Genomic DNA, 115,343 nt, shown 5'->3' with positions numbered 1-115,343 from the left:
CAATAGACAAGAACGTGAACATAATAGCCGACTGGCCGCCGGTATGAGGCAAAGGCACTGGCTGAACAAAGGTCTCCAAATAGTACATTGTAGTGAAGAACACTAAAGGCGACTTTTGATTATCAGACGCAGCAACATCTGCACCTTCGCTAAGTTCTGTCCAGTCGCAGTTAGTTCCTGTTCTGGCTGGCTTCTTAAACCAGATCTTATAAGTACTACCCTGTTCCTCGGTACCTCCAGGTTCTCCGCTTTCTTCATCACTGCCATCACTTACAGATCGCGATTCTCTTGCGGATCGCGATTTCCCTACACGCGATTTCAACTTTGCACTACGCGAGCCAGAATCAGGTTCATCTCCACCTGGTTCCTCAGTACTAGTACCTTTGCCCGATTGAGAATCTATAGCGTACCGCAACTTTGAAGCGAAACTATTTTTTACAATTCTGTACGCATAATCCTGCGATTTTTCATCCTGTTTCTTCTCTAAATTACTCGAATTATACAGTGCAGGAACATAGTAAGTATAAGTAGTACCACCCGAATCTCTATTGCAATCACATGTCATATTGTCATTTTTTATATCTCCAGGCTCCATCAGCTTGGCTTTAACAGGAATGTAGTATGCAATCTTTTTAAGATCATCATCGTTTGAAATTGTATCTAAAATCGTAACATTATTAGTTACGACTATATTATTGCTGTGACCATTCTCATCGAGGGAGAATATGTAACCACTAGCAAAATTTGCGATAGGATCATCATCAGGATTATTCTCAAAACCACTAGACTTCAAGTTATTCGCAATCAGCGTGCCTTTAAAACCACTGAACATACTATCAACAGAAAAGTAACGCTGCTTCCCTTCGTCATCCGTGTATACAGGTGTATCCAATTTTGTAAAAGCCTTATCGCTGAAATCTAATATAAGACTGTCGCCGCTTTCTGCTCCTGCATTGGAAAACATTGAACTAAGATTCGTAACTTTTGAAATATTCCACTTGCTTAAATCTGCAGCGCCAGTAAGTTTTTTGCAATATGCAAACATGCTAGACATGTCCTCAACATTGCTAACATTCCACTTACTCAATCCACTTATATCAGTCAGCTTATCAAAATCAGAACCGCTAACCTCATGGCTGAACATGCCGCTCATGTTCTTAACACTGCCAACATTCCACTTTTCTAGACTTTTAAGGTTACTCAAGTTAGTACAATCTCTGAACATGCTACTCATGTCCGTGACACTGCGAACATTCCAATCACTTAATGCACTTATATCAGCCAATCCTTTTATACCAATAGGATTAGGATCATCTCCAGAACCGTAGATATCCGTAGCGCAACCACTGAACATGCTGCTCATGTTCTTAACATTACTAACATTCCACTTTTCTAGACCTTTAAGGTCACTCAAGCTATTACAACCGCTGAACATGCTACTCATGTCCGTGACACTGCTCTTATCATTCAACCACTTACTCAAAGACTCAAGACTAGTTAAACCATTACAACCGATGAACATGCTGTTCATGTTCTTAACACTGCCAACATCCCAACCACTCAAAGGTTCAAGACCAGTAAGACTGCCGCAATTGTTAAACATGTCATGCATGTCAGTAACACTGCCAACATTCCAACCGCTCAAAGGTTGAAGATCAGAAAGAAAACTGCAGTTATAGAACATTCTATACGTGCTAGTTAATTTGCTTGTACTGCTCTTACCGCTTGTATTCCAATTAGATAATCCACTGATACTATCGAGGCTAGAGCATCCTGCAAACATGTCATCCATTTTTTTAACGTTACTAACATTCCAATTTTCTAGGCCCTCAGTATTTTTAATCTTGTCGCACAGCGCAAACATTGCCATCATATATTCAACGTTCTTTACAGTCCACTTTTTCAAAAATCCAAGCGAACTAATACCCTTGCAGTATTCGAACATACCGATCATTGCCACAACGCTTTTCGTATCCCAACCTTCCAAACCAGTAAAATCTGTTATGCTGGCGCAACCCTCAAACATTCTGTTCATGTTCATAACATTGCCAACATTCCACTTACTTAAAGGTTTAACCGAATCAATCGCCATCTCACCTGCATACCCGTCTACTGGATTCAAAGCATCATGTTGATTTTGGTTCTTAATAATAGACGCGAACATTCCAGACATACTTCTAACATTGCTCACATCCCAATCTTCCAACCCTTTAAGCGATTTCAAGCTCGTGCACCCCTCGAACATATTGCTCATGTCCGTAACATTGCTAACATTTCTAGCCGCGATAGTCTTGCCAGTCTGGCTATCCTTGCTAGCTTTCCTTGCCCAACCGCTCAAACCACTAATATCATCTAAAAACGTGCACCCCTCGAACATGCTCTTCATGTTCGTAACACTGCCAACATTCCAATTAGCCAAACCGCTAATATCTTCTAAACCAGTGCACCCCTCAAACATGCTTTGCATATTCGTAACCTTGCTCACATCCCAACCGCTCAAAAAACTAAAATCAGTTAATGAGGAATCCTTAAATAGGTAGGACATATCTGTAACATAACTTATATCGAAATTGTTTATGCTATCAATGTTACTAATATTTTTCCCTGAAAAAAGACCCACACCATTCTTTGACAAATGCCCGTACGCATATACTCTGCCTCTGTAAAAACCAAGCGATCCTTCTGTAGGAGAAAGTTTTTTTATTTCATTTATAATTTCACCAAACTCATCACCGTGATGATCAGCACTAACGGCACACTTGTCTGCACCGGATGGAGGCTCGATTGAAAGAGTATCGATTGTTTCACCTGAAGTTACCATGGCATTAGCCACGCAAGCAGGAAGCTTTTTAACTTCTTCTAGGCTTAATTTCTCACCATCACTAGTGCTGCGATCTTTGCCCTTAGCTTTGTTAGCGTCTTTGCTATCTTTTTTAGAAGCTTTGTCAGCATTTTTGTCAGATTTACCAGATTTTACAGCATCTTTACTGGCATCTTTGCCAGCATTGCTGTTATCTACAGCCCCCCCCCATTAGATTCATTACCAGTTTCCCCATTAGCTGCCCCATTAGCTGCCCCATCATTTCTCTTACCTTCTTTTTTATCTACCTCTTTAGCCTTATCCCCTTTAACTTCTTTACCAGATCCCCCTTCACCCGACTTATTTTGACCCCTATTATTCTCGGCAGCAGCAGCCAAAACAGCAGCAAACAATGGATTCTTCGTTACGTTGGCATAAGCTATCGCAGGCAACACAGTTACGCTTAAAATCATAGAAACTACGCATGAAACGGCACCAATTGCTGAAAGAATACGATGTTTCCTACTACTCATCATCAAACTTCCTCTCAAATGTGAACGAATCCACAGCCAGCGCATAAACAGTATGCAAAACGAATACATACCCAAGACGGTTCACCGGCGAACGCAATCTTTACACACAACCATCCACCATTATACGCCTAAACCCGAAAGAATAATATAACAAATTTATATAACAACCTATTGCACCAAAGTCGCGCTACCGCAGGTTGCGCTTATAAATTTCAGCCATACCTTTGAAAATCAAGTCAGGATCGTAAAAGTCAATCGTTTTCACGTCTTTTTCAAACAATCTACCCAAGCCACCAGTAGCAACTACCTTAAATGGCTCGTCTATTTCAGTTTTAAACTGTGCAATTGTACGCTCAATTCCACCCAAGAAGCTGTAATATAATCCAGCTTGCATTGCGAGTTTAGTAGATTTCGCAAGAACAGACTGCGGTCTAGCTATTTCCACTTCTGGAAGCTGAGCCGTGTTATCCCAAAGTGCCGCAGCCGCAGTACGAATACCTGTGCAAATAAGTCCGCAAGTAATAGCACCACTTTTATCTATATAGTTGTAAGTTGTTGCCGTACCAAAATCAATAACTAGTACAGATCCTTCATACTCACTAAACGCACCAACGCAATCAGCTAAACAATCCGCGCCAAGAGTTCTCGGCTCATCAATACGAATATTCATACCGGTTTTAACACCAGGTCCTACAATCATAGGATCAATATGAAGAAATTTGATAATACTAGCGCGGAATGAATGCATAACTTTCGGCACAACAGAAGCAACGATAACATCTTCAACATCGTTTATTGTAAATCCGCTTAAATGCAAAAATTGCGCAATCATAATGCCATACTCGTCTGATGTATGATTAGACTTTGTTGTCATACGATAAGTGCCAACAATTCGGTTATTTTCCAAAAAACCCAGCACAATATTCGTATTACCAATGTCTACTGCTAATAACATGTGTGCCTACTTCCTATATTGGCATTTACGGATTAATTAAGTTAATCTGCAATCACGTGCGCACGTATTGTATGTGTATGTATACTATCCTATTGTATTTATACTACTTTTGTTAATAATCTTACTTTTACGCAAAATTAAGCTGCTTTTACGAAATCACTTAATTGTAATAAGTTACGAAATTATCTAACTACAAATCCTTGATTGTAACCATATTCTTGAAGATCTTTTTCCCACAATAAAAGACCATCTTTTAAAGAAATTCGCTTACCAGGATCATCTGGAAGCCACAATCTACTTCCATCATCTTGAGTAACACCAGCATCAATCATGGCTTGCACGTTTAATCTAGCTAAAGATTTAACACTCCAGTCATATGCTTGACCCATAGTTGCTCTAAAATCACTTCGCGAATACACTTCAAAAGGCAAATACCTATATCCCGTATCCACGCGATTAGCGGCATCTGCAAATACACGATTAAACTTCTGACCGCCAAAATAGGGTATATCAATACCTCGTGAATCACGAATAGTAGCTCTATCTAAAAATGACTTATCTCTAAGCGTAACAACATCTGCAGGAAACGCTCCACCATTGACACGAGTACGAATTCCATGCATATCATGGCATACAAAATTCACAAATCGCATTGCTGCTTCAGGCTTACGACTCGATTTAAGCACAGATAACGAAGAACCGCCCATTTCTGCATTACGCTTTTCTCCGTGCATAGTTGGCACATTCGTTACCTTCCATAATCCTGCAGTTCCAGGCACATTTTCCAGCAGCAAAGACGGCATCCAGGCTCCTGAGAAAACAGAAGCAATCTTGCCAGCTCCAACACCGTTCTTCCAACGTTGACTCCAAGTTCTAGTTCTAATGTCAATCAATCCTTCATCAATCATTGATTGCCAGAACTTTGTAAACTCTTCAGTACCCTTATCTTTGCTCAATCTAACAGTAACTGTTTTCCCATCATGAGAAGTCATAAACGGGTGTCCACCTGCAAGCCAAATCATAGCGTTATAAAAACTTGCGTCACCTGAGTCTGATGCAATATACACACCGATATCTTTAAGCTTACGAGCAGCGTGACGGTAATCTTCCCAAGTGTGTATTTTTGTGGCATCTACACCAGCCTGCTTAAACACGTCATCATTATAAAACCAAGCCATTGGGCCAGAATCCATTGGCAAACCGTAAACACGTCCACCAAGTTGCACAGAAGACCATGTTCCAGGAGTATAGAATGTGCGAGTATTTTTCACACGATCAGTAATATCTAAAAGCTGTCCACTTACCGCATATTGCGGAAGAGCAAAATATTCTAATTGAACAACATCTGGCATACCATAGCCATCTTGAATAGCACTATTAAGATTGCTATATCCGCTAGTATCCTTTACAGTTACGTGAACATCCGGATTATGTAGTTCAAATTCTTCAGCAAGTCGTTTCATGCTTGGTTCCCAAGACCAAACACTAATTTGAGTTCTAGAATCTTTAGTTCCGCATCCGCAAGAAAACAGCAAAGAAAAAACACAAAGTATCGAAAAAAGCAAGCGTCCAAAATGATTGCGTTGTTGCAAAATTCTTGCAAATGCAGACATAAGATTTGCCATCCGTTACTTTATGTTACTCAACGTTGTTATGCGCTTACTCAACAGTTACAGACTTTGCAAGATTACGAGGCTTATCAACATCATAACCTTTTAACTTTGCCATATCCATTGCAAATAATTGCAATGCAACTACATCTACAAGAGGACTTAGCAAAGTCGCACATTTAGGACGCCAGAACACAATATCGGCATAGCGAGAAGCATCCGGATCACCCTCTTCGGCAACAGCTATAGTGAAAGCTCCGCGCGCTTTAACTTCTTCAATTCCAGAAATAACTTTCGCATGAAGCACATCACGACCGCGAGAAGATGGCACAATCACAACTACCGGCTCACCTTCATCTACAAGCGCAATAGGACCGTGCTTAAGCTCACCTGCAGCAAAACCTTCAGTAAAGGTATACGCAATTTCCTTAAGCTTCAACGCACCTTCTAGTGCAACAGGATAGCCAACATGTCGACCTAAGAAAAGGAAAGATTTAGCTTCCAGAGTATGCTCAGCAGCTTTCATAATTGATTCAGATTGTGTATCAAGTACATGCTGAATTTTATCCGGCATCTCTTTTAATTGCGCAACGATTTGCTGAATTTCGTCGCGATACATAGTGCCTTTTACTTGCGCCAAAAACAGACCAAGCATATAAGCTGCAACTATTTGCGCAACAAAAGCTTTAGTAGATGCAACTGCTATTTCGGGACCTGCATGCGTGTAAAGAACTGCATCAGATTCGCGTGGAATGCTAGAACCTTGCGTATTGCAAATTGCAAGAACCCTACTTCCCTGCTCGCGCGCGTGACGCAAAGCCATAAGAGTGTCCATTGTTTCGCCAGACTGCGATATTGCAACCACCAATGTTCGATGCGTCAAAATAGGGTCACGGTAGCGAAACTCGTGCGCTAATTCAACTTCTACAGGCACACGAACCCAATGCTCAATAGCATATTTTGCAACCAATCCGGCATAACTTGCAGTTCCGCAAGCAACAACAATAATTTTGTCAATTGCGCGCAACACGTCTTGGCTAATATGAACTTCGTCAAGAACAATATTTCCCTGAGCGTCAAAACGCCCGCGCAAAGTGTCTGCAACAGCGTGCGGATCTTCATGAATTTCCTTATCCATAAAGGAATCCCAGCCGCCTTTTTCTACTGCAGAAGCATCCCAATCAACCGTAAAACAAGTAGGATTTTCAACAATATTATTGTCAAAATCAGTTAGAAGCAAAGATGCTTTGCCACTGCCATCTACATCTCCAATGCACACAGCTTGATCTTGACCAACTTCCAAGACTCGATCCGTATAAGCAACAAAAGCTGCAACGTCAGAGCCAAGGAAATATTCACCGTCTCCAAGACCTACAACCAACGGCGAATCGTGGCGAACAGCTGCCACAATACCCGGCTGACGAACGTCAACAGCAAGTAATGTGAAAGCTCCTTTTAACATTTTTGCAGTACGACGAAGAGCTGTAAATAAATCCGGCTTGCCAGTTTCGTCTACAATATCATTCGCAATTTTACCAAGTAATTTTGCAGCAACTTCAGTATCTGTTTGAGAAGAAAATTCGTATCCTTCTTCGTGAAGCTGCTCTTTTAATACAACAGCATTTTCAATAATGCCGTTATGAATAAGCGCGATTTTGCCATCTGCACTAGTATGAGGATGCGCATTAGTGTCACAAGGAGCACCATTAGTAGCCCAACGAGTATGACCAATAGCTGCACTCGCCTCAGGCATAGGCTTTGCATCAATATCATTGCGAAGAACAGATAAACGACCAGCTTTTTTTCGCACAGTCGCACATTTCATTCCAGGAGCAACTAAAGCTACGCCCGAAGAGTCATATCCGCGATATTCTAGACGCTCTAACCCACCTAAACAAACTTCTAAAGGTTTTGCACAAACTTTTCCAAAACCTGCGTATCCTACAATGCCACACATAATCTTCTATTGTACGTTATGCGAGCGAGTGCACGCCAGAGAAGCACACAAAAACTACGCAAAACTACATAAATAAGATACATTTCTTACGTAAATTACAATACGTGATTTAGGAAATCTTTAAAACGATCAGTTTGCGGACTAGTAATAATATCTGCACTACCCTGCTCAACTATGACACCGCCATCCATAAACACAACCTGATCTGCAACCTCACGCGCAAAACCAATTTCGTGAGTTACTACAATCATAGTCATGCCATCTTTAGCAAGATTTCGCATAACGGTTAACACTTCACCTACAAGCTCTGGATCTAACGCGGATGTTGGCTCGTCAAATAGCATAATTTCCGGTTTCATAGCAAGAGCGCGAGCAATTGCAACGCGTTGCTGCTGACCGCCTGAAAGTTCTGCAGGATAATGGTTCATACGCTCATCCATGCCAACTCGCTTTAGTTCTTCAATAGCTAAATCGCGCGCTTCTTGAGCTTTCATATGCATAACATGTACAGGAGCTTCCATAACGTTCTCTAAAGCCGTCATATGAGGGAATAAATTAAAACGCTGGAATACCATGCCAAGCTTCGCACGCTGTTGAGCAATTTCTTTGTCGTTAAGAGCCTGCAGACATTTCTCACCTTTATGCATTACTTGCTTTACGCCGATGCGCTCGCCATAAATACTTATACTTCCTGCAGTCAAAGTTTCTAGTTGATTAATTAAACGCAATAATGTCGATTTTCCTGAACCGGACGGACCCAAAATAACTGTTACACTACCTGGGTTCACTGTCATATTAATACCGTTAAGTACATGCAATTGACCGAAAGATTTTTGCACATCGCTAATAGCAACCGCAGGAAGATTAGATTTTGCTTCTACCATTTATTCACATCCAATTTGTTTGTTTCATGCAAAATTTAAAGTTTACAAAGAAAAATATTAAAATTTAAGCTATTATGCGCTTATTTAAGCATTAAATCCGAGCATAGCAGCATCATTTCGTCCTTTAACATTTTTCCGTTTAGCATCTAATGATTGATCGCCGCGCTGATCAGAATCAGTATTAAGTTGAGCATGCTTTACAATATCTCTTGCTTCAAAACCTTTAGCAAAATGCTTCTCGAGCATGTATTGCAAAACCATCAAAATGGAAGTAATAATCAAATACCAAATACTCGCAACAAGAAGAAGCGGAATTGGTTTATAGATACGGTTAGCAATAGCATTTGTAGCAAATTGCAATTCAAGAGTAAACGGAACTGCAAGAACTAACGAAGTCGTTTTTAGCATACCGATTGTTTCGTTACCAAGCGGAGGAACAATAATACGCATTGCTTGAGGAAGAATTACACGCCTCATAGTTAAAGCTCTACCCATTCCAAGAGCCTTAGCAGCTTCAACTTGTCCACTATCGACGGCTTCCAATCCTGCTCGAACAATTTCCGACAAATAAGCGGATTCATTCAAAGACAAACCAACTACAGCAGCAGTAAGAGAAGTCATAATTACATTAGAATCAATAGACCAAAATTCTACAGAAGTAAAAGGAATGCCAATACTAATTCTCGGCACAAGCACTGCAAACATGCCCCAAAATACAAGCTGCGTATAAACAGGAGTACCACGGAAAAACCAAATAAAGAACCAACTTACGCCACGAAGCACAGGATTAACTGACTTGCGCATCATCGCTAAGCCTACAGCAAACACGATTGAAATTACCATAGCAATTAGCGTAAGAAGTAACGTCCAGCCAATACCAGAAAGCACGTTATCGCTTATTAAATATATTCCGACTACTTGCCATTCAAAACGAGGGTTAGTAATAATACTGTAAAGAAGCGAACATGCTATTACAGCTACAATGACTCCGGCAATAATAGGTCCTGGCTTTTTTACTGGCAAAATACGTTCAGAGTTAGCTACTCCGGACTTGCTCTTAGCAGAGTTACCAATTAAAGAATTCAAAATATGCTCCAATAAGTACGTTTATACAAAAACAGCAAAGTAAAGAAACAATCTGAGCCGAGAATTCAATCACGACTCAGATTAACAATATCATTTTAGATAATTATTCAATTATTTGATAGCTAAAGTTTCATAGCTAAAGTTTTATAGTTTTGGATTAACTACAGACTTTTCAATAGCAACATCTTCAACGCCCCACTTCTTCAAGATATCCTTGTAGACGCCGGACTTCATAAGCTTATCAATGCCAGCTTTTACAGCCTTCAGCATCGCTGCATCACCCTTTTTAACAGCCGCTCCCATTGGTTCAGAATCCTTGCTGTTTTCCAAAATTTCAAGTTTTCCAGGATTCTTAATTGAAGCGTAACCTGCAACAGGAGTATCTGCATACATAACATCAGCGCGACCGGAAAGAAGTGCGGTAGTTGCGTCAGTTTGCTCCTTGAAGCTCATGATTTCAAGAGGCTTATTTCCTTTAGCTGCGCACTGTTTCTTTGCTTCTTCCATAATAGGTTCGCCAACAGTTCCAGTTTCCAAAGTTACTTTCTTGCCACAAAGGTTCTTTGGATCTACTTTAGTAGGATTTCCCTTACGCACTTCAAAAGACAAACCTGCGTTTGCATAAGTAATAAAGTCTACAGACTTCATACGTTCAGCATTTACTGTAAAACCAGAAATACCAACATTATATTTGCTTCCTATTGCTGGAATAATTGAGTCAAACTGAGCATGCATAATTTTTGCTTTTAAGCCCATGACCTTTGCAAGGGCCTTCGAAAAATCAATTTCGTAACCTACAGGAGTTTTACCGTCTGCAGCAAAGAATTCTGCAGGGGCATAACTTACGTTTACACCAACAGTTAACTCTCCTGTTTTTGCAACTGGTGCTGGTACCAAGGCTGCAACAGCATCATCTTTTTGCACATGACTTACATCATAGCTACGAGCAACATCAGGGTCTGCTTCTTTAGAATCAGCAGGTCCACATGCAGCAATACTGCCAATCATTACTAAAGATGCAACAATAGCAACAGGCTTCATAGATTTAAACATAGTTCTTCTCCTCATGTATGTACTAAGAATCTATAATTTGCATTAATGTGTATAACTATACACGATAACCCTACAAATTCAACAGCCTTTTATACGATTATTGAATATACAAAGATACTCATGCGGTACATCTGCACAATAATTATACTTTTCATAAACAAAAACTGCATATTATTCGCAATAATGTATAATATGTGCGTGTCGCATTACCTCACTTTTTATCACGTGCGAAGCAAGCAAGTGTTTCACAAACGCATAAAAAAAGAAGCGTCAACTCTTAATCAATACTACGAGAACGCAGATTACGGTAACGCATTTCACGCAAAGCCTCTCGCTTATCTTGCTCCTCACGCAAAGCCTGACGCTTATCAAATTCCTTTTTACCGCGCGCTAAAGCAATTTCTACTTTTACGTAGCTTCCCTTAAAATACAAACGCAAAGGCACAACAGTGTAGCCTTTCGCCTCAGTTTGCCTAGAAAGCTTAGCAATCTCAGCAGCATGAAGCAGAAGCTTACGCTTGCGCTTAGGAGCATGATTATTCCATGTGCCGTTTAAATATTCAGGAATATTTGCTCCTTCAAGCCACATTTCACCACGACGATCAATATTCACAAATGATTCAGCTAAAGAAGCACGCCCTTCGCGAAGTGACTTAACTTCAGTACCAGTAAGAGCAAGACCTGCTTCATAACAATCTTCAATTACATAATCATGATGCGCTTTACGGTTTTGTGCCACAGTAACAGTGCCATCTTGCGCAGGCTTATTTGCCATAATTCCCCTCCAGTACACATCACGCACAAAAGAAACTTGCCATAAGATACTACTATCTTATGGCAAGAACAATAAGTCGTAAACTTACAAAGTTTTCAATTTCAACAAATTGAAAACTTTGAAGTGCTTATATTTAATAATGCACATACTCGTAATCGCCTGGATTATAAATAGTTTCATAAGCAGGGAATGTCGAAAAACCAGTTCCACCTTCAGAAATAAGAACTGATCCATCAGCATTCACACGTTCCACAACCGCAACATGTCCATATTGCCAATCAGCATTCCAGTTGCCGACGCGTTGACCGCGAGCAAACACCATAACAGCACCAACATGTGGAATTCTATTAACTAAATATCCAAACCTACGACCAGTATTCGCCCACTCAGCACCATTACCCATGTAGGAGCCAACTGGCAGACCAAGTTGCGAACGACGCAAATAAGCCCATAACGTGCATTGACGAGCAGGATAAGCAGAACCACCAACAGTGTTTCCAGTATTATGCCCGTAGCAGAACTTAGAACCTTCTGCGCAATTTCCAGGAACAGTATAATTCATACCATTAGCAGCACCATTAGAAAGTTGCATCGGAGGAAGGTAAACATTCTTTCCAGAGCTTCCATTCAATTGCTGGCGATTACCAGCATTCGGATCAGCTTTAGCGAATGACTTATTAGCAAGAGCACGCGCTTGAGCATCGATGGCCGATTTCATTGCTATAATTTCTGCAGCCTCACGCGCAGACTGAGAAGTCAAACTACTCTTTTGACCTTCCAGCTGCTTACGAATCTCTTCACCATGATCTCGCAAACTTTGCAAGGACTTTTTGCGATCATTGGCGGCTTTCGCAGCGATTTGAGCACTTTGCGCTTGAACATCCGCCTGCTGCTTTAACTTGGTTATTTCTGCTTCAATAGCAGCCAAACGCTGACGACGATTCATAGAAGTATTCAACTTAATAGCAGCATCATTAGCAGCATTTGCTTCACTTCTAGCAACAGCAGCCTCGGATTGTAACTTTCCAACAAACTGTTCTGTAGTAGTTGATTTAGTCACAATATCCATAACATTAGATGCCTGAGAACCATGGAAACTCTTACGAGCAAGCTGTGCTACAGCAGCCTTAGCATCATCAAAATCTTCACCAGTTTTTTTAATTTTCTCTTCCAAATCACGCTTATCTTTTTGTGCAGACTCTAGACGCTGCTGCGTTGATTCTACAAGACTGCGCGCCTGAGAAGCTTGCTCTTCTGCTTGTTGAGCAGCTCGTATTTGATTTGGAATTTTATGCTCATTTAAATCATTCAATTCAATGATCTTATTTGCAAGTTGTTTACTTACACCAGCAAGTTGGTGCTTCAAATTCTCGTTTCGTTGTATTTTGCGCCTATATTCCTTCATGTTGACAGCACTTGCTGTAGACGCATTAAATAATGCACCAGCAACACCAGCAAACATCATTGAAATAGCAACTATTAAACTCACTACAGTGTGAGTGCGTCGAATTGCATACATGCTATGTCGATCTTCGCTCATATCACTTCCCTTTCAACATCACTATTGCGAATTATACCGTAATGCAAGGAATCACGCGAGTTTCTACTTCAAATCTTCTAAAATATTACTTTCACAATGCTCATGCGAAAATAACGCAAATAATTACGCACCTATTATTTTGCATTTTAAGCTTTTAAGTATCGCCTCAAAGCAATAGCAGAAGCAACTATAGATAACACTACTGCACCAGCTACAAGTATTGGAACGCATAGCCACACAGTTGTTTGAGTAACAAATGGCATCCAACGCACATTCTGCGCAAGCCAATCAGTTACAAAAACTTTAACTACTAAACTTAGCGCAGCACCAGCAAGTAAAGAACCCACAAACGACGCGAACGCTCCTTCAAGAAGAAACGGCATACGAATAGTCCAGTTAGAGGCACCAACTAAGCGCATAATTTCGGTTTCTTGACGACGGCTAGCAGCAGACATTCGAATCGTAGTGCCAGTAAGCATAATCGCTACAACAACCATAACTGCTGCAAGCACAATTGTCACAACAGTAGCGCGATTAAGCACACTGAAAACAGGATCAAAAATCTGACGCTGATCAACAACTTCTTCCACACCATCGCGTCCAGAAAGAACTTCTGAAACAACCTGATATTTCATAGGATTAGTAAGCTTCAAGCGCAACGAATCTTGCATGTCTGCCGCAGTTAAAGTACGTCCTTGATACATTCCGTTAGGATATTGCTTTAAGAATGTGTTTTTATAAAATTCATTGCGGCTAACATAAGTGATATTTGAAACATCATCGCCTAATTCTTGGTGAATAATATGCTCCAATTTTACAATTTCGGCATTAGTAGGTGCTTTTCCAGAAGCACAAGAAGGAGATTGGCTAGTTCCATCCGGGCACAGCCAGGCAACCACTTCTACTTTGTCATACCAGTCGCCTTTTGCCTTGGTAATCTGCGCTTGCATAAGCACTGAAACACCAATAAAAAGGAAAGAGATGAACGTTACAAGCATAACCGAAAGAATCATCGAAACATTACGACGCAAACTAATGCAAGTTTCGGAAAAAATAAATCGTAAACGCATTACTCTGCTCCTTCAGTTTTATTAATGTCATTATTGCTATCGTCAACACTAATGTTCTCATTATTAGTATTTTCAGCTGCAACAGGTGGCTTAGGCGGAGCTGGAGGCATAGGAGGAAGCTGAGATTTACGCTCAGATTCAGCATCGGATTGTAACTTACTTTCTGCTTCTGACTGCAACTCATCGCCGGTTTCGGATTGTGATTCTTCGCTCACTTCAGAGTTTTCAGTAGTTTCGTGAGATTCGTGAGATTCATTAGTTTCTGCAGTTTCGTGATTATCAGCAGTCTCAGTAGTCTCAGTAGTATTAGCAGTTTCTGCAGTTTCAGAATTTCCGGCAACTTCAGAGGATTCTTTATTATCTTCCGAAATCTCAACTTCTGAATCATTCTCTTCAACATCTTCATTATCGTTTGAAGAAATCAATCCTCGTCCCCAAGTCATCGTTGTTTCCAAAGACTGGAACACTTCGCCGTAACGACCAGTTCTGCCAGAATGAACAGACTGAGCCAAACGTGCAATTCCTTCATTTTCTGAAGTGTCACTCTTCAACGATTGCGTTACCATGTCAACAACTTCACGCGCCTGAGCAGCACGTTGAGCTTTTTTAGAAAGCCTCTTATGACGTTCAGTATGCTCAGATTGAGTAATTGATTTTTGAGCATCGCGATCTGATTGATCTTGAGAATTTTCAACAGTTTGTTGTGCTTTAGAATTATGCTCAACTTCACTATCTGGGAAATACAATGCAGAATCATATGATCCTTCACGCTCATCACGCACAATTTTTCCAGCATGAAGCTCCACAACTCGCTTACGCATTGAGTTCACAATTTCCTCATTATGCGTAGCCATAACAATCGTTGTGCCAGTTCGATTAATAGCATCCAAAACTTCCATAATTCCAAGAGAAGTAGTTGGATCCAAATTACCAGTAGGCTCATCTGCAAGAATAATTTGAGGGTGATTGACGTATGCGCGAGCAATTGCAACTCGCTGCGCCTCACCACCAGAAAGCTCGTGTGGGTAATTATTTTCTTTACCAGTCAAACCAACCGTTTCAAGAACACGAGGAACAAGTGAACGAATCGTAGACCGACTCGTGCCAATCACTTCCAAAGCAAAAGCAACATTTTGATAAACTGTTTTATTATTAAGCAGCTTATAATCTTGGAAAATAAAGCCAAGAGATCTACGATACTGCGGCACTTGTCGGTTAGAAAGTCTACGCAAATCGTTACCAGCTACGTGAATTTCCCCACCATTTGCTTCTTCTTCACGAAGCAGCAAACTAAGCAATGTAGTTTTACCAGAACCGGAAGCGCCAACAAGAAACACAAAATCTCCGCGATCTACATGCAAAGACACATCGTCTAATGCAGGACGTGTACCTCGAGGATATATTTTTGACACATGATCTAATGAAATCAGCGACATTGTTTCAATTCCTTCCGAAGATTATGTGTAATTGTTGGTTTTTAGTTCTAGCTTTAGTTTTATTTAAGATTCTGCTTCAGCTTCTTTTTGAGCTGCAACTCGCTGCTCGTGACGCCAACGAATGCCAGCTTCAATAAAACCGTCAATATCGCCGTCAAAAACAGCTTGAGTTTGTGAAGTTTCGTAACCAGTGCGCAAATCCTTCACCATCTGATAAGGGTGAAGCACGTAAGAGCGCATTTGATCTCCCCAACTTGCCTTAATATCTCCAGCAAGTTCCTTCTTTTTTGCAGCTTCCTCAGCATGCTTAAGCACAAGCAAACGCGATTGTAAAACAGCCATTGCAGCTGCGCGGTTTTGAATCTGGCTGCGCTCATCTTGCATAGAAACAACTAAGCCGGTTGGCAAATGCGTAATACGAACAGCAGAATACGTAGTGTTCACGCCCTGGCCGCCAGGACCAGACGCTTGGAAAGTATCCACGCGAATGTCGGAATCTGGAATATCAATATGATCCGTAGCTTCAACAAGAGGAATTACTTCCACTGCGCTAAAGCCAGTTTGGCGACGGCCTTGATTGTCAAATGGCGAAATACGAACCATTCTGTGAGTGCCACCTTCTACAGAAAGACGACCATACGCGTACGGGGCATCAACTTGGAAAGTAGCAGATTTAATACCAGCTTCTTCCGCATAAGACGTGTCCATCATCTTAGTTTTGTAGCCGTTTCGCTCAGCCCAGCGCAAGTACATACGAAGAAGCATTTGAGCAAAATCGGCAGCATCCACGCCGCCAGCACCAGAACGAATCGTAACAACTGCAGAACGAGCATCATATTCGCCGTCAAGAAGAGTCTGAACTTCCATATCGTCCAACTCGTGAGCAATATTTCCAAGCTCTTCTTGAGCCTCGCTCATAGAATCAGCATCGCCTTCTTCTTGGCCAAGCTCAATTAAAGTCTTAGTATCTTCAATGCGCTGATCTACAGCTTGCAAACGCTTCAACTGAGACTGAGCCGCGGAAAGCTTACTCGTAACCTGCTGAGCATGCTCAGAATCATCCCAAAGTCCAGGCTCTGCAGCCTGCTTTTCTAAATCAGCAATCGTAACTTTCAACGAATCAACGTCTAGTGCTTTAGAAATCGAAGAATACTTTGCTTCAACATCATTTAATACTTGGGAAAAATCAAATTCCGCCATTTACTTAAAGTACCTCTTTACATACCTGTTTTACGCAATTACTACTCGCAAAATACTTACAAAATCAACTATTGATAAGTTTAGCGCACGGTCAAAATCTCAGGACCGTTTTCCGTAATTGCAATCGTGTGCTCGCTGTGAGCACCGCGAGAACCATCAGCAGAGCGAAGAGTCCAACCATCCTTAGGATCCTGGTAAATTTCGTCAGTAGTCTTTAAGAACCATGGCTCAATTGCAATAACTAAACCTGGGCGAAGCTTGTAGCCATGGTGAGCAGTGCCATCGTTAGGAACATGCGGATCGCCGTGCATAATATGACCGACTCCGTGACCGCCAAACTCAAGATTTACGCTATAACCATACTCGTGAGCAACGCAACCAACAGCTGCAGAAATATCGCCAAGACGGTTGCCAGGCTGAGCCATGTTAATGCCAGCCTCCAAAGCTTCCTCAGTGCACTTAATCAAGCGCAAATCCTCAGGATCTGCATGCTTTCCAACAACGAAACTAATAGCGGAATCTCCAACCCATCCGTCAACGTTAATTGCCAAGTCAAGAGTTAATAAATCACCATCTTTAAGGTTGTAATCGTATGGAACTCCGTGAAGAACAGCATCGTTTACAGACGTGCAAATATAGTGCGCAAAAGGACCTGTACCAAAATCAGGAGCGTAATCAACATAGCAAGAAGACGCACCTTTGCGACTCATAATACGCTGGCGAACGAAATCATCAATCTCAAGAAGATTCGTGCCAACTTTGGTCATTGCTTTCAAGTCTTTAAGAATACTACCGACGAAGCGACCTGCAGGCTTCATCGCTTCAATTTCAGATGGAGTTTTAAGTTCAATCATGCTTCAAGACTAACGCGCAGGCACGAAAATAAAGCAAAATATAGCGAAAATACTAACCAATAGTGTCGCTTAATACTTGTAAGCTAATCACATGTCTAACAACAATAATAATAGTAATAATAAGGAATCGCAGAAGGAAATTTCTGCTGTAGATTTCGACCCTGCCTCCTTCTCGTCGGCTACTCGTCCACAAGACGATTTATTCCGTTACGTAAATGGTCCTTGGATTGACACTTACACTCTCCCAGAAGACAAACCAATGTATGGTGCTTTCCACAAGCTTGCAGAAGATGCAGAAAAGCAAATTCGAGATATTTTAGAAAACGAAAATTGCCCAGCCAAAAAGTCACAAACCTTATACCGTAACTATTTGGATACCGCATCTATTGAAAAAGCTGGAATTACGCCAATTAAGGGCGATTTAGACGCTGTGGATTCAGCAGAAACTAAGGAAGATTTGGTTCGCACTATTGGCGCGCTTAATCCGTACGGCGGTCCAGATGCAATGTTTTATTTTGGCGTTTACGGAGACCCTAAAGATCCTAAGACGAATATTATGCATATTGAGCAATCGGGATTGGGCTTGCCAGACGAAGCATACTATCGCGAAGATAACTACGCTCCAATTCGCACTGAATATGTAAAAATGGTAGCTTCTTTGCTGCGCTTAGCAGGCTACGGAGACGCAACTACTACACAAGCGCAAGCCGAGCGTTTCTTGAATGTTGAAACTAAAATAGCGAGCTACCATTGGGATAACGTAGCAACTCGCGATTCTCAAAAAACCTATAATCCTTACAATTATGCCGATTTAGCAAAAACTCTTGAAGCGCTTAATCTCGACGCTTTCTTAGACGCTACTCAAAAAGCGTACGATAATTGCGAAGAAGCAACAAATCAGCCAATCAACCTTCGTGAAGCTTTTAACAAAGTTGTAGTTCACGAGCCAAGCTTTATGGAAGGTTTGAATAAGATTTGGCAAGAAGCCGACTTAGAAGATTTAAAGCTTTGGGCGCGCGTGCACGTGATTTTGCGCTGGGCAAGCTTACTTAGTGAAGATTTTGCACAAGCGCGATTCGACTTCTACGGCAAAGTGCTTTCTGGTGCCACAAAGCAGCGCGACCGTTGGAAGCGAGCAGTCGGAGTTGTTGACGATGCTTGTGGTGAGGAAGTTGGACGCGAATACGTGCGATTGCATTTCCCTGAGTCTTCTAAGGAATATATGCAAGGCTTAGTTGACAATCTTATTAACGCTTACCGTGAGTCGATTTCGCACAGCACCTGGCTTGGTGAGGAAACTAAAGCGAAGGCTTTGGAAAAGATTAGTAAATTTGAGCCAAATATTGGTTACACAAACCATTGGGTTGACTACTCTGCGCTAAATATTAAGGAAGACGCTGACTTAGTTGATAATATGCGCGAAGTTTATCGATTTGGCTTTGGTAAAAATACTGCAAAAGCCGGAAATCCTGTGGATCGCGAAGAATGGCAGATGACTCCGCAAACTGTGAACGCTTACTACGATCCTCTGCTGAACGTAATCGTGTTCCCAGCTGCTATTTTGCAACCACCATTCTTTAACCCAAGTGCTCCAGACGCAGCAAATTACGGCGCTATTGGTGCCGTGATTGGTCATGAAATCGGTCACGGTTTTGACGATCAAGGTTGCGAATACGACGGCGACGGCGTGCTTAACAATTGGTGGACTGAAGAAGACAAAACCAACTTCACTGAGCGCACTAAGAAGCTTATTGAGCAATACAATGCTTTCACACCAACGCAGCTTATTGTTAAGTACTCTCACTTGAAGAGCAAAGAAGAGCGCAATGCGATGCCTCACGTAAACGGTGCTTTAACAATCGGCGAAAATATTGGCGATTTAAGCGGCGTGACTATTGCGCTTAAAGCATACGCTTTCGCCTTGCAAAAGAGCAAGGGACAAGAAATCGACGGAAGTGACGATGCTATTCGCGAAACCTTGCTGAACGCTCCTGAAGTAGATGGTTTCACTGCTTTGCAGCGATTCTTCTTAAGCTACGCGTTGGTTTGGCGTTCCAAGGCTCGTAATGAAATTGCGGAACAGCTGCTTCAAATCGACCCACACTCACCAGCCGAATGCCGCACTAACGGCATTGCTCGAAACGTAGACTTGTTCTACGATGCTTTCAGCGTTAAAGAGGGCGACGAAATGTGGCTCGACCCAAGTGAGCGCGTGCACATTTGGTAAGTTGCGAATAAATCGCAAATAAGTCGCTATAAGTCAAAAATAAGTCAAAAATAGAAGCCTGCAGACGCTTAATAAACGTTTGCAGGCTTATTATTTTCTATTTTTATTAATATTTTTAGTAATATTATTGTTTATCTTTTGAATTATCAGAAGATTTTTCACTTCCGCAAGTTTTGCTACGCGCAATATGCTTCACGTGCAAACTATTTTTAGAAATCATTCTTCGTCTTAAGAAAATCCAAGCTACCGCTGCAATTGCGCACAAAACAAGCACGCTTAAAATCGCAGAAATAATCACAATAAATTTATACGTTGAAGCATTTTTCTTCATAGCTTTCGCTAACTTTTTATGATGCTTATGCTTCAAATGCTTCTTTTTAGCCAAAGGTTTTTTCTTCTTAGCTTCCTCGTCTTTACGCTTCTGCTCTTCCTTCTTTTTTCGCTCCTCTTCAGCACGCTTTTTTGCTCTTCGGGAGATTCTGGGCCAATCTTTCCATCCGGATAATCAATATCACCGTTATATTCCGACAGTGTCAACGCTCCAACAACACCATAAGGGCCGCCCGAAGCCTCTCCGTAACCGAAAGAAATATTGTTAGGATTCAAAATCTGATACAAATGTCCATTATCTTCGTTAAAACTTCCGCCGGTTGCGCGCAAAGCCGACTCTTCATCTTGAATCCACAATTGCATAGAACCAGCAAGATCCACACCCCAACTTAAATTTTCACCCCACGCCTTTCGCCCAGTGTAATCAGGCTCGCTCACACCATCTGGGCCAAAATGGCCAAACTGCCCATGCTGAGCGGTTTCTTGCGCGCGGCGGAAAGCATCCTCTTCATTTGCAGAATCGTACTGAATATTATTAACATACGCTTCTTTAGTAAGACCGTAGCGGCTCACGTAATCTTGCAAAGGAACGCCATTAAAATACGTGCTGCGATCATCGTAAAGCCTAGATCTTGCATTTCGAATAGAAGAAAGAACGTAACGCGCTACATTACTTGACTGAATAAAAGATGCAGCAGAAGCAGAATTAGTTGTTTGAATTATTGGATTTTGATGATATTCGTGATGATATTCGCGATTATATGCCTGATGATACGCCTTAGAATGTTCTAAAGTAAAATCAGCAAAATTTTGCGATATTGCACACGCAGCTAGGCATACAGCCGAAATAACAAGGATACTAACCCAACTTATGCGCATATTAGATTTATGCTTTGCATATTGCTGATTATTTTCCACCATAAATATCTTCTTCACTGCATTCAATATTTTCAATACGTTTGCTCAATACTACCCTGCAATGAGGAATGATTACGTATGCACAGTTAATTGTTGAGCTTTTACTAAATATTTTGCTGTAGTCAAGAGATCAATTACATTGTGGATAAAACCTAGGTTTTAACCACAATAGAAAAGTTTGCTGGCAAAGTTGTTGCGCAAAGTTCATAGTTGTTATTACTGCGGCATTTCCTCGTGGCTGCGAAGCTCAGAGGCAATGATGGCTCTGTATTTCGGGGCTGAAATGGCTGCAGTCCATTTGTGAAAGGACTATGAAATATGGCACAACAACAGTCGACCGTGACTATTAGTGGATACGTAGGCGCTGAGCCTGTAAACTTTGGGCGAAGTGAAAATTCTCCGGCTTGTTCGCTACGAATCGCGAGCACGCAATCATATTACCGCAACGACGAACAGCAATGGCATGAGCGTCCAACTACTTGGATGACTGTGAAAGCGTATAGGACTTTGGCTTCAAACGTGCTAAAAAGCGTTCATAAAGGCGATGCAATCGTTGTATATGGCAATTTGAGTACAGAAAGCTGGACAAAAGATGGAAACGATTATAATCGCGTAATTTTGGAAGCTTCTGCTATTGGGCACGATTTAAATCGCGGAACTACGCAATTTACAAAGCGAAACGCTGATTCCGCTAAAAATGGGCAGACGAAAGACAGCAATCAGTCACAAAACGAAAAAATAGAACGTACTGACTCTCACTCAGACAGCACGGACGACGAATATGGAGGTGATGCTGATATCTAAAGAAAGTAAATAATACTTCACGCACCACGATAAACAATAATGCCGCCAAGAATAGTAGTATTCCTGGCGGCAAATTTCACAAATTTAATATCTATTTATAATTTTCTTTTTATCTATTTTATTTACAACAATATTAGCTATTGAACAAATGATAATTGCTATCGCAAGTATGACATAAAGATAGTAACTAATTCCATATGTGTAACTTTTCGAAGGAATAACACCACGACTTACCATATCATAATTCATAATAAGCGAAGCACCAAGCATAAGGAATGCAAAGACAATATTACCAATAGGCTTATTCAATAGAGTAAATAAGACAATAAAAAGTATAGAAACAGCCAGTATACTAATAAGAACTAAATCAATCATTACATCAGTGCGCGCAAAGATCATTTTTTTGGGATTATTCACTATATACAAATAAAACCGAAAATATTTTATCATAGACAAATCAATCATATCTCTATATTTCATATTCAATGCACCAATGGCAATTGCATCAGGATTACTAAGTATAAATTGTTTTTGCTCATTAGTAGAAGTTGCATACGGCAACCACAAACCTAATAAACCAATCAAGATAAAAATAAAATTAACAATTTGTGGAATTTTGAACTTTTTCATATATATCACTCCCTATTCAAAATTTTAATATTTATTTCTAATATGTAAGATTTCTCTATCTATACAAATTAAATTTATAGTTAAGAAATAGTAGAAACTAGAACACAGTGGTAACTAATTTCTACTATTTCTTATTACAAAACAGCAATGAGAAACACTGATACTATTTATGCTACTTCAGCTAGTTTCTTTGTGACTCTAGCTTGAACAGCAAGATAATATGACAACTCTGCATTGTTGAGATTATTGCTCTTCCAACTTTGGAATTTATCCGTCATATCAGCATATTTCTGCATATAATCTGCATATTCCGAGATAAGTTCAGCATCACTTGAATTAGCTTTATACTTTTTCATGAATTCAACATACTCATTCATAGTTGATTCATAGCTATCCATAGCTGCCTTAAAATCACTACGCAAACCATTAGCAGATTTAGCATCATTTTGCTGCGGTTTAGCAGACTTAGATTCTGCGCTATTTGATGAATCTTTTGAATTAGTTGACTTCTTATTATCATTACTACCAGAATTATTATCTGGAGCTGAAAGCATTATATTCATTACGCTATTCCCCTCATAGGATAGCGAAAGATCCCACCCTGCATCATTCTTAGCAGAATACCTGTTCTTTGAATTGTCGTATCCAACCTTGAAACCTCTATCAGCACAAGCCTTCACATAATTATTGTAATCTTCTCTACTTGTATTACCAACATACACATTCAGATTATCGTCACTGTCTGAAATGAAATTACCAATAGTAGACTTTGGAACAGGCAATTGACTAGCAGCTTTGCTAGAAGGCCATACAATAGACGACATTTCCATCGGCTTATTAAGATGAATACTCAATTCTTTACTTGACTCATAATAGGTCAAATCTAATTTATAACCTTTATTATTGTAGGCTTTATATCCTGAGGAATCAGATTCCGCATCAATTGTAAAACCCTTTTTCGTCTTACAATCTACAGTATAATCGTTATATTGTTTAGCAGAAATGTCTTTAATATCAACATCAAGCTCATCTGCAGAATTAATAATGACATCACCTTTATCAGAAGGAGGCTTGGGCAACTGAGCACTCAAAACCATCTCATCCCAATTAATAGTTTTATCTCTATGCATAGCAATATTAGCAATTGAAATGATAGCTGCAATTACAAGTAAATAAAACCACCATCTTCGATAAATCGGTTTTTTACGCTTCTGATAAGCTGCTACATTACCCGGATAAGCTGGAAATGCATAATTTTGCGTATAAGATGTAGGGGGGGGGTAGCAGAGTTCGTTTGTGCCGCAGTAGGAAGTAACTCTATTTTATGAGTTTCGAAATTCATTCCACATTGCTTGCATACTGTACCATAACATTCTGCACCACAATTACTGCATTTCATTATTTTCATCCTTTCAATCTGGGTATAACATTATAATATAACTACTTTCGTATGGAAAACTGATATAGCTACATTACTTCATCTTCAACAGTTTACATTCTATGCTTGTACAACTCTTATAACTGTAAAAAATAATGTAATCAAGCATACTAATACCGAACTCAATCATGAAGTTTTCCATACTTGCAGTATTTAAGAAAAATATAATGCGAAAAAAGTTTTTCTTAATTGTAATTCTTACAAAACTGGCACTTTCACAATATACAATGTAAGTTTTAGATACACTCGCGGACACAATAACATAATCATATGAAAATCTACTTTTGTACATAAAACATATACAAAAAACGTGGGATATACAAAGATACACCCACGTTTTTCGTAAAAGCAGATAGCAAATTTTTTAAGACAATGAATTAAGCTAAGAGCTCACTGACGCGCTCAACGATTCGAGCAGCAGCCTCGTCAACTGGGACTGCTTCAACATTTGAGCCGTTACGATCGCGGATTTCAATCGTACCGTTGTTCACGGTATCGCGACCTGCTACAGCAATCAGCGGTACGCCAACAAGCTCAGCATCCTTAAACTTTACGCCTGGAGAAACCTTTGGACGGTCGTCAAAGATTACTTCGATTCCCTGCTTACTAAGCTCTTCAACAACCTTTTCAGCAGCGTCGAAAGCAACTTGATCTTTGCCTGTTGCAACAACATGAACTTGAGCTGGAGCAATTGCCATAGGCCATGCGAGACCAGCGTCGTCGTGATGTGTTTCTGCCAAGCATGCGATCACGCGGCTAACGCCAATACCGTAGCAACCCATCCAAACTGGCACAGCTTTACCATTTTCGTTAAGAACGCTTAAGCCCAAAGCCTTAGAATACTTTAAGCCAAGCTGGAACACTTGACCAATTTCCACACCGCGTTCGAAGCTCAACGGACCGGAACCATCTGGGCTCATATCACCATCGCGAACCTGGGCTGCTTCAACAACACCATCAGCTTCAAAATCGCGACCGTAAACAGCGTTGTAAACATGCTTTCCGTCTTCGTCAGCTCCTGTAATCCAGGCACTTCCCTTTGCAACGTGAGCATCCATCAAGTAGCGGACAGGATTTGCAATACCCCTACCCTCTTTGCGAGCTTGAGGACCTAATACGCTAAAACCAATGTAGCCCTTAACAAACTCAGGATGAGACTTCAAATCATCCTCAGTTGCTTCTTCGATTTCTGCAGGAGCAAACTGAGCTTCAAGACGCTTCATATCTACTTGGCGATCCCCTGGAATACCAATCGCCACGATTTCGCGCCATGGTTCCTCATGCTCGCCGCCTTCAGCATCAGCTGGGTGCTTAACAGCAATAATAAGGTTCTTCAAAGTGTCGGAAGCTTGCCATTCGCGACCATCTTTACGCGGATGCAAGTCGTTAGAAACCTTAACCAAAGCTTCAATCGTCTTAGCGTCTGGAGTTTCGAGAGATTGCGCTGCAGGAGTTGCTGAGTAATCAACATCTTGCATTTCTGGAGTGGTAAGAGCCTCAACATTCCAAGCTTTTCCTGAAGGTGCGAGCGCAAAAGTATCTTCACCAATTGGCATTGGAGCCAAGAATTCCTCGGAATCAGAACCACCCATTGGGCCGGAAACAGCGTGAACAATCACGTATTTAATGCCCAAACGGTCGAAAATACGAGCGTAAGCAGCGCGCTCCTCAACGTAAGCAGATTTCAAACCATCTTCGTCAATCGAGAACGAGTAACCATCCTGCATAATAAACTCGCGGCCGCGAATAAGACCAGCGCGCGGGCGAAATTCGTCGCGATACTTCGTTTGAATCTGGTACAAAGTAACAGGCAAATCCTTGTAAGAAGAATACATATCCTTAACAAGGAGCGTGAAAACTTCTTCGTGCGTTGGAGCAAGAAGATAGTCAGCCTCATGACGATCTTTAAGACGGAAGATATTGTCGCCATATTCTTCCCAACGGTTGGTAGCCTCGTAAGGCTCGCGCGGAAGAAGTGCCGGGAAGTGAACTTCCTGCGCACCGATACCGTTGATTTCGTCGCGAATAATCGCCTGAACCTTGTTCAAAACCTTAAGTCCTAGCGGAAGCCAAGTCCACACACCTGGTGCAGATTTACGAATATAGCCTGCGCGCTGCATAAGTTTTGCGGAAGTCACGTCCGCGTCTGCAGGATCCTCGCGCAGCGTACGAAGGAATAGCTGAGACATACGAAGTACATTGGAATTCATGCGTTCCAATCTATTTGCGCATGAGGACATAAACACTTGTTTACACGCATCAACAAAAGTAATACTCGATTAAATCATAACGTGCAAAAATATAACAAAGCGACCAAAACGACTCAGGTGTGAGTAGTTTATGCCGTGCACAAGGCAAAAGCTTATAGAATATTAAAACTCGTCGTCGAAAGAAAATTCGTCCGTAACGCCATCACCGGCATTTTCAAAAAGACTAAACTCCTGCTGATCCGCAAAATCACCATCTGCTTTTTTAGCAACAAACGCGGAAGCCCCATCGCTAGCAAGCAGCTCACTTGCGCACCTTGACGCCTCACGCAAAGATCCGTCTAGCAGTACAGCATCCGCCGAAACGCTAAACGCGCGATCGTTAATACCTTCCAAATAAAGACCGCCCAGATTTTCCACGCGAGAAAGCGCAACATATCCCATTCCAGGAGCGAAAGTTCTACGCAAATCCATTACCGCACTATCGAGAGTCATACCTTGCGACTTATGAATCGTAATTCCCCACGCGCAACGAAGCGGCACTTGATTTACGCTAGCAAGTACAGTCTCACCGTCCGTCATTTCCCACGCTGCAGGCTTAAGCGTCACAATATTGCCGTTTTCAAACTCAACAATCGGCCAGCCGCCTTTAGATTCAGGCGCAAAACGCAACACACGCCCAACAGAGCCATTTACGTACTGCTTTTCCTGATCGTTTCGCAACGCCATCACAGCAGCTCCGGCCTTCAAAACTAAACGCTCCGGAGCAAGCATATTCTTTTTTAAGCGATCAACAAGATTTTTAGGCCCGGCTTCCGTTGCAACGAATTCGTGAGGCTCAGCATTAATTTCCGCAAGCTGCATATTATTTAAGCCATCTGCTTGCGAGTTCGTTGGGAAAAGATGTACTGCAACTTCGTCATCTTGCGGATACTCACCAAGGCGGCTAGCAAGCACTTGCTTATCGTCGTCACTCACGAGACCGCTACGAATATCCGTCAAAACTTCTAGCAACTTGCCGTCGTCTTGACGATGTTGCTCAGTTAAGTAACACACAACAGGTTTCAAAGCGTCCCATGCAAACGATTCCGTAATATAGCCTTCCGGATTTTTTCCAGCTGCAGCATACTTTTCGCGCGACGAAATAAACTCCGGGCTCGGCTCGAACACATCACGATTTCGCATAGAAGTGCTAACAGGCGGCAATTGGAAGAAGTCGCCCGAAATAACTACTTGAAGCCCGCCGAAAGGAGCGGGATTTTTGCGCACCTTCCGGCAAACTTCATCAACCATGTCAAAAAGCCACGCGTGAATCATAGAAACTTCGTCCAACACGAGCACGTCCGTGGCTTTTATGCGCTTTCCTCGCCTAGCTCTAATTGTTTTAAGAAGCGTATCCGTAAGCGCGTTTGAAACTCCAACTCCACTCCACGAGTGAATGGTTTGACCGTTTAAGTGCGTTGCCGCAATACCGGTAGAGGCAGTTACAGCAACGCTTAAACCGTTCTTTCGCATTGCGCGAATAGCTTCGTTTAATACGTAGGTTTTACCTGCACCCGGAGCACCGGTAATGAACGCGCTCGCGCCAGCGTTGATTATGGTTAAGGCTTCGGATTGCTTCATTGGCAGTACCTTTTATTGCGTTTAGTAGTCGCGCTTTATTTAATAGTAGCGTTGTGTTTAGTAGTCGCGCTTTTCTGCGGAATTTACGTCTTCTAGCGCCTCTCCGCGACGCTCATAGTCACGAAGCAAGCTCGTGCTTTCAATGTGTTGCGCACCGGCTTTTGCTTGAGACTCGCTTGGGCCTGGAGCTGGAACGAACATCATATCGCGGTAGTAACGAAGCTCATCAATCGACTCAATAATATCCGCGAGCGCGCGGTGACCGCCGTGTTTTGCCGGCTTATTGCGGTAAACGTCCGGGTAAAGCCTGCGTGAAATTTCCTTCAACGTGCTTACGTCGATTACGCGATAGTGCAGATTTGCCATTAAATCTGGCATGTAACGGTCGAGGAATTTTTTGTCAGAACCAACTGAGTTTCCAGCAAGATGCGCTTTTCCGCGAGCTGGCAGGAAACGCTTTACGTACTCAACAACCTGCTTTTGCGCTTCTTCTAACGGCAAACCGTTCTTATTCCACTCGTCAACAAGCCCAGAAGAAGTGTGCATATTGCGTACAAAATCGTTCATGTGAGCCACAGCAGCATCGCTTGGCTTAATCACTAAATCAATGCCGTCGTCCAAAACTTTCAGATTAAAGTCGGTTGGAACTACAGATACTTCGCATAATTCGTCGTGGAAAATATCGAGTCCAGTCATCTCGCAATCAATCCAAATTAAGCGCGATTCTTCCGGCGTAAAAGTAAGATCTTCCTTAGCTTCAGCCATTTTCGTTCCTTTCCTAATATTTTTTCGAACCCACAAGCCTACATCTTCCCGCCGACGAGACGCGTATTAAAAACGACGAAAAGCAGACAAGTTATGAGTAACTTGCGTAACTTTTCGCCGTTTAGTGCAAAATTATTTGCGATTTATACGCGACTTAGTTGTGGAAACCGCTGTAGTTTGGTGCTTCTGCAGTCATCACAATATCGTGAGGATGAGATTCGCGAAGGCCAGCATCAGTAATGCGAATAAAGCGGCCGCGCTCTTGCATTTCCTTAATATTGTGCGCACCAACGTAGAACATTGACTGGTGTAAGCCGCCGAGAAGCTGGTAAAGCACAGCGTTAAGCGGACCGCGATATGGAACTTCGCCTTCAACGCCTTCTGGAACCACCTTGTCGGAGCTGGTAACGTCTGCCTGGAAGTAACGATCCTTCGAATAAGACTTCTTACCGCGAGGAGCCATTGCACCAAGCGAGCCCATGCCGCGGTAAAGCTTGTACTGCTTGCCGTGAAGAAGAACCTTCTCGCCTGGAGCTTCCTCACATCCAGCCAAAGTGCCGCCGAGCATAACAGTGTCCGCGCCTGCAACCAAAGCCTTAGCAATATCGCCGGAATAGTGAATACCACCGTCTGCAATGCATGGAATTCCAGCAGCCTTGCAAGCCTGAGCCGCATCGTAAACTGCGGTAAGCTGAGGCACGCCAACGCCTGCAACAACACGCGTAGTGCAAATAGAGCCTGGACCAACGCCAACCTTTACAGCGTCAACGCCAGCGTCAATCATAGCCTGTGCGCCTTGGCGAGTTGCAATATTTCCGCCAATAATTTGCACGCCGTCGAAAGCCTTATCTGCCTTAATGCGACGAATCATGTCGAGAGCCAAGCGAGCCTCGCCGTTTGCGGTATCGACCACAAGCACGTCAACTCCAGCTTCCATAAGAGCGCACGCACGCTGCCAAGCATCACCCAAGAAGCCAATGCCAGCAGCAACGCGCAAGCGACCCTGATCATCCTTAGTAGCATCCGGATACTGTTCAGTCTTCACAAAGTCCTTAACAGTAATCAAGCCTGTAAGCTTACCTTCAGCATCAACCAAAGGCAACTTTTCAATCTTGTTATCCGCAAGCAAGCGGTGAGCATCTTCCTTAGAAATATTTGAAGGACCGGTGACGAGATTTTCGCGCGTCATCACGTCCTTAACTTTCAAGCGATCGTAGTCTTCGGAAGCAATGAAACGCATATCGCGGTTGGTAATAATACCAACTAAACGATTTTCGCTATCCACTACCGGAAGACCAGAAATATGGAAACGCCCGCACAATTTATCTAAATCGGCGAGCGTAGCATCTGGGTGAACAGTAAGCGGGTCGGTAATCATACCGGATTCACTGCGCTTAACAATATCAACCTGCGCAGCTTGATCATCAATAGAAAGATTGCGGTGAAGCACGCCAATACCACCGTTACGCGCCATGGCAATAGCCATATCAGACTCGGTAACAGTATCCATAGCTGCCGAAATAGTCGGTACTTTCATGGTAATTTCGCGAGTCAGACGAGTGGAAGTATCCACTTCGGACGGAATAACATCAGTTTCATTTGGAAGCAAAAGGACATCGTCATAAGCGAGACCGAGCTTCTCGAAAATTGGTGGAACAGGAGCATACACGGATTCCGTGTTCATATCAGTTGTAGCCATAGGGTTACTATACGTTTTTGCTATGACGTTTGCCGAAACGCACCCTCCAAACGCGGGCGCGACGACATGCTTGAGCGCAGCACAGCGCGCGCGAAAGCAATTCGGAGCGGAAACTCGCTCGCGTTGGAAGTCCAGTGGACTTCCAACGCGAGTTTCGTAGCGAGCGCTTATAGCGCGAGCGTACTCGCACGTTTTGAGCGCCACGCCACATTAAGAAAAACAAAATTAAGCAGTTGTTACGAATTGCGAAGTTCGGGCAGGCGACAACGCAAGTACGGCATCATTGTGAGCACAGTAAGTAGCGCAGCAGCAAGAATCATTCCAACAAGCACATACACAGCTTTAAAGAACAAAATCATAATAGAGCCAAACGCAATTAGCGCAGCCCATCCCCACAAAATCAGCACAGCACCCTGCACAGAATGCCCAATGCGCAGCATGCGATGATGCAAGTGCATGCGATCCGGATGCATTGGCGACTGCCCTTTAGCAACACGCCTAAAAATAGCCAAGCACATGTCAAGAACCGGCAAAAACAGCACAAGAATCGGCAACAAAATCGGCATAAATACAGGCAAATAAATACTCGTATGAACGGCGGAAGGATCCAAATGGCCGGTCATAATAATCGACGCGCAAGTAATTAAGTAGCCGATTAACATGGAGCCTGAGTCACCCATAAAAAGTTTTGCTGGATGCCAATTGTGCATAATAAATCCAACGCACATACCTACCATTGCAACGTCAATAAGAGTTGCCATTGAAGCGTAGGATGGCGACGTGCGCGCAAGCATGTATGAGTATGTTGCGAAGGCAATGCCGCCGATTGCAACGATTCCAGAAGCCAGTCCGTCCAGCCCATCTACAAAATTTACTGCATTAATTGAAGCAACGATTAGTATTGCAGTTATTGCGATTGACACGCTTGGAGATGCCGTTACGAGCGATCCTAGCGGCAAAGTTACGATTTGCAACCCTCCCCACGCTACAAAAACAGCTATAAGCAGCTGACCGGCAAGCTTTAGCATCCAATCTAGATCCCAAATGTCGTCGCATACCCCAAGCAGGCATATCATAACGGCTCCTGCTAGTACAACCCACGGTTGGTGCGTTCCTGCAAAAAGCCCGGAAATAAATGGCATAGAACTAGCGAAAGCCATCGCAACTGCGAAACCAAAAAGCATACCTACACCACCCATACGTGGCGTTGGAATAGTATGCACGTCGCGAGCGCGAACTTTGCCAACAGCACCCATACGAATTGCAAGGTGACGAACAAGAGGCATAATAAGCCACGTAGCACCGCCTGCAATTGCTGCAATAAACAGGTATACCCTCATAAATGCGTCCTTTGCTATGCGATTACTTCGTTGGGTTTAGCAGCGTTTGTTAAATTTTTCACTTGCTTATCTTGATTGTAGCGATTTGTTAGTACCAGAAATTTAGTACCAGAAATAAGTTAATAAACTTACTCACTTAACGCATTACGAATTTCACTCTCCGAAATCACACCTTCGCGCAAAATCACAATACCGTCTTTATCGCTTGAATCCGCGCCAACTACCGTGCTTGCCACGTGCGAGCAAGTCGGGCCTGCGTTCAAATACAGCGGAATTTCGTTGCCGAAAGCTGCAAATGCTTCTTCTACACTGTCTGCACTTTCGTTACCGCTGCGATTCGCGCTAGAAGCAGCCAGTGGACCGGTGACTCGCAAAATTTGCATTAATTCAGGGCAATCCGGCACGCGCACGCCTTGAGTTGCTTGAGTTTTCGCATCGTTTTGAGCATCAGTTTCATTCGTTTTGCACAGCGTTGCAAGATTTGAAGCAACTGAATCCTTCTTCGCACGCGCAATCGGAGAATATCCGCCCGGAAGGAACTTTTTGCCTAGAATATCCAGCGGAGAAGGCAAATAAAGCCCAAGTTTTTCTAAATCTTCCACTCCACTCATTAAAATTTGCAGCGCCTTTGTGCGCGGTCTGCGCTTAAGCTCGTAAATTTTTGCAACAGCAGCTTCATTGAATGGATCGCAAGCAACGCCGTACACGGTGTCAGTCGGCACTACGATTACGCCGCCTTCGTTAATAATTTGCGCTGCCATTTGCAGGGATTCTTCGTTGATATTGCAAATTTTGCTCATTTTTGCCTCTTTTATTGCTTATTTTGCTTATTTTGCTTATTTTGCTTATTTTATTCTGTTTGAGTCAAGTTTTATTTTTGATTAAAATTTTACTTTTCCGCAAAAGTGTACCGCGGTCTGCCAGTTAAGTCGTTTCCAACGCGCGCACGCGAAAAACCTACGCTTTCCGCATACTTTTTAAGCGCATCCCCTTGCGAAATATCGTGTTCCATAACCATCGCTCCCCCAGACTTAAGCAGCGCAAAAGCCGCACGCATAATCTGCTCCGGAATAAGCAAGCCGTCCGCAGAACCGCCATAAAGCGCAAGCGGAGGATCATACTCTCGCACTTCAACCTGTTCTGGCACTTGACTTTCCGGCACGTAAGGCGGATTCGTTATTACTAAATCTACTTTGCCACAAATTGCGTGAAGTTCCGGCGTGCAATCCGAAATATGCGATTTGGTTGCGTCTGCAAGCACGGCATGATAGCGACTGAAAATCTGAATATTTTCCCACTTTTTTGCAGCTTCTTCGAAATTTTTTTGCAAATATTGGAAAGCTTCAGGAGATTTTTCTACAGCCCATACTTGCGCGTCTGCAACTTCCGCCGCAATCGACAATCCAATTGCGCCCGATCCGGCGCATAAATCGACTACCGTCGGCTTGCTAATACCAGACTCTCTAAGCCAATCCAATCCAGCTTCAACAACAATTTCCGTTTCCGGCCGCGGCACAAAAACGCCCTTACCAACTTGCAAATCCAAGTAGCGAAAAGGCGCGCGACCAACAATATGCTGCAACGGCTCACGAGAAGCACGCCTAGATACAAAATCGCTATATTTACTAGCATAATCTTGCGAAAAATCGGTTAAATCGCCAAGTATTAGCGCCTTGTTCAGCTCAGCTAAGCTTACGCCGCAAGCATGAGCCAGCAGCAAGCGTGCATCATATTCTGCTGACTCCACGCCTGCAGAATCAAGCTTTTTAACAGCATCGCGCAAAACTCGCAAAAGTTCTTGCATTTTAAGAATTGCTTGGTTATTTCAGTAATTTTACTTGACTTACTTGGCTTGCGCTAAGCGGTCAGCTTCATCCGCCTGAATATCACTGTCGATAACAGGCTGCAAATCGCCGTCAAGAACCTGATCAAGATTGTAAGCCTTGTAATTCGTGCGATGATCCACAATACGATTTTCTGGGAAATTGTACGTGCGGATTCGCTCAGAGCGGTCGAGCGAACGCACCTGTGAGTGGCGCATATCCGCCGCTTCTGCTGCCTCCTGCTCGTGCTTCATAGCGAGCAAACGAGACTTTAACACGCGAAGGGCTGCCGCACGGTTTTGAATCTGCGACTTTTCGTCTTGCATGCTAACAACAATTCCGGTTGGAATATGTGTCATGCGAACCGCAGAATAAGTAGTGTTCACGGACTGCCCACCAGGGCCGGAGCTCATGAAAATGTCGATCTTCAAATCTTTTGGATCGATTTCGATTTCGTCGTCATCTTCGTCTGCTTCTGGGAACACGATTACGCCAGCTGCGGAAGTTTGAATACGTCCCTGCGATTCCGTAACTGGGATTCGCTGCACGCGATGCACTCCGCCCTCATACTTCATGCTTGCCCACACGCCATCTTCTGGAGCAGGCGTACCTTTTGCTCGAATCGCAAGCTGCACGTCTTTTACGCCGCCAAGTTCCGTTGAATTTTCGCTTTGGATTACGGTAGTCCAGCCGCGCTTTTCCGCGTAACGCATGTACATACGCAATAAATCGCCAGCAAACAAAGCCGCTTCTTCGCCGCCTGTGCCAGCTTTAATTTCCATAATCATATCGCGCGCATCATCCGGATCCCTAGGAATTAATGCAGTGCGAAGCTTTTCTTTTGCTGCTGGAATCTGCTCTTCTAAGCGCTTAGCTTCTTCAGCGAAATCTGGATCGTCGCTTGCCATTTCGTTTGCGGCTTCAAAGTCGTCGCAAAGCTGTTTGTAATTTAGGTAAGCGTTTACGATTGATCCAAGTTCTGCGTGCCTACGACCGAGCTTACGAATAGCGTCCGGATTTGACGCAACTTCCGGGCTTCCCATACGACTTTCAATATCGCGATACTCTTCTAACGCGGTAACTGCTGCCGGGAATTGTTCCTCTACTGACTCAGCCATCATATTCCTTTGTAGTCACGCTTAACGCGGATTGTAAATCAAAAATTTAAATGTTAAATATTAAACACACATGTTTAGCACATAAAACGCCAGCCCCGATTCCGCGAGTTACACGAAAGCAGGGCTGGCGTCACAAAAGCTACTTAGTCTTCTTACCGTAGCGCTTCTCGAAGCGAGCCACGCGACCGCCGGTGTCGAGAATCTTCTGCTTGCCGGTATAGAATGGGTGGCACTTTGAGCACACGTCAACCGTCATGTGATCGCCATCAGCGGTAGAACGAGTTACGAAAGTGCTTCCGCAAGAGCAGGTAACCTGCACTGCGTGATAGTCGGGATGAATACCCTGCTTCATAATGTCTCCTATGGAATTCGGGCGACCCGGGTCGCAAAGCCCCAATAGCTAAGCGTGAACCGGAACCTTCGTAATTCTAGTCACCACCCTCGACGCGCTTATAATCCGCATAAAAATGGAGCGCATGAAAAATTCAAACGCTCCAAATTTAAATAAATTATTTATTATTGCGACGCTTGCGATGGTGTTTGCCAGTCTTTACCACCGCAAGACCAATTGCTGCGATTGCTGCCGACAAAATACCAGCGGATGCAGAAGAAACCGTATTGCTACCAGTTTTAGCTAATTCCGGCTTTGCTCCAGCAGTTTCTTTTACATCCTTTTCTTGCTTCTTTTCATTCTCAATAGTTACGTCATATGAAGTATAAGAATCAAGAGAAGGAATAGCTCGTTCAGGCGTTGGAGCAGGTTTGCTCTCAGAAATCACATCAATTTCAACAGTAATTTCCGCTTCGCGACCATACTTGTCGGTAGTAGTAAACGTTAGCTCAACTTTCGGCTTGCCGTCAACAATCTTAGGCGTGCCAGAAATCTTGCATTCAGTACCAGCGCAATTTGCGTTAATGCCGTTTACAGAAGTTAAGCCTTGAGCAACTAACTCGTTAATAGTTACTTTCTTGCCGTCTACTGTAACCGTTGTGTTATTAACATCTCCTTCAGTCATGTTTTGCAATCTGAAGTTCGTTAAAACACCCTCGCAAGCAGAACCACTAAACTTAAACTTCATAGGAGCCATCTTCTCAAAGTTTGCAGTAATAATGGTTTCGCTTTCTGGGAATACCATTGCAATATCAGCGTCAGTAATACCAACTTGCACAAGTAAATTCTTCAAAGCTTCAATAGTTGAGTGTTGTGAATTACGAATTATTTTTGCCGTATATGACTTTCCTAATATTTCAGCAACAATAGCCAATCTATTACGACTTGCTTCATAACTCATATTCTCGTTATTTATAGCTTCAGCAAGAATATTCTTTATAGCCGCAAATGTAGAATTCTTAGATTTGCGGATTACATTAGCTGTAAACGACATGCCATAGCGTTCAGCAATCTTAGCTAATGTTTCACGCTCAATATCAGTTGATTTGTGGTTATCAGCACTGTTATAGATGGTATCAATATGTTTAGAGTAAGATACTTCATTCCAATTCTTGAATATGTAACCTTTGTTAGCAAGAACGTCTGGAATATAATTCTTTATTTCAGACATTCTATCTTTACGCACCCAGTATGTATGCATTGGTGACTGCATAGTTCCGCCATTGCCAGCTACATACGTTACCTTTGTGTAGTTTTCTAAAATGAACTTTCCTGCTTGGCTGCCAGCTGAAGGCAAATCTCGCTCTGCAATCACATTCGGAAGCACTTGAATAGGTACATTTTCATAACGTACTATCTTTGCACCCTTCTTATTTGGATCAGATGTTTCAACCTTCACTCTAACGGTAGTAATTCCAGGCTTCGCAATTCGAACAGAATTTGCACCGGAAGAATAAACTACACCAGCACCGTGCATGCCCGCAATCTCTAGGTTATTAGGATCAACACCAGACACAAGCTCATCAGGAGCAGGAACTTCATCTCCAACACTCTTAACAAACTGAGATACATTCACAGGCATATCAGCAATCTGATTTGCTACATATACGCGAATTTGCCTATTGTCGTTTGTGTCATTCTCAGGAACAGGCTTGTTGCCTGCATCATAAACTTCCCACTTGCTAAAGCCCTTAAGACGGTTCTTCAACTCATTAGTTTTTCCAGCAACGTCATCATCATACTTAGTACTATCGGACTTAAAGTAGATAACTTTCGGTTTATATGATCCATCATCCCACTTTCTTCCGAAAGCTGGTAAGAACACATACGGCACGTAGTTATCTGGAACTTTCTCATTACTCTTCGCGTCGATGATGTTCATCACCTTTTCATACACTGCTTGGTATGTAGTGTTTTCAGAGTACTTTAATTTACGAATCTCATCATTCGATAACAACTTTTCACCATTCGCGTTTTGCACATCAACGCTAGTTGCAGATGCTGGTTCACTTACCATCAAAGTAGTGACAGGAATTTCAGGTTGATTTGCTAAGCTTCTTCTTGCACGCGAACGAGCATCAGAATTATCATTATCAACAAAATTCTCGAGCTTCCTCCAGCCTTTGAACACGTAATGGTATCCATCAGCGTCATAATCCTTGCCAACAGCTTGCGGAGCTTTTACGCCCGTAACATCGTCTTTAAGAACGTAGTACAGCTTAGTAGTATCTTTATCAAGGCTGCCCTGATCTTTATGATCAACTTGATTGGCATTTATAAAGTTGACCTTAACATACTTATCCTTATTGAGAACAAGATCACGCTCTGCAGCAACACCAGTAAGAGGATTAGTATCACCAGGCTGATGTGAAGGCTGAGTACTATCTGGTTTCGGTAGGCTTTTATCGTACATCAACTGATAAAGCACCTTTAAGCGTCCTACAAGTCTATAAGTCTTGTAATCTGCTGCATCCTTATACTTAACTGTAACTTTCAAAGGAACAGTGTACAAAGCAGGCTTCTTAAGCATCTTCTGCTTTAACTTATTTTGTTCAGCTTCAGTTGGCAAATCATATTCGACTTTTATGTCTTCTATGCCATTATTCACAGCAGCATCTGCTTTGAGCTGAGACATATTAGTTATAAAATCGGTTAACTTTGGAAGCGTGTCAGGCTTATCTTGCACAGCGACCAAGTAATCAGTCTGCACTGCTGGCTCTGTCCAAGGGGTTTGATCTGCCACGAACTCTTGGAATGGTTTATCAACTTTCCAATTCGAAACATCATCTATAGGCGTTACTTCTTCTTTGCCATTAATCATGCTGCTTCGATTCCAAGTTCCCTTAGCATTGGTTAGGTTCTCTTGAAGCCTTGTCAACGCACTAGTCTGGTCGCTAGCACTGTAAGGAATTTGCGAAAGATCAGTACCCTTCTTTACGTAGAACACCTTAGGGCCGTCTGTGCCGTCCTTCCACTTTCGTCCTGGAGCAGGCTTGAAGATTGCAACTACAGAATCTTCTGGAACTGTTCCATTGTCGGACGAGCTGGAGAAGTAGTCGATTCGCTTGTAAATAGCGTGGTAAGTTACGCCGTCTTGCAAATTTACTTTCTTGTAGCGGTCGCTTGAATTTATGTCAAACGTCTGCTCTTGTTTTGGATTTTCAGCAGTCGGCTTTACAACATTAGTCGCCCAACCCTTAAACACGTAGTGGTAATGCTGGTCGCTGTAATCATTGCCGAAAGCTTGCGGCACGCGGATTCTAACTTCCTTACCCTTATAAACGTACGCAGTAAGCGTAGTTTTTTCACCAGCAGGATGATTGGCATTATCTCCATCGTGACCAATAATAGTGCCTTCATCATTCTTGCCGGTGAAAGTAATCGGCGCATACTCGTCAATATGCGCTTTGCCGTAGTCAGTAGCTTTAAACTTATCCCACTCGCTTGCGTACACCAAATCCGGCAGCACGCGGTACAGCACTTCAGCTTCAGCAATGTTATTGCCAAGATGCACTTGCACTTTAATCTTGTGTAATCCTGGAGTGTTGTCAAACTTTTCGCCAGGCGCAAAGCTGAACGTAGCACCAGTTGGATACTCATAAGAATTCGTTATAAGCTTCTTAGCATCATCACTACTTCCAGTACTAATCTTCTCAATTGGCTTAAGCACTTGCGGAGCTGCGGCAATAGGAGCCTTTAGCTTGAAGTGAGCAGTGTAAATTACCTCAGGATTGTTCTGCTCTTCGGAACGAATCGGCAAGCGATTCACACCATCGGAATACTGAAGCGTATGCGAGCCAACTTCAGACGAACCGACTTTTGAAGTCCAACCAACAAACTCAAATCCAGGCTTTGCTTTCACTGTTGGAAGTGGCATTTGATAAGCTTTTGTGCCCTTAATTGCGTCGTACACAAGAACAGAGCCGTCAGCTACATCCTTGTTCTGCCAGTCAACAACGCTGCCCATAGAGTCTTGACCATCAGCCACTTTGAACACGTAGCGCGTGTAGTGATCTGGGCGAGCTTGCTTATCGTCATTGCGTTTAAGTACGCGAACGTCTTTATATTTGAAGATGAATGTATCTTCTCTAGTCTGCTTACCTTCGCTATCAGTAGTATAAGTAATATTCTGCTGTGTGCTTTCCGGCATAAAGCCTTCAATCGGCTTGTAGAATACTACGTCGTACTTTCTGTTTACAGAGCTGACTTCGCTTTCTGGAAGAAGCTCCTTACCGTTTTGATCAATATACTTTACCTTATACTTGCGCGTATTGTACGTTTGGTAAATAAACTCGCCAGTATTCTGCTTCTCATCACTCGAGGCTTCAAAGCTCGTGAACTGCTTATCTGGGAAGTGCGTTTCGTCGCTGTAGACTGCTTCCGCATTGTAGCGCAAATGCTCGCGCAAGCCGGAAACCGTTTGAGTAGAAACGTGATCCACCATCGCGGCTTTTTCTGCGTCTGAAAGACCCTCTTTCTTATAGTCAGCAAACGTTACGCCTGGCTTTAAGAATATGTGCTTAAAAGTACCGTTGTAGCGAGTATCCTTAACCCACACTGCATCAAGCTTTATATCTTCTACTACTTTATTGCCAAAAGCGTACGGCAAAGTCGTGCCGTTCTTTTTAATCTCCCAGCCGTAGAAGTCGTAGCCTTTGCGCGTTGGGGTGCTTATCTTCTTTTCGTCAATAACATGGTAGCGAGGGAACTTCTTTTCCGTAACTACGTCGGAGCCACTTATTTCATTGCCGTTGTCGTCGGTTTTCGGCATATGGTAGTCAAACGTTACAGTGTGCTGAATATCAGTTGGAAGACCCCACGCAGCGTAAAGCTTAATGCCGTTGACTGGCATTGTAATATCTTTGTTTTCGCCATTTATAAACTGAGTACCAGCCTGATCAACAGCCCAGCCTTTAAACACATAGTCTTCTGGCAAATCAGCAGGGCGAACGATGGAGTAAGTCTTGTTATTAAGCGTGAAAGTGTACTTGCCGTCGAACTGCTTAGACGTATTACCGGCATCGTCTTTAGTTACAGAAGCATCATAAGATGTATCGTTTCCGTATAGCTCTTTGTCTTCGCCCGTCAAATCTTTTTTGCCGCGCTTAGTCAAACTATACTCGAACGGCAGGCTCTCTTTAGCAGAGCCATTGCCGTCCTTTATAGCCTTGCCATCCGCATTATAAAACTGCACATCGTACGACTTGCGGTTGTACCTAAATTCAAGTAGTTTGTTAGTTTCAAATTCAGTTGCATCACCAGAATAATCTTCTTGTTCATCTACTGGAACGCCCCTATACTTTCGAAATGCTAAATGATACTTTTTAGCAAAAGCATTCTTCTCATCATCACTTAAATCATCCCAATTCCCATGACCATGAGATTCGTTATACCACTCTTCCCGATTATCTTCAAAGTCGAATGAATCTAACGAATCACCAACTTTTGTCTTATCATAACCATTAGCAGGATTAAAACCTGCAATAGATGGAGCTGTATATAAATAACCCGAATTGTCAGTATCATCTTTGCTATATGAATCAGTTGAAAGCTCATAATCATTGTCGCCTATATCATCGCCACCGTTTTTAGCAGACGCAATACTTTGCTTCCTAATAATCACCTGTATAGGCGCACTTTTACTACTGATATCAGCAGTAAGCAGACGCTGATTATCTTTTAGCTCGTATTGCTGTGCACTAGGATTCGAAGGGTCATCACTAATTTTAGGCGCTTGATTATTACCTTGTACACGGAATTTAGGATCAGCAAATTCTTTTATAGTAAAACGATACGGAGGAGTGTCACGATAATTCACTTCACCTGCATATCCAAGCTGCCATCCTAAAGAGCCTATATTTTCTTCATTAAAATCTAATTCATTTATATCAGGCCAAATATCAGTAAGCTTTTGACCGTAACGAACTTTTACGCGGTAGCCCTTATGGTCAATTTTGTTGCCATCGTTATCTTCATTTTCGCTATCATACTTCGTTGAGCAATTGCCACCATCAGCATAGCAATAAATAGTTGTTTTGCCGCTTTCGTCTTTTCTTTTTATAGCAGCATTGTTACCCCTATCTACGCCAGTAGGCTTAGCAAAAATAAGCTCGTAAGTCTTGCGGTCGTAAACTAAGTTAAGAGTGTTGTTTAAGTCGTTCGCGCAAAGCTGCGATTTACTACGTTTGCCTAAATCTGGGTGACCCGGCACAAAATCATGTTGCTCAGTGTTAAGCTTTTTAGTAAGCTCCTTATTCACATGGAAGTAGCGTGTGAATATATCCTTGCCTTTGTTTGAAGCGTCACCAGGATTCGCGGTATCATACCCGTCTAAGCTTGTTACAGGCGTATCGTTCATCCAGTTGAACTTTGAAATTAAGCCGTCTTTGTAACTCTTATCCTTCGTGCCCTGCAACTCTTCTTTCGTTAAGCCAAGCTCTGGGTTTTCTACATAATTATCTTCGTTTTTACCATTAAGCTTACTAGTATCATTAGCAACGCCGGCATCATTCATCTTATTAAGCGCAACGTCACTCTCTGTCTTCACGTTCTTGCGCTCAACAAGACCAACAAAGTCGTAGTTTGCAAGCGAATCCGGATGCTCTTTGTCAACCAAATCCGCTTTTTGCACCCACACGTTCACGCGGTAGCTAGTAGTATTGTTCGCTTCCCAATTAGCGCGGAATTGCACATTGTGATCCGGCATCTTGTAGTCATCAAGAGAAACAATAGTATTCTCAGCATAAAGCGGATCACTCTCTTTGCTAGGATCTACTAAAGACCATCCTTTAAAAGTGTAACCTCGCCTAGTTGGTTTCGTAACTTGTGGCACATCTTGCTGGTAATACACTTTTTGAGCAGTAACATCCGTGCCGCCAGCAGAATCGTAAGTAACTTCATACGCCTTACGGTAGTAGCGAAGGTTCAAAACTAGCTTATCTTTTTCATCTTCAGAATCCGAAAGCGGCGAGCTAATAAGATTATGCTCCGGCTCGTAGCCTGGAATGTACAGAGCTACAGCACTCACATCTGAACCAACAGTGCCAGTAACTTCAGTGACGTGGATACGTTCTTTTTTGCCATCTTTGTAAGTTACTTCAATAGTCTTACCAACGCCAAGATTTGGAGCATCGTGAAACTCATCCTTATGATCGAGATCCTGCACCAAGTGACGCACATAGTACTTAGCTGTTTTAGGAGCGTAGTTGATATTCAACTCGCCGTAGTACTGAATACCGTCTTTTGCTTGTGGCTGAGCAGACGATGAAGATTGCGTAGTTGTCGTTGTTTGAGATGACGAAGTTTGCGGAGCTTGAGCGCCGTTATTGCCTCCAACAGCCGACCTTTCTTTTACAGCGTAATCAGTAATCAGCTTCTTGCTTAAACGCAAGTAACGCTTAGCATCCGCATCCGTACCGTCGTCAATAACAAACTTGTCTTCGCTGTTTTTAATGTAGTACTGGTAATCACCGGAGTGATATACGGACGGACGGTATCCAGCAGCCTTTGGAAGCTCAATGTACTCGTACTTGCCATCTTTGCCTAGATTATCGAAGTCTTCTTGATCAATTGTAAGCTCATACGGCTGCACAAGCTGCTTATTCGCAGCACCACCAATCGTATAGCGAATTTTCAAATTATACGTAGCTTTTGGCTTTTTGTCGGTTTGTACCTGTTCGTTGGCTTGCTCTGTGTTTTCAGCAGTTGGATGCTGCTCATTCGGCTTAATTACCTGGCTGTTTGGATCAGTTGCTGCGTTATTAGTTGTTGTGCCAGCGTTCGATGTAGAAGCAGGTGAAGGATGCTCATTGTTCGAAGCAGGCGTAGTGCTTTTCTCTTCGCCTGAGACGTTTGCATTTGCACCTTGTGCAGTTGTATTTTCTGTACTTGGTTTCGCTGTAGTTCCAGCACCAGCGTTAGACGCTGTACCTGTTGAAGGTGCAGGAGCAGACGGTGCAGTCGTATTATCTACAGTGTTCGCAGTCGGAGCTGCAGACGCATTATTTGCAGACGGTGCAGTCGAGGTTGCAGGCGCACTTGTTGTAGTAGTTACACTATTCCCGTCGGAAGCACCATCGCCGCTCTCAACAGACCTACGAACACGCACTCTTGGCGTATTTGCATCGCTTGCCGCATTCGTATTTTCTGCGTGAGTGCTTGAAGGTTGTTCGCTTGTATTCTGCTCGTTTGCAGGCTTTGCGCTTTCAGTATTTACAGGCTGCGTATTTGCTGGTTGTGCAGGCTGCTTATTTTCACCTGGCTTAACCTCAGCAGGCTTAACGTCACCAGCATTTTCTTCCGGTTGCTTTGCTTCCGGCTGCTTTGTTTCTGCAGGTTGCTTTGCATCTTGTTTTGCAGTTGACGTTGATTCTGGCTTTGCAGTCGGCTTCAAAGTTGGAGTCGACTCTGGCTTTACTGCTGGATGAACTGGCTGCACTGGCGCAGGCGCACTTACTGCATAAGAATGTCCGAAATTAACCTGTTCTGAAGAACTACCTAACTGCGAGTCAATTCCATCACGCTGTTGCACTTCGTGTTGTTGCGATTCGCGCTGCTTTGCTTCACTCTTATTTATTTCACGCTGCTCAATCTCACGCTGTTGTGCTTCACGCAACTTTTGCATTCGTGCATCATGGCGCGCAAGCTCTACAAACTTTTGAATTTGTGCACCCTTATTGAGTACGCCAGCACCCCACCGCTGCATATTCAATTCATCTACATCAGGCTTTACCTTTGCCCATTTTTGCGTCGTATTAGACGCATCGATAATATCTTTTTGAGTAGGCTGAAGCGCGGAAGCCACAACAGATGGAAGCATCATTGCCAAAGTTGAAGCAACAGCAACTCCAGCAACTCCCTTACGCAAAGCACGAGAACGCTTCACTGCATGAGCCTTACGAAGTGTTCTTCTTGGTGCCATATCACCATATAAATCTTTACGCTCTGCCATTATTTCTCCTCACTCCAACCATTTTCAAGTAAATCGCGCATACTTATAAATCTTCATATATATTATATATGAATACAGTATACGGGCATAAAATAAACATTTGTTATAATCTTTTATTCGTTACAAATCAACTACAACTCATATTTACACTTGGCAAATAAAATCACCTAACTAATAATATACTAATCAATACCCCCCCCCCAAAAAAAATCATCCGAACGACTATGCCGTTAGGAATAAGCTCAGTGAGGGCGCCCATATCATCATGCGTTAGGCAAACTGCTATTCCGTGAGAAATAAGCGCTCAAGCAATTCGTCGCATTAAAATATGATACAATATAAAAACGTGTGCTCTAGCGCAACGATTGTTTGAAAAATCAAAAGGGGTCGATCGGTTTCGACGGCGATCTGTTCGCCGCGGGGAAGCGTGCCGAGAATGCGAAAGTCCACTCGTAAACGTCCTTTCGCAAAAGAATAAGTGCTAAATCTAATCGCACTGAGTTCGCTCTCGCTGCCTGAGCTTCGCGCCAGGATTAACCAGTGAGCAGCTGCTCCGTTCACCCACTCACGTCTTCGGAGTGGTGCTGAACGTCATGAGAAGACTTGCTTGAATTGCTGGGCTGCAGGGCAATTCAGGGACTTTTACTGTAGATATGCTCGCCATGAATTGTCTGCGATAACATGGGGGCAGAAAAACTGCCGCACGGCCAGCAGACTACGCACGTAGAAGACCGAGGGTACGGTCACCGGACCGGGGTTCAATTCCCCGCGACTCCACAAACGCAATAACGCCACTGCTCACACAGTGGCGTTTTTTGTAGCAAAACCCAATGTTTCCAAGGCTTAAATTAAGCGTCAAAAGCATCTCCGAGATGATGCTGAGTAACGTGCTCAGTAGCGTCAGAACTATCGCAATCAAACTCCCCCGCATCCGCATCATCAACAATCGCGAGCGCAGCTTCCGCAAGATCCGGTCGCAACGCGTCCAACCAGTGGATGCGAGCATCCCTACCAAACCAACCCATTTGTTTGCGTGCAAGTCGTCGAGTTTTTTGTGCAATATCCACAAAAGCCTCATCCTCGCTCCACACGCCATCCAAATAATCCATAATCTGCTGGTAGCCAAGAGCACGAGCTGCAGTCACACCCAATCGCTCTCGAATCGCGCGCACCTCATCCACAAAACCCTGCTCACGCATAATTTGCGTACGTAAATCCACGCGCTTATCTAAATCTTCACGACGCAAATCTAAGCCAATTTGCACGCAATCAATCACATACTTATACTTCGGAAGCGTTGCGGAATAAGGCTTTCCCGTAAGCTCAATCACTTCAAGCGCGCGAATTGTACGTCGCGGATTGCGCGCATCCATATGAGCCGCAGCAACCGGATCCTTTTGTTGCAACTCATCAAACAGCGCACTCGCTCCCTCTTTGCGCTCGCGCTCCTCCAAAGCTGCACGAATAGACTCATCCGTGCCTGGAAATGTAATATCATCCACAGCAGCACGAGCATACAATCCCGATCCTCCAACTAAAATCGGCCTCACACCACGCGATTGCAACTCACTAATACACTGTCTGGCCAAAACTTGAAATCGCGCAACCGTCATCGTTTCTTCAGGATCAATTATGTCAAGCAAATGGTGTGGTACTTCCGCCTGCTCCTGCGCACTCGCCTTAGCCGTGCCAATATCCATGTAACGATACATTTGATACGCGTCTGCGTTGATGATTTCCGCACGAATCCCACGCTCAGCTAATTTTTTCGCAAGCGCAATACCAAGACTAGTTTTGCCTGAAGCCGTAGGACCAACTATTGAAATTACTTTAGGAATATTATCCTGCTTATTTTCAGACAAAATACACTCCTCGTCAAAATACTTTGCTAAATTTTGCTTGCGCTCAATTACCTAAGATATTTATATCACGCTTTGCAAAGAATATTACATTTACATACGCACTCCCAGACGTTTAGCAGTTTTTATAGTATTATTAAAAGACGTGATACTTGATCGTCATAACCGCGTAAACGCAGCAGAACTCTATGCGCGTCTTCATAGCAACGAAGCAGCTAATGAAAGCAGCAACGTTAGCAGCAATGTTGACAATACAAAAAACCAACAAAATTGCTCCCAATGCGGCAAAACTAATTCGCTTATGCTTCCTGAAGACCAAATCGACGAATTTGTAAACATGATGCAAATTTACGAAGGAGCAATGTACGAAATAAGTACAAAGCTCGAGATTCTAGATAGCGAATTTCAGGTGCGGTTCTCTCACGACCCAATTCATCACATGGAGCGTCGTCTTAAATCAGTACACTCAATTTTTGAGAAACTGCAAAGGCGTCATCTAGATATTTCCACACGCTCTATACGCGATAATCTTTTCGACGTAGCTGGAATTCGCGTAATTTGCAACTACTGCGACGATGTGTATTCTGTAGCGCAATATCTTTCTAAACAAACAGACATTCAAGTATTGCAAGTTAAGGATTATATTAAGAATCCAAAACCTAATGGATACCGCAGTTTGCACGTAATTTATGCAGTTCCTGTGTTCTTGTCTTCTGGAGCACACTACACGCCAGTTGAAGTGCAATTCCGAACTATTGCTATGGATTATTGGGCTAGCTTGGAGCACGCTTTAAGATACAAAGCCGGTTTGCCGGATGCAAAGTTGGCTGAGCACTCTCAAACTTTGCTCGATTGCGCGCATAGCTTGCAAAATATTGAAACACAAATGCAAGGTATTCACCGCGATATTAATGGTGCTCCTCAAGTTGAAGAAGCACCTAATAGTAAGGCATAATATAAATACGAAGCGCAAGCTTATGCCATATTAGGCGTAATCTTATGCAAGATTAAAACCAGCTTATTGTACGAACGTATAAATTATGCTGTATTTTTTTAGCATTTTCCCAGATGCTTTAATTATAATTATGTGAGAACGTTGTCTTGACAGCGTTTTATTTCATAGCTGTTAAGGAGAAATAATGACAAACTTTACTCAAGATTATTACAGAAGCGGTGCTCCTGAGGTTATTGACACTCAGGCAACATATGCTTTTGAAGAAGCAAAAAGAGTTTCAGTAGGACGCACCTATGGCGAAATGACGCTTGGATTGATTGTTACAACTCTTGTGGCACTGTTCACTCAGAGCGGTAATTTCTGGCTTAGATTTATGTTTGCAACCCGCGGATGGGGTTGGATAATGTTGGCAATTGCTCAGGTTGTGATAGCAGTTGTTCTTGGAACACGCTTAATGAAAATGAGTGAGACAACAGTACGAGTTTTGTTCTATGCTTATGCTGCTTTAACAGGATTTACTTTAAGCTCAGTCTTTCAAGTATTTAGCCTTGGATCTGTGGCATTAGTATTTGCTTTAACTGCAGGATTCTTCCTGTGCTTGACAATGCTTGCACTTACTACAAAAAAGGATTTGCTTAAAGCTGGTCCAATTTTAATGGTTGCATTACTTGTATTCGTTGTTGCGCAAATTATTATTTCGTTTATTGGGCAAGATACTGGAACAATGCGTCTTATGGCTGGAATTGGCATCGTTATTTTTGCAGGTTTAACAGCTTACGATGCTCAGCAAACTCGCGCATTACTTGCACAATATGAAAATCAGCCTGAAATGGTTAAGAAAGTATCTATTTTCTGCGCATTCCAGCTGTTCTTGGACTTCATTAACATGTTCATCTACTTGCTAGAGTTGCTTGGAGATAATAGAGATTAGCAATACTAAAACTAACATACGTGTGTTAGTTGCTTAGCTATTTAACCCTGCCAGATTAGTATTTGGCAGGGTTTTATTATGCTCTCTGTACTCCAAACGCGAACGCGTTAACAGTGCCGAGCGTTACTAACACCCATCTCTCACACACTTCTCAAATCACCTACCAGAGACAGACACTAACGCAGAACACAAACTGCACCAGTAACGAAAAAACAGTGGCGCTCACGCGGGTAACGCGCTCGCTTACGAAACTCGCGTTGGAAGTCCCCCGGACTTCCAACCTAAGCGAGTTTCCGCTCCGAGTTGCTTTCGCGCGCTAAATCGCAGCGCTCAAGCAGGTCGTCGCGCCAACGTGAGCATCAAATCCCGCGATTGGAGCTCCAAACCCACCAAAACACTCCAAACAAGAGAACACTACCCCACTAATCTGCCCTGCCTTCGTCTTTTTATTGACGAAGGCAGACCTCGCTTGCGTTGAAAGCACACTGTGCTTTCAACCCTGAGCAAGCTCGGCGCTCCGAGTTGCTTTCGCGCGCTAAATCGCAGCACTCAAGCAGGTCGTCGCGCTGATAAAACAAGCACATACAACAAAAGACCCCACGAGTTTCCTCGCGGGGTCTTTATTAAGCCTTAGCTAATATTTTTCAGTTAGAAAAAATACTAGGCAAGAATCTTGGTCACACGACCGGAACCAACGGTACGGCCACCTTCACGAACTGCGAAGGTCAAGCCCTCTTCCATTGCGATTGCCTGAATCAACTCAACAGTGAAGGTTGCATGATCGCCTGGCTGAACCATCTCAACACCGTCTGGCAAGGTGATAACGCCGGTGACGTCGGTGGTGCGGAAGTAGAACTGTGGACGGTAGTTGGAGAAGAACGGCGAGTGACGGCCACCTTCGTCCTTGGTCAAGACGTAAACTTCGCCTTCGAACTTGGTGTGTGGGGTCACAGAACCTGGAGCAGCCACAACCTGACCACGCTCAACATCGGTACGGTTGATACCACGGAGAAGAAGACCAGTGTTATCGCCAGCCTCGGCCTCATCCATCTGCTTGTGGAAGGTCTCGATGGAGGTAACGGTGGTGGTCTGAGTTGGACGCAAACCAACGATCTCAACTGGGGTGTTGATTGGGAGCTTACCACGCTCAACACGACCGGTGACAACGGTACCACGACCGGAGATGGTGAACACATCTTCGATTGGCATCAAGAATGGCTTGTCAAGATCGTGAGTTGGGGTTGGGATGTACTCGTCAACAGCCTTCATGAGCTCCTTGACGGTCTCTACCCACTTCTCGTGATCTGGAGCGTCATCATGCAAAGCACCGTAAGCAGAGGTGCGGATGACTGGGCAGTCGCGATCGAAGCCGTTTTCTTCGAGGAGGTCACGAACCTCTTCTTCGACGAGGTCGATAAGTTCTGGATCATCAACCATATCGCACTTGTTCAAAGCAACGAGGATCTTCGGGACACCGACCTGCTTAGCGAGCAAAACGTGCTCACGGGTCTGAGCCATAGGACCATCGGTAGCAGCAACCACGAGGATTGCGCCATCCATCTGAGCAGCACCGGTGATCATGTTCTTCACGTAATCAGCGTGGCCTGGAGCGTCCACGTGAGCGTAGTGACGCTCAGCGGTCTGATACTCGATGTGTGCGATGTTAATGGTAATGCCGCGTTCCTTCTCTTCTGGAGCGGCATCAATCTGATCGAAGTCATACTGAGGGTTCAGATCTGGATACTCGCCATGCAGCACCTTAGAAATAGCCGCGGTCAAGGTAGTCTTACCGTGATCAACGTGACCAATGGTACCAATGTTAACATGCGGCTTAGTACGCTCGTACTTTTCCTTTGCCATGTGTTTGTCCTCCTGGACGTCTCGTAGTTTGCCTCACACATTTGTGAGAGGTCTTTCGCTACATATTACTGGGTTTCTGGGTTAGGTGCCACTTCGGTGCCAGAACCCAGTCAACGTAGGAAATTCTAGCGTTGACCGGGGACAGAAAACACCGAAGTAGCGTGCGCTTTATTCGCCGCGCTGAGCCTTAATAATCTCGTCCGAAACGGCCTTCGGGACCTCCGCGTAAGAGTCCATCTGCATGGTGAACATTGCGCGGCCCTGAGTCTTGGAACGAAGATCGCCAATGTAGCCGAACATTTCGCTCAGCGGCACCTTGGCGTCGATAACTTTCACGCCAGTGGCATCAGTCATAGACTGGATGTTACCGCGACGAGAGTTCAAATCGCCCATGACGTCGCCCATGTACTCTTCTGGAGTACGGACTTCGACAGCCATAATTGGTTCGAGAATTACCGGATTAGCCTTAGGAGCAGCTTCCTTGAAGCACATGGAACCTGCGATCTTGAAGGCCATTTCCGAAGAATCGACATCGTGAGTCTGACCGTCGGTGACGGTTGCCTTTACACCCACAACTGGGAAGCCAGCCAAAACGCCGGATTCCATAGCTTCCTGCACGCCTGCATCGATTGAAGGAATGAATTCCTTGGTGATGTGACCGCCGGTAACTTCGTTGACAAACTGGTAGGTTTCGCCAGATTCTGTGTCGAGAGGTTCGAAGTTCATCAAAACCTTTGCAAACTGACCAGAACCACCGGTCTGCTTCTTGTGAGTGTATTCCTGGTTCATAACAGCCTTACGAATCGTCTCACGGTAAGCAACCTGTGGCTTACCAACATTCGCTTCGACCTTGAACTCACGACGCATACGATCAACGATAATGTCAAGCTGAAGCTCGCCCATACCGGAAATCAAAGTCTGACCAGATTCCTCATCGGTCTTAACCTGGAATGTAGGATCCTCGTCAGAAAGCTTAGCCAAAGCCAAGCTCATCTTTTCCTGATCAGCCTTCGTCTTTGGCTCCACAGCAACCTCAATAACAGGATCTGGGAATGTCATGGATTCCAAAGAAATTGGGTTCTTTTCGTCGCACAAAGTATCACCAGTGCTGACGTTCTTCAAACCAACGAAGGTGTAGATGTTACCAGCTTCAGCTGAATCTACAGGATTTTCCTTATCAGCATGCATCTGGAAAATCTTACCAACGCGTTCCTTCTTGGACTTCGTGGAATCGTACACGGAATCGCCTGGCTTTACTTCGCCAGAGTAAACGCGCACGAACACGAGCTTGCCATAGAATGGATGGGTTGAAATCTTGAATACCAATGCTGCGAATGGATCTGTATTAACTGGCTTACGGTCAATTTCAACAGATTCGTCGCCTGGCTTGAAGCCCTTAATAGATGGAACATCTTCTGGGCTTGGGAGGAAGTCGACAACAGCATCCAGCATTGGCTGAACACCCTTATCCTTGAATGCAGAACCGCAAGTTACTGGGAATGCCTTACGCTCAATGGTAAGCTTACGGATACCAGCGCGCATTTCTTCTTCAGTAAGTTCGCCAGTTTCGAGGTACTTCTCAACCAGCTCATCGTCAGCTTCAGCAACCTGATCCATAAGTTCAGCACGATACTGTTCTGCACGTTCCTGCAAATCTTCAGGAATGTCAACGGTGTCATAGTGAGCACCCATATCGTCCTTAACGTCATTCCAGACGTAAGCCTTCATACGAATCAAGTCAACAACGCCAACGAAGTCGTTTTCAGCACCGATTGGAAGCTGAATAACGAGTGGAGTTGCACCGAGCTTCTCCTTGATGGTCTTGACGGAATAGTAGAAATCAGCGCCAAGCTTATCCATCTTATTGATGAAGCAGATACGTGGGACGCTATACTTATCAGCCTGACGCCACACGGTTTCAGACTGAGGTTCCACACCTTCCTTACCATCGAAAACTGCTACAGCACCATCGAGCACGCGAAGGGAACGTTCCACCTCAGCGGTGAAGTCCACGTGACCTGGGGTATCGATGATGTTGATCTGATAGCGGTCATCAACGTCATGAGTTTGACGCTTCCAGAAGCAGGTAGTTGCAGCAGACTGAATAGTAATACCGCGCTCCTGCTCCTGAGCCATGAAGTCCATGGTAGAAGCACCATCATGAGTTTCACCGATTTTGTAGTTCTTACCAGTGTAGTAAAGAATACGTTCGGTGGTAGTAGTCTTACCAGCATCAATGTGCGCCATGATGCCGATATTACGAACCATATTCAGGTCGTTAAGCACATCTTGTGCCATATTCTTATCCTTAGCTCTTTAAGATACCGATTATCTTGTGGATTACCAGCGATAGTGAGCAAAAGCCTTGTTTGCTTCTGCCATCTTGTGGGTATCCTCGCGGCGCTTCACGGAAGCACCCAAGCCATTGGAGGCATCGAGAATTTCGTTGGCCAAGCGCTCAGCCATAGTCTTTTCACGACGAGCGCGTGAGAAGTCAGTAAGCCAGCGGAGGGAAAGAGTGTTTGCGCGAGCAGGCTTAACTTCGACTGGAACCTGATAAGTTGCACCACCAACGCGGCGAGAACGAACCTCAAGATTTGGACGAATGTTATCAAGAGCGCGCTTCAATACAGAAACTGGCTCCTGCTCGGTCTTTGCCTTCACCTGCTCAAGAGCGGTGTAGACGATGTTTTCTGCGATGGACTTCTTACCATCGAGAAGGATTTTGTTAATCAACTGAGCCACGACGGTCGAGCCGTAGATTGGATCAGGAAGCAGTTGATGCTTTTTTGCAGGTCCTTTACGTGACATGTTTTACTTCGCCTTCTTTGCTCCATACAGGGAACGACCCTGCTTGCGGTCCTTGACACCCTGGGTATCTAATGCGCCACGCACGATGTGGTAACGCACACCTGGGAGATCCTTCACACGGCCACCACGCACGAGCACGATGGAGTGCTCCTGCAAGTTGTGACCTTCGCCTGGAATATAGGCGGTTACTTCAATACCAGAGCTGAGGCGCACACGAGCAACCTTACGAAGCGCGGAATTTGGCTTCTTAGGAGTGGTGGTGTATACACGGGTGCATACGCCACGACGCAGCGGGCTACCCTTCAAGGCCAAAGTCTTTGACTTTTTCGGCTTGGCCTGACGTCCTTTACGGACAAGTTGTTCAATCGTAGGCAACTTAAGTTCTCCGATTCATTGTTATCTTCTATTTGGTGAAAACCGCCACACTGCAGCACACCATAACCAAAGAATCGGTTAAAGAGTAAAAGCCACAGTCCACCGGCCCGATGGCCCTCGCGCCTCCAGCCACACATTACTGCGCGCTATCTTTGGCACTTGGGATATCCCAACCAACACGCCTATAACATAAGGCACGTTGTTGGCACACACAAATTGCTATTATACACCTAATCTTGACAATGCAATTAATAAAGTTTTAAAACCCTATTTAAGAATTGGACGCACAGGAGCAGACACATCTAAGCTGCGTTTATTGCCAATTTTACTAGGATCATCAATAATCTTGGCAACAATAGCTTTCTTTAACTCAATCTGAGACGAATTGCCCCATATGATAGTTTTTTTAACATCCCCTAATTCTGTTTCGACAGAATCTTGAGTTTTTGCACTAACTTTCGTAACTCTAGCTCGCAAAGATTCCGAAAGTGAACTAACAATTTTTACAGCTTCAAGTACCGCTCTATTATTCAAACTTCTTTGCACATTTGAAACTTCGATAACAGGTATTCCTTGCGTTGGAACTTGAGCTACGGCATTTAACACGCGACCTTTAGCGTCAACAGCAGTTAATTTATTGCTATCTCGAGTTTTGAGCATTGCTGCAGGACGTTGCGCATGTACAGAAACATGCAAACCATTAGGGAAATTCTTAGAAACTTTTGCTTCAGTTACACCAGGAATATCGTTAAGTTGGTTAATTACTTCTTGAGAAGAAACTAAAAATAGCGATTTACCAACCTGAGTTGACGCAATTGAAGCAATTTTTTGCTCACTCACCCACTCGTTAGAACCAGAAATACTTATATCGTTAGACTTAAGAAGAAAAACTGGCGAGAAGAATAAAAACCAAACAATCGCTGAAACAGAAGCAATCACTGCAAGAATTGCAAGAATTCGTTTAACAGTAAATTGCAAATAAGCAGATTTACGTTCTTTCAAACGCTCTCGAAAATTAATTATTCTAGGACGAGTAATCATTCCAAGAGAACCAGAAGTTTGACTTAAAGTTTTTCTTACAAAATCAAGCTTCGGCAAAAGTCTAGCGTCAACAAACTTACCTTGATGATTTTTTTCATTGATATCAGCTACTCGTATTTGCGATGTGTTTTGGCTGATTATATGCCTTTGAAAACGCTGGTCTTTGCGCAACGACGAAGCAGATCTAGGTTTAGAAATATGAATTTTTTCATCACGCGTTTTTTTGATACTAGATTTTTTTATATTAGATTTTCCGATATTAGATTTCGCACCACGAGCTACACCACTACGCAATTCATTATTAAGCAATTCAGCACTACGAGACGCACTGCTACGAGACGCAATGCTGCTGGATTTATTACTACGAGACTCTTCAGTACGCGCAATATTAAGACTTGAAACGGTACGACGATGCGAATTATTTGCATCAGCATCGTACGATTTGCTTGACCTCACGCGACCCATAATTACCTCTCGTAATAATCTATTTATATTTTAATCGCTTAATTTCAAAGCACTACAATGCTTCTAGCATAACAGACGTCATAGCAGTAATACTTCCTGCACCAACTGTAAGCAGCACATCACCAGATTTTGCACGCAAAGTCAGTTTCAACGCAGCTTCGCGCATATCGTCAACCGCTTCAATTTTTACATCAAGATTCTGCGATTTTGCAGCTTTAACAATAGTTTCAGCATTAATATTTGGAAAATCTTCCTGCTTTTCGCGAGCTGGGAAAATTCCTGTAACAATTACATCGTCTGCAAGAGCCAAAGATTTTGCAAACTCATTAGCAAAAGCCTGCGTTCTGGAGAACAAATGAGGCTGAAACAGCACGCGAAGAGTAGAAGAAGTGTACTTTCTTCGAGCAGCGCGCAATAATGCAGCTATTTCAGTTGGATGGTGAGCATAATCGTCCACAACTGTCACACCATCAACACATCCACGAATATCAAAACGACGAGACGCACCTCGGAAGCTTTCTGCACTACGAGCCGCATCTTCTGGATTCATACCGAGCAATACTGCAGCAACAATAGCTGCAGAAGCATTAAGCGCATTATGCAAACCTGGTATTAACAAGCTAACTTGCACCTTATTCGAACATTTAGCATGTTCATCCAAAATTTTTTCTGGCAATACAAGCGTAAACATTTCTCGACCACTTACAGCTTGCTCATTTTCATGCTCAATACTTGCGAACATGGCTAATTTTTGTACGCGCGAGCTGACTTTTAGGCTCCAAGTATCCAAATTACCGTAAGCAATTGTTTTGTTTAAAATATTATCCGGCATAGCTTCAAGTACTTTTCTAGCACCTTCGTCTTCTGCACAAATTATTACGTTATTAACAGCATGACTTACGTGCTCAACAAATGCTTCTCTGTATCGTTCACTAGAGCCATAATGATCCAAGTGATCTGCTTCAGCATTTGTTACGATTGCAATACTTGGGCTGTATTTTTCAAAACTTCCGTCAGATTCGTCAGCTTCAGCAACCATAACAATTCCATTGCCAGCATGACCGCCGTCTAAAACTGTTCCGTCTGCAGCTTGAATAGATCCGCCGATTGCGTAGCTTGGATCAGCCAAATCGCCTACTGCAGCCACAGTTAATATATGAGAAAGAAGTGAGCTAGTAGTTGTTTTTCCATGCGCTCCAGCAACAGTCACGCCAGTTTTTGCAGATAATAATAACGCAAGAATATCGCTGCGATGAACAAGCTTTATGCCGCGCTCATGTGCTGCCATAATCTCCGGATTGCTCGGTTTAATAGCGCTTGAATACACGAGTACATCTGCATGCTCAACGTGTGAAGCACTTTGTCCAATTTCTACTTCAATACCTAATTCTTCCAAGCGTTGAGTGTGATCATTTGCTTCGCGATCACATCCACTTACGCTTACCCCCTCTTCATGCAACATTTCTGCCAGAACACTCATTCCAGCTCCACCAATACCAATAAAATGCACTCGACCTAATTTTGAAATTGTTTGCGAATCATCAAATGCTGATTTTACTGGGTTTAAATCAATATTATTATGAAATGAAGTTGTATTGCTATTAAGATTAGTCATTACTTTCTGCCTTCTTTTGCGATTTCAAGAATATGCTTCGCCATAACGTCTGCAGCATCACGAATACCATAATTCCAAGATTTAGTACGCATAGCTTGTAATTGCTTTTTGTTTTGCAATAAAGCTAATCCTTCATCTATAAACCACTTTGCATTGAAATCAGCATCATTTACCATTACTGCTCCCCCTGCATTTACTACAGGCTCAGCATTGAAACGCTGCTCGCCGTTGCCAATAGGCAATGGCACGTATACAGCAGGTAAGCCAAGTGCAGAAATTTCTGCAACCGTTCCAGCTCCTGCACGACATATAACTAAATCTGCACAAGCAAAAGCCCAATCAATACGCTCTAGATATTCTGCAATATGATAATCGCCACAGCCAGCATGCTCTGGTTTAATATCGTTTATTTGCGATTCGCCTACTTGCTTTGCAACTATATTTCGCACTTCTTCCGCTTTTGCGCGACCAGTTAAGTGAATTACTTGCGCATGTTTTAAAATATCTCCTGCTGCTGCAGCAACAGCTTGATTTATGCTTTTTGCACCCAAAGATCCGCCAGTAACAAGAATAATTGGACGTTTAGGGTCAACGCCAAGTTTTTGCGCACCTTCAACGCGAGCGGAATCATAATCTTTTTCTAATCTTTCACACAATTGAGAAATAGCAGGTCTAAGAGGTAAACCAACTCTTTCAACTTTGACACCTTTTCGTGTGCGCAAATCAGTATTCCCATAAACTGTTCCAACAGCATCAGCCCAACTTGCGCCCAAGCGATTTGCCATTCCAGATTTAGCATTCTGCTCGTGAATCACAATAGGAATATGCTGCGCATGAGCTTGAGAATATACTGGAGCAGAAGCATAGCCACCGAAGCCCACTACTATATCTGCTTTTCTAGCGGCTAGTATATTTCGCACTTTGCGTTTTTCGCGCATCCATCGAATTGGAAACTTAATTGCATCTAGATTTGGCTTACGCGGGAACGGCACTTTTTCTATAGTGTCAAGTTCGTACCCTGCATTCGGAACAAGACTTTTTTCCAAACCAACTTCTGTGCCAATTACACTAATTAACGCTTCAGGATTGAGCTTTTTAATAGCGTTTGCGACAGAAAGCAAAGGATTGACATGACCTGCAGTGCCCCCGCCTGCAAGAACAATATGCACTTCATGCTCAATAGCATTATCAAATTTCATTTCACTACCCTTGTTATAACTTTCATATTATAAAAAGTTGTAAATACTTACTACTTCGATATAGTAAGTTGCGGATTGGAACGCATAAGACCATCAGCTACGCCAATTGCGACCAAACACATAACAAGCGAAGAACCACCTGCGGACACAAACGGCATAGGCACTCCCATAACCGGAAGTATTTGCACAACAACAAGAATATTAACTAATCCTTGGCCTACAATCCACGTTGCAATACACATTAATGTGATTGAAATAAATTGCGATTTCGCTTTTAATGCTGAAGATAGTATGCACCAACCAATAATTACGTATAGCAAAATCACTGCTGCTGCAACCAAAAAGCCCATCTCTTCGCCAATAATAGCGAAAATAAAGTCATTGTGAGCGTAAGGCAAATAATTCCATTTTTCACGAGAGTTTCCGATGCCAACGCCTAATAGTCCACCAGAAGCCATTGCATATTGAGCGTGAATTGCTTGGAAACAAACGCCTTTAGCTGATTTTGCATCACATCCGTGCAAAGTAGCAAGAATACGTCGCATACGATTTTGGCTTGTTAAAACCAAAAGAGCAACCATTATGCAAGCAATAAATATGCTTCCAACAAGCCATTTTGTTGGGAATCCACCTAAGTAGAAAGCTATAAGTGCAATAAGAATAATAATTAAAGCAGTACCAAGATCCTTACCTGCAATAACAAGCAACAACGATACGCCAAGTCCTGCTGCTACAGGAATATACGCGCGCATTTGCACACGCTCATATGCTTGTTTTGCAGCAATCAAAGCTACTGGAAGCCAAATACATAATGCAAGTTTTGTAATTTCTGCAGGCTGCAAAGTCATAGGGCCGAAAGCAATCCAACCAGCATTACCATTAACTTCACGTCGTAAACCTGGAACAAATGTTAAGAACTGTGCAATAACAGAAATAATGTAAATAACAGCAACGTATCGTCTATAAACTGTAACTGGAAGTCGAGAAGCGAAAATATAGCCAATTAAGCCTAAAACGCAATACATTGTTTGGTTTACGCCTTGACCCCAAGGTGCAATTCCGTAGGTGATCATAGTTACTGAAGAACTAGAAAACACCATAAATAAGCCGAAAATCGACAGTATAACCACTGATACTCTCATGCCGTATAAGCACCACAGTGGGTTAGTTAAACTGCGCAAGCCAACGTATTTCTTTAATTCTGAATCTTGAGTTTTGCGCTCTAACGAGTTTTTTGAGTAGTCTTTTTTCGAGGAAAATATTCCAGATACAGTATGCGCTAATTTTGCGTATTTGATTGACTTTGCCGGCTTTGCTGTATTTGCTGGCTTTGCTGTATTTGCTGGCTTTACTGTATTTGCTGGTTTCGCTAGCTTTGCTGGTTTCGCTGGTTTCGCAGCTTTCGACTTCTTTACATCTTTTACAAATTTTACAGATTCATTTAAAGAAGAACCTACAGATTTGCCAACTTTAGTAACAGAACTACTTACGGACTTACTTACAGACTTTCCTACAGATTTGCCTAATTCCTTACCCGCTTTGCTTGCATACGCTCCTGCTTTGCTTACGGACTCGCCTACTTTACTTGCTGAAGTTCTAATAGATTTTTTAAAAGATTCAAATTTTTGCTTTTGGGAAGAATGAGAAGAATCTGAATCTGTTTCAATATGATCTTCCATAATAACTTCTGAGACTTTGCACGCTAATGAACGCAAAAACTTTTTAGGCTTATTACTGTTGAATACCATGATTATGCACCCATCGTTGAGATTCTTTAGCAAAACGATTGCCGCGATCGGCGTACGAAACAAATTGATCCATAGAGGCACAAGCAGGAGCAAGCAGAACAACATCACCAGGCTTAGCATAACGCCCAGCAGCTTCTACAGTTTGACGCATAACAGCCTCACCGAATGAAGAATCAGGATTTACAAGCGAAGTATTCTCAATATACTCACAAACTAAGTCATCAACGCAATCATATGATTTAGCGCAAGAACCATCTTGTGAAACAATAGTTACTGGAATGTGAGGAGCTGAACTGTGAAGAGCTTCAACAATTGGACGTTGATCTATTCCAATAACAACAACTGCTTTAATCACATGAAGTTGGTTTGCAATTAAATCTTCAAAATGACCACCTTTAGCTAAACCGCCAGCAATCCAAACAACCGAATTATTAGCAAAACTAGCTAAAGATGCACAAGCAGCATGAGCATTAGTTGCTTTAGAATCATCTACAAATCTAATACAATGCGAAGGATTTTCATCTTCAGACATCAAAGTCGCAACTGTTTGAATGCGATGACCTCCAGGAGCAAACTCGCGTAAAGCACGAACTGAAGAATCTACGTCACCAGTTAAACCTAAAGCTAACGCTAACGCAGTAAGAGCATCAGCTAATAAATGCGGATACACACTGCCATCAGGCTCGCACAGATGTTTTAGCTCACGCAATTCGACAATAGGTTTTAGAGTGCCTTTAGTTCCTCCAGCAACACCGCTGTTATCTACAATCCAACCATCTTTTACGCCAATTTCACCATCTTTAGGCTCTTCTAACGTAAAACCAATCTTTTTACAGCCATCAGCAACTTGTGCACAATCTGCCAATTTGCTTACACGCTCATCTTGAGCATTGTAAACCAAAGCTTTTTGCACATTATTAAATACTTTTGACTTGTCACGAGCGTACGCTTCCATGCCACCATGCCAATCTAAATGATCAGCAGCAATATTAGTAATAGCAGCACAATCAAGAGCTAAAGAATCAGTGAAATGCAATTGGAAAGAGCTTAATTCAACACATAAGGCATCATGCTCACATTCCAAAGCAGCATGTGACACAGACTTTCCAATATTTCCCACAGCTGGAGCATTTAATCCGCAAGCGGTTAGCATTGCAGAAGTCATTTCTGTAGTAGAAGTCTTACCATTTGTGCCAGTAACGCCAATCCAATAAGCAGGTTTATTCGTGCGCTGAGAAGGTACGCGCAAGCGCCATGCTAATTCAACTTCGCTCATTATTGGAATATTGCGCGATGCAGCTTCTTGCAAAAATGGCGTGCGAGGGTTAAATACTGGAGATGTAACAACAGCATCGATTTTAGACCAGTCTATTGCTGAAAAATCATGTATATCGGCATCAGGCTTATTTTCGTCTGCAGTCACAGGCTCAGATCCAACAGCGCACAAAACCTCAGCTGCGCCACGACCAGAAACTCCAAGACCTGCAACTAATACACGCTTAAAAGCAAATGCTTTATCGCTTGTGCACGACTTACAAGTAGATTCAGACGAAACAGATACTTCATTGCCATCGACAATATTCATATTGAAGCCTTCCAATTTTTGAAATTAAATAAGCAAGCCAGAATGCCCTGCCCAATCGGCGTAGAACATCATAAGTGCAGAAAGCACAAACATAAGCTCAATCATCCAGAATCGCACAACAACCTTAGTTTCCGTCCAGCCGAGCAATTCAAAATGATGATGAATAGGAGCCATTTTGAACACACGCTTATGCGTAGCTTTAAAGAATCCAACTTGAATAACGTCACTTGCAGCTTCCATTACAAATAATCCACCCAAAATCACAGCCAAAAACTCTGTGTGAGTTGCAATAGAAAGAGCTGCAAATAATCCGCCTAAAGCCAACGAACCAGTATCTCCCATAAATACTTGAGCAGGATTCGAATTAAACCACAAGAATCCAAAGCAAGCAACAGCAGCACAAACAGCAATAATAGTTAAATCGAGAGGATCAGAAACAGCGTAAGAGAATCCGAAATGACCGCCTCCGCGCACATGGTAGCTTTCCCAGAAAGCAATCAAAGCGTAACCAGCAAAAGCAATCATAGAAGATCCAGAAGCTAAACCATCAAGTCCATCAGTCAAGTTTACAGCGTTAGACCAAGCAGCAATAAGGAAATTAACCCAAACAATAAATACTACAATTCCTACACCGTTGCCGAGTATAGAAAAATCAAAAAATGGTTTTTCAATAAAACTCATTCCAGGTTGAGCGCTAGCAATACCAGATTGAGTTGGCAATAGCAATGACAAAAGCGCGTAAATACTTGCAAAAATAATTTGACCAGTAAACTTCGCATGTACAGAAAGACCAAGATTCTGCTTTTTACGAACCTTAGCAAAATCATCAATAAAGCCAAGCAAACCCATTGAAAGCATTGCAAACAGCACCAAAACAGCAGACCATGAAGGCGAGCGACCAACAGAAACATATCTATAAAGAGCAGAAGCAGCCCAACCTGCTACTACAGCAAAGTTAATAACAACACCGCCCATAGTTGGCGTGCCGCGCTTTACTAAATGAGATTGTGGTCCATCTTGGCGAATGTACTGACCGTAGTGCAAACGATGCACTAAACGAATAAGCAAAGGCGTGCCAACAATCGTAACTACGAGCGACACCACAATTCCTACAATAAGCGCAATCACCGCTTAACCTCCGTTTACTGTTCCGTTTGCTATAATACTTAATTTATTAATTTCACACTTATATTGAGCATCGAGCAGTTAAATATTTGCCCAATGTTCAGCAAGCACACTCAAGCCTGAAGCATGAGAGCCTTTCAATAACACAACACTACTCGGATGCTCGGCCACAATTTTCCAAACAATATCATCAGCCTCATCCGCACTGTGCACAAAGTAGACTGCATCGTGAGAAGAAAGTAGTTTATTCTTCCAAGAAGAACGTGCACCTTGAGCAATACAGTGAGCTAATTTATCTAAGTCAGAGTCCGTTTTTGAACCAACAGCAACAACTGCATCGACACTCGAATTTGCCACATATTCTCCAATATTTGTGTGCAATTCATCTTCGTTGCTGCCAAGCTCCAACATAGAACCAAGAACCGCTATACGGAAAGGTTTCGAAGATGCACTACAAGAATCATTTTCATAGGCGCACAAACCATCGATTCCTGCTTTCATAGAATCAGGATTTGCATTAAAGGAATCATCAATAAGTGTAAATTTCTCGTCATTCTTAGAAACTGTACTCAATTGCATGCGATGCGGGCTAATATGCGAAACTTTAGACAGCACAGAAGCAATATCATCTAAAGTCATTCCCAAATATCTAGCAACATTTGCTGCTGCAAGCGCATTCATAACATTATGCTCGCCTTGTATAGCAAGATGCACTTCAATATGATTCATTAGATCAGAAGAATTACTACGTTCAGTGGTAGTAAAAACTGCTTTACCAAAAGAATCTAACTTTATATTACTAGCTGAAAGTTGGTAGTCATCTTTACTAGCTGATTCCAGCAATCCGTTTTTAACATTTCTACCGAACCAGCGCACATGCTTATTTTCTACAAGACAAGACATTGCAGAAACTCGCTTATCGTCGGAATTTAATACTGCTATGCCATGTGGCAAAAGCCCACGCACAATCTCACTTTTTGCTTGCGCAATGCGCTCAACTGAGCCAAATTCACCTAAATGAGCCACACCAACTTTAAGCACTATTGCGAGATCCGGAGGAGCAATATGAATTAAATTGGCAATTTCGCCAACATGATTAGCTCCCATTTCTGCTATTAAAAATCGAGTATTACTGCCAACTTGCAAAGCAGTAAGAGGCAAACCAATATTATTATTAAAAGATCCAACAGGAGCAACTGTTTCGCCTAGCGTGCTCAACAAAGCCTTCAACATATCTTTCGTTGTTGTTTTGCCAACGGAACCAGTAATACCAATAATAGTGAAAGGTTTGTTAAGATTGCGGCGAAGTTCCAAATTATGTTTAGCTAGCAAGCCCAGCGCTTCTATAGAATTATTCACAACTATTTGATTGAGATTAGTGCCTTCGACAACATGTTCAACAATAGCTACAACAGCTCCAGATTTTTCAGCATTCTTTACATAATCATGACCGTCAACATGTTCACCAACTATAGCTACGAACACAGAACCGTTACGGATTTGACGAGAATCACTAAAAACGGAATTTGCAACTAAATCTGTGTCACAACTATTAAACTCGTGTATTTCCCCATGAACAGCTTTAGCAATTTCGCTTATGCTCATAGGCATCATATCGGCATGATCTAAACTCTCAGCATTGCTGGCACACGAAGTTTCAACACAACTCATAACATCCTCCAAATTAGCCACATAATTAAAAGCTCTTAAACAAAACTCACGCAATTAATTTATTTGAAAACTCGAATGAAATCAGCATAATTCAGTGCAGTTCATGCGAAACTCGCAGCGCACTTTTAATAGTCCCACGACGAACACCAGCAGCTAACACCATTGCAATAGATAATGAAAGATGCCGCTGCACATCATTGCCACCAATTTGATCCGCTAATTCAGCTAATTCGTCAGACTCAGCCGATCTAGTAACACAATAAGCGTGCTCTCTTCCAGAAAAACCATAACGTTGACGCAACGCATAAAAACTCATGCCGGTTGCATATGCCGGGTAAAGCGGTGAAGAAGATGCCTTTGCACTAACTTTCACATTTGAGGCTGCATCTTTAGATTCAGAATTAGTATCAGAACTATCTTTAGACTTAGCATCAGATTGAGAATCAGACCCTGCGCCAGAATTGCTTTCATTCTGAGTTTGCTCAACGCCAAGAACATCAATACTGACGGATTGTAACGCGTTCTTAGCTAAAGTTGCAGAATTAAGTGCAATAACAACAGCTGCAGCACCATCTTCTGCACACACAGATAAAGCATGCTGTACATCTGCAATATTTAAAGGATATTGCAAAGACAATTCGCGCTGCAATGAAGTAGATCCAGCATCACTAATAACACCAACAGGGTTGCCTAACATATGCAAAAAATCAGCTAATCGCAAAACATTAGCATGGATCTCATCATCATCGTCACCAGCAATCGCAAATATTGCAACGCATGAAGAAGGATCTGCATTAATATCACAAGCAAGCTTGCCCAAAGCAACTGGATTAGCAGAAGAAACAAGCAAAGGCAGACCTAAATCTGCAGCCTCACCACGAAATTCTGGTGAAACTAATGCAGCATATGCCCCAGCATCACGTGCAGCTTCAAGCTGACGACGATCGATATGACCAATTGGCACAAATAATCCACCAGGACGCACATGACGCACATCATGAGCAATAGAAGTAATAGTTACCTCTGAAGCAAACGCAGGAACAACTTCAAAACCATAATTTTTTGCAGCAAAACCTAGCGTCACTCTAATTCTAGAGTATTCATCAACCGCACTCATTGCACACCCTACTTTATAGATAACAACATTGTAATGCGTACACTACCAATTCACAGGAACAGGATTTGTGCGTGGAGAAGAAGCTGGAATATCATACTTTTGCATTAAGAATTCTCCAATAGTTTTGAACAGTGGACCTGCAGTCATACCACCATAAATACCTTGTGGATCACGCAAAACAACTGTTATGACGAAGCGAGGATTATCCGCTGGTATAGCACCCGACCAGTCGCTGATTGTAGAGCTAAGTTTACCATCAGCGCCAGCAACTTCAGCTGTACCACTCTTTGCAGCAACACGATAACCATCGACACCAGCAAATCTGTGATAATGCTCACCAGAATTTTCCAAAGCATTCATCATTTGTGCAGCAACATTTTCATCCAAAACGCGCGTTCCTGCAGGACGAGGAGACTTCGTAACTCTACCATTAGAATCTATAACGGATTTAACTATTGACTGACGCAACCTAACGCCTTTATTTGCAATAGTTGCAATCGCATTAGTAAGCTGCAAAGCATTCACAGCATAACCCTGACCAAACAGAACGGTATCTTTCTTACGACCATCCCAAGCTTGAACGCTAGGAAGCAAGCCACAAGATTCTCCTTGCAAATTCAATCCCGAGTACTGACCAAGACCAAATTTATAAAGATACTCATAGCGTTTATCTATCGGATATTTTTCACCAGCCATAACCATACCGACGTTAGAAGATTCCGAAAGAATACCAGCTAATGTCCAACGCTCAACACCATGGCTAACAGCATCATGGAATGCTTGACCGTTCTTATTAAGAGTATTAGGAACAGCAAATTTATCAGTAAGCTTATGCGCACCAGTTTGTAACATTCCAGACATTGAGAAAGCTTTACCAATAGAACCAGGCTCAAAGGTTTGGCTTACAGCTCTAGAAACATTCACCTTAGCTTGCGTTGTTCCAGCTTTAATCTCATCAGTATCTTCCAAAGCAAGTATTTCGCCAGTACGAACATCTTGCACTATTGCAATACCCCAAGTTGCATGATATTTTTTCTTGCCATCAAGCAAAACTTTTTTAACATACCAATCGACATCGCTATCGATTGTGAGCTTAACATCACTTCCGTTGATTGCAGGCTTAGATTCAGTTACAGTACCAGGAATTTTCTCATTTCCTGCATTATTACCTTGATAACGCTGATATCCGTCCACGCCATTCAAAGTTGCATCTTTAGTAAATTCAAGACCAGTAACACCAACCTCACCTTTACGATCTTTAATATCTTTACGATTAACTTCATCGGCATTAGCAACAGCACCAATAACAGATCCAAGAATAGGTCCGCTTGAATATACTCGTTCACTACTGTTCTCTGCATAAATACACCCAGAAAGATTCAAATCGTCAATGGCACGTTTCATTGCAGGAGTCACGTTACGTTTCAATAAAACGTAACGACCAACGCCAGCCAGTTTTCCACCAAGTTCTACAGAACTCATGTGCAAAATCGGAGCAAGCAAACGGGCGACCGCCACAGCGCCCGTGCCTTCTACAGGCTTGCCATTAAGCATATGACAGTTATGCTCGGTTTGTTTTGTGCAAGGAGTCGGAACAAAAGCCTGAGCATTAAGTGGATCTCCAATAATATTAAATCGCTCAACACTTTGAGCCAACACAGCACCATTAGCATCAAGTATGCGCCCACGACGTGCAAGAATTGGTCGCACACGACTACGCTCAGCCTGAGCTGCTTGTGCAGTTGAGCGAGCATTAATAATCTGTATAAAACTTAGCTTTACTATTGCACCAACACCAATTAACGCAAAAACAATTGCAATTACGGTGCACTTACGCGCAAATATCTGCTGAGGAGCGAAACGTTGTTTGATTAAGTGGCGCATCAATGTTTCTCCTGTTTTGCTTTCTGTTGATATTGACGATTTTGTTGGTCTTGTTTTTGAGTTTTATTTGAGTTATTTGTTTGTTTTGAGTTATTAGTTTGTTTTGAGTTATCGGCTTGTTTTTCGTGCTTAGTTTTCTCAGAATGACTATGTTTTCGTTTTGCTGCATAATCACTCAAGTCAATAGAAATAGAACCTTGTTGCGGAACCATTCCCATTCGTTGCGCTCTTGCAGGAAGTTCAGATTCCAAAGTATCTAATTTCGCTTGACGAGCTTCCACATCCTGATGCAAACGAGAAATACGCATCTGTACTGCAGTTTGGTCGAAGGAAATCTCTGCCATTTGCGTACGCAAAAGAAGCGAAGTCAACAACGTAACAACCATAAAAATCACAATAATCATGCAATTCACAAGAGGTACTTTGCGCGTATTGCTCCATGTCATAACCTTGCTGAATCGTTCAAGCACAGCAGAAGATTTACGTTGAGATGGGTTAAACACCGAAGGAGCAGAATTATGTACGTATTCTTTACGAGTCGAATTATCTTTAGTACGACCAGCTGGAGCTGAAGCAGAAGACGCAGAAGAGCGCAAAACACGATTTTGCATGTTCAATACCATGTCAGCGACCTCCTTTTATAGCTTTACGACCAGCCGCCTCATCTTCAAGCCTTGGAATCCAACGCTCCGGGATAGGGCGGCATAATTCGACAGCGCGCAAACGAACTGAAGAAGATCTAGTGTTATGAACAATTTCTTCTTTAGAAGCTTTCATAGCTCCGCGAGTAAGAGCTTTAAAGAACGGCTGAGCATCATCAGGAATAACAGGCATGTTTGCAGGAACATCAACTGTTAATCCTTGATTCATAAAACGTTTTACAGCTGTATCTTCCAACGAATGATAAGATTCAACAACTAAGCGACCATGCTCACGAAGATGTAAAGCAATTTTAGGAAGAGTACGGCTCAATTTATCTAATTCACCGTTCACTTCAATACGCAAAGCTTGGAACACTCGTTTTGCTGGATTTCCAGTAGCGCGATGAGCTTTCGGAATTACAGAGTCAACTAAGCTAACCAACTGACCCGAAGTAGCAATAGGCTCCGTAGCACGAACTTCAACAATACGACGAGCAATAGGAGAAGCAAAACGTTCTTCACCATACTCTCGGAAAATTCTAGTTAATTCTCGAGAATCATAAGTAGCTAAAATCGTTGCGGCAGTAGTTGCTTGCGTCGTATCCATACGCATGTCAAGTGCTGTATCGTGAGAATAAGAAAAACCGCGATCAGTTTCGTCAATTTGCAAACTTGAAAGACCCAAATCCATAAAAGCAGCATCAATACGGTCAATGCTGTTTTCTTGTAGCACTTCATCAATCTCATCGAATGCTGCATGTGCAGGAATAAAACGATTCTCGAGACCTTCGCTGCGCATTCTTTGCGTTGCTAACGAAAGTGCTTCAGAATCACGATCAATACCAATAAGTGTTGCAAAAGGCGCAGCTTTAAGAAAAGCAGTCGCATGACCAGCAAGGCCTAAAGTGCAATCTACTACTATTGCGCCTTTGTGTTGCAAAGAAGGAGTAACTAAATCAACACAATCTTGCAATAATACCGGTGCGTGAATAGCTGTAATATCTTTCATAGCATCAGTCATCACATCACCGCCGGAAGTACATCGTCAGCAATATCTGCATAACCTTGCTCACGATCGGCAAGATATTCTTCCCAAGCAGACTTATTCCAAATCTCTGCACGCGTACCAACACCAATAACAACAATTTGATCGCCCAAATTGGCGTAATCTCTTAACATTGGCGGCACAACAATGCGTCCCTGCTTATCTGGCTCTTCATCAACAGCACCAGAAAGGAACACACGAAGATAATCGCGAGCTGACTTATTGCTCATAGATGTGCTCTGAATTTGCGTTGCCATACGCTGGAACTCAACCATAGGTAGCACGTAAACACAATGCTCCTGACCGCGAGCCATAACAAAACCAGTCCCGAGCTGAGAACGGAATTTTGCAGGAAGTGCAACACGACCTTTATCGTCAATTTTTGGAGTATAAGTGCCTAACAAAATAGGTGTTGCTGGATGAGTTGACACAGCTTCTTGATATTGAGAAGCATAAAAAGGTGCAACTGGCATAGCTGCAGCTTGTGCAGACGAATCAGCAGCGCCGGACGGAGTGGAGGTGAAAACCGGTGCTGGCATATATTGCTGCATTGCTGGCATAACAGTTGAAGGCATACCATAATAACCCTGAATTGACTGCTTAGACTGTACAGGTTGAACAGGCTGAACGTATTGCTGCTGAGACACTTGTGAATCTTGCATTTGCAGTGGCATCTGCGATTGCTGAGAAACATTTGAATCAGCAGCTTGTTGAGCCTGATTTATGGAATGCGAAGAGGAAGAATTGGCGTTATTGCGCGGTTGCTTATCAGCAGCACGACGTGCCATACTCCACCTCCTTAACTCAACATGTACTATGCCATTTACACGTTGTTCACCATTTTACCCCATTCCTCCCCAAAAATCCCCACTTTTTTACAAAATTTTTGATTTTTTTGAAGCAAACCACCAATAGAAAACAAAAGACCCTCACGCAGCGCGACGACCTGCCTGAGCGCTGCGATTTAGCGCGCGAAGGCAACTCGGAGCGCCGAGCTTGCTCAGAGTTGAAAGCACAGTGTGCTTTCACCGCAAGCGAGGTCTGCCTTCGTCTCGATTGACGAAGGCAGGGCAGAGTTGCGTGGTTGCGCTTTAAAAACTAGGTTGTGGTTAGTGTGCGCTGACGACCTGCCTGAGCGCTGCGATTTAGCGCGCGAAGGCAACTCGGAGCGCCGAGCTTGCTCAGAGTTGAAAGCACAGTGTGCTTTCACCGCAAGCGAGGTCTACCTTCGTCTCGATTGACGAAGGCAGGGCAGAGTTGCGTGGTTGCGCTTTAAAAACTAGGTTGTGGTTAGTGTGCGCTGACGACCTGCCTGAGCGCTGACATTTAGCGCGAAGGCAACTCGGAGCGGAAACTCGCTAAAGTTGGAAGTCCAGTGGACTTCCAACGCGAGTTTCGTAAGCGAGCGCGTAATCCGCGCGAGCGCAATCTGCAGCAGTGTCCCAAAACATCAAACAAAAGGCCCTAACGCAGTACAGTTTCTGCGTTAAGGCCTCTAAAGTACAAAGTCACTCGCGTTACAAACGCGGCAAATACTTCTCAAGCTCAAAAGGCGTAACCTGACGACGGTACTCTTCCCACTCTTGATGCTTATTGCGCAAGAAGTACTCAAAAGCGTGTTCACCTAATACGCTTGCAACGAAGTCCGAGCGCTCCATAATCTTTAGTGCTTCATCCAAGGATTCCGGCAATGGCTGAATACCCATTGCTTGACGCTCAGCATCAGTAAGCTCCCAAACATCGTCGCTAGTTGGATCGCACAAAGTCATTTGCTTTTCAATACCATCCAAACCGGCAGCAAGAAGCACAGAGTAAGCAAGATACGGATTCGCCACAGGATCTAGCGCACGGAATTCCATTCGGCAAGAATTGCCTTTACCAGGCTTGTATTGCGGCACACGCAGAAGTGCAGAACGGTTGCTATGACCCCAGCAAACGTAGCTAGGAGCTTCCGCACCACCCCACAAACGCTTGTAAGAGTTCACATATTGATCAGTTACAGCGCAAATTTCTGAAGCATGATGCAAAATACCAGCCGCAAATTGACGCGCAATAAGAGACATATTAAATTCTTGACCTGCCTCATAAAAAGCGTTCGTGTCACCTTCGAACAAACTCAAATGCGTATGCATACCCGATCCAGGCTGATCAGTTAGCGGCTTTGGCATAAAGCTTGCATACATTCCGCGCTCAAGAGAAATTTCCTTAACTACAGTGCGGAAAGTCATAATATTGTCCGCGGTAGTAAGAGCATCTGCATAACGCAAGTCAATTTCGTTTTGACCAGGACCGCCCTCGTGATGCGAGTATTCTACAGAAATACCCATTTGCTCAAGCATACTAACTGCACTACGACGGAAATCCATAGCCGAACTTCTAGGAACGTGGTCAAAATAGCCACCCTCATCAATCGGCACAGGAGCTTTGGACCAATCATCTTGAGCTTCAAACAAATAAAACTCAATTTCCGGATGAACGTAGAAAGTAAATCCTTTTTCTTTCGCTTTTGCGAGCGCAGTCTTCAAAACGTGACGAGGGTCTCCCAGTGAAGGCTCTCCGTCTGGAGTTAGCACATCGCAGAACATGCGCGCTGTGCCTTCTGGACCTCCATGCCATGGAAGAATTTGGAACGTCGACGGATCCGGCTTCACAATCATATCGTCTTCTAGGACGCGAGTCATGCCTTCTATTGCTGAGCCGTCGAACCCTATTCCCTCTTCAAAAGCTGCTTCTAATTCAGCAGGGGCAATAGCAACGGATTTAAGCGTGCCTAAGACGTCCGTAAACCAGAGTCGAATAAAACGCACGTCTCGCTCTTCAACAGTACGTAGAGCAAACTCTTGTTGTCGATCCATAATAAACCCCTTGGGTATCATCCGGTTGTATGCATAGCCACACACATATGCATATTCACGTGCAATTGTAGTGTATTATTTCGTATTGCGCTTCATATGTTGAGCTTATCTGCAATGAATTTACGTAATTGTAATGAAATTTCTACTTTCTAACGCAACTTCTTCAATTTAATATGCCAATTAATTGCTTAATTATTTTTACTTTCTTTTGCCATATTTTTGGAATAGCTCGTACGCGTTCGCATCGCTCAAATCGTCACTATTGGACATTTCTATATTTTGTTTCGAAATAGTTTCAACTGTTTCCATGCCAATAGCTAAATCTTCTACTGTACGCGACCACACAGCTAATGCCATAGGCGCAACTATTTCTTGCGGTTCGCAATTATATTCGTAAACTTTTGCAGTTAATTTATCAGCTCTATTTGTAATGAGCATAACATCCATTCCACGGAAGAAATCAACAAATTTTTGCACTGCTTCTTCCGGCTCATTGCCGTCCAAATTTTTTAATACTGCAACAGCACCTTGCTCTTCATCGAAGCATCGTGCTGAAACACTAGCCATTTTGCAAAAAGCAGCCAGTAACTGAGCAGGCTGCACATACGTAATCATTAACGCAACTTTTGCTTTATTTCCAAGCAAACCTTGCAAATCTTCTTCAAAATTAGCTTCTTCAATATTGCGCATAGCTTGATCAAGAAAATCATTTTCTTGATTATCGTCGCTTTTTTGGTTATTTTCTAAATTTTCGCTATTTAAATTTTCTTGCGACTCTTCTTTAAATTCACGTTCAAATCCAGCGAGCGCATTATCTAATTCCGCATCAGTAAAAGAAGTGCGCACAGAATCGTCATTGTTACGCTCACCATCATTTTTACGCTTATCGTCACTGTTACGCTCGTCACCGTTGTTTAACATATTCGTTATTTCCTCCTCTTTCAATGTAATCCTTAAAGCATACCTAGTTTTATATTTTATCAAATCAGTAGTGCATATTTTCTACGCGCTAGGCAAACAACTAGATCCAAAAACAATTTTCATTTCAGCAAACAAAGAAGTATCTCGTTTTACGCGGAAACGATCTCCAAAAGTAAGAACTTGCGCCTTGCCTGTATCGTCGACAAGAGCCAAGCGCACTTCACAGCAGCCTGGATGTCGGCTCAAAATATTACTTAATTGCGCAACACGACCTTTATCTAGAACTTTACGAGGAATAACAACTGTTAAAGGTCTCTCATCCACTGATTCAAGAGTTGGTATTTCAAACTCTGTAGCACGCATGGAAACAGTTTCATCACGCACTTCAACTTGTCCACGAATACGCACAACTTGATCAATTGCAAGTTCTTGCGCTGAAGCTTCGTACACTTTGCCAAAGAACATGCATTGTATTGAACTTTCCATGTCTTCAACTGTGACAATCGCCCAAGCATTACCTTTTCGAGACACTCGCCTATCTACGCTCGTAACTAGGCCTGCAATAGTTACTTGCTGACCGTCGCTCATAGTTCTTGCTCTGTCGATCAGTTGAGCGATTGACATCTCACGTAAATCTGCCAAAACTGCAGACAATCCGCTTAGTGGATGATCAGAAACGTACAATCCAAGCATTTCTCGCTCAAAATTAAGCTTTGTCTTTTTATCCCACTCTTCAACATCAGGTACAGTAATTTGCATATCTCCCATACCGTTGTCGTCATCCAAGTCAGAAGACGAATCAAGATCAGCAAATAAATCAAACTGACCCTCTGCCTGCTTCCGCTTAAGCGCAATCACAGAATCAATTGCAGGATCACAAATTTGAAACAGCGCACGACGATTTGAATCAATAGAATCAAAAGCTCCAGCTTTAATAAGCGACTCTACTAAACGTCGATTAAGTGCACTAATAGGAACACGTTGTACAAAATCCATAAAGTTTACGAAACGTCCGCGCTCACCTTCACGCTCAGTAATAATATCGTTTACTGCTTTGTCTCCAACGTTACGAATAGCACCCAAACCAAAGCGCACAACATCTCCAACTGCAGAATACTCAAGAACAGACTCGTTTACATCAGGTTGCAAAACTTGAATACCCATGCGCCTTGCCTCGCCCAAGTACAGTGCAGTTTTGTCTTTATTCGTACGTTCGTTTTGAAGCAAAGCTGCCATAAATTCCACAGGATAATGCGTTTTTAGGTATGCAGTCCAGTAAGAAATCAAGCCATAAGCTGCAGAGTGAGCTTTATTAAACGCGTAACCAGAGAACGGAACCAAAACATCCCACACAGCTTGTGCAGCTTCTTCAGAATATCCGTGAGCTTTCATACCTTCAAAGAATGGCACCTGCTCTTTTGCCAGCACTTCCGGCTTTTTCTTGCCCATTGCTCGACGTAACACATCTGCTTTACCAAGACTGTATCCTGCTAAAATACGCGCTGCAGACTGCACCTGCTCCTGGTAAACAATTAAACCGTAAGTTTCGTCCAAAACTTCCTTTAACGGCTCAGCAACTTCTGGATGAATAGGGATAATATCTTGCAAACCGTTCTTGCGCTTAGCATAATTCGTATGCGAATCCATATCCATAGGACCAGGCCTGTAAAGTGCAATCAAAGCCGAAATATCGTTGAAATTATCCGGTTTCAAAGTACGTAGAAGCGCACGCATACCGTCGGAATCAAGCTGGAAAACGCCTAAAGTATCACCCCTAGAAAGCAGTTGATAAGTAGCTTTATCGTCTAACGGAATCTTAGTATAATCAATCGGATCCTTCCCATTATTTTCGATATTTCGCAAAGTATCGCGAATAACTGTCAAGTTGGAAAGACCCAAAAAGTCCATTTTTACAAGACCGAGCGTTTCACAAGTGTGATACTCAAAAGTTGTAGTAATAGTACCGTCAGTGCGCTCTAAAAGTGGCGAAGTGTTTGTGATTGGCTCCGAGCCCATGATTGTTGCACAAGCGTGCACACCTGTTTGACGAATCAAACCTTCAATGCCCTTAGCTTCTTCCGTAATGCGATGAGTATCTGAATCCGTGTCGTACATTTCGCGAAACTCGCGCGCTTCAGCGTAACGTTTTGATTTTTCGTCGAAAATATCGTGCAAGCTCATATCTTTGCCGTTTTTAGCAGGAGGAAGAACTTTCGTAATTTTTTCGCCTACTGAAAACTCGTAGCCCATAATACGCGCAGAATCTTTAAGAGCTTGCTTCGTTTTAATAGTTCCGTAAATAACGCACTGAGCAACTTTATCTCTACCGTATTTTTCGCCCACGTATTCAAGAACTTTGGCCCTGCCATCCGGGTCAAAATCAACGTCAATATCTGGCAAAGATACGCGCTCCGGGTTTAAGAAGCGTTCAAAAATCAGACCATGCTTCATAGGATCAAGCTCTGTGATGCCCATTGCGTACGCAACCATAGCGCCTGCAGCAGAACCACGACCAGGACCTACCATTACGCCATGCGCTTTAGCCCAATTAATATAATCTGCAACAACTAAAAAGTATCCGCAGAATTGCATTTGGCAAATCACACCGCACTCGTAATCAGCCTGCTTTAAAACTTCCATTGGAATGTTGTTATTGTAACGACGCTCCAAACCTTCCTCGACTTTTTTAAGGAATAGCGAAGTCTCATCCCAACCTTCCGGGCAGTCAAATTGCGGCATAAAAGCGCCATCTTCGCCGTCGTCGAACATAACATTGCATCGACGAGCAATCTCAAGCGTGTTATCGCAAGCTTCTGGAAATTCTTTAAAAAGCTCACGCATTTGCTCAGCGGACTTCAAATAGTATCCTGAACCGTCAAACTTAAAACGGTCAGGATCGTCCAAGCGCGAGCCGGAATTAATGCAAAGCATAGCATCTTGCGCTTCACGATCTTCTTCATGAACGTAATGCAAATCGTTCGTTGCAAGAAGAGGTGCGTTAAGTTTTTTTGCAATTTCAAGCAAGTCTTTAGTTACGCGCGTTTCAATAGAAAGCCCGTGATTCATAAGCTCAATAAAGAAATTGTCACGCCCGAAAATATCTTGAAACTCGCCAGCTGCTCGTAAAGCCTCTTTGAACTGACCTAAACGAAGACGCGTCTGGATAATTCCAGAAGGACATCCTGAAGACGCAATTACACCTTTTGAGTAGGTTGAAAGCACGTCTTTATCCATACGTGGGTAGCGCATAACTCTACCCTCAAGATTCGCCACAGACGAAGCTTTAAGAAGATTTGTTAAGCCAGTATCGTTTTCCGCCCACAAAGTCATATGCGTAATTAAACCGCCGCCAGAAACGTCATCTGCACGCTGATCTTCCGTGCCCCAATGCACGCGACTTTTGTCTTGTCTTGCTGTTTCCGGAGTAACATACGCTTCTATACCAATAATTGGCTTAATTCCAGCTTTTACAGCCGTACTCCACATTTCGTACGCGCCGTGCATGTTGCCATGATCCGTAATAGCTACAGCCGGCATGCCTAATTCTTTAGCGCGCGCCACTAAATCAGGTATTTTTGACGCACCATCTAGAAGTGAATAATGCGTGTGATTGTGTAAATGCACAAAATTGGTTTCCGGCTGAGTCATAAAAGATATTCTATAAGCGAAAGTTGACTGAAAAAATGCAAAAACGTTACTTTAATAATGCTCGCATAGCTTCTAACGCGTGTTGCAAATCAAGAGGATAATGTGACTTTACTGTAACAGCTTTACCGGTTCGAGGATGTGTAAAAGTAAGTTCCATAGAATGCAACCATTGACGTTGCAACCCAAGTTTTTGAGCCAAAACTGGGTTCGCTCCATACATTGAATCCCCAACCAAAGGGTGACCTATAGACGAAAAATGGACGCGTATTTGATGTGTACGACCAGTTTCCAAATTAACGCTTACTAACGTTGCTTGACTAAAACGCTCAAGCACATCCCAGTGCGTAACAGCAGGCTTGCCGTCAGAAGTAATAGTAAAACGAAAATCAGATACTTTTGCGCGACCTATAGGAGCATCAATAGTAGCTTTATCTTGCGCTAAATCTCCTTGAACAAGCGCATGATACGTTTTTTTAACGATATGCTTTGCAAACTGATTTTTCATTACTTCATAAGCAAAATCTGTTTTACAAACTAGCATTAATCCGCTTGTTCCAACGTCTAATCTGCTTACGATTCCTTTGCGCGATTCGTCGCACAGCGTTGTTTTTATATCTATTCCAACAGCTTCTAGGCATTCTGGAACTGTCGGCCCACTCCATCCCTTTGCTGCGTGAGAGGCAACTCCAACAGGCTTATCTATTACAACAACATCGTCGTCATTATAAATAATTGGAATATTACATACAGAAGATTCATTATTTTGCTCTTCTTTTTGTTCTGCACTTTCTTTTTGATCGACAACAATCGTATCGCCATCTTGCAAAATGGAGGATTTTTGCGATTTTCTACCTAAGATTTTCGCTTGGTTACGCTCAATAAGAGATATCGCACTTGCACGCGAAACTCCCATTAGTTTTGATAAGCAAACATCAAATCTGCAGCCGGAAAATTGGCTTGTAACGTTAAAGCAAATATCACTCATCGGCATGCTCGAAAAGAGGAATCCCAATCAAAATAAGGCATACGACTGCGATTCCTGCAAACATAAGCTCAATATCTGCAACGTTCCCAACAGACCAACCGTAGTTTATAAAATCTACGACTTTGCCATTCAAAAAACCTTGAGCATATTGCGCTCTATCAATGAGGTTTCCAAAAGCTCCAGCAAACGCTAGAGCAAACGCAATAGTCCAATACAAAGATTTTGTGTGCTTAATAGCCGCTATCATGGCACCACAAGCAGCACAAGCTAATACGCTAATAACCCATGTAAAAGAAGAACCTAAGCCAAATGATGCTCCAGGATTTCGTACAAGAGTTAAAGAAAGCAAGTGCGGCACAAGCTCAATGTTTTTCCCGTCACTAAGCGTCGCCAAAGCCCAAAGTTTTGTTATGCGATCTAGCACAACACCAATAAAAACAATTAGTGCAAAAACGGCTACGCGAGTACGTAGCCGTTTCACACGCACATCTCTATGCGTCAATATTTATCCGATCTTTAGTAATTCAAATAGTATCGGTGCAGTGCGCAACATTTTAAAATATCAGTCACGCACTGCTAAAAACTACTCTTGCTTACCAGATTCTTCACCCTGCTTGTTACCTAATGCAGCATAGGTATTTTCATCAGAAACTTGAGCAACCAACTGACCAAGGAAATCAGTCAAGCGAGTACGATATTCAGTTTCAAACTGCTTGAGACTCTGAATATTCCCTTCAATAACTTGAGTTTGCTTCTCAAGATTCTCACGTACCTGACGAGCATATGCATCAGCAGCTGTACGAGTTGTAGAATCATAGTCTGCAGCACGATGCTGTACTTCAGCTTCATACTGGTCAGCTTGATCGTGCGTCTGCTTAGAGTAATCATCAGCAGCTTGACGAACCTTACCAGAGTAAGCATCAGCTTCATTGTGAGCACGAGCAGCATAAGAATCAGCATCGCTGCGAGTACGAGTAGAGTAATCGTCAGCATCGGCATGAGTCTGCTTGCTGTATTCTTCAGCTTCAGAACGAGTGCGTGCAGAATATTCATCTGCTTTAGCAACAGTTTCGTTATAACGAGCTTGGCTCTCTTCAACAATTTGCTGAGCCTTAGCCTTGCCCTTATCTACATATTGATCATGCAATTGCATAGCAAGAGTCAACATTGCAGTTGCACGCTCTGGCTCAGAACCTTGTGCTTCTGCACCAGCACCAGCAATCTTTTGCAAGCTACCAGTTTCAGTATTTGGTTCCATCTTAGCAACCTGCTTTCGAAGCTGCTCTTCACGCTGACGAGACTCTTCCAACTGCTTGGAAAGTTCCTCAATCTTAGTGTTTTCTTGCTGAGTGACAACAAGCTGCTGGCGAACAGTTTCAAGCTCGCGACCCAAGTTTTCGCTACTTGCACGGAAGTCGTCACGCTCGCGAGTAACAGTTTCAAGCTCTTTTTGAACCTGCTTAGCATTGTCTGCTTGAGCAGTTTGAGCAGTCAACTGATCTACCTGTGCACCCAAACCATCTAACTGTTCCTTCAACTGCTGGTTTTGAGCAGTCAAAGCACGATTACTTTCTTCAGCTTCACGCAACTTAGTTGCAGTAGCTTCAAGTTGAGAAGCAGCTTCATTTGATTCACCCTGCTTCTTAGAAGCATCACGCAATGCCTCATTTTCTTTAGTTAAGGATTCTACCTTAGAAGTTAACTCAGCAATCTTCGTATTCAAACCCGCAACATCACGGCCAAGAGATTGCGTGGAAGCCCCTAGGCCCTGCACTGCCTGCTGACCGAGTGCTTCTATTGTTTCTGTAACCTGATCGAGAAACTCGTCGACCTCGTCAACGTCATAACCTCCCTTAAAACGTACAATTTGGAAGGTATGCTCTCGAATGTCTTTAGGCGTCAACAGAGTCATATGCTTTACACCTCGCTTTTTGGGCATAGCCCTTTGATATATATCTATTCGATGCTATCACGTCCGCAGAAAATTAGTGCGGTTAATACAAAAATTTATGCAACAAAACGCCGCTTTTATAAAAATTACGCGTTAAAAAACCATAAACTCATCTATAACCAAATTTGAAGAACGTATAAAGCAAAATATAAAAGCATATAACTTACGTCAATACTAATATTTCCACAACGAGTTGGCGGAATAAACTTGCGCAATACGCGCAATGGCGGCTCTGTTATGAAATAAACAATTCGTATTAGAAAATTAAAAACACCTCTAGGACGCATACGAGGAACAAGCACAAATAACCAATCTGCAACCATTCGAATAATCATTATTATCAAATAAGCGCGTATTAGCACACGCAATATAGATAACGCAACAAATATCATTCGAACATCACCTTACAAAATAATACAACTGACACATTCAAGTTAAGCATACGCTGCAGAATCAAAATGCGAGAATAACAGATGCTATGCAACAGATGCATATCATTAAACTTCAGTTTTACGAGATATAATCTCACTGATTGTATTGATATTATTCAAAAGGAAGGTCTACAATGACTGTTCTTGTTACAGGTGGATGCGGATACATTGGAGCACACGTAGTTCACGCCTTACATGAAACAAAGCAAAATGTCGTCGTCGTTGACGATTTAAGCTACGGAAAGCCTACAAGAATTGAAGGCGCACGTCTTTATGGTATGGATATCTCTTCTCCTGATGCAGGAAAGCGACTTGCGCAAATCATGAAGGACGAGAATGTTGATGCTGTAATTCACTTTGCTGCTAGAAAGCAAGTTGGAGAGTCCGTAGAAAAGCCACTTTGGTATTATCAACAGAATATTAACGGCATGCTTAACGTGCTTGAAGGCATGAAAGATAGCGGAGTTAAGAAGCTCGTATTTTCTTCTTCTGCAGCAACTTATGGCGTACCTCCTGTTGAAGTTGTACCAGAAGATGTTGTGCCAATGTTGCCAATTAACCCTTATGGTCAAACCAAGCTTTTTGGCGAGTGGATGGCACGTGCTTGCGAGCACACATACGGAATTCGCTTCTGCGCACTGCGTTACTTCAACGTAGCTGGATGCGGTCCGGTGGAATTGGAAGATCCTGCGATTTTGAACTTAATTCCTATGCTTCTTGACAGACTACAGCGAGGAAAAGCACCTGCTATTTTTGGCGACGACTATCCTACTGCTGATGGCACTTGCATTCGCGACTATATTCACGTTTCTGATTTAGCAGACGCGCATATTGCGGCACTCACGTATTTGGATCGCGACGAGCGCAAGTACGATGCTTTTAACGTAGGAACTGGTAAGGGTACGTCTGTGCGCGAAATTGTTGACGAAGTGCGCAGAGTTACCGGTTTACCATTTAAAGAAACTGTTCTTGATCGCAGAGCTGGAGATCCTCCACAGCTTATTGGCAGCACGAAGCGAATTAACGAAGAAATGGGATGGCATGCTCGCTACGACGTTAAGGATATCGTAGAATCTGCTTGGGCAGCTTGGCAGGCAAATCCTGAGCATCATATTGATGTTGATTCGTGGAAGCAGCTTGACTAGCGAATAAAACAAAACGCGCGGCACAAATCGTGTCGCGCGTTTTTGTTGTGGCTCCGAGCGGGATCGATCCGCTGACCTAACGATTTTCAGTCGTTCGCTCTACCAACTGAGCTACAGAGCCATGACGAATAAAAAACCCGGCGAACCGGGTATTCTATTAATCGCGACCCCGGCCGGACTTGAACCGGTGACCTCCGCCGTGACAGGGCGGCGCTCTAACCAACTGAGCTACGGGGCCGTGGCTTTGTTCTCTCGAACAGCCGAGTCACTATCTTACAGAATCCTTAGCAAAATGCAAGTGCCGCGCGTGTTCGGCGTGTTGCCGCACAAAATCAAGCTATTATTCAAGCTCAACAGCTCCAGTGCAAAGCTGATAATACTCCCCACGTTTTGCCAATAATTCCTCATGTGAACCGCGCTCAATAATGCGACCGTGATCCAGCACCATAATCACATCAGCATTGCGCACTGTAGACAGTCTGTGAGCGATTACAAACACAGTACGCCCTTCCATCAAAGAATCCATTCCATGCTGAACTAACTCTTCAGTATGCGTGTCAATCGATGAAGTTGCTTCATCGAGAATCAACACAGGCGGATTTTCTACTGCAGCACGAGCAATAGAAATAAGCTGCTTCTGACCTTGAGAAAGCCCTTCACCGCCATTGTTAAGCTGCGTATTGTATCCGTCAGGAAGATGAGAAATAAACGCGTCAGCATGAGCCAATTTTGCAGCTTGAATACAATCTTCGTCGCTAGCATCAAGATTTCCATAACGAATATTGTCCATTATTGTGCCTGTAAATAAATTCACATCTTGCAAAACAGTGCCAATAGCGTGACGCAAATCCGTTTTGCAAATATCGCGCACGTCAATGCCATCATACAAAATTTGCCCATCATCAATGTCGTAAAAACGCGTAAGAAGGTTAGCAATAGTAGTTTTTCCAGCACCTGTAGCTCCAACAAGAGCAACTTTTTGACCAGGCTTTGCAAACCACGTAATATCGTGCAAAACTGGATGATCCTCTTTGTAACCAAACACAACATCCGTAAAGCGAACGTCACCTCGAAGCAAAGTATAGCGGCCATCTTTAGAAGTGCGAGCATCTCGCTTTGCATGGCACACAATCCCTTGAGCCATTTCGCTTAAGTTTTGAGCGCGCTTATTAGCTTTAGTGCCATTATCTTGCTTTGACCTTTTCCAAGCCCAATAAATATTGTTTCCTTCAGATTGTTCGTCTACTTCTTCAAGCACATCAAATGCTGATTTTTCTCCAAGATCTTCAGCAGACTGAAGTACACGCACTTTAACTAATTGCACACTGCCAGAATCAAGTTCTGGCTTTTCATCAAGTAACTCAAAAATACGAGAAGCTCCTGCAAGAGCCATCATAAGTGCGTTAGCTTGCATTGTAATTTCGCCAATAGGGTTAATAAATGCGCGCGAAAGTGCCAGCAAAGATATAAGTGTACCCAATGTAAGAGTACTAGATCCAGCTAATCCCAGCGTTGGCAGACCCGCTGAAGCAGCCCACGCACCAAGTAAAGCAATTAATACATAAAGCAAATAGCTTGCATTACTAATAACAGGCATTACATTATTTGCATAAGAATTTGCACTTGCAGAAATTTTTTGCACTTTTTCTATGCAATTATCTAATTTTTCAATAGAATCTGCCTCATGATTAAAAATTTTAATCACTTTGCTGCCTGTTGCAGATTCTTCAACAAACTCATTTAGCTCACCTAATGCATGCTGGAATTGCTCAAATAAACTGCCAGATTTCTTTAACATAAAACGCACTAAATAAAGCAATATTGCAGTAAATATAGCTACAAAAACTGCAACCGGAAGCGATAGGCACATAATAGATATAAACGCTGCCAAAATTGACATTAGTGCAGAAAAAGAGTCAGGAAAAGCCCACGAAATTGCTTCACGAAGAACCTCAGTATCGTTTGTGTAACGGCTCATAATATCGCCGTAACCTTGAGAATCTAAGTAACGCAATGAAAGCTTCTGCTGATGCTTAAACATAGAATCTCGCAAATCACGCATAACACTTTCAGATATATTCGCAACAAGTCTGCTCCAAAGCCAAGAACAAAACACACCAACAGCATAAACACTTGCCATCAGAATAATCATGCGAACAAGAGGCGTCCAATCCTGATTATGCTTACCGACAAGCGGAAGAATATACGAGTCCACAAGAGATTGCAAAAACACTGCACTTGCAGCTTGCACAATTGCGCTAACTATTATTGATGCAATAATTACGCAAATTTTAACTCGATACACCAGCACATAAGAGGCAAGTCTGCTAAGAGTTTTCCAACTAATAGCTGAATCATTTTTAGAAGAGTGAGCCGTTTTATTCTTAGCCATTGTTATTTAGCTCCTTCTTCTTTAGTTGCGCCAGTTATGCTACTTTTTTCTTGAGAAATCGCCATATTTCTGTAAAATTCACAAGACTTAAATAATTCATCATGCGAACCGTTAGCAACAACACGACCATCTTTAAGAACAACAATAATATCTGCATGTTCGATTGAAGATATGCGCTGAGCAACGATAATTTGCGTAGAATCAGGCATAAACTTTTTCAAGCCATCGCGAATTTTACTATCAGTTTTCATATCAACTGCACTCATCGAGTCGTCAAGGATTAAAATTTTCGGCTTCCTCAAAAGTGCGCGCGCAATGCACAAACGCTGTCGCTGGCCACCGGAAACATTCTTACCGCCCTGATCAATATGCGTATTGTAGCCATCTGGTAAATCTTTAATAAACTCATCAGCACAAGCAATTTCGCAAGCTTGACGCAAATCATCATCGCTTGCTTCCGCTCTACCCCAGCGAAGATTTTCTGCAATTGTGCCACTAAACAAAATATTTTTTTGTAGAACAACACCAACTTCTTCACGCAAACTAGAAGAATCATAATCGCGAATATCTTTTCCGCCTACAAAAAGAGCACCAGAAGTTACGTCATAAAGTCTTGCAATTAATTGCACTAAACTTGATTTTCCAGATCCCGTTGCACCAACAACGCCAACAGTTGCTCCAGAAGGAATAGATATATTTATATCATGTAAAATTTCCTGTTCTGCTGGAGTGGATTCATCTGTATTATCTGATTGAGGATAGCGTAACGAAACATTTTCAAAACGCACAGAAGCGTCAGAAAGCTTTGTAAGTGGATGCTTGGAAACAACTTCAGTATTTCGAGATTGCAAAACATGTGAAATACGATGCATCGAAGTTCGAGCTGTTAACGACATTACAAAAACTGCAACTAAATTCGCTAAAGCAAACAAAATTTGCAAAGCATACACTACTAATGCAGCAAGATTTCCTGTTGTTAAACCAAAAGCAGGATTATTTCCCGAAGCCACAATTTCACGTGAAGCCAACCACGCAATAAGTAGCATGCCAGAATAAAAACATAAGTTAAACAAAGGAATACTACAATTTAACACATACTCAGCTTTAATAAAATAATCATAGATTTTATGTGAAATACGCGTAAAACGACTTATTTCATAATCAGAACGCACATAAGACTTTACGACGCGAATATTATGCAAATTCTCGCCAACTCTATTATTCATCTCGTCAATCATTCGATAAATTCGAGAAAATGCTGGAGCAACTATACTAGCTCCAACAGCGCCAATTGCACCAATAATAGGCACGAATGAAAGAAAAACCCACGAGATAGCAGGGCTAATTGAAAAAGTAAACCACCAAGCAGTGATGATAATCATAACGCTGCGAACACCAGAGCGAATAATCATTTGGTAAGCAAATTGCACATTTGACACATCGCTAGTCATACGCGTAACAACAGTGCCGCTAGAAAACTTATCTAAATCAGAAAAACTTAAACTTTGTAAGCGTGAAAACATGTTGTGACGTAAATTTTTACCGAAACCAGCACTAGAATGCGCGCAACAAATACCAGAAATAACGCCTGCAATCATTGCAATTGCAGCAAAAATAAGCAATTGCAAACCATAATATTGCACAGCTTCTTGAGAACGTGACATAATGCCAAAATCAATAAGATTTGACATTACTGTAGGGATCTCAATTTGCATAGCAGCTTCAACGAGAATAGTAACAGCTGTTAAAACGCCAAGAAAACGATACCTTTTTAAAGATGACAGAATCGTACGCAATGCGCGAGGAGGATTATTTTTAATTTTTCGCGAATTGTCCTTCAAATTCTCCGCCATTGTGCTCCTCCCCATATATAATGTAATGTGTAGGTTTAATAATATCACTTCTCAAATTTTAACTATTGCGCATGGAAATATTCCCGCATTGAGTTATTTAATTACCAAATGCATAAATAGATTAATCTTTGAAATATTAGCATACAGACAAATCACATACAAAAAGTGCTTCTACACATTCAAATTATAAACGACGATTGATTTCATCTTATAAAAGTTATACAATGAGGGCGGTTTATTTACATGTATGAAGGAGTACTGTAATGAATGCGAAAAAGACTATTAATAGAATACTTACTTGCTTTGTAGCATTATCTATGTCTTTTTTACTACCATTACAAGCTCAAGCAAAAGCCCAAGAAGAAACTTATTGAGCAACACGAAGATAGTTGGCGCTGTAGCACAGCAGAAAGGCATTCGTGTCGACTTGCAGTGAGAATTTCCACATTAATATCAACAATTATGTGAGGAACAATATGAACAGCAAACACATAGTTCTACTGCCAATAACGCTGCTTTGTTATATTTCGTCAGCTATTTATTTCTTTAAACAATTGAAGGACTTAAAAGACGATAACACTTGTATTAATACTGTTAGTCTCACCATTCAAGCATTCGTCCTATTAATATTACTAATCTATCTTTTATATTTATGCAAAGAAAAAACATACCCAACTGTATATCGTTTAGTTACAGTATTTATGAGCATATTTAGTATAATTCTTTTAGCAGTTTGCAATACGGATATTACTAGACTGATTATATTTAGCTTAGCATGTGTATATGCATGCATTCTTATAATCGTCCGCAAGCATTGTTAAATATATCGTATGAGTGGCAAATTCAATAGGATTACGAAGCGTCGCCTTCGCCTTGCGCACGATCTTTGCCGTAAATTGACGGAATAAAACGCTCCTGATCGTGAAGCTTTTCCCAGATTACAGGAGGATTGTGCGGATTTTCCAAAGACTTTGGCACGTCAATAATTCGCTGATTGCTAGAGCCGCGAAATTGCAAAAGCGAATCGTGCAAATCTTTCATATAACGACCGTCAACAAGAATATCAATGTAGCGCAGAAGCTCAAGCTTATCAGGCGTCTCCCCTGGGCGCATAAGCTCTTCCCAAGTGTATCCAGTCCAACTCCAAATATCTTTTGTATTGCCAAACTCTTTTCTAATACGCTTGCAAAGAGGCAGCAAAATACCTGTGTTAAGCAGTGGTTCGCCACCAAGAAGCGTTAGACCTTGCACATAAGGCTGTGCTAAATCTTCCATAATCTGGTCTTCAAGCTTTTGCGTATAAGGGTGGCCAGCGCGAAAATCCCAAATCGACTCGTTATAGCACTCAACGCAATGGAACGGGCAACCGGAAACGTAAAGCGAGCAGCGAATTCCCTCGCCGTCAGTCATCAAAAAACGCTTGTAATCGGCAACCATGCCCTGACTCATGCGTTCGCTAGACCATTGACCAGCGCGAGGATTATTAGAAAGAGAGGTAGGAATCCACGGTCCACGATTCACATCTGCAGGCGCAAAATCGTGCAAACTCATGCGAGCCATATCCAACCCCCTTCCAAACCGAATAAGCAACTAAAAAATAAACAACCAAATTTGCGAAAATAAAATAAATCCAGCCATTAGAAAGTGCAATCACAAAATGCAATACATTTCTAACGGCCAGATTATCACCAAACAACAAACACAAGAAAAGCTATTGATTTAGCTAAATTATCTAGTCATACTTATTTTACTAAGTTTCAACATAGTTAATTAGCTAAGTTTATTTTGTTTCCTCATACCATTCGCGAGACTCACCGTTGTTAAGAGTCACGTGACCAGTTTCGCCAGACATGTGCTTTACGCGGTGAGCGATTTCTTCGTGACGACCGTGAACCATTGGACGCTGAACAGGATTGCCCAAGTAGCCGCAAGTGCGCTTAGTCACATTGCACTTATCAGGGTCACTATTGCCGCACTCCGGGCAACGGAAGCCTTCTTTAGTTGGCTCAAAATCACCCTGGAATCCACAAACGAAGCAGTGATCGATTGGCGTATTCGTACCCAAGTAGCCGATGCCAATCTTGTAAGCGTAATCCCAAACAGCTTCCAAAGCCTTAGGATTTGCCTGCAAGCATGGGAACTCACAGTAGTTAATAAAGCCGCCGGAAGCAAGATACGGGAAGTCAACCTCGTAGCGAAGCTTCTCCATAGGAGTTGGCTGCAACCAAACCGGGTAATGGAAGGAATTAGTGTAGAAGTCGTGATCAGTAACGCCTTCAATGCGACCGAACTTCTGGCGATCCATGCGGTTAAAGCGGTCAGTCAAAGACTCAGCAGGAGTTGAGTAAACGGAGTAATGATAGCCTTCAGCCTTTGACCACTGCTGGCAAAGCTTATTCATGCGGCGAACCAAAGAAAGCGCAAATTCCTTGCCTTCCTCATTCCAGCTGTGATCTTGCATCCAATCCTTGCCGAAGAACACGGCCGTAGTTTCGTACAAACCAATGTAGCCAAGAGAAACAGTTGCGCGCTCATTACGGAACAACTGATCCACACTCTCGTTAGCTTCCAAACGACCAAAAGCACCGTAACGGAACAGCGTTGGAGCATTTACAGGAGTTGCCTGCTTGCAACGCATAATACGGAATCGCAAAGCTTGGTGAGCTACTTCCATACGCTCGTCGAAAAGCTTCCAGAAGCGAGTCACATCGCCGTGAGATTCAAGAGCAATACGTGGCATGTTAACAGTTACAACGCCAAGATTCATACGGCCATCTTCAACGTCCTTGCCGGTCTTTGGATCAATCCAACCCTGAAGGAACGAACGGCAACCCATAGGAGCCTTGAAGGAGCCAGTAATCTTCACAATATTCTCGTAGAACACAACGTCTGGGTACATGCGCTTTGTAGAGCACTCAAGCGCAAGCTGCTTCAAATCGTAGTTCGGGTCGCCAGCGTCCGCGTTAACACCGTGCTTAATAGTAAACACAAGCTTAGGGAAGATTGCAGTATGACGATCTTTGCCGAGACCACGAATACGGTTAAGCAAAATAGCGCGCTGAATTTCACGAGCAAACCAAGAAGTACCCAAGCCAAAGCCAACAGTTACGAACGGAGTCTGACCGTTAGAAACGCGGTTGGAATTGATTTGATATTCCATTGTTTGCATAGCGTCGTAAATAGCCTTACGCGTCATAATCTTTGCGTAAACTTCACGAAGCTGATCAAGCTCGCTCAAATTTTCATCAAAAGGAGTATCAGCAGGCAGTGGATCCCTGTCCAAGCAGTGGAGATTCTTAGGCTCCTGAGCCTTCAAGCCGTCAATCATATCTTTTGCGACTTGAATTGGCGTGGAATCAGGGATCATTGCGTGTGCCATAGCAAGATTCTTGTCGTAATCGCACTTAGCGTAAGGCTCAAGCATTTCGTCAGCGCGATTAACAGTCTGACCACCGTATTGCGCGCCAGCAATATCCTTAATAATTTGCGTAACCTGAGTTGCAGCAGTACCAATAGACTTTGGACTATCCATCATTGCATTACCAAGAGCAAATCCCTTAGCAAGCATATCGCCAAAATCAGGAAGCGAGCAGTTGCTCATGCAAGTAAATGGCGAATAATCAGCGTCATGGAAGTGAATATCACCCTTCATATGAGCGTTAGAAACTGCGTGAGGAAGCATAGAGAACGCAGAAGCTTTAGAAACAGCACCTGCAAGAAGATCACGCTGAGTTGCATAAACATTAGAATCCTTATTTGCGTTTTCACGAACAAGAGACTCATCACGATTTACAAGACGGTTAACAGCCTCGTTGATATCAGTAGCTTTAGCGCGGTCTATATCTCGGTTCAGTCGGTAGCTCGTGTAGCAACGAGCAACCTCATAAAGGTGATTTTCAATAAGACTATGCTCAACCAAGGTCTGAATATCTTCAATCTTCGCCGGGCCATTGTAACGATCTTGAATTTCAGCCTCAATATGATCAGAAATATTACGAATCAACTGCTCTTCTTGCGGACCGACTTCCTTGCCCAAATCCTTAAAAGCAGCCTTGATTGCCATAATGATATTCAGCGGATCAAAATCAACTACGCGACCATCGCGCTTTTCGACCTGCACGCGAGAAACTGGAACTTCAACTACATCATCCGTACAATTTTCTGCGCTTGTGACAGCAGTTTCTTCCAAAACCTGCATCGGTACAGACCTTTCTCAAACACTGTTCCTTCTAGCAAAATCTCTCGTTGCAAACATGGGAACTATTTCTAACAACTCGCTCTACTATAACCCAACTCATGCACAATATCTAGGGCAAGACGCAAAGATAACCACCTATATATAGTGATTTATGTCACAATCGCGATTTTTGCGGCGTGTCCTGGTGTGTCGTAATTGATAAACAATAAATTACTGAATACACGCCGTTAAATGTGCGCACTTCGTGACGCTTTGATATATTAAATCACGTGGAACAGATAGCTTTTCAGCATGCACAGGAATTCGGATTCCAACCAGGAGACATTGTCCAACAATGGCTCTGGGATGACGATGTTGACGAAACAATTTGCGAAAGCATCGAGAAACTTACCGGCGAAGAGTTGGTAGATGAGGATTACGACGCTGCTGTTGATGGTGTGATTATTTGGTGGCGCGACGGCGACGACGAAGATGAGCTCGCAGACACTATTATGGATGCCACAAATATGCTTGACAATGACGCTCCTATGTGGGTTCTTACTCCAAAACCAGGTCGCGAAGGTTCCCCAAGTTCTAGTACCGTTCAATCTGCAGCAAAAACAGCTGGCATGAACGCAGCCACTCCGTTAACCGTAAGCACTGACTGGAATGGCGTTCAACTGCGCGCATTTGGTAAAGGTCAATCTAAGTAAGTATTTGCTAATTGGCTTAACTAGTTTAACCGACTGTTGACTTGCTTAACAGGCTGATTAACTGATTACTAAGTTGCTTATTGCTTGCCAACTTGCTACTTACTTTTGTAGTATTGCTGCTGTTTTGTTGAAAACACCAAACCAGTTGATGTTATGTATAAAACATAGGGCAATTCTGTCGAAAACACATAATCATTCGGCGAAATAGACAAAAATACAAGAATAACGCAAATAAAAGCGCGAGGAGAAAAATATCACAGTCTCGCACCACAACAGACAAGAAAACTAAAGCGAAAACAAAAGCCGGAAAATCACTGGCGAATGTTATCAAAAGTAGTGAAAACGAAAACAAATGCTGTAAAACACACAGCATTTGTTTCTAAAACTCACAACCGAAGCGATGAACACGACTACCGCGTTCGCCACGTTTACCGTGCCAACGACGTTCACTGCGCTCACCGCGTTGCCCACGTACGCGCCCGCGCCCACCGCGTCCACGACCGCGACCTTTACGCTTCTGCTGCTCCGGCTCCGGCATACTCCAGCCTTCTTGAAGCTCGGCAGCTTCACCAACAATCTCATCTAGAACTGATGAAGAAGGACTCACATCCTCAGCTTTCGCATGAATTCCAGCCTTACGAAGCATCATATGAGCAGCGCGCTTCTGATTAGGAAGCACAAGTGTTACGACATCGCCTTCTTCACCAGCTCGAGCAGTGCGCCCCGAACGATGCAAGAAAGACTTAGGATCCTCAGGAGGCTCAGTTTGCACAACTAATGCAACGTCGCTAATATCAATACCTCGCGCAGCAACGTCCGTAGCAACCAGCACTCGCACCAAGCCTTCAGCGAACACAGCCAAATGACGATCTCGCTGATTCTGCGACAAATTACCTTGCAAATCAACTGCAGGAATACCTTGCTGCACAAATTTTTTCGCCATATTCTTCGCTTGATATTTCGTGCGCGTAAAGAATATAGAACGTTTCTTTCCAGAAGCAAGCTTTCGCAAAACTTCGTATTTATCCCCTGCAGACACAGCAAAAATATGATGCGTCATAGTGTCAACTTGGCAATCAGCATCATCCACAGCATGAACAACAGCATTTGGAAGGAAACGCTCAACCAATGTAGAAACTTGCTTATCAAGCGTTGCAGAAAACAGCATGCGTTGACCATCTGGCGCAACTTGCTCAAGAAGTCTAGTAACAGCAGGAAGGAATCCCATATCCGCCATTTCATCTGCTTCATCAAGCACACTAACCATCACTTTTTCAAGCGTAAGTGCTCCCTGACGCAGCAAATCTTCCAAACGACCAGGGCAAGCAAGCACAATCTGCGCACCCTGCTTAAGTTGCGATACCTGACGCTGGTATCTCACACCTCCATACACTGTCACAGTACGCATGCCATAAGCTGCAGCAAGCGGCGCTATTACGTCATCAATTTGATGCACAAGCTCGCGAGTTGGAGCAAGAATTATTGCTCTAGGAGCAGGAATTTCACTAGACTCGCGTGACTTACGGTTTTTATCAGAATGAATTAAATCAACAAAATTCTCAGCTAAACGCGCAACAAGTGGAATAGAAAATGCTAATGTTTTACCACTTCCTGTGCGACCTCGCCCTAGGATATTTGCACCTTGTAATGAATCAGGAAGCGTTGCTTGCTGAATTGGGAATGCAGTAGTTTTCCCATCAGCACGCAACACTTCTACCAAGGGCTCTGGGACTCCAAGTTGCGCAAAAGTGACATCGTCACGGTAATTTTCACAAGATTCAATAGCAGAGTCTGGAATAATTGTTGCGTTATGAGAATCTTGATTTTGCTTTTTTGAAGTAGGACGCAAAGATATTGCAGAATTTTGTTTTGTATTATGAGATTTTGCAATATCATTTTTAACAACATTATTTTTAGCAATATTATGCTTAACAACATTATTTTTAGCAAAATCTTGTTCAGCATCCGCAATAGCTACTTCTTCATAACGCAAAGCTTTTTCGCGCGCTTTTTGACGAGCTTTTTCTGCTTTGCGATTGCGCTCCCTGCGCGAATTGAACTCATGATTAGAACCGTAATTTTTATGACTACCCTGATATTCAAAAGGATTGCGTTTTTCAGCTGATTTCCTAGTATTTTTGACGTTCTTGGTATTCTTCGCGCCTCGCTTTTGGGCGAACGCAGCATGATGAGTATGCGGCACAATAGCCTTTCGTAAAATATGTGTATTCAAAACTTAAATTTCAAAACGTGAACTAATCGAGCCTAGCATACGCCTGGCACAATCACGGCAAATGTTGTCAAAAAGCGCCAAGATGCTCGCACTATAAGCACTCGCTTCTGAGCTTGCATGGAAAAAGTCCACTGGACTTTCCACGCAAGCTCACGCTCCGAGTTACTTTCGCACACTACGCTCCAAGCGCGAAAGCAGGTCGTCGCGCAAACGCCGGAAAAATCACCAGCAAATGTTTCCACCAAGAAATGAAAACAAAACTCAACTAGCGAGTGAGCTTACGGTGCAAGCGATGCGGACGAGCAGCTTCCTCACCCAAGCGCGCAATCTTATTTTCTTCGTAAGCTTGGAAGTTACCTTCGAACCAGTACCACTTTGCAGGATTCTCGTCGTCGCCTTCCCAAGCAAGAATATGCGTTGCAACTCGGTCGAGGAACCAGCGATCGTGCGAAACCACAACAGCGCAGCCTGGGAAATCAAGTAAAGCGTTTTCCAAGCTTTCCAAAGTCTCAACATCCAAATCGTTAGTAGGCTCATCGAGAAGAAGCAAGTTTCCACCCTGCTTAAGAGTCAAAGCCAAGTTCAAACGGTTACGCTCACCGCCGGAAAGCACACCAGTAAGCTTCTGCTGATCCGAACCTTTAAATCCAAAGCTTGCAACATATGCGCGAGTAGGAATCTCAACGCCTGCAACCTCAATAAAATCAAGTCCGCCGGAAACAGCTTCCCACAAGTTCTTATTAGGATCCAATCCTGCACGATTCTGATCCACGTAAGAAATCTTCACAGTATCGCCAACAATAAGCTCTCCGCCAGAAAGAGGCTCCAAGCCCACAATCGTCTTGAACAGCGTAGACTTACCAACGCCGTTTGGACCAATCACGCCAACAATACCGTTACGAGGCAGCGTAAACGACAAGTCGTCGATAAGTACACGGTCGCCAAAAGCCTTGTGAATATGCTTTGCTTCCAAAACTTGCGAGCCCAAACGTGGACCTGCTGGAATTTGAATTTCAGAGAAGTCAAGCTTCTTGGAATTACGTGCCTCTTGCTCCATTTGGTCGTAGCGTTCCAAACGAGCCTTGTTCTTAGCTTGGCGAGCTTTCGGCGAGCTACGCACCCAATCAAGCTCATTCTTCAAACGCTTAGCAAGCTTGGCATCCTTGGCACCCTGGATTTCCATACGCTTTGCTTTAGTTTCCAAATACGTTGAGTAATTTCCCTTATATGGATAAAGCTGACCACGGTCAACTTCGCAAATCCACTCCGCTACGTTATCCATAAAGTAGCGGTCGTGCGTAACAGCAATAACAGCACCCTCGTACTTGTGCAAGAACTGTTCAAGCCACAAAATAGATTCCGCATCCAAATGGTTAGTAGGCTCATCCAAAAGCAGCAAATCTGGAGCTTCAAGAAGAAGCTTACACAATGCAACTCGACGCCTTTCACCACCAGAGCACACAGAAACAGGCGAATCCGGATCTGGGCATTGCAAAGCATCCATAGCCTGCTCAAGCTGCGAATCCAAATCCCAACCGTTTGCAGCGTCAATTTCAGTCTGAAGCTTACCCATTTCTTCCATTAACGCATCAAAATCAGCGTCTGGATTAGCCATTTCTTCGCCGATTTGGTTAAAACGCGCCACTTTTTGCGCAATCTCACCAAAAGCCATCTTAATGTTTTCGCCAACCGTCTTAGTGTCATCAAGAGGTGGTTCCTGCTGCAAAATACCTACCGTATAGCCAGGAGTCAAAGAAGCTTCACCATTGGTCACATTTTCCAAACCGGCCATAATTTTCAGCAGCGTCGACTTACCCATGCCGTTCGGACCCACAACACCAATTTTTGCGCCCGGAAGGAAGCTTAAAGTAACATCGTCGAGAATTACACGATCTCCGTACGATTTACGCGCCTTAATCATCTGATAGATAAATTCAGCCAAAGTAATATACCATCCTTACAAACGTTGAAATTCCAGCGTTTGTTGCAACTTACGTAAAAAGCGTTTAGTACTTTTACCTACTTAATTCAAGCAAGATGCAACTTACATAAAACTACGCAAACTAATAGCTAGCAAATACTAGCACGTTGCTGGCGTACGATTTGACTTATTGACAGACTCAGAATCATCTTCAGGCGGAATCTGGCAGAGCCACTCGCCCAAAATCCCAACGACCATATCAATAAAGCACACCAAGCCAGCAATAGAGCATTCACGCACAACAGAGTTATACAGAATTATTTCACTGTGTGGCAGACTCATTAACAACTGCCCAACGTACCAGCCAGACAAAATAGCACCTGCCATTCCCAATGCCTTAGACAGCATAAGAGCTGCAACAGCAAATTGAGAACTTACAGGCTTCTTATTTTTATCTTTGTTAGCAACACTTTGATGAGTTTGCAACGCCATAACAAAAGTTATTAAGCCAGCAATCACCATAATTGCAACAACAACCCACGGAGCTCCTGCTAACGACATAGCACTAGACTCTGTTGACGACACTAGAAATGCGCCCAGCACAAAGCCAAACAGTAACCCTAGTACCAGATACCACCAAGGTGTGCGATACGCTTTCATTAACAACCATCCCCTATAAGCCATTGCTCTGAGTATACCCCAACAGTTTGAGCATCAAAAGCAAACGCTAATGAGTACGAAACTGAGTTGTCATCCAAAGCAGCATCCGACTCTATCTGCAGCCACGGCATAAGTTCAGGCGACTTAGGGTCAACCATCACCATTTCCGCTAGTTGTTGCGGCAATTTTTCTGCATCAACAGTTCTTGTATCAGCAGCAGAAGCACCATATGAACGCGTACCCAACACTCGCACAGTCACCTTATCTTTATACAAAGTAGCAACAGCGCGAAGCAAGCGAAGCAGTTCATACTCGTCACCGCCCGAAGACAGAATAAATACAGCCGCGTAATAATCACCTTCAAGCATATTGGCAACATATAGTGCCGATACGCCATCTACGCGAGATTCTCTATCCTGCTCAAGCATTGCAACTATTCTCAGCATAGCAGAACGCGTGTCTTGTTTCGCGACACCCTTCATAGAAATTACTGCAGTTGTCTGTAACGGAGTAGGACATATACGGAACAAAGGAGACTTAGTTTCTCTTTTAACAAGCTCACTGCCATAATTGACACTTTTAGATTCATCGACACAAGAGCACTCTGAATCTCCATTATTTTCATAATCATCCGCGAAAGAATTTGCGATATCAACGGCAGCTTTAGCAGCTGCAGCAGCGTCCTCGTCTTCTTTGCGCTGCTTTTCTTTTCTATCTTCCTCAATAAGAGAACGATAGTAATCTGCTATTTCGCCTTCCTCAAGATCGTCAACTGATACGCTTCCACTACGAACAGCAACATGCGCAAGAGAATCAGGAATTACACGCCGTTCCGAATAATTTAACTCTTCTCTAGAAACACTATTCAAAGTAACACAAATATCGTCAACAGTGCTTTTCATGCCGTAATATTCGCTTCTTAAAGCAGCATGAACAGTAATATCAGCCTCACTAATTTGCCAAGTGTGCATAGCAGAATTTAAAACAGATTTAGCAATAAGTTCTAAAGCTATAGCAGGATGCTCCTCAATCTCGCTATCTTTTTCGCAACGTTTAAGCATAAAAGCAAGACGCTCAGCAATTTGAGGAATATCTATTGCGTTAGTCTCATCTCCGTCTAATGCATTACTCAAATTAACTTTTAAAACAGCATCTATGTAAATAGAAGAATATAATCCAATGACTATTGAGTCACCGCTTGGGCGAATACCCTTCAAACTTATGGTTGTATTCATAGTTTCATCTTCTACTCTCTAATAAAAACAATTTAAAATTCCAATTATTCGTTTATTTATCTTTTACTCTTACCTATAATACGCAAAACTAATATTTCGATACATTGTACTCGATATAAATCAACATGCGTAATTTTTTGCATATAACACTAATTTTTATTATTAAATTCTTAGAAAAATAAAAATAAACGCTGACAGCAATAAATTATATTGTTATCAGCGTTTATTAATGATTGTATTTTATCTGCTTTTTAGCACTGTATTTACACTATTAAGCACCGAATTGAGTGCCGTTATTTTGATTAGTAGACGGATTAACTGGTGGCTTAACAGTTCCAATAACAGTTCGAGGAGCAGGTGCAGTAGTCTGAATAGACGTATCAACAGACATCTGATCAGACTGCTGGTTTTGTGAAGTTGCGTTATTGGAAGATTCAGAAAGTTCAGAAGCTTCACTCTGCTCATTCTTACCTTCAACGTTGCGCTTTAAACTTTCTGGAATTTCAACAGGAGGAAGATCAGAATCTGGTCTTCTATCGTCCGAAAGCCAAAGAGTACGCTCAGGAGCCTTACGAATCTTACTGAAGATTTCCTTAAGTTCCTTCTCGTTAAGAGTTTCCTTAGCGAGCAACTGACGAACCAGCTCATCTAATACGTCACGATTATTGTTAATAATCTCCCACGCTTCAGTATGAGCAGTTTCGATAAGCTTATGAACTTCTTCATCGATTACTTCAGCAGTACGATTCGAGAACTTACGAGGTTGCAAAGAATCGAGTGAACCGGAAGAATCTTCGTCAGTATCCATCCACTTAACAGCTCCAAGCTTCGCTGAGAAACCATATTCAACAACCATCTTACGAGCAATAGCAGTAGCTTTCTCAATGTCGTTAGAAGCACCAGTTGTTGGATCATGGAACACAACTTCCTCTGCTGTGCGTCCGCCCATAGCATATGCCATTTGATCCAGTAATTCGTTGCGAGACTGCGAGTAACGGTCGCTTGTTGGCATCACAGCAGTGTAGCCAAGTGCGTGACCTCGCGGCAAAATCGTTACTTTAGTAACAGGATCCGTGTGGTGCAGCGCAGCAGCAACAAGCGCATGACCGCCCTCATGGTAAGCAGTGTTACGCAATTCATCCAAAGCCATACCCTTAGACTTACGTCGAGGTCCTGCTTGAACACGATCAATTGCCTCATCAATAGCGCGATTATCGATATATTGAGCACCAGATCGAGCGCAAAGCAACGCAGCTTCGTTAAGCACGTTAGCTAAGTCTGCACCAGTAAAACCAGGAGTGCGCACAGCAACCATATGAAGATCAACATCCGGCACAAAAGGCTTACCCTTAGCGTGAACCTTCAAAATTGCCTCGCGACCTTCCAAATCAGGAGCCTCAACAGCCACCTGACGGTCAAAACGACCAGGACGAAGAAGTGCGGAATCAAGCACATCTGGACGGTTTGTTGCGGCAATAATAATCAAATTAGTGTCGTTGTCGAAGCCGTCCATCTCAACAAGCAGCTGATTAAGTGTCTGCTCGCGCTCATCATGACCGCCAGTCATGCCACTTCCGCGGCGACGACCAACAGCATCAATCTCATCGATAAAGATGATTGCAGGAGCATTCTTCTTAGCTTCGTCAAAAAGTTCACGAACGCGAGACGCGCCCAAGCCTACGAACATTTCCACGAAGTCAGAGCCAGCCATTGCATAGAACGGCACACCAGCTTCACCTGCAATAGCACGAGCCAACAAAGTCTTACCAGTTCCTGGAGGACCATAAAGCAGCACACCGCGCGGAATGCGAGCACCCAAAGCCTTGTAGCGCGAAGGATCCTTCAAGAAGTCTTTAATCTCTTCAACTTCTTCAACAGCAGCTTGTTCGCCAGCAACGTCAGCAAACTTAGTTTTAGGAGTCTGACCTTCAAGCAACTTGCCACGGCCACGTCCGCCACCCATGCCAAGCATACTTCCACCGGCACCGCCTATTCTGCTAAACATGAACCAAATCATGCCAAGGAAGAACAATATTGGAGCAAGCGAAGTAATCAAATACGAAATAATGCTAGATGACTGTAAGCTAGCAGTCCAGCCGTTAGAAGGCTTCGCCTTTTCGACTTCTTGTACAATTGACCTACCTTGTGCATACGCGTAGTAGAATTGCACATCCTTGCCAAAGTCACGCTTTTGCTTACTTCGTTTATCGAACTTCTTAAACGGACTATCAAGCGTAAGCTTAACTAACTGTTTATTGTCAATAATTTCCACATAACTTGCTTTATGAGATCGCACTAACTCAATACCATCCTGAGTATCGATAGTTTGCGATCCGTTATGAACAAACATTTGGAATCCGACAACTGAAAGCAACACAAGAAGCACAATCCACGTCCATGGCGACTGCCAGAAGGAACGACGATTGTTATGGTTGTTCTCGTTATTTTTATTATTCTTGCCCTGTTGACCGTTGTTTCGCTGATTCCTAGGGTTACGTGGATTTAAAAACGGATTATTCCCGTTATTTCCACGCCCAGGACCGCCCATTGGGCCTTGCGGTGTCATAGGAGAAGCGCCCATGTAATAAGGCTCCTTTCAAACTCCTCAATTTATATAAAAATTCTGAATAGAATCTATAAAATCAAGCACCATACACTGATGGCTTTAATACCGCAATACTATTGAGATTGCGGTAGCGTTCGTCGTAGTCCATTCCGAAACCAACGACAAATGCATCAGGAATTTCAAAGCCCGAGTAGTCGATTTGTACGTCTACTTCGCGACGTGCAGGCTTACTGAGCAATGCAAAAACTTTTACACTTGCAGCACCACGACCTTTTAGCTCATCTACAAGCCAAGCTAGCGTGCGACCGGAATCAACAATGTCTTCTACAATAAGCACATCTCGACCACGCACATCAGTACTTAAATCTTCGCGAACAGTGATTTGTCCGCTAGTTTGAGTGCCACTGCCGTAACTAGACAAGCTCATAAAGTCCATTGATGCGTTAATGCTTAATTCTTGCGAAAATACAGCAAGAGTATTTACAGCACCTTTGAGAACTGCAACAAGCAAAACATTACGGTTTTTGTAATCTTCACTTACTTGTTTAGCAACTTCACGAATACGCTTCATAAGGTCTTCGTGGCTAATTAATTCATAGTCGATGTCATCTCGTATATCTGCAATTTGCATGTTCACTATCTTTGCATAAGCGAATGACGATATTGCGCGAGAGCCGAGTCGCTTCGTAATAATTTGGCAGCGAAAAAGGCTTCTGACCATGCCATTTTGTACATAGTTCGTCCACTGCCGATATGTGACTTGACGAGAAACGCAGACCAAGCTCACTTAACGCACGCACTATAATCCGTCTACGAATTGATGGATGATATTGCGCTAACTTCTCAGCTTTTAACCTAACAGTTTTCGCATTTTTATCAAATTCCATCACTTGTGAACTAGCTTCGTCAACTTGAGAATTAATATAGTCAAGATCGTCTCTAGCTATTTCAGCTCCACGAGAAAGCAAAGTAACCATATTTGCATTAAAAAATCGCGAAATATAAGGCATTAACGTGTGTCTAACTCGAGATCTCAATGGATAATTTTCTGAAAGTTCCTCATTTTGCGAAATATCGTCACCATTTGTAGGATCATCCCACCATGAAATGCCTAAATCCTCGCAAATACCAGTAGTATCTTCTCTACTAAGCTTAATAAGAGGCCTCGCAAAAAGCACGTTTTGACGCAATGTCACTGCTTTCATGCCAGCAACTGCTTCTAAACCTGCAGAATCTTTTAGCCCCATCATTACAGTTTCTGCTTGATCATTTGCAGTATGAGCTAGAAGCACGGCTGCAGCTTGCTGCTTTTTAGCGACCTCAATAATTGCTTGATACCTAGCATTTCTAGCAGCAGATTCTTCGCCTTCTCCCGAATCTTCAACGTTCACAGATTGAATATACACGTACTTTTCATCTATTCCAGATTGCAAACAATGTTTAGCAGCAGTATTGGCAATTTCAGTTGAGTGTGGCTGCAAATGGTGATCTACTATTACGACACCGCAACGAATACCCCTACTTGCGCACACAATCACGCTCAATGCTGTAAGTGCAAGAGAATCTCTACCTCCAGAGCACGCAATAAGAACCAGAGGAGCATCAACATCTGTCGCGTGATTGCCATGTTCGGAAAAACGCGCGTCTTGTGCACATAATGAAAGTTCGTCAAAACAATGCTTGATTGCGCCAATTCCTGCGCGTATGCGAGAAGAATACACCATAGCTTCTAGTGTAGCGCGCCAATAATGCTAAATTGCAACTCATAAATCATAGTTTTGGCAATTCTGCCATAAACTTATTAATCGCTACGAACGCTCCCCAAATATCAGCTGGCTGGTTCGCAACAACAGCGAAAGTTAGCACTCCACCACTTTTCCTAGATACATTACCAACCATAGAAGTAACTTCACTTAAAGAACCAGTCTTTACGCGAAGCATGCCGGCAGAAGATTCATCCGCTAAACGCTTTCTTGCTGTTCCAACTAAACCAGGAAGAGACAATCCTTCAGCAGCTGCAGCACCTCCAGAATCGGCTTTAATATTAAGCACTTGTACTTGAGCTAGCGTTGTTGCGCGCAACCTTGATTTTGGAGACAAGCCTGAGCAATCAGACATGTGCAAACCACGTATATCGATATTGAGCTTGCGCAATCCCTCTTTTACTGCCTGAACTGCACCCTCCGGAGAGTTGGATTTGTGAGTTGCAAGCGCAGTCAAACGACCAAACTCTTCCGCCAATGTGTTGTCTGAAATACGAAGCGTATATGCCATTATTTCGTTTAATGGCGCAGAAGAAACTTGTGCAATTAAACGCGAATTAGATGATATTAACGATTGAGTTTCGCTTACTGGTATGACAAGATTTTCAGACTGTGCAGATTTATCTTCATTTTCAGAATCTTTATTGTTTTCAGAAGAATCATCTGCAGACGAGCCTGAACCGGAATTTTTTTCATCAGAAGCGGTTTTATTAGAATAATTACTTATAACTATTCCTTGTTTGCTTAATAATTTAGCAAAAACATGACCGACACTTAAAGCAGGATGAGGATCAGAAAGCGGAAAATCTGTCATAGCGTCAGCGTCAACACCTTGCACTGAAAGGTCACGCTGACGAGCATCATCTATAGCCAAAGATGACGTTTGAGCATAAAAGCGGCGTTCAACATCTGTTTCATAAATCAAATCAGGAGCACGTTTTGCGCCAAACAATGAGTCATCAACAGCTAAAGAAACTGTGTGAATATTTTCAAGCTTCAACGCGTTGGCTGTTCTTCTCGCTAATGTCGTTAAACCTGCTCTGCCATTGACATGGTGCCAATCGTTTTCTCCAACGCCAAGAAGCATGTCACCATTGCCGCGAAGCACAAGCTTTCTAGCATTCGTACTAGAAGCTCGTTCTGGTTCACCGCCTGTTTTAGGCAACAAAAATACTTGAGTATCAAGAGTTGAACCCATGTCAAGAGTGCGAGAAGCTACGCTAGCAGTTAAAGTTTTAAGCGTTGACGCTGGCTCTCTTAAAGCATTTGGCTCATGTGAAGCAACTACTCGCCCATTAGCATCCATAATTACTGCTGAAGTGCTGCTACTCATAGAAGCATCGGAAACCAACTCGTTAATAAGTTTTTGAGCTTGCGAATGATTTATTTCTTTACCATAAGTCACGCCTTTAGCTAGTGATTTAACTCGCAAAAGTGATTTAGGAGAAGAAACAGTTACAGCATAATGTTGTTTTCGCAACGTCAAAGGACCAGGAAGAATATCGTATACGTCAAGCAAAAAATAAGTAAAAATAATTGCTGCACTAACTATAACTGCTATAAATGCAATAAGCAATCGCCAACGAGAAGGATATTGGCTTCTTAAAACCATAGCAGCGTATTTACTTTTCTTCTGTGCGCTACTTGGTTTAATCTCACTGCTTGATTTAGATTCACTACTTAGTTTTTTTTCACTACTTGGTTTAGGCTCGATACTTTTGTTGGGTTCGCCGCTTTGCGCTGGCGTGCTCGCATTAGGAATATTTAAGGCATCGTTTAAGCCTTTATTACTTTCCATGCGAGCACACCTTTAAATCGATTGCAAATACCGCGCTTAACTATACATTGCGCTTGCAACAAAGCGTGCGTAAGTTACGCAGTAATAGACGCGAATCTGCGCAAGTTTTCTACAATGCGAATCGTGCGCTTATCCATTACTTTGCCACCAAGAATCACGCCAACAACCAGCACAATCAAGCCGTTTACTACAAACAAAATGCTTGCAATCCACAGCAGTTGCGGCGCAAGAATCATAAACGCAATCGCAGCCGCAACCGAAGGAATCATGCAAACTACAGAAAGAAGCATAAAGCCTATAGCTGCAAAACTTCGCCCGCCAGCACTTCCTTGCGGCCTAGAAAATGGCTTTTCGATTGATGCCACAGGGTACATTGCAATGCACGAAGAAATTAAGCCAATGCCTATGGAAGCAAAAGCTATTCCAATTGGCGAAAGAATCTGGAACATAACTGCATTCACATTTTGCTGAACATTTGCTACAAAGAAAAGGAAAACGTAAACCCCTACTCCAATAATCGCAAAATAAACAGCGCAAATCACTGACCAAACTATTGCGTTCGCTAAGCGATCGTGCAAACCTTTTACTCCAATAATCGCATGCATAGTAAAAGCTGTGCCATCGTAAGCAATATTGTTTCCAACAACCATGCCCATAAGCAAAGCAGCATACATCATCCATCCAGAAACACCTAAGTTATCTGTTAGAGAATCAAATCCTTTAGCCTTAAAACTACTTCCTCCTGCAACTACCAGCATAAAAAGCGGCGCAATAAGCAAAAATAGCTGACGCATATCTCTTCTCATAACGCTAATAATTCGCGCAATAATCGCACCAACTGTGTTGTCTGGAACTGCTGCAAACAAGCCGATTCCCTTAGTTTTAACAACTGTTTTTTGCTCACCACGAAGCAACTTCGGCTCTAATTTTGCGCAAAATACAGAGATTGCAAAGCAAGCAGCAATCGTTACAACGCAAATAAGGAAGCGAATAGCAAGAGCAAGCCAATTGCCATTAATAGCATCGAGCGGCAAAGCCATAGCTGCACTTAATGGTGTAAAAGCGGACGCAGCACAGAAACTTGTGCCTAGCGCAATTCCATTTGGCGAAGGGCTATGCGTATTCATTGATGAAACAAAAATCATGTACGCTATAAAAATGGCAAAGTAAAAAATGTTTCTTGAACGCTTGTTTATTAAAATAGTATCTAAAAGCTCAATAAGCATTTTGCTTAAAGACACGATTGTTGCAACGTAAAGCGGAGCTGCAATTACGCTGACTAAAACCGGCACAATTCCAAAGCTTCTGTACGCTAAAGACCACAAAGCAAGCGCGATTGTGCAGCTTACTGAAAGCGCTCCAAAAAGAGAGCCAAGAAGCATGCCAGCTTGCTGCTTTACGTAAGGAATGCCGTAAAGCGCAAAACTACGCGATTTTAGTGTTGTGTCGCTGCCAAACATAAACACGTTTATAAACAGCGTAAAAATTGACACAATCGACGCAACCATTATTGGAGCCAATTGGAATTCCTGCCAATTTTTAGTATCTGCAAGCATTCCTGGATTAATGTACTTGCCAGTTTCCCAGCCAGCAAAACCAAGAGCGCATATAAGCGCAAGTCCAAAAACAATTGCTATAGCAAAGCCAATTTTTTGCCAAATTGACTTTCGCATAACAGAAAAAGTAAGCGCCCAGCGAAGGCGAACCATTGTAAAAATCATAGACATGATTACTTACCGCCTTTCGCTCACGCGTTGTAATTACTTGCGATTGGTGTTGCGCTATTGCCGCCGTTAAGCCAGTCGATGCGCGCAGCTGCGTGACGTCCGCCAACAAGCTCCATAAAGCGATCTTCAAGATCTTTGCCCTGAGCCACCTCTTCAAGAGTGCCAGCAGCCGCAACATGACCTTCGTTAATAATCGCCACGTGCGAGCACATTTTTTCAACCAATTCCATAACGTGCGAAGAAATAATCACCGTGCCGCCAGTAGAAACATACTCGGCAAGAATATCCTTCAAATTTGCGCTAGAAACAGGATCCACTGCCTCAAAAGGCTCGTCCAACACAAGTACGCGAGGGCTGTGAATCATAGCTGTTGCAAGGCAAATCTTCTTAGTCATACCAGTTGAATAGTCCGAAACCATAGTGTTTGCAGCTTCTGTTAAGTCGAATGCAGAAAGCAAATCGTTCGCGCGACGAACAGCCTCAGCGCGACTCATCTCGCGAAGCATGCCAGCGTAAGTTAAAAGCTGAAGGCCAGTAATCGTCTTAAAAATCTCGTCGGCCTGAGGCATTAAACCGATTGCGCGCTTAGCGCGATTTACGTCACTCCAAACATCGTTGCCAAAAATCGAAGCCGAGCCAGCATCTGGCATAAGCAAGCCCGTAAGCATTTTAATCGTAGTAGTTTTGCCAGCACCATTCGGGCCGACTAATCCATAGAAAGAGCCTGCTGGAATGCTCAACGAAAGATTATCTACAGCAACTTTCTTGCCAAAAGTCTTAACAAATCCGCTAATAGAAACCGCTGGAACATCTTCGTTAGTAGCGTCGTAAGTGTTTGCGCCAAAAACTGGAACGCTGCTAGCAAAAGTATTTCCGGACGGATACTCGGACGGATATTCAGACGGAATAGAATCTACCATAGAAACCTCGCAGTATACAGATAAACGCACGCATTGCACTACATTAATTGCGCAATCACACGCTTATATCAAGGCTTCTATTATCTCATACCCGCAATTTTTGCGCAATCGCAACGCCAGCAGCAGCCGCACACACCGCCCCAAACGCGAGACAACCATCCCACATTCGGAGCAAAAACCCACCAAAACCCTCCAAACACGAGAAACCTACCCCACATTTGGAGCAAAATGACACAGACAACACTCCAAACGCGAAACAAGTTACCCATACTTGGAGCAATGCACCATATTAAACGAGAGCTTAACGACCGGTATGCTGAATCGGCTTCCACTCGCTCTTTGAGAAAATAGCTTGGAACGCAATAGGCACGTACGAAAGCATAAAAATCGGGAAGCTAAGAGCGTACGCAAATAGTTCCTTATTCGTTGCACCAAGCTTATCGTGTTCAACTAAAATAGTGAGCGACACAAATATCATCATGCCTAAAACACTTGTAACAGTAGTTGTAATGAAGTTAATTATTGAATAGATTTGACTCATCCATGTTACAAATCCAAATGCAGCAAAAATAAACCCAAGTATTATTCTTGCAACAGCCAAAACCATAAATGGGAAAAGCATAAGCGTAAAATCAACCGACGAAAAATCTCTTTCGCGAATACCATGTCGAATAAGAGCTGCTCCATAGTAACGAAATACCTGCAAGAATCCCTTGCTCCAACGAAGACGCTGCCTCCAGCTCTGCCTAAACGACACAGGTTGTTCATCATACAACACTGCAGAACCGCAATATCCAACTTTGTCTCCGTGAAGAATAGCATCCATAGTAAATTCAAGATCCTCAGTAAGAAGATGGAATTTCCATCCGCTATTTCTGTGCATAATCTCACGCGAGAACATGAATCCAGTTCCACCAGCATGGCAACTCGAACCGAATAGCATTCGAGAGTTGTTAGTAAATCGCGATTCTCGAATAAACCAAAGTGCAGAGCCAGACGAAACCCAATTATCTGAAAGATTCACGGAATTACGATAGCTGGTTAAAATTTGATATCCTGCGTGGAAACCTTTATTCATTTCCTCAAAATAATGCGGATCAAGTTTATTGTCTGCATCGAAAACAAAGTACGCGTCATAAACTTTATCCGCACCAATTTTCATAATATGATCGAGAAGATAGCTGAGCGCATAACCTTTACCAATATGCTCTTTATCAAAACGTTCAATTACGTTGCATCCGCAATTGCGGCCAACTTGCGCAGTAGAATCAGTGCAATTATCTGCAACAAGCCAAATATCAATAAAATCTTGTCTATATGTTTGAGTTTGAATGCAATGAATAAGATTACCTATAACAGCTTCCTCATTGCGCGCAGAAATAAGCACAGCATAATGCTTATCCATTGGTGCTTCAGGAAAAACAATAGGCTTAGCGAATAAAGATGCAACAGCACAAACACCTTGATACACAACACCGCTTATGCCAATAAGTATTACTAGTACATCAAATATTGATAGAAGAATCATCGCTTCCATCCGCTCCGTGGATTATTTTTTACGTTACTTTTATTATTTTTTGTATTTTTTACTATTTTAGACTCGCCTACTTGCAATTTTGCTTTAGAAGAATCCTTATTTTCAGAATCTACTTTACGCTTTGCAATATCTTTATTTACGGCATCTAATATTTCGCGCGAAATTGGCATTGTTGCCAATACGTCAGTTTGATCAGAATCGTTAGAAGAAACTTTGCTACCATTCGCATCGTCAGAGTCTGACACATAAGCTTGCTTATACCAATATAGAATATCCTCGTTCAGAGAAATGCGAGAGCTTGTGCCTTTCATTACACGATGAACACTTTCACTCATTGGATTCATGAACTTACGGCCAATCGCTTCAACGCAACGAACAATAATAGAAGTATGATCAGGGTGAGGATCGTTCATAAGCGGAGAAGAAACTAAACTATATTGCTTCGTGCATACTCTAAAAATTGCTTGCAAACTTGCAGTCACAGGCAAAGCCAAAAATGCTCCAAGAGCACCAAATACAGCGCCCATTACAAGAACTGAAATAAAAGCTACTGCAGGATTCAGATCCATAGTCTTCTCGGAAATCTTCGGCGAAATAACCATGTTCTCAATTTGCTGATAAATCGTAATAAAAATTAATGTTGCAACAGCCGCACCAAAACCATTGGAACCCCATGCAACCAAGATAGGCAAAGCTCCACCCAAATAGCCACCAATTGTAGGCACAAACTGCGAAACAATTCCGCAGAATAAGGATAGCGGAAGCCAATACGGTATATTCATTACAATAAGAAAAATTGCGGTACCCACTGCGTTAATCGCTGCCAAAATAATTCGCGAAAATAAGAAGCTCGAAATCTGCTCTTGAACAACTGACCAAATAAATAGGAAACGACGCTGAGATTGCGGATTCATCCAACGGCACATGCTACGACGCATAGCCGGACCTGCTGCAGAAATGTAATACGTAACCATAATAATGGTAAGTAAATCAAGCAGAACAGTCATCAATCCCCATGTTGTGTTAAGTGCTTGGCCAGCAAAATCAACAACCCAAGATGTTTGCACATGCTTCAAAATTTCCATGCCAAGCTGCTCAATATTAGGCATTTTAAAACCGGTATAGTGAAGCACAAAATTTGCAAATTGATTGTATAAATCAGGCAAGCCCATAACCATTGAAACAACCTGCTGAGCAAATAAATTACCAAACAAAGCAAGTAGCAAGCTAATTACAACAAGCAAGCCCGTTAGCGTAAAGCCAGAAGCAACTCCTCGCCTCCAACCATGCTTAATTAACCGAACAACAAGCGGTTCCATTGCGAGCGCAATAAAAATAGAAATCACAACATCGAAAACAATGAATGAAATGCTATTCCAAGCGAACCATAGGAAGATAGACACAAAAGTAATAATTGCAACGTAAATAAGTGCACGACCTAGCCAATCTGGCGGCCTTCTGTCATCGCCTTTAGCTGGGAAAAGTGAAGCTAAATCTAGCTTATTTTCACTTTCCTTAATATGCTCATGCATCTTATATTCATGCATTTCTTGCTCTTGGTAATTCATAGGTACTATTGTAACTGCGCGAACTGATGAATGCGAATTAGCGGCATGTAATGGTAACTATTTTTGTAATACTTAATAGTTACGCTATTTATTACTATTTATTACAATTTTCTACTATTTCCTACTAAACGATTGCAATTATGCGCATCTACGCAACTACACGTAACATTATGTAACACAAACGTAACGAGATATTCGAGTCGCTGAAATCCAAAATGGCATTCATAGTCATAAACTCATTACTGGGTTTTTTAAGAAAGGAATGGTGACCATGACCACTTTGCAAACTAAAGAAGATGCCGCAGCCCTTATTGAAAAGGAAGGCATTGAGTACGTATCCGTACGATTTACTGATTTAATTGGCGTTCAGCAGCACTTTACTGTTCCTGCTGACGAGTTCTTACACAGCGCTTTCACTGATGGAATGGCGTTCGATGGTTCTTCAATGCAAGGCTTCCAGGCTATTAACGAATCAGATATGAAGCTTATTCCAGATGTTGACACTGCTTATATTGACCCATTCCGTAAGCATAAGACTCTGAATGTTGCTTTCTCTATTGTTGACCCTGTAACAGATGAGCCATATTCTAGGGATCCTCGTCAGGTCGCTATTAAAGCAGAATCCTATTTGAAATCAACTGGCATTGCTGACACTGCAAGCTTTGCCCCTGAAGCTGAGTTCTTCATCTTTGACAAGGTGCGTTTTGCTAACGACATGCAGCGCTCCTTCTATGAGGTTGATTCTAACGAAGCTCCTTGGAATTCTGGCATCGACACTGAAGATGACGGTAGCAACAATATTGGTTTTAAGAATCGCGTAAAGCACGGCTACTTCCCTGTGCCACCAGTAGATCACAATCAGGATTTGCGCGATGACATGGTTTACAACTTGCAAAAAGTTGGTTTGATTCTTGAGCGTTCTCACCACGAAGTCGGCGGCGCAGGTCAGCAGGAAATCAACTACCGTTACAATACGCTTGTTCATGCTGGCGATGATTTGATGAAATACAAGTATGTGGTTCATGAAACTGCTGCTTTAGCTGGTAAGGCTGCAACATTTATGCCAAAGCCAATTGCTGGAGATAACGGCACTGGCATGCACTGCCATCAGTCGCTTTGGAAAGATGGCAAGCCATTGTTCTATGCGGAAACTGGCTACGCTCAACTTTCTGATATTGCACGTTGGTACATTGGCGGCTTGATTAAGCACGCTTCTTCTGTGCTTGCATTTACGAATCCTTCGCTTAACTCTTACCATCGCTTGGTTCCAGGATACGAAGCTCCAGTCAACTTGGTTTACTCTGCTCGTAACCGTTCTGCAGCTATTCGTATCCCTCTTGCTGGTACAGAACCTGCTGCTAAGCGTATTGAGTTCCGTGCACCGGATCCTTCATGCAACCCATTCTTAGCATTCTCCGCTCAGCTTATGGCAGGTTTGGATGGTGTTATTAACCATATTGAGCCTCCTGCCCCTGTTGATAAAGATTTGTACGAGCTTCCTCCAGAGGAGCATGACGGCATTAAGCAAGTTCCTTCTTCGCTTGGTGAAGCTTTGCAATCTTTGGAAGAGGATCACGACTTCCTTATGCAAGGCGACGTATTTACTAGCGACTTGATTGAAACTTGGCTGAATTTGAAGCATGAGGAAATGGATATGGCTCGCTTGGCTCCAACTCCACTCGAGTATGAGCTTTACTTCCACATCTGATTTGTAGTTAAGTTATTCTAGCAATAAGCCGGCTCTACGATTTCGCAGAGTCGGCTTTTTGTTTTGCGCGACGACCTGCTTGAGCGCTTATTCCTCACGGCATAGCCGTTCGGCTGATTTGGCATGTGAAGCACACCGTGCTTCACAATTGAGCCAAATCACGCTTTGAAGGAGCTTGAAATCCTGTTGAGTTCAAGCTCCTTCAAAGCGCGCGCGAAAGCAACTCGGAGCGGAAACTCGCTCAGGTTGGAAGTCCAGTGGACTTCCAACGCGAGTTTCGTAAGCGAGCGCTTATAGCGCGAGCGCAATCTGTACGAGTGTCCCATAACGACAGTTTTCAGACACTAACGCAGTAAGCGCGCTGCACGAGTGTCCCAAAACAAGCGAAATCGGACACGCGCGCAATAACTCAACTGCACTAGTGTCCCAAAATCACCAAACAGAGACACTCGCGCAGTAAGCGTACTGCACTAGTGTCCCAAAATCGCCTGTTTTGGCGCTCAAGCAGATTGTCGCGTTAGCTGTTTATTTTTCAGCACGTATTTTACATCAGCTTGAGAGGCGACCTTCGAATCATGAGTAACAACAATCACACATTTGCCATGCTCTCTAGCAGCATTTTTTAATATTGCAATAACTTCTTTAGTAGTAGCAGGGTCAAGACTTCCAGTAGGCTCATCAGCTAAAATTACCGGAGCAGAAGATACTAAAGCTCGTCCAATTGCAACACGCTGCTGTTGACCACCAGAAAGTTTAGTGACGTTACGATTTGCTTCTTCTTCAGTTAATCCAAGATCTATTAGCACTTGAACATCAGCATGTGAATTTACTAATCGCAAATTTTCTAATGGCGTCAAATAGTCAATAAGATTAAAATTCTGGAAAACAAGTGAAATATGTTTTTTGCGATGCTCAACATATCCTGTTTTTGCAATATTTTCACCGTTAAAAAGCACTTCGCCACTATACGGAGTATCTAATCCAGCTAAAAGCGAGAGCATAGTAGACTTTCCTGCTCCAGAAGCTCCCATAATACTGTACATTTTGCCAATTTCGAAATCTGCATTCACGTCATTTAGTACCGCAATATTTGCAGGTCCGTAAGTGTACTTCACATTTTTTAATTGCAATAAATCCGACATAATAAGCTCCTTATTTTTACATAATTTAAATATGATTTATAAGATTTGTTTCATTTATACGATTGCGCTGTTTGTGATTGTGTTTTTAGTAGAAAATTCACATACGCAACTATATTTCTGCTAACTCATAGCACTTAGTATTTGCCGAGGCTTCTTTATTAATATTGGCAGCACTGCAACAAGTAATGCGACTATTGAAATAAGCAAACCAATAACAAAAGCAGCAAGAGTTTGCAACAATGGCAATACTGGCATACCATCCGCAATAAATGACGAATCAGCACTATGCAAAATCGCAGACCCAATAACGCCAGAAAAAGCAGCACCGAAGCCTAGCGAAATGACGAATGACACAATGTTGAGTATCGTTATTTCAACAAGCAATTGACTAACTATTATTGCTCTAGATAATCCAATAGACATAAGTACGCCAATCTCGTGCATACGTCCTCTAACCCAGAACACTAATACAAGTCCAAGCACTAAAATACCAACAAAACTTAGTGCCACAAAAATCATTCGCACAAGTTGTTGCACAGAGTTAACCGAGCTTATTACATCAGACAATTGCGAAGCATTCTGCTCTACATCCGCCCACTTGCCAGCAATACTTTTAGTCTCCCGTATTGCACTAGCTAATAAATCAGAACGCTCGACAACACAGCGCAAAACACCTCGCTTAGAAGAGCCAGCCAAAGACAACGCCGAACTTAAGTCAGTAAATATGCGATTTTCTGAAGTATCCGAAGGAAGTGCTCCTTTAGTTTGCAATTTGCCGGCAAAAATGCCAACAACACGAACTTTTACATTAAACCCCTGCTTAAGAATTATAGTAGAACCAATATTAAGATTATTCTTCTTAGCAAAATCACGATGCACTATTGCTCTACCAGAAGAACGATTAGTAATATGCTCACCCTGCTCTAAACGGTATAATCCCTCTTGAAAACCCTGAGACAATCGAGAATCTGTTGTGCCAGTAATTCCAGCAGCATGAGCCAAAACATCATCGTCTAGTCTTGGACCCTGCGCAGGAAGCACAAGTTGCTTTCCAACAGGCACAGCTAAAACATCGCGCTCTTCCACTACAGTTTTTACGCCCGAAATCGCAGCAAATTTACGAATTTGACTAGAGTCAATTCCTTCATTCGCGCCCAAATCTTGTGGAATTGGAGAATTAGACGTAGCAACAGAATTAGAATTTGTATTACTTTGCTCTGGAAGAGTTTCACCTCGAGTTTTTGCTCGTACAGTAAAACCTAAACCAATACTGGATTGAATACGATCCCTAGCACCCTCAACAGAAGCACTGATACCAGCTTGTGAAACTAGCGCACTTAAAACAAGAGTCATAATCAGCACAATTATTGCGTTACGTCGAGGTTTGCGCAATATTGCAAGTTTCGCTCGAGCACATAAAGAAATTACTTCACCATTCATAATGTTACTCACTAACTTTTCAAATAACTTTCATACGACGAATTATGAAAACTATGCCGCCAAACAGCATAGTTCTACTTTTGCAATCCGAGGAGCTCACGAGGAGATTTGCATATAACTGGCAAATAAGACAACACAACTGCAATAACGATTACTGCACCAACAATTGTAGAAACTCCGATAAAACACTGAGCGTCTACTTGTACGCTAAGTGTTTCCAAAGTTTTTGTTGCCAAAGTTGATTCAAGATTTCCACCAGCTTGACCCATATTACTCAATTCACGAGCGGCTGATGATTGCACAGAGCCAAGAGCAACATTAGCCATCAACGGAGCTATAACTTTTGCAAAAAGGTAACCCACAATTAACGAAGGTATTGCAATAAGCACAATCTCAGCAAGATATTGACCAACTATAGATAATTTGCCAGTGCCAATTGCAACAAACACACCAATTTCATTACGTCGCTCATTCATCCACAGCAAAAGCACTAATGCCAAAGCAATAATAGCAAATGATACAACAGCAATTGTTGTAACAGTCATTATTGAGCGCACTCCCTTTGCTGCTTTCAACAAACCAGAAACGAACTGATCGTCACGAGTTAGTTGATAGTTTTGCAAATCAATAGGCAATTTGGCAGCTTGCGCCATAATATTATCCGCATCCTCACCGCGCTTTATTCTAAAACTTGCATCCTGATATATTTCTTTTCCAGGCTCATATTTGTATAATTCGCGAGTAGTTTGCAAATCCGTATACACGGTATTAGCTGTCAATTCCGCCCTAGTTGCGACTTGACGCTTATTTGCTCCGGCATAAATTCCAACAATACGAGTTTTTACTGTTGCTGTTGATTGTTGAATATTGTCAGCATCGTAAGGATTAGCGCGAAGCGTAAGAGTATCTCCTACATGTAATCCGTTAGCTTTAGCGAGATCTTCATGAATCAGTGATGCATGAACGTTATTAGCAATAAGATGCTTGCCTTTAGACATAGTTATTGCTTTTGTTTTAAAAGTATTTAAACCAGTAGAGTCATTCGTCCCTTCAATATTAACGGCATTTCCAAACTGCTGCTCGCGCTTTTGATCATAATCCTGAACGCCTGGAATTCTTGCCGCTTTAGCATTAACTAAATCCGCTGTTACATTTTGTCGAACAACGTAGGAAGCAATTCCATTTAATTTTGCAATTGCCTGTACATCTTTAGGTTTTACAGTTCCAGCTCCTCTAGGAGTTCCAGGGTTTATTTGAGGGTTATTTGCGAGCACAAAACTAGACTCTGCTTGCGCTTCAACTTTTTCTCCTTCTCTACCTGCAGCACTTGAAACTGCAGAAGTAGAAAATAACAATGTCGAAATAAGAAATACAATAATGAAAACTATCGCTGTTTTTATTCGTTTCCTCAGAATGTAGCGTATTGCACGAGAGATAAACGTCATCGACTACCTTTCTTCATTGAAAAATAACTTTATATAGTATGCGAACATACGATATGCCAGTATAGCATATACGCACTTATAATCGACATACGAAAAGCCGACCCTACGATTTTGCGGGGTCGGCTTTTTGTTACTAACACAGCACTCAGGCAGGTCGGAGCGCTGCACGAGTGTCCAAAGCGGCAACGAGTTTTATTTAATACTTATCCTTAATAATCTTGTTCTTGATATGTATTGTTCTCAAACTTAATATTTACGTCGTTGCCTTTGATTTTAAATGATTCGTTGATATAGAATCTGCTTACAGAATTACCATCATGCCATTCGTCTTCATTACTAGCCTTACGACGGAACTCTACAGTTTCTTCAAATCCTTCTGTAGAGAAACTTCCACTTTCTGGATCAATGGATGTAAGTTTAGGATATCCGTTAACACTTCTCTTAACATCTGAATATGAATAGTCGTAGGATGTAAAGAATCCTAAGTTCTTCTTACGCAAGGAGGTGCCAAAAGCACAAATCTTTGCAGGGACTGCTGATCCATTTGATGCACTAATGCACTGCTTAATTTGCTTTTAACAGCACTGGTAATTTTCTTCTCTAGCTTCTTGCTAGCACGTTAACTTTGATTTTTTAATCCTGTTTGGAATATCTAAATACATAATGTTTACACGAGGATACAGCTTATATGACTTAAATATAAGTCACTCAGTTTTAGGATAAGAGACTTGAAGCGACATTTTATTCTCTTTCCCATTAATTCTGTAGGAGACTACACTGGAATCAAAGCTAATGTTGGTAATTACTGGATTTTCAATACGATTTTTAGTTTTGCTGCTAACTTCATTAGTCAAAAGGATGCGAGAACCTTCTTGAATATCGCTAGGAGACCAGTCAACAAGTTTGCTTGCTTCTGTAAAGTTTCCGCTTTCCAAAGCGTTCACATATTGTTTAATTGTAGCTTCTGGAGAATAAACATAGTTTTGAATTGCATAATATGCAGCACCAAGAGCTACCATTAAAAAAACTCCAATTATGATAAAGATGATTTTATTCTTTTTTGCTCATCTTTACTGAAGCTATATTAGAGTTATTTGAAAAATTCGCGTTATTTACGTTATTTACGTTATTTGGCAAAACGGTGTTATTAGTTTGCGTCTGATACGTATTTACAGCAAACTGCTGCGCTTGAGATTCATACTGATTAAACTGCGCCATTGGCTGCTGTGCATTATCCTCTACTTTTGCGCCACAATTTGAGCACCACGTTGAGCCACTATCTATAGGGCTTCCACATTGAGTGCAATTCATATTAACTCCTAATATTTCACAAAAGTGCTTAGCATATTATTCATACGCTAAGCACTTTTGAAATAAAATTTTTCCAAGTTATTTTTATTTTTAAGTTATTTTGCTAAACTGACGCAAATTTTACGAAAAACACTCTATTAAAAAGCTTTTATAGAATTATTTAATTAGATTAGCAAAATTCTTTTAGTGCAATAAAGCTCCGTATATTGCGGAAGAAATAGCACTTGTTACGATTCCCATGGTGACGAAGAATACGATAATAAGAATTATCGCAGCCACCAACACGTAAATAACCCACAACCATTCGCGATCTATCTTACGCGTGCATTCAGCGTGAGATACGAAGGAGAATGGAAGAAGCATTGTCAAGAATCCTGCAAAGATTTGCAAGAACACAGACGGAGTCGAAAGAGTAAGAATGCCAAGCAATGCTGCGCAAATCTGAATTGTTACAATCGGAACCATCTTCTGAGCGAACTGAACATGCAACTGGCTGGCAGACATTGGGTCACCAAACATCTTTGCACCAATCAAAGCCACAACGAATGTCATGTAAACGCTAATCATTGCTGCGAAGAAAGCGGCAATGAATACAGAAATAGGCACGGAAACTCGTGGAGCAGAAATAGAACGCTCCGACATTGACGAAAGGAAGTTAGCACCAGCATCAGTAAAAGAGTTGAAAATGTTGACACCAGATTGAACCATGAAATAAGTTTGGATTGCAGATACAAGAGCGCTAATTACAAACACAAGCACAGCGTACAAGCTAGATACATGGTACTGCTGAGAAGACTTCTTAATTGCACTAATAAGCCAATGGAAGAAGTCCACCATCTGTTCAGAATTAATCTGATTCGTTGGCTGAGTATAGTGAGGAGCACCTTGCATTGCTGGAGCCTGCTGCATCATCGGTTGAGCTGGCTGAGTTGGGTGAGTCATTTGCGGATTCTGCTGAACAAACATTGGCTGAGCTGGCTGCTGGGACACAGGTTGCATTGGCTGCATTGGCTGAGCCATTGGCTGAGCCTGAGACACAGGTTGTACAGGCTGAGCTACTGGTTGAGCTACTGGTTGAGCGGCTTCAACATTATTACCGCAACCCTTACAGAACTTTGCGGAATCGTTGTTTGCTGTACCACATTGAGAACAAACCTTCATTTTTCTCTCCTTTATTCAATGTAGTAAATACACGCGTTTAAGCAGTAAATTACAAAAACACACATGAGTATTCTATAACTACTATTGAAATGCACAAAACGACACTGCAATAATTTTTAAAACTTTAAAATCATATTGCAAAACCGAGAGTGCGAGCTGCAGCTACTGGAACTGCTTCATCTGCCCAATAATCT

General features: G+C 42.7%; 83 protein-coding genes, 2 tRNA genes and 1 other RNA gene (2 of these 86 cut by a window edge). 8 read left to right on the top strand and 78 right to left on the bottom strand.

Annotated elements, in window-relative coordinates; translation table 11 throughout:
- From HXT39_RS01640 to map, 14 genes are all read right to left on the bottom strand, one after another.
- Nucleotides 1-2,821, bottom strand: partial view of a DUF285 domain-containing protein gene (locus HXT39_RS01640; RefSeq protein ID WP_233186342.1) — the 5' portion only. Its footprint begins 263 nt before the window's first position; only the first 2,821 of its 3,084 coding nucleotides appear in the window; the start codon lies at nucleotides 2,819-2,821; its stop codon lies off the left edge, out of view.
- Nucleotides 2,822-3,015: 194 nt separating this feature from the next.
- Complete coding sequence (locus tag HXT39_RS01635; RefSeq protein ID WP_116994653.1) at nucleotides 3,016-3,336, bottom strand: hypothetical protein; 321 nt, start codon at nucleotides 3,334-3,336, stop codon at nucleotides 3,016-3,018.
- Between the two features lie 184 nt (nucleotides 3,337-3,520).
- Nucleotides 3,521-4,288 carry a type III pantothenate kinase gene (locus HXT39_RS01630; RefSeq protein WP_103013829.1) on the bottom strand — a complete coding sequence of 256 codons (768 nt, stop codon included), beginning with the start codon at nucleotides 4,286-4,288 and terminating at the stop codon, nucleotides 3,521-3,523.
- A gap of 182 nt (nucleotides 4,289-4,470) precedes the next feature.
- The gene (locus tag HXT39_RS01625) at nucleotides 4,471-5,901 is read right to left on the bottom strand and encodes an ABC transporter substrate-binding protein (protein ID WP_199172877.1); all 1,431 of its coding nucleotides are present in this window, start codon (nucleotides 5,899-5,901) and stop codon (nucleotides 4,471-4,473) included.
- A 46-nt stretch (nucleotides 5,902-5,947) separates the two neighbouring features.
- Nucleotides 5,948-7,855: a glutamine--fructose-6-phosphate transaminase (isomerizing) gene (gene glmS / locus HXT39_RS01620; RefSeq protein WP_103013827.1), complete on the bottom strand. Its 1,908-nt coding sequence runs from the start codon at nucleotides 7,853-7,855 to the stop codon at nucleotides 5,948-5,950.
- Nucleotides 7,856-7,950: 95 nt separating this feature from the next.
- Complete coding sequence (locus tag HXT39_RS01615; protein ID WP_102155697.1) at nucleotides 7,951-8,739, bottom strand: amino acid ABC transporter ATP-binding protein; 789 nt, start codon at nucleotides 8,737-8,739, stop codon at nucleotides 7,951-7,953.
- Nucleotides 8,740-8,823: 84 nt separating this feature from the next.
- On the bottom strand, nucleotides 8,824-9,825 hold the full coding sequence (locus tag HXT39_RS01610) for an amino acid ABC transporter permease (protein WP_012914378.1): 1,002 nt from the start codon (nucleotides 9,823-9,825) through the stop codon (nucleotides 8,824-8,826).
- 144 nt (nucleotides 9,826-9,969) lie between these two features.
- Nucleotides 9,970-10,878, bottom strand: coding sequence for an ABC transporter substrate-binding protein (locus HXT39_RS01605; RefSeq protein ID WP_004108432.1), 909 nt, complete (start codon nucleotides 10,876-10,878; stop codon nucleotides 9,970-9,972).
- Between the two features lie 277 nt (nucleotides 10,879-11,155).
- Entirely contained in the window at nucleotides 11,156-11,653 is a 498-nt protein-coding gene (gene smpB / locus HXT39_RS01600) for an SsrA-binding protein SmpB (protein ID WP_004107461.1), read from the bottom strand.
- A gap of 133 nt (nucleotides 11,654-11,786) precedes the next feature.
- Complete coding sequence (locus HXT39_RS01595; protein WP_012914380.1) at nucleotides 11,787-13,193, bottom strand: CHAP domain-containing protein; 1,407 nt, start codon at nucleotides 13,191-13,193, stop codon at nucleotides 11,787-11,789.
- 146 nt (nucleotides 13,194-13,339) lie between these two features.
- Entirely contained in the window at nucleotides 13,340-14,263 is a 924-nt protein-coding gene (gene ftsX, locus HXT39_RS01590) for a permease-like cell division protein FtsX (protein ID WP_076002972.1), read from the bottom strand.
- Entirely contained in the window at nucleotides 14,263-15,699 is a 1,437-nt protein-coding gene (ftsE, locus tag HXT39_RS01585; protein WP_103013826.1) for a cell division ATP-binding protein FtsE, read from the bottom strand. The genes ftsX and ftsE overlap by 1 nt, the downstream gene beginning before the upstream one ends.
- Before the next feature lie 63 nt (nucleotides 15,700-15,762).
- Nucleotides 15,763-16,899, bottom strand: a complete 1,137-nt coding sequence (gene prfB, locus HXT39_RS01580; RefSeq protein ID WP_004108440.1) for a peptide chain release factor 2 — start codon at nucleotides 16,897-16,899, stop codon at nucleotides 15,763-15,765.
- A gap of 80 nt (nucleotides 16,900-16,979) precedes the next feature.
- Nucleotides 16,980-17,753 carry a type I methionyl aminopeptidase gene (map, locus tag HXT39_RS01575; RefSeq protein ID WP_004108441.1) on the bottom strand — a complete coding sequence of 258 codons (774 nt, stop codon included), beginning with the start codon at nucleotides 17,751-17,753 and terminating at the stop codon, nucleotides 16,980-16,982.
- Nucleotides 17,754-17,844: 91 nt separating this feature from the next.
- On the opposite strand from map, the gene HXT39_RS01570 reads away from it, so the two are divergent.
- Nucleotides 17,845-19,980 carry a M13 family metallopeptidase gene (locus tag HXT39_RS01570; protein ID WP_103013825.1) on the top strand — a complete coding sequence of 712 codons (2,136 nt, stop codon included), beginning with the start codon at nucleotides 17,845-17,847 and terminating at the stop codon, nucleotides 19,978-19,980.
- 124 nt (nucleotides 19,981-20,104) lie between these two features.
- On the opposite strand, the gene HXT39_RS01565 is transcribed toward HXT39_RS01570, so the two are convergent.
- Together HXT39_RS01565 and HXT39_RS01560 are read right to left on the bottom strand one after the other, a co-directional pair.
- Nucleotides 20,105-20,365, bottom strand: coding sequence for a hypothetical protein (locus HXT39_RS01565; protein ID WP_233186341.1), 261 nt, complete (start codon nucleotides 20,363-20,365; stop codon nucleotides 20,105-20,107).
- Nucleotides 20,344-21,231, bottom strand: a complete 888-nt coding sequence (locus HXT39_RS01560; RefSeq protein ID WP_233186340.1) for a CAP domain-containing protein — start codon at nucleotides 21,229-21,231, stop codon at nucleotides 20,344-20,346. Before HXT39_RS01560 ends, HXT39_RS01565 begins: the two co-directional genes overlap by 22 nt.
- Before the next feature lie 315 nt (nucleotides 21,232-21,546).
- On the opposite strand from HXT39_RS01560, the gene HXT39_RS01555 reads away from it, so the two are divergent.
- Nucleotides 21,547-22,032: a single-stranded DNA-binding protein gene (locus HXT39_RS01555; RefSeq protein WP_103013824.1), complete on the top strand. Its 486-nt coding sequence runs from the start codon at nucleotides 21,547-21,549 to the stop codon at nucleotides 22,030-22,032.
- 84 nt (nucleotides 22,033-22,116) lie between these two features.
- Here HXT39_RS01555 and HXT39_RS01550 read toward each other — a convergent pair whose 3' ends face one another.
- The 12 genes from HXT39_RS01550 to HXT39_RS01495 form a co-directional block, all read right to left on the bottom strand.
- Nucleotides 22,117-22,662 (bottom strand): hypothetical protein, encoded by a 546-nt coding sequence (locus HXT39_RS01550; RefSeq protein ID WP_012914386.1) that lies wholly within the window; start codon nucleotides 22,660-22,662, stop codon nucleotides 22,117-22,119.
- A gap of 167 nt (nucleotides 22,663-22,829) precedes the next feature.
- The gene (locus HXT39_RS01545; protein ID WP_102155679.1) at nucleotides 22,830-23,792 is read right to left on the bottom strand and encodes a DUF6591 domain-containing protein; all 963 of its coding nucleotides are present in this window, start codon (nucleotides 23,790-23,792) and stop codon (nucleotides 22,830-22,832) included.
- Between the two features lie 685 nt (nucleotides 23,793-24,477).
- On the bottom strand, nucleotides 24,478-26,310 hold the full coding sequence (locus tag HXT39_RS01540) for a proline--tRNA ligase (RefSeq protein ID WP_102703198.1): 1,833 nt from the start codon (nucleotides 26,308-26,310) through the stop codon (nucleotides 24,478-24,480).
- A gap of 162 nt (nucleotides 26,311-26,472) precedes the next feature.
- Nucleotides 26,473-27,930, bottom strand: coding sequence for an ATP-dependent DNA helicase (locus tag HXT39_RS01535; RefSeq protein WP_102703199.1), 1,458 nt, complete (start codon nucleotides 27,928-27,930; stop codon nucleotides 26,473-26,475).
- A gap of 57 nt (nucleotides 27,931-27,987) precedes the next feature.
- Nucleotides 27,988-28,695, bottom strand: a complete 708-nt coding sequence (gene orn, locus HXT39_RS01530) for an oligoribonuclease (protein WP_004107431.1) — start codon at nucleotides 28,693-28,695, stop codon at nucleotides 27,988-27,990.
- A 154-nt stretch (nucleotides 28,696-28,849) separates the two neighbouring features.
- Entirely contained in the window at nucleotides 28,850-30,394 is a 1,545-nt protein-coding gene (gene guaB, locus HXT39_RS01525; RefSeq protein WP_004108463.1) for an IMP dehydrogenase, read from the bottom strand.
- 236 nt (nucleotides 30,395-30,630) lie between these two features.
- The gene (locus HXT39_RS01520; RefSeq protein ID WP_004108465.1) at nucleotides 30,631-31,734 is read right to left on the bottom strand and encodes an MraY family glycosyltransferase; all 1,104 of its coding nucleotides are present in this window, start codon (nucleotides 31,732-31,734) and stop codon (nucleotides 30,631-30,633) included.
- Between the two features lie 128 nt (nucleotides 31,735-31,862).
- Nucleotides 31,863-32,534: an L-threonylcarbamoyladenylate synthase gene (locus HXT39_RS01515; RefSeq protein ID WP_102155671.1), complete on the bottom strand. Its 672-nt coding sequence runs from the start codon at nucleotides 32,532-32,534 to the stop codon at nucleotides 31,863-31,865.
- Nucleotides 32,535-32,623: 89 nt separating this feature from the next.
- Complete coding sequence (gene prmC / locus HXT39_RS01510) at nucleotides 32,624-33,538, bottom strand: peptide chain release factor N(5)-glutamine methyltransferase (RefSeq protein WP_102703200.1); 915 nt, start codon at nucleotides 33,536-33,538, stop codon at nucleotides 32,624-32,626.
- 39 nt (nucleotides 33,539-33,577) lie between these two features.
- On the bottom strand, nucleotides 33,578-34,675 hold the full coding sequence (gene prfA / locus HXT39_RS01505; RefSeq protein ID WP_012914392.1) for a peptide chain release factor 1: 1,098 nt from the start codon (nucleotides 34,673-34,675) through the stop codon (nucleotides 33,578-33,580).
- Nucleotides 34,676-34,814: 139 nt separating this feature from the next.
- Nucleotides 34,815-35,027 (bottom strand): 50S ribosomal protein L31, encoded by a 213-nt coding sequence (rpmE, locus tag HXT39_RS01500; RefSeq protein ID WP_004118797.1) that lies wholly within the window; start codon nucleotides 35,025-35,027, stop codon nucleotides 34,815-34,817.
- A gap of 157 nt (nucleotides 35,028-35,184) precedes the next feature.
- Nucleotides 35,185-44,016, bottom strand: a complete 8,832-nt coding sequence (locus HXT39_RS01495; protein WP_103013823.1) for an InlB B-repeat-containing protein — start codon at nucleotides 44,014-44,016, stop codon at nucleotides 35,185-35,187.
- 383 nt (nucleotides 44,017-44,399) lie between these two features.
- Between HXT39_RS01495 and ssrA the strand changes: the two genes are divergently transcribed.
- Nucleotides 44,400-44,796, top strand: a transfer-messenger RNA (tmRNA) gene (gene ssrA, locus HXT39_RS01490).
- A gap of 68 nt (nucleotides 44,797-44,864) precedes the next feature.
- On the opposite strand, the gene miaA is transcribed toward ssrA, so the two are convergent.
- Nucleotides 44,865-45,878, bottom strand: coding sequence for a tRNA (adenosine(37)-N6)-dimethylallyltransferase MiaA (gene miaA / locus HXT39_RS01485; protein WP_102155666.1), 1,014 nt, complete (start codon nucleotides 45,876-45,878; stop codon nucleotides 44,865-44,867).
- Nucleotides 45,879-46,020: 142 nt separating this feature from the next.
- Between miaA and HXT39_RS01480 the strand changes: the two genes are divergently transcribed.
- Nucleotides 46,021-46,830 (top strand): GTP pyrophosphokinase, encoded by an 810-nt coding sequence (locus HXT39_RS01480; RefSeq protein ID WP_004108491.1) that lies wholly within the window; start codon nucleotides 46,021-46,023, stop codon nucleotides 46,828-46,830.
- Between the two features lie 184 nt (nucleotides 46,831-47,014).
- Nucleotides 47,015-47,761, top strand: a complete 747-nt coding sequence (locus HXT39_RS01475; RefSeq protein WP_004108493.1) for a Bax inhibitor-1/YccA family protein — start codon at nucleotides 47,015-47,017, stop codon at nucleotides 47,759-47,761.
- 660 nt (nucleotides 47,762-48,421) lie between these two features.
- Here the strand turns inward: HXT39_RS01475 and tuf are convergent.
- The 23 genes from tuf to HXT39_RS01360 all read right to left on the bottom strand — a co-directional run bounded on the left by tuf (nucleotide 48,422) and on the right by HXT39_RS01360 (nucleotide 78,695).
- Complete coding sequence (gene tuf / locus HXT39_RS01470) at nucleotides 48,422-49,621, bottom strand: elongation factor Tu (protein ID WP_004118785.1); 1,200 nt, start codon at nucleotides 49,619-49,621, stop codon at nucleotides 48,422-48,424.
- A 168-nt stretch (nucleotides 49,622-49,789) separates the two neighbouring features.
- Complete coding sequence (gene fusA / locus HXT39_RS01465) at nucleotides 49,790-51,919, bottom strand: elongation factor G (protein WP_004107409.1); 2,130 nt, start codon at nucleotides 51,917-51,919, stop codon at nucleotides 49,790-49,792.
- 42 nt (nucleotides 51,920-51,961) lie between these two features.
- On the bottom strand, nucleotides 51,962-52,432 hold the full coding sequence (rpsG, locus tag HXT39_RS01460) for a 30S ribosomal protein S7 (protein WP_012914396.1): 471 nt from the start codon (nucleotides 52,430-52,432) through the stop codon (nucleotides 51,962-51,964).
- Between the two features lie 3 nt (nucleotides 52,433-52,435).
- Nucleotides 52,436-52,807, bottom strand: coding sequence for a 30S ribosomal protein S12 (gene rpsL / locus HXT39_RS01455; protein WP_003813881.1), 372 nt, complete (start codon nucleotides 52,805-52,807; stop codon nucleotides 52,436-52,438).
- A gap of 267 nt (nucleotides 52,808-53,074) precedes the next feature.
- The gene (locus tag HXT39_RS01450; RefSeq protein WP_004108502.1) at nucleotides 53,075-54,313 is read right to left on the bottom strand and encodes a cell division protein FtsQ/DivIB; all 1,239 of its coding nucleotides are present in this window, start codon (nucleotides 54,311-54,313) and stop codon (nucleotides 53,075-53,077) included.
- A gap of 52 nt (nucleotides 54,314-54,365) precedes the next feature.
- Complete coding sequence (gene murC, locus HXT39_RS01445) at nucleotides 54,366-55,928, bottom strand: UDP-N-acetylmuramate--L-alanine ligase (RefSeq protein WP_102703202.1); 1,563 nt, start codon at nucleotides 55,926-55,928, stop codon at nucleotides 54,366-54,368.
- Nucleotides 55,928-57,127 carry a UDP-N-acetylglucosamine--N-acetylmuramyl-(pentapeptide) pyrophosphoryl-undecaprenol N-acetylglucosamine transferase gene (locus HXT39_RS01440; RefSeq protein ID WP_076003024.1) on the bottom strand — a complete coding sequence of 400 codons (1,200 nt, stop codon included), beginning with the start codon at nucleotides 57,125-57,127 and terminating at the stop codon, nucleotides 55,928-55,930. Before HXT39_RS01440 ends, murC begins: the two co-directional genes overlap by 1 nt.
- Before the next feature lie 50 nt (nucleotides 57,128-57,177).
- Nucleotides 57,178-58,389: a peptidoglycan glycosyltransferase FtsW gene (locus HXT39_RS01435; RefSeq protein ID WP_233186349.1), complete on the bottom strand. Its 1,212-nt coding sequence runs from the start codon at nucleotides 58,387-58,389 to the stop codon at nucleotides 57,178-57,180.
- A 469-nt stretch (nucleotides 58,390-58,858) separates the two neighbouring features.
- On the bottom strand, nucleotides 58,859-60,460 hold the full coding sequence (gene murD / locus HXT39_RS01430) for a UDP-N-acetylmuramoyl-L-alanine--D-glutamate ligase (protein WP_102703203.1): 1,602 nt from the start codon (nucleotides 60,458-60,460) through the stop codon (nucleotides 58,859-58,861).
- Between the two features lie 24 nt (nucleotides 60,461-60,484).
- Nucleotides 60,485-61,588: a phospho-N-acetylmuramoyl-pentapeptide-transferase gene (mraY, locus tag HXT39_RS01425; RefSeq protein WP_004108513.1), complete on the bottom strand. Its 1,104-nt coding sequence runs from the start codon at nucleotides 61,586-61,588 to the stop codon at nucleotides 60,485-60,487.
- A 78-nt stretch (nucleotides 61,589-61,666) separates the two neighbouring features.
- Nucleotides 61,667-63,256 (bottom strand): UDP-N-acetylmuramoyl-tripeptide--D-alanyl-D-alanine ligase, encoded by a 1,590-nt coding sequence (locus tag HXT39_RS01420; protein ID WP_102703204.1) that lies wholly within the window; start codon nucleotides 63,254-63,256, stop codon nucleotides 61,667-61,669.
- A 91-nt stretch (nucleotides 63,257-63,347) separates the two neighbouring features.
- Nucleotides 63,348-64,373, bottom strand: a complete 1,026-nt coding sequence (locus HXT39_RS01415) for a hypothetical protein (protein ID WP_004108517.1) — start codon at nucleotides 64,371-64,373, stop codon at nucleotides 63,348-63,350.
- Nucleotides 64,374-64,415: 42 nt separating this feature from the next.
- Nucleotides 64,416-66,257 (bottom strand): peptidoglycan D,D-transpeptidase FtsI family protein, encoded by a 1,842-nt coding sequence (locus HXT39_RS01410; protein WP_012914402.1) that lies wholly within the window; start codon nucleotides 66,255-66,257, stop codon nucleotides 64,416-64,418.
- The gene (locus tag HXT39_RS01405; protein WP_102703206.1) at nucleotides 66,257-66,880 is read right to left on the bottom strand and encodes a hypothetical protein; all 624 of its coding nucleotides are present in this window, start codon (nucleotides 66,878-66,880) and stop codon (nucleotides 66,257-66,259) included. The genes HXT39_RS01410 and HXT39_RS01405 overlap by 1 nt, the downstream gene beginning before the upstream one ends.
- Before the next feature lies 1 nt (nucleotide 66,881).
- Nucleotides 66,882-67,907, bottom strand: coding sequence for a 16S rRNA (cytosine(1402)-N(4))-methyltransferase RsmH (gene rsmH / locus HXT39_RS01400; RefSeq protein WP_033888517.1), 1,026 nt, complete (start codon nucleotides 67,905-67,907; stop codon nucleotides 66,882-66,884).
- An 11-nt stretch (nucleotides 67,908-67,918) separates the two neighbouring features.
- Nucleotides 67,919-68,731, bottom strand: coding sequence for a division/cell wall cluster transcriptional repressor MraZ (gene mraZ / locus HXT39_RS01395; RefSeq protein ID WP_102703207.1), 813 nt, complete (start codon nucleotides 68,729-68,731; stop codon nucleotides 67,919-67,921).
- Between the two features lie 729 nt (nucleotides 68,732-69,460).
- On the bottom strand, nucleotides 69,461-70,798 hold the full coding sequence (glnA, locus tag HXT39_RS01390) for a type I glutamate--ammonia ligase (protein WP_004107357.1): 1,338 nt from the start codon (nucleotides 70,796-70,798) through the stop codon (nucleotides 69,461-69,463).
- A 198-nt stretch (nucleotides 70,799-70,996) separates the two neighbouring features.
- Nucleotides 70,997-71,719, bottom strand: a complete 723-nt coding sequence (locus HXT39_RS01385) for a hypothetical protein (RefSeq protein ID WP_102703208.1) — start codon at nucleotides 71,717-71,719, stop codon at nucleotides 70,997-70,999.
- 81 nt (nucleotides 71,720-71,800) lie between these two features.
- On the bottom strand, nucleotides 71,801-75,367 hold the full coding sequence (dnaE, locus tag HXT39_RS01380) for a DNA polymerase III subunit alpha (protein ID WP_102703209.1): 3,567 nt from the start codon (nucleotides 75,365-75,367) through the stop codon (nucleotides 71,801-71,803).
- Nucleotides 75,368-75,413: 46 nt separating this feature from the next.
- Nucleotides 75,414-76,352 carry an RluA family pseudouridine synthase gene (locus tag HXT39_RS01375; protein ID WP_102703210.1) on the bottom strand — a complete coding sequence of 313 codons (939 nt, stop codon included), beginning with the start codon at nucleotides 76,350-76,352 and terminating at the stop codon, nucleotides 75,414-75,416.
- Nucleotides 76,345-76,839, bottom strand: a complete 495-nt coding sequence (locus HXT39_RS01370) for a signal peptidase II (RefSeq protein WP_102703211.1) — start codon at nucleotides 76,837-76,839, stop codon at nucleotides 76,345-76,347. Before HXT39_RS01370 ends, HXT39_RS01375 begins: the two co-directional genes overlap by 8 nt.
- 96 nt (nucleotides 76,840-76,935) lie before the next feature.
- Nucleotides 76,936-78,264: a DivIVA domain-containing protein gene (locus tag HXT39_RS01365; protein ID WP_103013822.1), complete on the bottom strand. Its 1,329-nt coding sequence runs from the start codon at nucleotides 78,262-78,264 to the stop codon at nucleotides 76,936-76,938.
- Nucleotides 78,265-78,416: 152 nt separating this feature from the next.
- On the bottom strand, nucleotides 78,417-78,695 hold the full coding sequence (locus HXT39_RS01360; protein WP_102703213.1) for a YggT family protein: 279 nt from the start codon (nucleotides 78,693-78,695) through the stop codon (nucleotides 78,417-78,419).
- Nucleotides 78,696-78,868: 173 nt separating this feature from the next.
- Between HXT39_RS01360 and galE the strand changes: the two genes are divergently transcribed.
- Nucleotides 78,869-79,879 carry a UDP-glucose 4-epimerase GalE gene (gene galE, locus HXT39_RS01355; protein ID WP_101886115.1) on the top strand — a complete coding sequence of 337 codons (1,011 nt, stop codon included), beginning with the start codon at nucleotides 78,869-78,871 and terminating at the stop codon, nucleotides 79,877-79,879.
- A 48-nt stretch (nucleotides 79,880-79,927) separates the two neighbouring features.
- On the opposite strand, the gene HXT39_RS01350 is transcribed toward galE, so the two are convergent.
- The 6 genes from HXT39_RS01350 to nrdD form a co-directional block, all read right to left on the bottom strand.
- Nucleotides 79,928-80,000: transfer RNA gene (locus HXT39_RS01350), tRNA-Phe, on the bottom strand.
- A 43-nt stretch (nucleotides 80,001-80,043) separates the two neighbouring features.
- Nucleotides 80,044-80,117, bottom strand: a tRNA-Asp gene (locus tag HXT39_RS01345).
- Between the two features lie 102 nt (nucleotides 80,118-80,219).
- Entirely contained in the window at nucleotides 80,220-82,271 is a 2,052-nt protein-coding gene (locus tag HXT39_RS01340) for an ABC transporter ATP-binding protein (protein ID WP_102703214.1), read from the bottom strand.
- 2 nt (nucleotides 82,272-82,273) lie between these two features.
- Nucleotides 82,274-84,124: an ABC transporter ATP-binding protein gene (locus HXT39_RS01335; RefSeq protein ID WP_102703215.1), complete on the bottom strand. Its 1,851-nt coding sequence runs from the start codon at nucleotides 84,122-84,124 to the stop codon at nucleotides 82,274-82,276.
- A gap of 852 nt (nucleotides 84,125-84,976) precedes the next feature.
- Nucleotides 84,977-85,684 carry an anaerobic ribonucleoside-triphosphate reductase activating protein gene (nrdG, locus tag HXT39_RS01330; protein ID WP_102703216.1) on the bottom strand — a complete coding sequence of 236 codons (708 nt, stop codon included), beginning with the start codon at nucleotides 85,682-85,684 and terminating at the stop codon, nucleotides 84,977-84,979.
- A gap of 220 nt (nucleotides 85,685-85,904) precedes the next feature.
- On the bottom strand, nucleotides 85,905-88,322 hold the full coding sequence (gene nrdD / locus HXT39_RS01325; protein ID WP_102703217.1) for an anaerobic ribonucleoside-triphosphate reductase: 2,418 nt from the start codon (nucleotides 88,320-88,322) through the stop codon (nucleotides 85,905-85,907).
- 269 nt (nucleotides 88,323-88,591) lie between these two features.
- On the opposite strand from nrdD, the gene HXT39_RS01320 reads away from it, so the two are divergent.
- Nucleotides 88,592-89,014, top strand: coding sequence for a DUF3052 domain-containing protein (locus tag HXT39_RS01320; protein WP_012914411.1), 423 nt, complete (start codon nucleotides 88,592-88,594; stop codon nucleotides 89,012-89,014).
- A 379-nt stretch (nucleotides 89,015-89,393) separates the two neighbouring features.
- Here HXT39_RS01320 and HXT39_RS01315 read toward each other — a convergent pair whose 3' ends face one another.
- From HXT39_RS01315 to HXT39_RS01260, 12 genes are all read right to left on the bottom strand, one after another.
- Entirely contained in the window at nucleotides 89,394-91,217 is a 1,824-nt protein-coding gene (locus tag HXT39_RS01315; RefSeq protein ID WP_102703218.1) for a DEAD/DEAH box helicase, read from the bottom strand.
- Between the two features lie 295 nt (nucleotides 91,218-91,512).
- Complete coding sequence (ettA, locus tag HXT39_RS01310) at nucleotides 91,513-93,189, bottom strand: energy-dependent translational throttle protein EttA (RefSeq protein WP_004118724.1); 1,677 nt, start codon at nucleotides 93,187-93,189, stop codon at nucleotides 91,513-91,515.
- Nucleotides 93,190-93,327: 138 nt separating this feature from the next.
- The gene (locus HXT39_RS01305; protein ID WP_102703219.1) at nucleotides 93,328-93,828 is read right to left on the bottom strand and encodes a DUF3180 domain-containing protein; all 501 of its coding nucleotides are present in this window, start codon (nucleotides 93,826-93,828) and stop codon (nucleotides 93,328-93,330) included.
- Nucleotides 93,828-95,063, bottom strand: a complete 1,236-nt coding sequence (locus tag HXT39_RS01300; RefSeq protein WP_102703220.1) for a dihydroneopterin aldolase — start codon at nucleotides 95,061-95,063, stop codon at nucleotides 93,828-93,830. Before HXT39_RS01300 ends, HXT39_RS01305 begins: the two co-directional genes overlap by 1 nt.
- Nucleotides 95,064-95,334: 271 nt before the next feature.
- On the bottom strand, nucleotides 95,335-97,644 hold the full coding sequence (gene ftsH / locus HXT39_RS01295; RefSeq protein WP_102703221.1) for an ATP-dependent zinc metalloprotease FtsH: 2,310 nt from the start codon (nucleotides 97,642-97,644) through the stop codon (nucleotides 95,335-95,337).
- Nucleotides 97,645-97,705: 61 nt separating this feature from the next.
- The gene (gene hpt, locus HXT39_RS01290) at nucleotides 97,706-98,260 is read right to left on the bottom strand and encodes a hypoxanthine phosphoribosyltransferase (protein ID WP_101886119.1); all 555 of its coding nucleotides are present in this window, start codon (nucleotides 98,258-98,260) and stop codon (nucleotides 97,706-97,708) included.
- Nucleotides 98,235-99,353: a tRNA lysidine(34) synthetase TilS gene (gene tilS, locus HXT39_RS01285; RefSeq protein WP_102703222.1), complete on the bottom strand. Its 1,119-nt coding sequence runs from the start codon at nucleotides 99,351-99,353 to the stop codon at nucleotides 98,235-98,237. Before tilS ends, hpt begins: the two co-directional genes overlap by 26 nt.
- A gap of 46 nt (nucleotides 99,354-99,399) precedes the next feature.
- A complete protein-coding gene (locus tag HXT39_RS01280; RefSeq protein WP_102703223.1) occupies nucleotides 99,400-101,190 on the bottom strand; it encodes a D-alanyl-D-alanine carboxypeptidase in 1,791 nt (596 codons plus the stop codon).
- 74 nt (nucleotides 101,191-101,264) lie between these two features.
- A complete protein-coding gene (locus tag HXT39_RS01275) occupies nucleotides 101,265-102,917 on the bottom strand; it encodes a hypothetical protein (protein WP_162861134.1) in 1,653 nt (550 codons plus the stop codon).
- Nucleotides 102,918-102,937: 20 nt separating this feature from the next.
- On the bottom strand, nucleotides 102,938-103,837 hold the full coding sequence (locus tag HXT39_RS01270) for an ABC transporter ATP-binding protein (protein ID WP_102703224.1): 900 nt from the start codon (nucleotides 103,835-103,837) through the stop codon (nucleotides 102,938-102,940).
- Between the two features lie 301 nt (nucleotides 103,838-104,138).
- The gene (locus HXT39_RS01265) at nucleotides 104,139-105,365 is read right to left on the bottom strand and encodes a glycosyltransferase family 2 protein (protein WP_102703456.1); all 1,227 of its coding nucleotides are present in this window, start codon (nucleotides 105,363-105,365) and stop codon (nucleotides 104,139-104,141) included.
- A complete protein-coding gene (locus HXT39_RS01260) occupies nucleotides 105,362-106,942 on the bottom strand; it encodes an AI-2E family transporter (RefSeq protein ID WP_102703225.1) in 1,581 nt (526 codons plus the stop codon). Before HXT39_RS01260 ends, HXT39_RS01265 begins: the two co-directional genes overlap by 4 nt.
- Nucleotides 106,943-107,213: 271 nt before the next feature.
- Here HXT39_RS01260 and glnA (HXT39_RS01255) point away from each other — a divergent pair, with 271 nt between their 5' ends.
- On the top strand, nucleotides 107,214-108,650 hold the full coding sequence (gene glnA / locus HXT39_RS01255) for a type I glutamate--ammonia ligase (protein WP_004109385.1): 1,437 nt from the start codon (nucleotides 107,214-107,216) through the stop codon (nucleotides 108,648-108,650).
- Nucleotides 108,651-109,150: 500 nt separating this feature from the next.
- Here glnA (HXT39_RS01255) and HXT39_RS01250 read toward each other — a convergent pair whose 3' ends face one another.
- From HXT39_RS01250 to HXT39_RS01215, 8 genes are all read right to left on the bottom strand, one after another.
- Complete coding sequence (locus HXT39_RS01250; RefSeq protein WP_004109384.1) at nucleotides 109,151-109,792, bottom strand: ABC transporter ATP-binding protein; 642 nt, start codon at nucleotides 109,790-109,792, stop codon at nucleotides 109,151-109,153.
- Between the two features lie 120 nt (nucleotides 109,793-109,912).
- Nucleotides 109,913-111,232 (bottom strand): ABC transporter permease, encoded by a 1,320-nt coding sequence (locus tag HXT39_RS01245; protein ID WP_004109382.1) that lies wholly within the window; start codon nucleotides 111,230-111,232, stop codon nucleotides 109,913-109,915.
- Nucleotides 111,233-111,306: 74 nt separating this feature from the next.
- A complete protein-coding gene (locus HXT39_RS01240) occupies nucleotides 111,307-112,677 on the bottom strand; it encodes an ABC transporter permease (protein WP_012914423.1) in 1,371 nt (456 codons plus the stop codon).
- 209 nt (nucleotides 112,678-112,886) lie between these two features.
- Nucleotides 112,887-113,177 (bottom strand): hypothetical protein, encoded by a 291-nt coding sequence (locus HXT39_RS01235; RefSeq protein ID WP_102703226.1) that lies wholly within the window; start codon nucleotides 113,175-113,177, stop codon nucleotides 112,887-112,889.
- A gap of 204 nt (nucleotides 113,178-113,381) precedes the next feature.
- Complete coding sequence (locus tag HXT39_RS01230; RefSeq protein WP_233186339.1) at nucleotides 113,382-113,696, bottom strand: hypothetical protein; 315 nt, start codon at nucleotides 113,694-113,696, stop codon at nucleotides 113,382-113,384.
- Between the two features lie 31 nt (nucleotides 113,697-113,727).
- Complete coding sequence (locus tag HXT39_RS01225) at nucleotides 113,728-113,988, bottom strand: zinc-ribbon domain-containing protein (RefSeq protein ID WP_004109342.1); 261 nt, start codon at nucleotides 113,986-113,988, stop codon at nucleotides 113,728-113,730.
- A 183-nt stretch (nucleotides 113,989-114,171) separates the two neighbouring features.
- On the bottom strand, nucleotides 114,172-115,149 hold the full coding sequence (locus HXT39_RS01220; RefSeq protein WP_103013821.1) for a DUF6574 domain-containing protein: 978 nt from the start codon (nucleotides 115,147-115,149) through the stop codon (nucleotides 114,172-114,174).
- A gap of 130 nt (nucleotides 115,150-115,279) precedes the next feature.
- A protein-coding gene (locus HXT39_RS01215) for a peptide deformylase (protein WP_004127356.1) crosses the window boundary here: on the bottom strand, nucleotides 115,280-115,343 show its 3' end. 590 nt of this gene lie beyond the right edge of the window; the window shows 64 of its 654 coding nt (coding positions 591-654); the start codon falls outside the window, past its right edge; its stop codon occupies nucleotides 115,280-115,282.

It is taken from the genome of Gardnerella sp. DNF01159 (assembly GCF_049244215.1).
GTDB classification, from domain to species: Bacteria; Actinomycetota; Actinomycetes; order Actinomycetales; family Bifidobacteriaceae; genus Bifidobacterium; species Bifidobacterium swidsinskii.
This window is presented reverse-complemented; position numbering and strand designations above follow the sequence as displayed.

Coding starts and splice junctions, on each gene's coding strand:
- HXT39_RS01555 (WP_103013824.1), top strand. CDS start 21,547: ATGGCACAACAACAGTCGACCGTGACTATTAGTGGATACGTAGGCGCT.
- rsmH (WP_033888517.1), bottom strand. CDS start 67,907: ATGAAAGATATTACAGCTATTCACGCACCGGTATTATTGCAAGATTGT.
- HXT39_RS01365 (WP_103013822.1), bottom strand. CDS start 78,264: ATGACTCTGTTGACGCCTAAAGACATTCGAGAGCATACCTTCCAAATT.
- nrdD (WP_102703217.1), bottom strand. CDS start 88,322: ATGCAGGTTTTGGAAGAAACTGCTGTCACAAGCGCAGAAAATTGTACG.
- fusA (WP_004107409.1), bottom strand. CDS start 51,919: ATGGCACAAGATGTGCTTAACGACCTGAATATGGTTCGTAATATCGGC.
- tuf (WP_004118785.1), bottom strand. CDS start 49,621: ATGGCAAAGGAAAAGTACGAGCGTACTAAGCCGCATGTTAACATTGGT.
- HXT39_RS01270 (WP_102703224.1), bottom strand. CDS start 103,837: ATGGTAGATTCTATTCCGTCTGAATATCCGTCCGAGTATCCGTCCGGA.
- ftsX (WP_076002972.1), bottom strand. CDS start 14,263: ATGCGTTTACGATTTATTTTTTCCGAAACTTGCATTAGTTTGCGTCGT.
- HXT39_RS01550 (WP_012914386.1), bottom strand. CDS start 22,662: ATGAAAAAGTTCAAAATTCCACAAATTGTTAATTTTATTTTTATCTTG.
- HXT39_RS01335 (WP_102703215.1), bottom strand. CDS start 84,124: ATGGCGGAGAATTTGAAGGACAATTCGCGAAAAATTAAAAATAATCCT.
- HXT39_RS01540 (WP_102703198.1), bottom strand. CDS start 26,310: ATGAATTCCAATGTACTTCGTATGTCTCAGCTATTCCTTCGTACGCTG.
- HXT39_RS01275 (WP_162861134.1), bottom strand. CDS start 102,917: ATGTCTATGATTTTTACAATGGTTCGCCTTCGCTGGGCGCTTACTTTT.
- HXT39_RS01495 (WP_103013823.1), bottom strand. CDS start 44,016: ATGGCAGAGCGTAAAGATTTATATGGTGATATGGCACCAAGAAGAACA.
- map (WP_004108441.1), bottom strand. CDS start 17,753: ATGATTGAACTTAAAACTCCATCTGAAATTGAAGCGATGAAGCCTGCA.
- murD (WP_102703203.1), bottom strand. CDS start 60,460: ATGAATATTGTCGATGGCAATGAAGTATCTGTTTCGTCTGAATCTACT.
- guaB (WP_004108463.1), bottom strand. CDS start 30,394: ATGGCTACAACTGATATGAACACGGAATCCGTGTATGCTCCTGTTCCA.
- glnA (WP_004109385.1), top strand. CDS start 107,214: ATGACCACTTTGCAAACTAAAGAAGATGCCGCAGCCCTTATTGAAAAG.
- smpB (WP_004107461.1), bottom strand. CDS start 11,653: ATGGCAAATAAGCCTGCGCAAGATGGCACTGTTACTGTGGCACAAAAC.
- hpt (WP_101886119.1), bottom strand. CDS start 98,260: ATGCAAATTGCAGATATACGAGATGACATCGACTATGAATTAATTAGC.
- HXT39_RS01250 (WP_004109384.1), bottom strand. CDS start 109,792: ATGTCGGATTTATTGCAATTAAAAAATGTGAAGTACACTTACGGACCT.
- HXT39_RS01375 (WP_102703210.1), bottom strand. CDS start 76,352: ATGAGTGATATTTGCTTTAACGTTACAAGCCAATTTTCCGGCTGCAGA.
- HXT39_RS01230 (WP_233186339.1), bottom strand. CDS start 113,696: ATGGTAGCTCTTGGTGCTGCATATTATGCAATTCAAAACTATGTTTAT.
- HXT39_RS01225 (WP_004109342.1), bottom strand. CDS start 113,988: ATGAATTGCACTCAATGTGGAAGCCCTATAGATAGTGGCTCAACGTGG.
- HXT39_RS01240 (WP_012914423.1), bottom strand. CDS start 112,677: ATGACGTTTATCTCTCGTGCAATACGCTACATTCTGAGGAAACGAATA.
- HXT39_RS01265 (WP_102703456.1), bottom strand. CDS start 105,365: ATGATTCTTCTATCAATATTTGATGTACTAGTAATACTTATTGGCATA.
- mraZ (WP_102703207.1), bottom strand. CDS start 68,731: ATGGCACGTCGTGCTGCTGATAAGCAACCGCGCAATAACGCCAATTCT.
- HXT39_RS01220 (WP_103013821.1), bottom strand. CDS start 115,149: ATGAAGGTTTGTTCTCAATGTGGTACAGCAAACAACGATTCCGCAAAG.
- HXT39_RS01360 (WP_102703213.1), bottom strand. CDS start 78,695: ATGATATTTGTTGCGTTATCTATATTGCGTGTGCTAATACGCGCTTAT.
- nrdG (WP_102703216.1), bottom strand. CDS start 85,684: ATGGCTCGCATGAGTTTGCACGATTTTGCGCCTGCAGATGTGAATCGT.
- HXT39_RS01340 (WP_102703214.1), bottom strand. CDS start 82,271: ATGGCTAAGAATAAAACGGCTCACTCTTCTAAAAATGATTCAGCTATT.
- HXT39_RS01420 (WP_102703204.1), bottom strand. CDS start 63,256: ATGAGTTGTGTTGAAACTTCGTGTGCCAGCAATGCTGAGAGTTTAGAT.
- HXT39_RS01405 (WP_102703206.1), bottom strand. CDS start 66,880: ATGGTATTGAACATGCAAAATCGTGTTTTGCGCTCTTCTGCGTCTTCT.
- prmC (WP_102703200.1), bottom strand. CDS start 33,538: ATGCAAGAACTTTTGCGAGTTTTGCGCGATGCTGTTAAAAAGCTTGAT.
- HXT39_RS01410 (WP_012914402.1), bottom strand. CDS start 66,257: ATGCGCCACTTAATCAAACAACGTTTCGCTCCTCAGCAGATATTTGCG.
- HXT39_RS01280 (WP_102703223.1), bottom strand. CDS start 101,190: ATGGAAAGTAATAAAGGCTTAAACGATGCCTTAAATATTCCTAATGCG.
- HXT39_RS01635 (WP_116994653.1), bottom strand. CDS start 3,336: ATGATGAGTAGTAGGAAACATCGTATTCTTTCAGCAATTGGTGCCGTT.
- HXT39_RS01535 (WP_102703199.1), bottom strand. CDS start 27,930: ATGAAGCAATCCGAAGCCTTAACCATAATCAACGCTGGCGCGAGCGCG.
- HXT39_RS01245 (WP_004109382.1), bottom strand. CDS start 111,232: ATGAATGGTGAAGTAATTTCTTTATGTGCTCGAGCGAAACTTGCAATA.
- HXT39_RS01545 (WP_102155679.1), bottom strand. CDS start 23,792: ATGCATAGAGATAAAACTATTAATTGGGATGAGATGGTTTTGAGTGCT.
- prfB (WP_004108440.1), bottom strand. CDS start 16,899: ATGGCGGAATTTGATTTTTCCCAAGTATTAAATGATGTTGAAGCAAAG.
- HXT39_RS01305 (WP_102703219.1), bottom strand. CDS start 93,828: ATGAAAGCGTATCGCACACCTTGGTGGTATCTGGTACTAGGGTTACTG.
- ftsH (WP_102703221.1), bottom strand. CDS start 97,644: ATGGGCGCTTCTCCTATGACACCGCAAGGCCCAATGGGCGGTCCTGGG.
- HXT39_RS01450 (WP_004108502.1), bottom strand. CDS start 54,313: ATGGGTCGCGTGAGGTCAAGCAAATCGTACGATGCTGATGCAAATAAT.
- HXT39_RS01520 (WP_004108465.1), bottom strand. CDS start 31,734: ATGAGGGTATACCTGTTTATTGCAGCAATTGCAGGCGGTGCTACGTGG.
- HXT39_RS01560 (WP_233186340.1), bottom strand. CDS start 21,231: ATGGTGGAAAATAATCAGCAATATGCAAAGCATAAATCTAATATGCGC.
- HXT39_RS01260 (WP_102703225.1), bottom strand. CDS start 106,942: ATGAATTACCAAGAGCAAGAAATGCATGAATATAAGATGCATGAGCAT.
- prfA (WP_012914392.1), bottom strand. CDS start 34,675: ATGGCTGAGTCAGTAGAGGAACAATTCCCGGCAGCAGTTACCGCGTTA.
- HXT39_RS01570 (WP_103013825.1), top strand. CDS start 17,845: ATGTCTAACAACAATAATAATAGTAATAATAAGGAATCGCAGAAGGAA.
- murC (WP_102703202.1), bottom strand. CDS start 55,928: ATGACTAATCTTAATAGCAATACAACTTCATTTCATAATAATATTGAT.
- HXT39_RS01615 (WP_102155697.1), bottom strand. CDS start 8,739: ATGGTAGAAGCAAAATCTAATCTTCCTGCGGTTGCTATTAGCGATGTG.
- HXT39_RS01515 (WP_102155671.1), bottom strand. CDS start 32,534: ATGAGCAAAATTTGCAATATCAACGAAGAATCCCTGCAAATGGCAGCG.
- HXT39_RS01475 (WP_004108493.1), top strand. CDS start 47,015: ATGACAAACTTTACTCAAGATTATTACAGAAGCGGTGCTCCTGAGGTT.
- HXT39_RS01605 (WP_004108432.1), bottom strand. CDS start 10,878: ATGTTTAAATCTATGAAGCCTGTTGCTATTGTTGCATCTTTAGTAATG.
- rpsG (WP_012914396.1), bottom strand. CDS start 52,432: ATGTCACGTAAAGGACCTGCAAAAAAGCATCAACTGCTTCCTGATCCA.
- orn (WP_004107431.1), bottom strand. CDS start 28,695: ATGGCTGAAGCTAAGGAAGATCTTACTTTTACGCCGGAAGAATCGCGC.
- HXT39_RS01595 (WP_012914380.1), bottom strand. CDS start 13,193: ATGAGCGAAGATCGACATAGCATGTATGCAATTCGACGCACTCACACT.
- dnaE (WP_102703209.1), bottom strand. CDS start 75,367: ATGACTCAGCCGGAAACCAATTTTGTGCATTTACACAATCACACGCAT.
- HXT39_RS01440 (WP_076003024.1), bottom strand. CDS start 57,127: ATGAAATTTGATAATGCTATTGAGCATGAAGTGCATATTGTTCTTGCA.
- galE (WP_101886115.1), top strand. CDS start 78,869: ATGACTGTTCTTGTTACAGGTGGATGCGGATACATTGGAGCACACGTA.
- HXT39_RS01300 (WP_102703220.1), bottom strand. CDS start 95,063: ATGAATACAACCATAAGTTTGAAGGGTATTCGCCCAAGCGGTGACTCA.
- HXT39_RS01415 (WP_004108517.1), bottom strand. CDS start 64,373: ATGAGTGCGGTTGATGAATACTCTAGAATTAGAGTGACGCTAGGTTTT.
- HXT39_RS01630 (WP_103013829.1), bottom strand. CDS start 4,288: ATGTTATTAGCAGTAGACATTGGTAATACGAATATTGTGCTGGGTTTT.
- ftsE (WP_103013826.1), bottom strand. CDS start 15,699: ATGTCGCTGATTTCATTAGATCATGTGTCAAAAATATATCCTCGAGGT.
- glnA (WP_004107357.1), bottom strand. CDS start 70,798: ATGGATCGACAACAAGAGTTTGCTCTACGTACTGTTGAAGAGCGAGAC.
- tilS (WP_102703222.1), bottom strand. CDS start 99,353: ATGGTGTATTCTTCTCGCATACGCGCAGGAATTGGCGCAATCAAGCAT.
- HXT39_RS01625 (WP_199172877.1), bottom strand. CDS start 5,901: ATGTCTGCATTTGCAAGAATTTTGCAACAACGCAATCATTTTGGACGC.
- HXT39_RS01385 (WP_102703208.1), bottom strand. CDS start 71,719: ATGTTAAACAACGGTGACGAGCGTAACAGTGACGATAAGCGTAAAAAT.
- rpmE (WP_004118797.1), bottom strand. CDS start 35,027: ATGAAGCAGGGTATTCATCCCGACTATCACGCAGTGCAGGTTACCTGC.
- glmS (WP_103013827.1), bottom strand. CDS start 7,855: ATGTGTGGCATTGTAGGATACGCAGGTTTTGGAAAAGTTTGTGCAAAA.